General features: G+C 35.5%; 113 protein-coding genes and 1 other RNA gene (2 of these 114 only partly in view). 26 read left to right on the top strand and 88 right to left on the bottom strand.

Features of this window, described 5'->3' with window-relative positions; translation table 11 throughout:
* Positions 1 to 343, top strand: partial view of a B12-binding domain-containing radical SAM protein gene (locus C1634_RS14075; RefSeq protein WP_109738629.1) — the 3' end only. It extends 1,847 nt beyond the left edge of the window; only the last 343 of its 2,190 coding nucleotides appear in the window; the start codon falls outside the window, past its left edge; it ends in the stop codon at positions 341 to 343.
* 396 nt (positions 344 to 739) lie between these two features.
* Here C1634_RS14075 and C1634_RS14070 read toward each other — a convergent pair whose 3' ends face one another.
* The 3 genes from C1634_RS14070 to atpD form a co-directional block, all read right to left on the bottom strand.
* Complete coding sequence (locus C1634_RS14070) at positions 740 to 1,558, bottom strand: hypothetical protein (protein WP_103232281.1); 819 nt, start codon at positions 1,556 to 1,558, stop codon at positions 740 to 742.
* An 80-nt stretch (positions 1,559 to 1,638) separates the two neighbouring features.
* Entirely contained in the window at positions 1,639 to 1,920 is a 282-nt protein-coding gene (locus tag C1634_RS14065) for a FoF1 ATP synthase subunit delta/epsilon (protein WP_103232280.1), read from the bottom strand.
* 89 nt (positions 1,921 to 2,009) lie between these two features.
* Entirely contained in the window at positions 2,010 to 3,518 is a 1,509-nt protein-coding gene (atpD, locus tag C1634_RS14060; protein WP_103232279.1) for a F0F1 ATP synthase subunit beta, read from the bottom strand.
* A gap of 216 nt (positions 3,519 to 3,734) precedes the next feature.
* Between atpD and C1634_RS14055 the strand changes: the two genes are divergently transcribed.
* Positions 3,735 to 4,655, top strand: a complete 921-nt coding sequence (locus tag C1634_RS14055) for a bifunctional riboflavin kinase/FAD synthetase (protein WP_103232278.1) — start codon at positions 3,735 to 3,737, stop codon at positions 4,653 to 4,655.
* Between the two features lie 40 nt (positions 4,656 to 4,695).
* Here C1634_RS14055 and C1634_RS14050 read toward each other — a convergent pair whose 3' ends face one another.
* Complete coding sequence (locus C1634_RS14050; protein ID WP_228410077.1) at positions 4,696 to 5,187, bottom strand: hypothetical protein; 492 nt, start codon at positions 5,185 to 5,187, stop codon at positions 4,696 to 4,698.
* A gap of 81 nt (positions 5,188 to 5,268) precedes the next feature.
* The gene (locus C1634_RS14045; RefSeq protein ID WP_103232277.1) at positions 5,269 to 5,622 is read right to left on the bottom strand and encodes an MmcQ/YjbR family DNA-binding protein; all 354 of its coding nucleotides are present in this window, start codon (positions 5,620 to 5,622) and stop codon (positions 5,269 to 5,271) included.
* Between the two features lie 128 nt (positions 5,623 to 5,750).
* Between C1634_RS14045 and C1634_RS14040 the strand changes: the two genes are divergently transcribed.
* Complete coding sequence (locus C1634_RS14040; RefSeq protein ID WP_103232276.1) at positions 5,751 to 6,407, top strand: NAD(P)H-binding protein; 657 nt, start codon at positions 5,751 to 5,753, stop codon at positions 6,405 to 6,407.
* Positions 6,408 to 6,506: 99 nt separating this feature from the next.
* On the opposite strand, the gene C1634_RS14035 is transcribed toward C1634_RS14040, so the two are convergent.
* The 13 genes from C1634_RS14035 to C1634_RS13975 all read right to left on the bottom strand — a co-directional run bounded on the left by C1634_RS14035 (position 6,507) and on the right by C1634_RS13975 (position 19,149).
* On the bottom strand, positions 6,507 to 7,022 hold the full coding sequence (locus C1634_RS14035; RefSeq protein WP_317047494.1) for a VOC family protein: 516 nt from the start codon (positions 7,020 to 7,022) through the stop codon (positions 6,507 to 6,509).
* A gap of 76 nt (positions 7,023 to 7,098) precedes the next feature.
* Positions 7,099 to 7,674, bottom strand: a complete 576-nt coding sequence (locus tag C1634_RS14030) for a glutathione peroxidase (protein ID WP_103232275.1) — start codon at positions 7,672 to 7,674, stop codon at positions 7,099 to 7,101.
* A gap of 35 nt (positions 7,675 to 7,709) precedes the next feature.
* Complete coding sequence (locus tag C1634_RS14025) at positions 7,710 to 8,372, bottom strand: histidine kinase (protein ID WP_109738627.1); 663 nt, start codon at positions 8,370 to 8,372, stop codon at positions 7,710 to 7,712.
* Between the two features lie 101 nt (positions 8,373 to 8,473).
* Positions 8,474 to 9,196, bottom strand: a complete 723-nt coding sequence (kdsB, locus tag C1634_RS14020; RefSeq protein WP_109738626.1) for a 3-deoxy-manno-octulosonate cytidylyltransferase — start codon at positions 9,194 to 9,196, stop codon at positions 8,474 to 8,476.
* Between the two features lie 141 nt (positions 9,197 to 9,337).
* Positions 9,338 to 10,324: a phosphatase PAP2 family protein gene (locus C1634_RS14015; RefSeq protein ID WP_103234485.1), complete on the bottom strand. Its 987-nt coding sequence runs from the start codon at positions 10,322 to 10,324 to the stop codon at positions 9,338 to 9,340.
* Between the two features lie 672 nt (positions 10,325 to 10,996).
* The gene (locus C1634_RS14010) at positions 10,997 to 11,782 is read right to left on the bottom strand and encodes a GLPGLI family protein (RefSeq protein WP_103234483.1); all 786 of its coding nucleotides are present in this window, start codon (positions 11,780 to 11,782) and stop codon (positions 10,997 to 10,999) included.
* A gap of 21 nt (positions 11,783 to 11,803) precedes the next feature.
* Complete coding sequence (locus tag C1634_RS14005; protein ID WP_109738624.1) at positions 11,804 to 12,076, bottom strand: hypothetical protein; 273 nt, start codon at positions 12,074 to 12,076, stop codon at positions 11,804 to 11,806.
* Positions 12,077 to 12,486: 410 nt separating this feature from the next.
* Positions 12,487 to 13,740: a pyridoxal phosphate-dependent aminotransferase gene (locus C1634_RS14000; protein WP_103234481.1), complete on the bottom strand. Its 1,254-nt coding sequence runs from the start codon at positions 13,738 to 13,740 to the stop codon at positions 12,487 to 12,489.
* A gap of 27 nt (positions 13,741 to 13,767) precedes the next feature.
* Positions 13,768 to 14,679, bottom strand: a complete 912-nt coding sequence (locus C1634_RS13995) for a tol-pal system YbgF family protein (protein WP_109738623.1) — start codon at positions 14,677 to 14,679, stop codon at positions 13,768 to 13,770.
* Positions 14,680 to 14,696: 17 nt separating this feature from the next.
* Positions 14,697 to 16,412 carry a phospho-sugar mutase gene (locus tag C1634_RS13990; protein WP_103234478.1) on the bottom strand — a complete coding sequence of 572 codons (1,716 nt, stop codon included), beginning with the start codon at positions 16,410 to 16,412 and terminating at the stop codon, positions 14,697 to 14,699.
* A 53-nt stretch (positions 16,413 to 16,465) separates the two neighbouring features.
* A complete protein-coding gene (locus C1634_RS13985; RefSeq protein ID WP_103234477.1) occupies positions 16,466 to 17,167 on the bottom strand; it encodes a GIN domain-containing protein in 702 nt (233 codons plus the stop codon).
* Between the two features lie 412 nt (positions 17,168 to 17,579).
* On the bottom strand, positions 17,580 to 18,530 hold the full coding sequence (locus tag C1634_RS13980; RefSeq protein ID WP_103234278.1) for a glycosyltransferase family 2 protein: 951 nt from the start codon (positions 18,528 to 18,530) through the stop codon (positions 17,580 to 17,582).
* 16 nt (positions 18,531 to 18,546) lie between these two features.
* Entirely contained in the window at positions 18,547 to 19,149 is a 603-nt protein-coding gene (locus tag C1634_RS13975; RefSeq protein WP_109738622.1) for a DUF4199 domain-containing protein, read from the bottom strand.
* A gap of 131 nt (positions 19,150 to 19,280) precedes the next feature.
* On the opposite strand from C1634_RS13975, the gene ffs reads away from it, so the two are divergent.
* An RNA gene (gene ffs, locus C1634_RS13970) (signal recognition particle sRNA small type) lies at positions 19,281 to 19,378 on the top strand.
* 117 nt (positions 19,379 to 19,495) lie between these two features.
* Here ffs and C1634_RS13965 read toward each other — a convergent pair.
* The 6 genes from C1634_RS13965 to gyrA form a co-directional block, all read right to left on the bottom strand.
* Complete coding sequence (locus C1634_RS13965; protein ID WP_103234280.1) at positions 19,496 to 20,182, bottom strand: metal-dependent hydrolase; 687 nt, start codon at positions 20,180 to 20,182, stop codon at positions 19,496 to 19,498.
* 118 nt (positions 20,183 to 20,300) lie between these two features.
* Positions 20,301 to 20,747 (bottom strand): SRPBCC family protein, encoded by a 447-nt coding sequence (locus C1634_RS13960; RefSeq protein ID WP_103234281.1) that lies wholly within the window; start codon positions 20,745 to 20,747, stop codon positions 20,301 to 20,303.
* A 17-nt stretch (positions 20,748 to 20,764) separates the two neighbouring features.
* Positions 20,765 to 21,694, bottom strand: coding sequence for a 1,4-dihydroxy-2-naphthoate octaprenyltransferase (gene menA / locus C1634_RS13955; RefSeq protein ID WP_103234282.1), 930 nt, complete (start codon positions 21,692 to 21,694; stop codon positions 20,765 to 20,767).
* A gap of 85 nt (positions 21,695 to 21,779) precedes the next feature.
* On the bottom strand, positions 21,780 to 22,616 hold the full coding sequence (locus tag C1634_RS13950) for a 1,4-dihydroxy-2-naphthoyl-CoA synthase (RefSeq protein WP_103234283.1): 837 nt from the start codon (positions 22,614 to 22,616) through the stop codon (positions 21,780 to 21,782).
* Between the two features lie 210 nt (positions 22,617 to 22,826).
* Positions 22,827 to 23,861: a tetratricopeptide repeat protein gene (locus C1634_RS13945; RefSeq protein ID WP_103234284.1), complete on the bottom strand. Its 1,035-nt coding sequence runs from the start codon at positions 23,859 to 23,861 to the stop codon at positions 22,827 to 22,829.
* 28 nt (positions 23,862 to 23,889) lie between these two features.
* Complete coding sequence (gene gyrA / locus C1634_RS13940) at positions 23,890 to 26,490, bottom strand: DNA gyrase subunit A (RefSeq protein WP_109738621.1); 2,601 nt, start codon at positions 26,488 to 26,490, stop codon at positions 23,890 to 23,892.
* 149 nt (positions 26,491 to 26,639) lie between these two features.
* Between gyrA and C1634_RS13935 the strand changes: the two genes are divergently transcribed.
* The gene (locus C1634_RS13935) at positions 26,640 to 26,954 is read left to right on the top strand and encodes a DUF4286 family protein (RefSeq protein WP_165835327.1); all 315 of its coding nucleotides are present in this window, start codon (positions 26,640 to 26,642) and stop codon (positions 26,952 to 26,954) included.
* Positions 26,955 to 27,329: 375 nt separating this feature from the next.
* Here the strand turns inward: C1634_RS13935 and C1634_RS13925 are convergent, their stop codons facing one another.
* The 3 genes from C1634_RS13925 to C1634_RS13915 all read right to left on the bottom strand — a co-directional run bounded on the left by C1634_RS13925 (position 27,330) and on the right by C1634_RS13915 (position 28,701).
* The gene (locus C1634_RS13925) at positions 27,330 to 27,509 is read right to left on the bottom strand and encodes a quinol oxidase subunit 4 (protein WP_103235177.1); all 180 of its coding nucleotides are present in this window, start codon (positions 27,507 to 27,509) and stop codon (positions 27,330 to 27,332) included.
* 182 nt (positions 27,510 to 27,691) lie between these two features.
* On the bottom strand, positions 27,692 to 28,183 hold the full coding sequence (locus tag C1634_RS13920; RefSeq protein WP_103235176.1) for a GNAT family N-acetyltransferase: 492 nt from the start codon (positions 28,181 to 28,183) through the stop codon (positions 27,692 to 27,694).
* Positions 28,184 to 28,188: 5 nt separating this feature from the next.
* Entirely contained in the window at positions 28,189 to 28,701 is a 513-nt protein-coding gene (locus tag C1634_RS13915; protein ID WP_103235175.1) for a DUF421 domain-containing protein, read from the bottom strand.
* A 192-nt stretch (positions 28,702 to 28,893) separates the two neighbouring features.
* Here C1634_RS13915 and C1634_RS13910 point away from each other — a divergent pair, with 192 nt between their 5' ends.
* Positions 28,894 to 29,439, top strand: coding sequence for a DUF3828 domain-containing protein (locus C1634_RS13910; RefSeq protein ID WP_103235174.1), 546 nt, complete (start codon positions 28,894 to 28,896; stop codon positions 29,437 to 29,439).
* Between the two features lie 35 nt (positions 29,440 to 29,474).
* Here C1634_RS13910 and C1634_RS26565 read toward each other — a convergent pair whose 3' ends face one another.
* The 9 genes from C1634_RS26565 to C1634_RS13865 form a co-directional block, all read right to left on the bottom strand.
* A complete protein-coding gene (locus tag C1634_RS26565; RefSeq protein WP_103235173.1) occupies positions 29,475 to 29,609 on the bottom strand; it encodes a bacteriocin-like protein in 135 nt (44 codons plus the stop codon).
* Between the two features lie 113 nt (positions 29,610 to 29,722).
* A complete protein-coding gene (locus C1634_RS13900; RefSeq protein ID WP_103235172.1) occupies positions 29,723 to 30,127 on the bottom strand; it encodes a hypothetical protein in 405 nt (134 codons plus the stop codon).
* Between the two features lie 192 nt (positions 30,128 to 30,319).
* Complete coding sequence (locus tag C1634_RS13895) at positions 30,320 to 31,321, bottom strand: hypothetical protein (protein WP_109738619.1); 1,002 nt, start codon at positions 31,319 to 31,321, stop codon at positions 30,320 to 30,322.
* 1 nt (position 31,322) lies between these two features.
* Entirely contained in the window at positions 31,323 to 33,389 is a 2,067-nt protein-coding gene (locus C1634_RS13890) for an AAA family ATPase (RefSeq protein WP_109738618.1), read from the bottom strand.
* 77 nt (positions 33,390 to 33,466) lie between these two features.
* The gene (gene uvrA, locus C1634_RS13885; protein ID WP_109738617.1) at positions 33,467 to 36,298 is read right to left on the bottom strand and encodes an excinuclease ABC subunit UvrA; all 2,832 of its coding nucleotides are present in this window, start codon (positions 36,296 to 36,298) and stop codon (positions 33,467 to 33,469) included.
* Between the two features lie 293 nt (positions 36,299 to 36,591).
* On the bottom strand, positions 36,592 to 37,479 hold the full coding sequence (gene bla / locus C1634_RS13880) for a class A beta-lactamase, subclass A2 (RefSeq protein WP_109738616.1): 888 nt from the start codon (positions 37,477 to 37,479) through the stop codon (positions 36,592 to 36,594).
* A gap of 142 nt (positions 37,480 to 37,621) precedes the next feature.
* Positions 37,622 to 39,505: a type VI secretion system baseplate subunit TssF gene (locus tag C1634_RS13875; protein ID WP_109738615.1), complete on the bottom strand. Its 1,884-nt coding sequence runs from the start codon at positions 39,503 to 39,505 to the stop codon at positions 37,622 to 37,624.
* Positions 39,506 to 39,529: 24 nt separating this feature from the next.
* Positions 39,530 to 39,970, bottom strand: a complete 441-nt coding sequence (locus tag C1634_RS13870) for a GPW/gp25 family protein (protein WP_103235398.1) — start codon at positions 39,968 to 39,970, stop codon at positions 39,530 to 39,532.
* A 170-nt stretch (positions 39,971 to 40,140) separates the two neighbouring features.
* Positions 40,141 to 41,553: an APC family permease gene (locus C1634_RS13865; protein ID WP_109738614.1), complete on the bottom strand. Its 1,413-nt coding sequence runs from the start codon at positions 41,551 to 41,553 to the stop codon at positions 40,141 to 40,143.
* A 142-nt stretch (positions 41,554 to 41,695) separates the two neighbouring features.
* Here C1634_RS13865 and C1634_RS13860 point away from each other — a divergent pair, with 142 nt between their 5' ends.
* Entirely contained in the window at positions 41,696 to 42,193 is a 498-nt protein-coding gene (locus C1634_RS13860; RefSeq protein ID WP_103235482.1) for a DUF4920 domain-containing protein, read from the top strand.
* Between the two features lie 220 nt (positions 42,194 to 42,413).
* Here C1634_RS13860 and C1634_RS13855 read toward each other — a convergent pair whose 3' ends face one another.
* Both C1634_RS13855 and C1634_RS13850 read right to left on the bottom strand, forming a co-directional pair.
* The gene (locus C1634_RS13855; RefSeq protein ID WP_228410076.1) at positions 42,414 to 42,818 is read right to left on the bottom strand and encodes a hypothetical protein; all 405 of its coding nucleotides are present in this window, start codon (positions 42,816 to 42,818) and stop codon (positions 42,414 to 42,416) included.
* 4 nt (positions 42,819 to 42,822) lie between these two features.
* Entirely contained in the window at positions 42,823 to 43,932 is a 1,110-nt protein-coding gene (locus C1634_RS13850; protein ID WP_103235481.1) for a M14 family zinc carboxypeptidase, read from the bottom strand.
* Between the two features lie 957 nt (positions 43,933 to 44,889).
* Between C1634_RS13850 and C1634_RS13845 the strand changes: the two genes are divergently transcribed.
* Positions 44,890 to 45,426, top strand: a complete 537-nt coding sequence (locus C1634_RS13845) for a helix-turn-helix domain-containing protein (protein ID WP_103232802.1) — start codon at positions 44,890 to 44,892, stop codon at positions 45,424 to 45,426.
* Between the two features lie 486 nt (positions 45,427 to 45,912).
* On the opposite strand, the gene C1634_RS13840 is transcribed toward C1634_RS13845, so the two are convergent.
* The 35 genes from C1634_RS13840 to C1634_RS13670 all read right to left on the bottom strand — a co-directional run bounded on the left by C1634_RS13840 (position 45,913) and on the right by C1634_RS13670 (position 78,860).
* Positions 45,913 to 47,079: a proline dehydrogenase family protein gene (locus C1634_RS13840; protein WP_109738613.1), complete on the bottom strand. Its 1,167-nt coding sequence runs from the start codon at positions 47,077 to 47,079 to the stop codon at positions 45,913 to 45,915.
* A 63-nt stretch (positions 47,080 to 47,142) separates the two neighbouring features.
* Positions 47,143 to 48,072 carry a UbiA family prenyltransferase gene (locus tag C1634_RS13835; RefSeq protein WP_103232804.1) on the bottom strand — a complete coding sequence of 310 codons (930 nt, stop codon included), beginning with the start codon at positions 48,070 to 48,072 and terminating at the stop codon, positions 47,143 to 47,145.
* Positions 48,073 to 48,082: 10 nt separating this feature from the next.
* Positions 48,083 to 49,009 (bottom strand): mevalonate kinase family protein, encoded by a 927-nt coding sequence (locus C1634_RS13830; protein WP_103232805.1) that lies wholly within the window; start codon positions 49,007 to 49,009, stop codon positions 48,083 to 48,085.
* 161 nt (positions 49,010 to 49,170) lie between these two features.
* Positions 49,171 to 51,333 carry a M12 family metallo-peptidase gene (locus C1634_RS13825; RefSeq protein WP_228410075.1) on the bottom strand — a complete coding sequence of 721 codons (2,163 nt, stop codon included), beginning with the start codon at positions 51,331 to 51,333 and terminating at the stop codon, positions 49,171 to 49,173.
* Positions 51,334 to 51,513: 180 nt separating this feature from the next.
* Positions 51,514 to 53,004, bottom strand: coding sequence for an MFS transporter (locus C1634_RS13820; RefSeq protein ID WP_103232806.1), 1,491 nt, complete (start codon positions 53,002 to 53,004; stop codon positions 51,514 to 51,516).
* Positions 53,005 to 53,110: 106 nt separating this feature from the next.
* Complete coding sequence (locus tag C1634_RS13815) at positions 53,111 to 54,289, bottom strand: acetyl-CoA C-acyltransferase (RefSeq protein ID WP_103232807.1); 1,179 nt, start codon at positions 54,287 to 54,289, stop codon at positions 53,111 to 53,113.
* 59 nt (positions 54,290 to 54,348) lie between these two features.
* Entirely contained in the window at positions 54,349 to 54,759 is a 411-nt protein-coding gene (locus C1634_RS13810; RefSeq protein WP_123921457.1) for a hypothetical protein, read from the bottom strand.
* Between the two features lie 2 nt (positions 54,760 to 54,761).
* Positions 54,762 to 55,166 (bottom strand): hypothetical protein, encoded by a 405-nt coding sequence (locus C1634_RS13805; protein WP_109738612.1) that lies wholly within the window; start codon positions 55,164 to 55,166, stop codon positions 54,762 to 54,764.
* 149 nt (positions 55,167 to 55,315) lie between these two features.
* Entirely contained in the window at positions 55,316 to 56,410 is a 1,095-nt protein-coding gene (locus C1634_RS13800; RefSeq protein WP_103232810.1) for a hypothetical protein, read from the bottom strand.
* A 78-nt stretch (positions 56,411 to 56,488) separates the two neighbouring features.
* Positions 56,489 to 57,199 (bottom strand): hypothetical protein, encoded by a 711-nt coding sequence (locus C1634_RS13795; RefSeq protein WP_103232811.1) that lies wholly within the window; start codon positions 57,197 to 57,199, stop codon positions 56,489 to 56,491.
* Positions 57,165 to 57,716, bottom strand: a complete 552-nt coding sequence (locus tag C1634_RS13790; protein WP_103232812.1) for an RNA polymerase sigma factor — start codon at positions 57,714 to 57,716, stop codon at positions 57,165 to 57,167. The genes C1634_RS13795 and C1634_RS13790 overlap by 35 nt, the downstream gene beginning before the upstream one ends.
* Before the next feature lie 114 nt (positions 57,717 to 57,830).
* On the bottom strand, positions 57,831 to 59,213 hold the full coding sequence (locus tag C1634_RS13785; protein WP_103232813.1) for a nucleoside permease: 1,383 nt from the start codon (positions 59,211 to 59,213) through the stop codon (positions 57,831 to 57,833).
* Positions 59,214 to 59,235: 22 nt separating this feature from the next.
* Complete coding sequence (locus C1634_RS13780; protein ID WP_103232814.1) at positions 59,236 to 59,835, bottom strand: bifunctional nuclease family protein; 600 nt, start codon at positions 59,833 to 59,835, stop codon at positions 59,236 to 59,238.
* A gap of 179 nt (positions 59,836 to 60,014) precedes the next feature.
* Entirely contained in the window at positions 60,015 to 60,962 is a 948-nt protein-coding gene (locus tag C1634_RS13775; protein WP_103232815.1) for an electron transfer flavoprotein subunit alpha/FixB family protein, read from the bottom strand.
* Positions 60,963 to 61,011: 49 nt separating this feature from the next.
* Positions 61,012 to 61,758, bottom strand: a complete 747-nt coding sequence (locus tag C1634_RS13770) for an electron transfer flavoprotein subunit beta/FixA family protein (RefSeq protein ID WP_103232816.1) — start codon at positions 61,756 to 61,758, stop codon at positions 61,012 to 61,014.
* 149 nt (positions 61,759 to 61,907) lie between these two features.
* Positions 61,908 to 62,615 carry an SDR family oxidoreductase gene (locus tag C1634_RS13765; protein WP_047374432.1) on the bottom strand — a complete coding sequence of 236 codons (708 nt, stop codon included), beginning with the start codon at positions 62,613 to 62,615 and terminating at the stop codon, positions 61,908 to 61,910.
* 80 nt (positions 62,616 to 62,695) lie between these two features.
* Positions 62,696 to 63,619, bottom strand: a complete 924-nt coding sequence (locus tag C1634_RS13760) for a T9SS type A sorting domain-containing protein (RefSeq protein ID WP_109738611.1) — start codon at positions 63,617 to 63,619, stop codon at positions 62,696 to 62,698.
* Positions 63,620 to 63,829: 210 nt separating this feature from the next.
* Positions 63,830 to 64,750, bottom strand: a complete 921-nt coding sequence (locus tag C1634_RS13755) for a T9SS type A sorting domain-containing protein (RefSeq protein ID WP_103235353.1) — start codon at positions 64,748 to 64,750, stop codon at positions 63,830 to 63,832.
* A 209-nt stretch (positions 64,751 to 64,959) separates the two neighbouring features.
* A complete protein-coding gene (locus C1634_RS13750; RefSeq protein ID WP_103235352.1) occupies positions 64,960 to 66,339 on the bottom strand; it encodes a dipeptidase in 1,380 nt (459 codons plus the stop codon).
* A gap of 157 nt (positions 66,340 to 66,496) precedes the next feature.
* Positions 66,497 to 66,775, bottom strand: coding sequence for a hypothetical protein (locus tag C1634_RS13745; protein WP_103235351.1), 279 nt, complete (start codon positions 66,773 to 66,775; stop codon positions 66,497 to 66,499).
* 139 nt (positions 66,776 to 66,914) lie between these two features.
* Positions 66,915 to 68,060 (bottom strand): class I SAM-dependent methyltransferase, encoded by a 1,146-nt coding sequence (locus C1634_RS13740; RefSeq protein ID WP_109738610.1) that lies wholly within the window; start codon positions 68,058 to 68,060, stop codon positions 66,915 to 66,917.
* A 43-nt stretch (positions 68,061 to 68,103) separates the two neighbouring features.
* Entirely contained in the window at positions 68,104 to 68,544 is a 441-nt protein-coding gene (locus C1634_RS13735; protein WP_103234305.1) for a DinB family protein, read from the bottom strand.
* A 9-nt stretch (positions 68,545 to 68,553) separates the two neighbouring features.
* The gene (locus C1634_RS13730; protein WP_109738609.1) at positions 68,554 to 69,003 is read right to left on the bottom strand and encodes a hypothetical protein; all 450 of its coding nucleotides are present in this window, start codon (positions 69,001 to 69,003) and stop codon (positions 68,554 to 68,556) included.
* A 15-nt stretch (positions 69,004 to 69,018) separates the two neighbouring features.
* Positions 69,019 to 70,182, bottom strand: coding sequence for a methylmalonyl-CoA mutase family protein (locus tag C1634_RS13725; protein WP_103234307.1), 1,164 nt, complete (start codon positions 70,180 to 70,182; stop codon positions 69,019 to 69,021).
* Between the two features lie 124 nt (positions 70,183 to 70,306).
* Positions 70,307 to 70,663 carry an FtsB family cell division protein gene (locus C1634_RS13720; protein ID WP_103234308.1) on the bottom strand — a complete coding sequence of 119 codons (357 nt, stop codon included), beginning with the start codon at positions 70,661 to 70,663 and terminating at the stop codon, positions 70,307 to 70,309.
* A gap of 4 nt (positions 70,664 to 70,667) precedes the next feature.
* Positions 70,668 to 71,282 (bottom strand): uridine kinase, encoded by a 615-nt coding sequence (udk, locus tag C1634_RS13715; protein ID WP_045497309.1) that lies wholly within the window; start codon positions 71,280 to 71,282, stop codon positions 70,668 to 70,670.
* A gap of 209 nt (positions 71,283 to 71,491) precedes the next feature.
* Positions 71,492 to 71,797 (bottom strand): ATP-dependent Clp protease adaptor ClpS, encoded by a 306-nt coding sequence (locus C1634_RS13710; protein ID WP_103234310.1) that lies wholly within the window; start codon positions 71,795 to 71,797, stop codon positions 71,492 to 71,494.
* A 10-nt stretch (positions 71,798 to 71,807) separates the two neighbouring features.
* A complete protein-coding gene (locus C1634_RS13705) occupies positions 71,808 to 73,166 on the bottom strand; it encodes a hemolysin family protein (protein WP_103234311.1) in 1,359 nt (452 codons plus the stop codon).
* 267 nt (positions 73,167 to 73,433) lie between these two features.
* Positions 73,434 to 74,297 carry an ATP synthase F1 subunit gamma gene (gene atpG, locus C1634_RS13700; protein ID WP_109738608.1) on the bottom strand — a complete coding sequence of 288 codons (864 nt, stop codon included), beginning with the start codon at positions 74,295 to 74,297 and terminating at the stop codon, positions 73,434 to 73,436.
* Positions 74,298 to 74,373: 76 nt separating this feature from the next.
* Entirely contained in the window at positions 74,374 to 75,951 is a 1,578-nt protein-coding gene (gene atpA / locus C1634_RS13695) for a F0F1 ATP synthase subunit alpha (protein WP_109738607.1), read from the bottom strand.
* Between the two features lie 16 nt (positions 75,952 to 75,967).
* Positions 75,968 to 76,507, bottom strand: a complete 540-nt coding sequence (atpH, locus tag C1634_RS13690) for an ATP synthase F1 subunit delta (RefSeq protein WP_103234313.1) — start codon at positions 76,505 to 76,507, stop codon at positions 75,968 to 75,970.
* A gap of 2 nt (positions 76,508 to 76,509) precedes the next feature.
* Positions 76,510 to 77,007 (bottom strand): F0F1 ATP synthase subunit B, encoded by a 498-nt coding sequence (locus C1634_RS13685; protein WP_109738606.1) that lies wholly within the window; start codon positions 77,005 to 77,007, stop codon positions 76,510 to 76,512.
* An 82-nt stretch (positions 77,008 to 77,089) separates the two neighbouring features.
* Positions 77,090 to 77,284, bottom strand: coding sequence for an ATP synthase F0 subunit C (atpE, locus tag C1634_RS13680; RefSeq protein ID WP_002979108.1), 195 nt, complete (start codon positions 77,282 to 77,284; stop codon positions 77,090 to 77,092).
* A gap of 47 nt (positions 77,285 to 77,331) precedes the next feature.
* A complete protein-coding gene (gene atpB, locus C1634_RS13675) occupies positions 77,332 to 78,429 on the bottom strand; it encodes a F0F1 ATP synthase subunit A (RefSeq protein ID WP_109738605.1) in 1,098 nt (365 codons plus the stop codon).
* 59 nt (positions 78,430 to 78,488) lie between these two features.
* Positions 78,489 to 78,860 carry a hypothetical protein gene (locus C1634_RS13670; RefSeq protein WP_103234969.1) on the bottom strand — a complete coding sequence of 124 codons (372 nt, stop codon included), beginning with the start codon at positions 78,858 to 78,860 and terminating at the stop codon, positions 78,489 to 78,491.
* Between the two features lie 157 nt (positions 78,861 to 79,017).
* On the opposite strand from C1634_RS13670, the gene ffh reads away from it, so the two are divergent.
* Positions 79,018 to 80,370, top strand: coding sequence for a signal recognition particle protein (gene ffh / locus C1634_RS13665; RefSeq protein ID WP_109738604.1), 1,353 nt, complete (start codon positions 79,018 to 79,020; stop codon positions 80,368 to 80,370).
* A gap of 71 nt (positions 80,371 to 80,441) precedes the next feature.
* Here ffh and C1634_RS13660 read toward each other — a convergent pair whose 3' ends face one another.
* The 5 genes from C1634_RS13660 to C1634_RS13640 form a co-directional block, all read right to left on the bottom strand.
* Positions 80,442 to 81,104: a porin family protein gene (locus C1634_RS13660; RefSeq protein ID WP_103234967.1), complete on the bottom strand. Its 663-nt coding sequence runs from the start codon at positions 81,102 to 81,104 to the stop codon at positions 80,442 to 80,444.
* A gap of 68 nt (positions 81,105 to 81,172) precedes the next feature.
* Positions 81,173 to 81,835, bottom strand: coding sequence for an outer membrane beta-barrel protein (locus tag C1634_RS13655; RefSeq protein ID WP_103234966.1), 663 nt, complete (start codon positions 81,833 to 81,835; stop codon positions 81,173 to 81,175).
* 77 nt (positions 81,836 to 81,912) lie between these two features.
* Positions 81,913 to 82,569 (bottom strand): outer membrane beta-barrel protein, encoded by a 657-nt coding sequence (locus C1634_RS13650; protein WP_109738603.1) that lies wholly within the window; start codon positions 82,567 to 82,569, stop codon positions 81,913 to 81,915.
* 470 nt (positions 82,570 to 83,039) lie between these two features.
* Positions 83,040 to 83,705, bottom strand: a complete 666-nt coding sequence (locus C1634_RS13645; protein ID WP_109738602.1) for a porin family protein — start codon at positions 83,703 to 83,705, stop codon at positions 83,040 to 83,042.
* Positions 83,706 to 83,826: 121 nt separating this feature from the next.
* Positions 83,827 to 84,786, bottom strand: coding sequence for a PhoH family protein (locus C1634_RS13640; RefSeq protein WP_109738601.1), 960 nt, complete (start codon positions 84,784 to 84,786; stop codon positions 83,827 to 83,829).
* A gap of 134 nt (positions 84,787 to 84,920) precedes the next feature.
* On the opposite strand from C1634_RS13640, the gene C1634_RS13635 reads away from it, so the two are divergent.
* The 8 genes from C1634_RS13635 to rplI all read left to right on the top strand — a co-directional run bounded on the left by C1634_RS13635 (position 84,921) and on the right by rplI (position 92,415).
* Positions 84,921 to 85,748 carry an SAM hydrolase/SAM-dependent halogenase family protein gene (locus C1634_RS13635; protein ID WP_109738600.1) on the top strand — a complete coding sequence of 276 codons (828 nt, stop codon included), beginning with the start codon at positions 84,921 to 84,923 and terminating at the stop codon, positions 85,746 to 85,748.
* A gap of 63 nt (positions 85,749 to 85,811) precedes the next feature.
* Positions 85,812 to 87,119 (top strand): dihydrolipoamide acetyltransferase family protein, encoded by a 1,308-nt coding sequence (locus tag C1634_RS13630; RefSeq protein ID WP_109738599.1) that lies wholly within the window; start codon positions 85,812 to 85,814, stop codon positions 87,117 to 87,119.
* 178 nt (positions 87,120 to 87,297) lie between these two features.
* Positions 87,298 to 88,731 (top strand): serine hydrolase, encoded by a 1,434-nt coding sequence (locus tag C1634_RS13625; RefSeq protein WP_103234899.1) that lies wholly within the window; start codon positions 87,298 to 87,300, stop codon positions 88,729 to 88,731.
* A gap of 270 nt (positions 88,732 to 89,001) precedes the next feature.
* Positions 89,002 to 89,595, top strand: a complete 594-nt coding sequence (locus tag C1634_RS13620; RefSeq protein WP_123921455.1) for a hypothetical protein — start codon at positions 89,002 to 89,004, stop codon at positions 89,593 to 89,595.
* 41 nt (positions 89,596 to 89,636) lie between these two features.
* On the top strand, positions 89,637 to 90,989 hold the full coding sequence (locus C1634_RS13615) for a chloride channel protein (protein WP_109738597.1): 1,353 nt from the start codon (positions 89,637 to 89,639) through the stop codon (positions 90,987 to 90,989).
* 136 nt (positions 90,990 to 91,125) lie between these two features.
* Positions 91,126 to 91,467, top strand: a complete 342-nt coding sequence (gene rpsF / locus C1634_RS13610; RefSeq protein WP_103235592.1) for a 30S ribosomal protein S6 — start codon at positions 91,126 to 91,128, stop codon at positions 91,465 to 91,467.
* Between the two features lie 32 nt (positions 91,468 to 91,499).
* Positions 91,500 to 91,802 (top strand): 30S ribosomal protein S18, encoded by a 303-nt coding sequence (gene rpsR / locus C1634_RS13605; RefSeq protein WP_034706728.1) that lies wholly within the window; start codon positions 91,500 to 91,502, stop codon positions 91,800 to 91,802.
* 109 nt (positions 91,803 to 91,911) lie between these two features.
* Complete coding sequence (gene rplI, locus C1634_RS13600; protein WP_109738596.1) at positions 91,912 to 92,415, top strand: 50S ribosomal protein L9; 504 nt, start codon at positions 91,912 to 91,914, stop codon at positions 92,413 to 92,415.
* A gap of 301 nt (positions 92,416 to 92,716) precedes the next feature.
* Here rplI and C1634_RS13595 read toward each other — a convergent pair whose 3' ends face one another.
* A complete protein-coding gene (locus C1634_RS13595) occupies positions 92,717 to 93,520 on the bottom strand; it encodes a helix-turn-helix domain-containing protein (protein ID WP_103234906.1) in 804 nt (267 codons plus the stop codon).
* Positions 93,521 to 93,656: 136 nt separating this feature from the next.
* Here C1634_RS13595 and C1634_RS13590 point away from each other — a divergent pair, with 136 nt between their 5' ends.
* The 5 genes from C1634_RS13590 to C1634_RS25815 all read left to right on the top strand — a co-directional run bounded on the left by C1634_RS13590 (position 93,657) and on the right by C1634_RS25815 (position 99,779).
* Complete coding sequence (locus tag C1634_RS13590) at positions 93,657 to 94,991, top strand: TolC family protein (protein ID WP_228410074.1); 1,335 nt, start codon at positions 93,657 to 93,659, stop codon at positions 94,989 to 94,991.
* Positions 94,992 to 94,996: 5 nt separating this feature from the next.
* Entirely contained in the window at positions 94,997 to 96,043 is a 1,047-nt protein-coding gene (locus C1634_RS13585; RefSeq protein ID WP_103234904.1) for an HlyD family secretion protein, read from the top strand.
* A 342-nt stretch (positions 96,044 to 96,385) separates the two neighbouring features.
* Positions 96,386 to 97,948, top strand: a complete 1,563-nt coding sequence (locus C1634_RS13580; protein ID WP_123921453.1) for an MFS transporter — start codon at positions 96,386 to 96,388, stop codon at positions 97,946 to 97,948.
* Positions 97,949 to 98,156: 208 nt separating this feature from the next.
* A complete protein-coding gene (locus C1634_RS13575; RefSeq protein WP_109738593.1) occupies positions 98,157 to 99,518 on the top strand; it encodes an aldehyde dehydrogenase in 1,362 nt (453 codons plus the stop codon).
* 69 nt (positions 99,519 to 99,587) lie between these two features.
* Positions 99,588 to 99,779, top strand: coding sequence for a hypothetical protein (locus tag C1634_RS25815; protein ID WP_123921451.1), 192 nt, complete (start codon positions 99,588 to 99,590; stop codon positions 99,777 to 99,779).
* Positions 99,780 to 99,827: 48 nt separating this feature from the next.
* Here C1634_RS25815 and C1634_RS13570 read toward each other — a convergent pair whose 3' ends face one another.
* Positions 99,828 to 100,394 carry a thioredoxin family protein gene (locus C1634_RS13570; protein WP_103233328.1) on the bottom strand — a complete coding sequence of 189 codons (567 nt, stop codon included), beginning with the start codon at positions 100,392 to 100,394 and terminating at the stop codon, positions 99,828 to 99,830.
* An 82-nt stretch (positions 100,395 to 100,476) separates the two neighbouring features.
* Between C1634_RS13570 and C1634_RS13565 the strand changes: the two genes are divergently transcribed.
* The 3 genes from C1634_RS13565 (at position 100,477) to C1634_RS13555 (ending at position 103,103) form a co-directional block, all read left to right on the top strand.
* A complete protein-coding gene (locus tag C1634_RS13565) occupies positions 100,477 to 101,361 on the top strand; it encodes a lysophospholipid acyltransferase family protein (protein ID WP_103233327.1) in 885 nt (294 codons plus the stop codon).
* 6 nt (positions 101,362 to 101,367) lie between these two features.
* Positions 101,368 to 102,345: a glycosyltransferase family 2 protein gene (locus C1634_RS13560; protein ID WP_109738592.1), complete on the top strand. Its 978-nt coding sequence runs from the start codon at positions 101,368 to 101,370 to the stop codon at positions 102,343 to 102,345.
* A gap of 203 nt (positions 102,346 to 102,548) precedes the next feature.
* On the top strand, positions 102,549 to 103,103 hold the full coding sequence (locus C1634_RS13555) for a 3'-5' exonuclease (protein WP_109738591.1): 555 nt from the start codon (positions 102,549 to 102,551) through the stop codon (positions 103,101 to 103,103).
* A gap of 37 nt (positions 103,104 to 103,140) precedes the next feature.
* On the opposite strand, the gene apaG is transcribed toward C1634_RS13555, so the two are convergent.
* The 8 genes from apaG to glgB all read right to left on the bottom strand — a co-directional run bounded on the left by apaG (position 103,141) and on the right by glgB (position 114,323).
* Complete coding sequence (apaG, locus tag C1634_RS13550; RefSeq protein ID WP_103233324.1) at positions 103,141 to 103,530, bottom strand: Co2+/Mg2+ efflux protein ApaG; 390 nt, start codon at positions 103,528 to 103,530, stop codon at positions 103,141 to 103,143.
* 80 nt (positions 103,531 to 103,610) lie between these two features.
* Entirely contained in the window at positions 103,611 to 104,864 is a 1,254-nt protein-coding gene (odhB, locus tag C1634_RS13545) for a 2-oxoglutarate dehydrogenase complex dihydrolipoyllysine-residue succinyltransferase (RefSeq protein ID WP_109738590.1), read from the bottom strand.
* Positions 104,865 to 104,903: 39 nt separating this feature from the next.
* On the bottom strand, positions 104,904 to 107,717 hold the full coding sequence (locus C1634_RS13540; RefSeq protein ID WP_109738589.1) for a 2-oxoglutarate dehydrogenase E1 component: 2,814 nt from the start codon (positions 107,715 to 107,717) through the stop codon (positions 104,904 to 104,906).
* A 125-nt stretch (positions 107,718 to 107,842) separates the two neighbouring features.
* Entirely contained in the window at positions 107,843 to 108,883 is a 1,041-nt protein-coding gene (locus tag C1634_RS13535) for an SRPBCC domain-containing protein (RefSeq protein ID WP_109738588.1), read from the bottom strand.
* 256 nt (positions 108,884 to 109,139) lie between these two features.
* On the bottom strand, positions 109,140 to 110,408 hold the full coding sequence (locus C1634_RS13530) for a glucose-1-phosphate adenylyltransferase (RefSeq protein WP_103233320.1): 1,269 nt from the start codon (positions 110,406 to 110,408) through the stop codon (positions 109,140 to 109,142).
* Positions 110,409 to 110,425: 17 nt separating this feature from the next.
* Positions 110,426 to 110,962 (bottom strand): FEKKY domain-containing protein, encoded by a 537-nt coding sequence (locus tag C1634_RS13525; protein ID WP_103233319.1) that lies wholly within the window; start codon positions 110,960 to 110,962, stop codon positions 110,426 to 110,428.
* Between the two features lies 1 nt (position 110,963).
* Positions 110,964 to 112,373, bottom strand: coding sequence for a glycogen synthase (locus tag C1634_RS13520; protein ID WP_103233318.1), 1,410 nt, complete (start codon positions 112,371 to 112,373; stop codon positions 110,964 to 110,966).
* A 3-nt stretch (positions 112,374 to 112,376) separates the two neighbouring features.
* Positions 112,377 to 114,323, bottom strand: coding sequence for a 1,4-alpha-glucan branching protein GlgB (glgB, locus tag C1634_RS13515; protein ID WP_185145130.1), 1,947 nt, complete (start codon positions 114,321 to 114,323; stop codon positions 112,377 to 112,379).
* Positions 114,324 to 114,524: 201 nt separating this feature from the next.
* Here glgB and C1634_RS13510 point away from each other — a divergent pair, with 201 nt between their 5' ends.
* Positions 114,525 to 115,343, top strand: the 5' portion of a protein-coding gene (locus tag C1634_RS13510; RefSeq protein ID WP_109738587.1) for an alpha/beta hydrolase. The gene runs 303 nt beyond the window's last position; the window shows 819 of its 1,122 coding nt (coding positions 1-819); it begins with the start codon at positions 114,525 to 114,527; its stop codon lies beyond the right edge, outside the window.

Here is a 115,343-nt window from a genome sequence, read left to right as displayed (position 1 = left end):
TTTGGAAGATGCGCAGTTTACTCTGAAAGCCAACTCAAAAGTAGTCTTTCTAACCAAAAATGTAATCGCTGAGAATCACGTAAAAAATAAAAAGAAATATTCTGGTACGTATACGCTTCTTACATTCCACTTAAAAACCAATATTGTTAAGGTAGAACTGGAGCAGGAAAAGGCAGAATGGCTGGTAACAGTGTTGGAAGAGAATTCGATTGAAAATTTAAAAAAACCTACTATTCAGCAACTTAAGACTCAATTTGAAGAAAGTTTTGAAGATTTTGAGCTATTCTGGTTCTCAAAACCGATGCAGCAATTGAAGGAAAATGGAGTGATTTTGAGCCTATAAAATTTTTCGCTTTTTTCTCAGGGATTTTTAAAAGAGACGATTTTCTGTGAATTGTTAGTTTTCTGTATGAATAAAACCTGTTTCGATTGAATGATAATCTCTCGCGAATTTTGCGGATTACGCAGATTTTGATTTGAAAGAATAAAGGGTTCTATTTTTTCATTCCGAACAGATCAAATCCAAATTTATAACTACCATAAATAAAACGGCAAAATATTCCCCTCCTCTGGAGGGGTGGCGAAAATTCAAAGGATTTTTGACGGGGTGGTTGTAAATACTAATGAGATTTCAATAAGTTTTGGCTAAAGCCAGATAAAATTATTTGATCTTTAATAAAAAAACGGGCTAAAGCCCGTTCCTATTGATATAAAAAGTATGTTTCTTTCTGATAAATAATTAATTTTGAGTCTCTTTTGATACGGGACCTACAGATACTTTTTCCTGTATTTTAATAAAATTAGGATCCATAATAGCCATACGCTCAGCCAGTGCTTTATAAGTAGGATACTTTAAAATAGAGGCTCTCCCGGACATTTCCTTATAAATGACAAAAGACTTTCCACCAGCAGTTTTCAGTTGTTTTGTGGTCGTGATATATCTTCCGATAAGTTTGCTTTTAGCATCGTAAATTTCAATATCTATAGGTGTTTTATCCATAATCGTGTCCTCTGAACCGAAACTTACCGGTAAATTGGTAAAATAACCTACCGGAACACCATTGCTAAGGATCTCTCCCACTTTATTGACCTCAATATTCAGTTTGTCTATTTTCTTTCTTATGACATATGCTTCTTTAGTTTTAGTATCCAGTTTTCTTTTGGGTACATTTGAAAAAAGCTCATCAAGATTTTTGACATTAATCCCTTTGTTATCAATTATTTTAAGATCTTTAATAGAAGTAAAGACAGCCGATTTTTCTTCTCCGGAAAATGCAGAAGGTGATGAATAATCAAGTTCAATGGTTTTATCCCTGTTGTATATCCTGTTGATCATGATATAGCTGTCGCGCACTGAATCAACGATACTTTTATCAATGAATTTTATCGTATACAGCGGTGTTTCCTTAAGATCCATAAACGTATATTCGTTGGACTTATTGGACAGTTTGGCAACCGGAATACCGTCTAAATTGATTATCCCTCTCTTGGTTTTGAAATTCTGAGCATGAAGGAAAATACCCAGAACTGTAAAGAATATGATTATGCTTTTCTTCATCCAATCAGACTTTTACAACAATAAAAAAAGTGTAACACAAAGTTACACTTTCTTGAAAATATATTTAGCTTTTCATTTAATTATTCACAAAGGATAATTCCTTTATTATGATTAAATTCTACAACACCGCTTTTGATAGCATAAGCAAAAACAGAGTCCTTTCCAGTTTCTTTGGTAAAGTTTTTAGCAAAAGCTTCATCAATAGAATTAGCAAAAAGCTTTACATCACCTCCGATCAAAGAAGAAACGATTCCTGCGTGGTTTTTCATGATGTGAAATTCACCATTTTTTCCAGGCAATAATACTGAATCTACTTCTCCTTCAAAAACTACATATTCTGGTGTTAAAATTTTTATATTCATTTTAATTTAGATTTGAAGATTTCAGATTTCAGATTTCAGACAACTTAAAAGTCTCATGTCTAGTATCTGCTATCTTTATGTCTAATTTATTAAGCGTTTTCAGCTAACATTTTTTGTCCTGCTTCGATAGCTTCTTCGATAGTTCCTTTCAAGTTGAAAGCTGCTTCTGGTAAGTGGTCTAATTCACCATCCATAATCATGTTGAATCCTTTGATTGTATCTTTGATATCAACTAATGATCCTGGGATACCTGTAAACTGCTCTGCTACGTGGAAAGGCTGAGATAAGAATCTCTGAACTTTTCTTGCACGGTAAACAACTGATTTATCTTCTTCAGAAAGTTCTTCCATACCAAGGATTGCGATGATATCCTGAAGCGCTTTGTATCTTTGAAGGATTTCTTTTACTTTTTGAGCACAGTTGTAGTGTTCGTGACCGATAACTTCTGGAGACAAGATTCTTGAAGTAGAAGCTAATGGATCTACCGCTGGATAGATACCTAATGAAGCAATCTTTCTGTCAAGTACCGTAGTTGCATCCAAGTGAGCAAATGTAGTTGCAGGAGCCGGGTCAGTTAAGTCATCCGCAGGTACGTATACCGCTTGTACTGAAGTAATTGAACCATTTTTAGTTGAAGTAATTCTTTCCTGCATCGCACCCATTTCAGAAGCAAGAGTTGGTTGATAACCTACCGCTGATGGCATACGACCAAGAAGTGCAGATACCTCAGAACCAGCCTGTGTAAAACGGAAGATGTTGTCTACGAAGAAAAGTACATCTCTACCTTGTCCGCTTTCTCCACCATCTCTATAGTACTCAGCTAATGTAAGACCAGAAAGTGCTACTCTAGCTCTTGCACCTGGCGGCTCGTTCATCTGTCCGAAAACGAATGCAGCCTTAGATTCTTTCATAACTTCTAAGTCTACTTTAGAAAGATCCCAACCTCCGTTTTCCATAGAGTGCATGAAATCATCACCATACTTGATAATACCTGATTCCAACATCTCTCTCAAAAGGTCATTTCCTTCTCTCGTTCTTTCACCTACTCCGGCGAATACAGAAAGTCCTCCGTGTCCTTTTGCAATATTGTTAATCAACTCCTGGATCAATACTGTTTTACCTACACCAGCACCACCGAACAAACCAATTTTACCTCCTTTTGCGTAAGGCTCAACTAAGTCGATTACTTTAATACCTGTAAATAAAACTTCTGCAGAAGTTGAAAGTTGATCAAATTTTGGAGCTGGTCTGTGAATTGGAAGACCACCTTCCTTAGAAATATTTTGAAGTCCGTCGATAGCATCACCAACAACGTTGAATAATCTTCCGTTTACGGCATCACCGATTGGCATCATAATAGGATTTCCATATCCAATTACGTCCTGCCCTCTTTTAAGACCGTCAGTAGCGTCCATTGCGATACATCTTACTGTATCTTCGCCAATATGTTGTTCTACTTCTAAGATTACTTTTTCACCGTTTTCTTTTGTAATTTCTAACGCGTCATAGATTGTTGGAACAGCTTCCACATCTCTGAAGACAACGTCGATTACCGGACCAATAATTTGAGAAATTTTACCTTTAATTTGGTTTGCCATTGCTAAATTTTTTCTTGGTGCAAATATAATGATTCTTCATAAACCTGCAATTGGTAAAAAAAAGATTTTTATCATGCTTTTGATAATAGTTAAATTTAAGAATATACCTATATAACAGCATATCGGTATAGCAATTCTAAGCTTACAGGGATTAGTCTCTTGTTATATTGATAGATTGGCACATTATTTCTATATTTGCAATCAAATTTTTCCGTTTTGAAAGTTTTCAAGAATTTTACAGATTATTCTTCACACAAGCCTTTAGCATTATCTTTGGGCATGTTTGACGGGGTACATCTCGGGCACAAGAGTATTATCGATGAACTGACTAAAGTAGGTACAGAAAACAATCTGGAAACTGCTATTCTTACGTTTTGGCCGCATCCAAGGTTTGTTTTTAATCCCAATGAAGATTTAAAACTTCTGAATATATTGGAAGAAAAGAAACAGCTGGTTGAGAAATATGGCGTTGATAATTTGTTCCTGAAGGAATTTGACGAGGAATTCAGAAATTTAACCGGAGAAGAGTTTGTACGTCAGATTTTAATTGATAAGCTGAATGTAAAATACCTTATTATAGGATACGACCATTCTTTCGGAAAAAACAAAAGCGGAAATTTTGAGCTTCTTCAGAAATTATCCAAAGAACTTGATTTTGAGGTTGAGCAGATGGAAGCGATTAATATTCACGAAAATAATATCAGTTCTACGAAAGTGCGCAATGCCCTTTTAACAGGGAATATTATAGATGCCAACGAAATGCTGGGGTACTCCTACTCTGTTTCCGGAACGGTAGTTCATGGTAAGAAGATTGGAAGAACAATCGGATATCCAACAGCCAATATTGATACTGAATCTATAAAACTTCTCCCTAAAAAAGGAGCTTATATTGTAGAAGTATTCGTGAAAGGCAACCAATATAAAGGAATGCTAAGTATTGGGACCAACCCTACGGTAAACGGAGAAAAACTCACTGTGGAAGTTTATATCCTTGATTTTGATGATGATATCTATGATGAAAAGATTACCGTAAGTTTCAGAGACTTTCTTCATGACGAAATCAAATTTGAAGGGCTTGAAAAGCTGATTGAAAGGCTTGACGAGGATAAAGAAATAACAAAAGAATTCAATTTTTAAAATAAATAAAGGCTATTCATCACCGAATAGCCTTTTTATTTTATTTCAATACTTTTAAGTAGAGTTTCTGAGGTTCACTACTCAGTTTCACATTCGGAAACTGCTTGTCGTAGTCAATAAATATATCTCCTTTTTCATCCGCTTTTCCATTTCCATCAGAGTCCCAGCTTATTGTCACATAGTATTTTGCAGGTCCTGCAGGTTTTGGATTGATCTTGCTTTCAGCATCTTTAGGTACGGGCAGGTCTATCGTAAATGGTACAGATTTCTGCTCGTATTCTTTTTCTGTAATCAATGTGGCAGGAGCATCTGCTAGCTTTTCATCCATTCCGTACAAACTTACTTTCAATTTTGGATTTTTAATTGTAAAATTATCCGTTCCTGAAAATTCTAGTTTAATGTTTTCTGAAGCCGTTTCAGAAGTTGAAGCAACAGGAGCTGCGTTTTCAGCTGTATTTTTCTTCTCTGTTTTGGTACAGCTTGACAACATCAATGTACCGGCTGCCATGAATAATAAAAGGTGGTTTCTCATTTGTTCTCTATTTTATTTATGTTGAATCTATATTTCACTGATATTAGATAACAAATTCCGTACCTCAATCTTTTTTATATTTTATAAAGAATTCACTTCATTCTGAGCCTTTTTTGTAAGGGATTTGAAAACCAGATCATAGGACTGGTCAATAAGTTTAAAGATCAAATCTCTCTTCAATCCGTCTACTGTTACAGAATTCCAATGGGTTTTATTCATATGATAGGCACCTGTGATCTGCGGATATTGCTCACGAAGCTCTGCGCTCCATTCAGGATCTGTTTTTACATTAACCGCTAAAGGCTGTCTTTCAAGCCCCATTAATAGAAACATTTTTGTGTCCACTTTCATTACAAGTGTTTCATTATCAAAAGGAAAACTTTCTGTAACTCCTTTTTTGGCAAGACAGTAATCTAAAATTTCGTTGGCATCCATGTAAATTATAAGTAATGAGTGATCAATAATTAAGAATGATTGTAAATGATATTTGATATAATTTTTCAATCTTTAATTCAAATTTAGTAAATTTAAGAAAGAAATAATCTCACAAAATCACAATTATTATGAAAGCTTTGGTAATAGGTGCTACAGGCGCTACGGGAAAAGATTTGGTCAATCAGCTATTGAATGACAAAGAGTTTGATGAAGTGGATATTTTCGTCAGAAAACCCGTTGATATTCAAAACGATAAGCTAAACATTCATATCGTGAATTTTGAAAAGCCCGATGAATGGAAAGATATGGTGAAGGGAGATGTTGCTTTTTCTTGTCTGGGAACTACTTTAAAGGATGCCGGGAGCAAGGATGCTCAGAAGAAAGTAGATTTCAATTATCAATATGAATTTGCAAAGGCCGCCAAAGAAAATGATGTGGAAGATTATATCCTGGTATCTGCCTATGGAGCGAACCCACAATCAAAAATTTTCTATTCCAAAATGAAAGGCGAACTGGAAGAAGCTGTAAAGCAGCTGCATTTCAATAAAATAACCATTTTCAAACCAGGAATGCTCGAAAGGAATAATTCGGAAAGAACCGGGGAAGTATTGGGAAGCCGTATTATAAAATTTGCTAATAAACTTGGGCTCCTGGAAAGCCAAAAACCTCTGCCAACCGATATTCTGGCAAAAGCAATGATTAAATCTTCAAAAATAAAAAGCAATGGCTACTCCAGTATAAAACTAGGCAATATCTTTTGTTTTGCTGAGAAGACCAATGAATAGTGAAAAGATTCGAGTTACGGGGTTCGGGGTAATGAATGTGGTTTGGAAAACCTTCTTATTAATTTCCCTAAACCCTAAATCCTGCTACCTATTAACAAATTACTTCGTGGTTTTACTGTTTATCTTTTGCCCTAATTTTTCATATTCGATATCGTTAGGTTCCCAAAGTTCTATTTTGTTTCCTTCAATATCCATAATATGGACGAATTTCCCGTATTCATAAGTCTCGATCTTGTCAACAATGGTTACCTCTTCTTTTTTTAGTTGTTCAACTAGTTTTTCAAGGTTTTCCACCCGATAATTGATCATAAAATCTTTTTCAGAAGGCTGGAAGTATTTTGTTTTTTCACTGAAAGGACTCCATTGGCTAAATCCTTTTTTAGAATTATCAGCTCCCTGATACCATTCAAAAACAGCTCCATATTCGTTGGTATTAAGGCCTAGATGGCTTCCGTACCATTCTCTCATTTTTTTAGGATCTTTACATTTGAAAAAGATTCCGCCAATACCGGTTACTCTTTTCGTTTCGTCCGATTTATTTCCTGTGACGGCTTTAAAAGCAAACCCTAACATAAAGGAAGCCAGGACGCAAAGGGTAAAAATTATTTTTTTCATAAAGAATCATTTATGGGTTTTAAAAACAAAAAAAGTGGATGTAAACACCCACTTGTAAAAATATACTTTTTTATCTTTATTTCAGATATTTTGTAATTGCCTCATCCGTAGGCTTTGTAGTACTTACAAAAGAATCGATCAGCTTTCCGTTTTCATCAACCAGGAATTTGGTGAAGTTCCAAAGAATGGTTGTATTCTTTACTCCATTTAATTCCTGTTCTGTTAAATATTTAAAAATCGGTGCTGTATCATCTCCTTTTACAGAAACTTTAGCTGCCAAAGGGAATGTCACTCCGTAGTTTTTCTGACAGAAAGCTCCAATTTCAGTGTTGGTTCCAGGTTCTTGTCCTCCAAAATTATTGGCAGGGAAACCTACTACGACCAATTTATCTTTATGTTCCTCATATACTTTCTCAAGATCTGCATACTGGGATGTAAATCCACATTCTGAAGCGGTATTGACAATCAAGATTTTTTTTCCTTTGAAATCAGCAAAATTGATTTCTTTACCGTCAAGACTTTCTACGTTGAAGTCATATATTGTTTTTCCCATAAGTTCGTTGGTTTTGGCTTTAGAAATTTCACTTTTTTGATTGGTGCAGCTTTGCAGGAATGCGATAGAAGAAAGCAGCAGTAAAAAAATTTTCTTCATTTTTTATCGTTTTGTACAGCCAGGCTGCAGTTGAACTAAAACTTAAAAATATTAGCCGGGAAAACTTTGTTGATGTCTACTCTGTTTAGCAACATCACATAGTCTCCGTCTTTTTTTGTACTTGAAGATTCAATTCTGAAAGGCATTGTAAAGTTTCCTACTTTTTTAAAATCGGAATACACCAGCGTTTCTTCTTTTTTCACTTCTTTTATCAGCATATAAGTTTTTGTATCAAAATAATACATATTCTTATTGACATTCTTGGTAAGTTCTACTTTATGGCAGTAGATCTCTCCTACTTTTTCTTTTCCAAGGTATTTGGCATCAAACCCTTTATTTTCCCAGTCTATGAAGTCATTGTCAAAGCTTTCCGGCACATATTCAGGATATACCTGAAGTTTATTGGCGGCATAGTTCATTGCATACCCTTTGGTTCCGTCAAAACCTTCAATTGCATTTTCTTTTCCACCGGTAGTAATCAATGTTTTGGTAAGATTTGGACGCTGCTGAAAAATTCTTATTGGATATTCATCTTTGATTCCCAATACCACTTTTCCCTGAAGCAGAACAGAATTCAACAATTTCCAATTGGTTAACCCTCCGGATAATTCAATGTTTTTGTCTATAATCTCCTTTGCGGTCTGCGCGAATGTCAAGTGCGAAAATATCAGTCCAAATACTAATAGTAACTTCTTCATTAATTTTATTTATAAATTCAAATATAGGGGGATTTATGTAAAATTGCAAAAAAGGTGAAAGGCCCAATCAGCGAATTGGCTTTTTGACCTTCAGCATTCTTTTAAATCAACTTTCTGGCTTTTTCAAGATCTTCGGGTGTATCGATGCCTACTCCTATGAAATTGGTTTCTATCATTTTGATTTTCATTCCATATTCAAGGTAGCGGATGCATTCTATTTTTTCGGAAATTTCCAACGGTTTCATTTCCAATTTTGAAAACTGCAGCAGTGCTTCTTTTCTGAAAGCATAGACTCCAATATGTTTAAAATAGCTTACATCATAGGAAACTTCTCTATGAAAAGGAATTGCAGAACGGCTGAAATAAAGAGCAAAACCATTGTTATCAGTAATCACTTTTACATTATTAGGGTTTTCAATCTCTTCTTTTTCATGCAGCTGTATTTTTAAAGAAGCTAAGGAAATTTCTTGCTGCTCATCATGTTTAAAAACTTCAATCAGTTGATGTAAAGGTTCCAGCTTAAGGAAAGGCTCATCTCCCTGAACATTGATCACGATATCGCAGTCTATATTCTGTACTGCTTCAGCAATACGGTCGCTTCCTGTCTCATGCTGTCCTGTCATTACGGCTTTTCCACCGTTTTTTACGATTTCATCAAAAATAATTTCTGAGTCTGTTGCCACAAAAACCTCATCAAACAGTCCTGTTTCTACAACATTCTGATAAGTGGTGGTGATAACGGTTTTTTCTCCTAAAATCTGCATTAGTTTTCCCGGAAAACGGCTTGCTTCGTAACGTGCAGGAATAACAGCGATTATTTTCATTCAATAAAAATATTAAGTAATTCTCTTTAATTCAATAGGTTTCATCCCAGTCTTTACAAAAGCTGTAATGATTCTTTCATATTGAGATCAAATGTAGTGAAAAGTATCTTATTTACTCTACAAAACAGAGATTTCAGCAGTTTAGAAAGAGAGTTTTACCCCTACCATATTATATTCCCATTGGCGGGATGCTGTAAAGTTGAGATTATATTTTGTTTTCCCTATCGTCCCTTCTGATGAAGTATATCTGCTTTTTGATATGGTTTTACCAATAAAATACCCCATTAATAAGGCTAATGGGTAATCTGAGGCCCAGTGAACTTTACTTTGCATCATCTGAAAGCATAAAGCTCCGGCTAATGTATATCCCACCGGTTTTATCCATACTGCATCCGGGTAATTGTCTGCAATCACCGTGATACCTGCCATAAATGTTGTTAAGTGTCCGGATGGCATGGCATCATAATTTGAGGTATTCTTCCCAAATTCTGAAAAACTTGGAAAGGGATTCCAGGCTCCTCCTTTATTACCGTTGATCTCTGCAATAAAAGGACTTTCTCTTCCGGTAATTCTTTTAATAGTTTGAGTGAAAACTCCGGAAAGAATTAAACTCTCCATTAAGCCACTGGCTGTAGCTTGTGCTCTATAATCATTTTTGATCAAACCATAGGTTCCAAAACCAATTCCCAGCAAGACTAGTGTGGAACCATTACCAATCAGGTATAGGGTGGATCCGATATCTTTAGGAATTTTAAAGACGCCAGCCACTTTGTTGTAGTTATTATCCTTATCCATTCCCCATCTTTCTCCCAACTCTCTTGAATTATCAATTAGTTTTTGGTCAAATGGCAGAAGAATCAAGGTACTTGCAACGGCTCCTCCCAGGTAATAAGCATGATCTTTGGCTACGAAATCTTTATTTGTATTGATAAAGTTTCTGGGTAATTTGGTTACAAAATCAAATAATTTGGGCTTGGGGTAAGTTCTGACAGAACCGTCTTTTAAGGTGTAGGTCTGTACTTTTGGTAAATCAACTTCCTTTGGTGGTTCTTTTACCTTCAGTGTATCAACCTCTTGTGAGCATACCAGTATTGAAACTGGTAAGAGTAGAAATCTCAGTTTTTTCATCGTGTAATTTTCGACTTTATTATATTTAGGTGTGTGTAAAAGCCCAAAGTTAGTTCCTAGCTGAGTTTAGAACAAAATATTTATTTAATTTTTAATATTTATTTAATTTTTTTACATGAAATACTGTAATCTGAGGTGTTATTTAGTTAACATACTTGATCAAAAGAATAATTCCATAGATCCAAAAAACATATAATGAAGAATATAAAAATCCGAATCCAAGGCTTTTTACTATGTTTCCTTTACATTTTCCTGAGTTTTTAAATACCAATCTCAAAGCCCGGAAAAAAATCCAATACAACATAGCTGCCAAAAATAAGACGGATGACCAAAAGAATAGTCCAAGAAAATATAAAAGGAATATCAATACAATAGAAAATATAATCCATACAATAACAGAAAGTATAGCACCTCCTATTCCATCTCGCCTACAGCTGGAGAGTCAAAATCAAATGTATCAATTTTTGGGGGTTTATCAGAATACCGTTTTATTCTTTCTTGGGTTAAAATACTTCCTACATTGTCTTTTAATTTTAAACCGTAATACAACTCTATCCGGCATGTAATAAGGGTAAAATCCTGGAAGTGGGACTGATAAAAAATGACTAAAATAAAGCTGATTGATTTTACTATATAAAAGAATGAAGCTGTCCAAAAGGACAGCTCCGCATTTTAGTTTTCGATTGAATTATTATCTTTTTTAAAAGCTTCAATCATTTGATCTCTTCTTTCCTTTGTAAGAGTTTTACTTTGTGGATACGGATTATTTTTAAATTCTTCTCTCTTTTTAATATACTGTTCCTTTGTTACCGGAATTCCTTTCTGTAAAGGTTCAATTTCAACAGCTTTTTTTACAATTCCAACCGCTTTAAATGAATGATATTTATTTTGATCGCTAACTTCTAAAATTAAACCAGTCAGACCTTTAAATCTATATGGTCCTTCAGAAATTGGAATATCTTTAGTGTACCAAGCTGTAAAAACTCTATTACCGAATTTTGTAGTAGCCTTATTACACTTATATCCAAGAATAGTTTTTACGTCTTTATAGTTAGTATCCCAATTCAAATAAGTGTTTTCAAATGTAAAGAAGTCACGATTTATATTAGATGTAAAATAAATTTTAGAATCTTCCCTATATACAGAATATCCCACTTTATATTTTGGTAGTTCAGCAGCTTTAATTTCAACGTTACTTGATGTTTGAGCAGCAACAGTTGCTTTCTTTACCGCTTCTCTTGCAGCTGCATATTGTTGACTAAAAAATATCGAAGACTTGGAATTAAAATCTAAAAGCATAAGCTCTTTAAACCGATGATTTGGGTCCGTGTCTGTTGTGTCCCTAACAAAAGAATATTCATATTGAACTTCGAGTTCTGAAATAGACTTATTACTTTTTTCTTGGGAAAACAAACAAGTAAAAGAAAGTAGTAATATTATTAAAAAGTATTTACGCATCCTAAGGTTTAGTTTATTCAATTACCACATTCCTGCCATAATAGGGTTAGTAAAAGGAGCAGAACATTCATCCTCCATTTGCTGCAAGTCGGTCAAAAAACAATCAGGTGCATCGTTTGGACCGACTTCAACAGTTTGTGTATATCCACAAGACGATGTAAGGGTAATTGGATGATAGTAAAAAATTGCAGCAGAAGTAACCTTTACTTCTTTAGTTTCTGTTTTAACTTCGGCACTCTTTGCGCTTACTAATCCTGCAACACAAATTGTTGCTAATAAAATCATTTTTTTCATACTTGTTTTTTTTAATGATTATTTATTAATTTAAAAAATCGACTTAAAAATATAAAAATAAATCAAACGATAAAGGATTTATTTTTTATGTTAAATCGCTCGATATGATTTGCTTTTAAACAGCTATAAATAATGATTTATTTTCATTTATGGTAATCCGTAAGGTTAAAAAAAAGATTTTTTCAAGAGTGTTTAAACTTGGTTTAGAACGTCATTAAATTAAAAAAAACTCTAAGTGGATACTGTTATTATATTTATATCATTGTTGTAAAGGCCTTTTGGAGCATTTAGTTTTCGTGATGATAATTGAATCAAAAAAAGCTTCAACTCTGCTCAGCGTGACACAGCGTTTGTTTTAACAATGTCATGCCGAACAGAGTCGAAGCATTTATTTTATTTTTATGTAAAGATTACTTTAAATTGTTCAAAGCGCTTTCCAGTTTCGGAAGCATTACTTTGATCTCATCAACCGCCAATCCACCTACAGAAGCACGGAACCAAGGTTCAGATTTGTCTTCTCCGAAGGCTGAGAATGGTACTAGAGCCACTCCTGCTTCATTGATCAGGTAGAATACAAGATCCGAAGAGTTTTCAATCACTCCTCCATCTGGTTTTGTTTTTCCGATATAGTCTAATTTGATGGTAAGATAAAGTGCTCCCATCGGCTCAATACTGTCTACCGAAAGTCCTTTTCCTCTTAAATCCTGAACTCCGTTGTGAAGAACTTTTAAGCTTTCTTCAAGTTTAGCTTTAAAATCGTCAACGAAAATATCTACATTTTCTGGATTTTCATAGAACTTAGCCGTTGCTTCCTGTTCTGGTTTTGGTGCCCAAGCCCCAACGTGGGTAAGAAGTGCCTTCATTTTATCAAGGATATGAGCAGGACCAAATCCCCAACCTACACGTACTCCTGTTGCAGCAAGGCACTTAGAAATACCATCGATATAGATCGTATAGTCTCTCAATTCAGGGAAAAGTGATACGGGATCTACATGCTCAGCACCGAAAGTAAGGTTAGAATAGATCTGGTCATACATAAGGTATAACGGCTTTTCATCTTCTCCTCTTTTTTTGTTTTCAGCGATTACCAGTTCGCAGATTTCTGAAAGCTGTTCTTTTGTAAACATTGTTCCTGTAGGGTTCAATGGTGAACATAATGCTAACAGAACTGCTCCATCTAAATGAGGTCTCAAATCATCTGCAGTGGGAAGGAAATTGGTTTCTGGTTTTGTTTTTACTTCTACAGCGTTGGCTGAAGTAAGGTAAGCATAGTGATTGTTATTCCATGATGGTGTAGGATATATCACTTTATCTCCTTCGTCTACGATGGTTTTGTATACAGCATAGATCAATGGTCTTGATCCTGCAGTGATCAGGATATCTTCAGGAGAATACTCCAGGTTCCATCTTTTTTTAAGGTCTTTGGAAACTTCTTTTCTTAAAGATAAAAGTCCGTTTGCAGGAGGATAGTTCGTCAGATTATTTTGATATGCTTTCTGAATCTCTTCCTTCAGCAATGCCGGAATAGGATAGATATTAGAATTCAGATCACCAATAGTAAGATTGGCAATTTCTGCTCCCTTTGCTTTTAGATCATTTACTTCGTTACCAATTTTTACAATTTCAGAACCGATCAGGTTCGCTGCTAATTTTGAAACTTTCACTTTTTTCTTATTTAAAATTTACTATTATTATCGCTCTCCATTAATTCTCTCATCTATTTGATCTACCGGCGTTTGTGCGTCAAAAAGGGAGATTACTTCTTTTGCTTTTTTTGCGGTATTGGAATTCGGATATTTCTTGATTATCCTGTTGAATTCCGCTCTGTTTTCATCGTTTAGTTTTCCGGTTCCATTGTCCTGCTCTCTTTCGTAGGTGGGTGTATTATCCATTCCTAAAAGATAATCGGACAAGTAGTAGTTATAATCCTGTTTTACTGTTTTTATCAGCTTGCTCTTAGGATATGTATTCATAAAATTTTCCCAGAACATAAGCCTGTCTCCCAGCTGTTCCCAGGAAATTATCAATCCTGCATCTGCTGCATAATTGCTTTCACTTTCTTTGTCCGTCTTTGAAATATAGGCTTCATAATCCGGAGTCACTTTATTTTTAAAAATAGAAGAATAATATCCCGGAATGGTCCATATTTCGGTCATTCCTTCCCCTACTTCCCTAAATTCAAGACCTGCTTTTTTCAGTTCTGAAGCTATTTTTTTAACGTTATCCGGAAGATTGTATTGGTCCTTATCATAATTATAATAATTCACATATTTATCCAAAACATTGCTATGCAGATTCATCAGACATTCTGTATACTTACTTCTTATTTTTATATAGTCTTCATATACCTTGTCGTTCTGTTCCGGACTGTTTCCAGCCATCTCTTTGTCGATTTTGGTACGGTACCATTGAAGAGATGTGACATAATCCTCCGTTTTGTTGGTGGATGAACAAGCTGTGTCTATGGGCTTGTACAGATCTTCTTTGGATTCTGTTTGAGCAATCGAATCGTTTACCGGTTTTACTTCCGAAACTGCAGCTTCCTTTTTACAGGAAACTACAGCTGCAGATAGCAAGCAAACTGCTATTATTTTTTTGATCATCTGTTGTTTTCAGAGAGTTAGTCCAGTTTCAAATCTGTTTTAACAGCTCCGATTTTAGCTTCCAATGATTTTAATTTATCTCTGAAATCGGCTTCTGAAGTAATAGAATCCTTTACAGAAACATAAAACTTAATTTTTGGCTCTGTTCCTGAAGGTCTTACACATACTTTCGTTCCATCTTGTGTGTAATAGATCAATACGTTAGACTTCGGAATATCATTCATTACTTTTTTCTCGTTTGTAGAAATGGTAAGACTTGTCTGTTCTTTGAAATCCTTCACTTCTTCTACTAATGAACCTGCCAATTCTTTTGGTGGATTCTCACGGAAGTTTTTCATCATTTCCTGAATTTCTTCAGCACCTTCTTTTCCTTTTCTTACAATGTTTATCAATCCTTCATAATACATTCCAAGGTCTTCATAGATCTCGATCATATACTGATACATTGTTCTTCCATTGGCTTTGCACCAAGCTGCAATTTCGCAAGCTAAAAGGATACTTCCACAAGAGTCTTTATCACGAACAAAATCTCCGGTCATAAATCCAAAACTTTCCTCACCACCGCACACAAATTTCTGTGTTCCTTCTGCTTCACGGATCATTTTTCCAATCCATTTGAATCCGGTAAGACCTGCTTTACATTCTACGCCGAATTTCTGTGCAATATCAAAGAAAATATCTGAAGTTACGATCGTAGAACCGATAAATTCTTTTCCTGTAATTCTTCCCTGCTTTCTCCATTCGTTCAGAATGTAATAAGTAAGGATGGTATTGGTTTGGTTACCGTTTAAGAGCTGCATTTCGCCATCAAGATTTCTTACCGCAATACCCAATCTGTCCCCATCCGGGTCTGTTCCGATCACGATATCGGCATTGGTAATTCTTGCCAGATCCATTGCCATTTCCAATGCTGCAGGCTCTTCAGGATTTGGAGAGTCTACCGTTGGGAAATTTCCGCTTGGGATCATCTGCTCTCTTACAAGATCTACTTTTTTGAACCCTGCTTTTTCCAACGCTTTCGGAATGGTAGTATAGGTTGTTCCATGGATAGAGGTGAAAACAATATTTAAATTTTCTTTTCCAACATTCTGATACGTAGAGTTTTCAAGACAAGCATCGATATAAACATCGTCCTGCTCCTCTCCGATCCATTCGATCAGATCATCATTTCCATTGAATTTAATTTCTTCAAATTTTACAGAATATACTTCATTGATAATCGCTTCATCATTAGGCGGAACAATTTGTGCCCCGTCATTCCAATATACTTTATAACCGTTATATTCCGGCGGGTTGTGAGAAGCCGTTAATACAATTCCTCCGTTACATTTTTTATCACGAACTGTGAAAGACAATTCCGGAGTTGGTCTGTGATCTTTGAAAAGCAATACTTTGATTCCATTGGCTGTCAAAACATCCGCTACCAGTTTCCCAAATTCTTTTGAGTTGTGACGAACATCATAAGCAATAGCCACTTTGATCTCTTCTCCTTTGAACTGCTGCAGCATATAGTTTGCCAATCCTTGTGTAGCCTGTCCTAATGTATATTTATTTAAACGGTTGGTTCCTACTCCCATTATTCCACGCATTCCTCCTGTCCCGAATTCCAGCTCTCTGTAGAAAGAATCTTCCAGATCTGGGGAATTGCTGTCGATTAATGCCTGTACAGCATCTCTCGTTTCTTTATCGAAGGTATCACTTAACCAAAGTTTCGCTTTTTCTAGTGTATTCATATTTGTATGTTGTTCTTTTTTATAGTTCCTAAAGTTCTTAGTCTAAATATTTTTTAATCTAGCTTTTTATTCTCAACTTTCGTTGTCTTATCAATTTTGAACGCTCTGATTGGATCGTTATAATAGATAAATTTTGCAGTGTTCTGAACATGTCCTTTCAAAGAATCTTTTACATTTACCTCTGCATAATTCCCGTTTTTAGAATCGATATTCAGGTTGGTAATTTTCCAGTAAGGAGCGATTAAACTTGCTGTATCTGAGATTTTTATAACAGCATCTTTGGACAGCCCCAGGAAGTTGGCCCGGCTTCTGTTGTGCATTTCCAGTTCTGCCCTTCTTGTGTTGACAGACCCCATGAAACTTGCATTATTTTTCATCGTAAGTCTGAAATTATCGGTTTTAATTTCGCTAGAAATATTCACTTCTACAGAGTCTGCAACGGCTACTTTTTCCAGGTTATATTTTGAATAAATGGTCACATTATAGAAATCAACTCCCTTTGTTCCTCTTTTTTCTTTAATAAAAAGTGTTTTGTCTTTTACATCAACATCCAGATTGCTTGCCACATTGGGATAGGTTTCTATTTCAACAAAATTCTTAGGACCTCTGGCATAGAAAACACGAAATTTCCCTTCCAGATCAAGGTTTACGAATTCTGATACATCCACATCTTTCTTTTCAATATTTCCTTTTGGAGAAACTTTTCCACAGGAAACTACTGCCACCAGCATCAATGTGTATAAAACTTTTTTCATATTAATTTTAAATATTCTTTATTACAATTGCAACGATATTTATTGAAATTCTTAGAAATTTTTTTTCACGTCTTTCACAGAACTTTCAATATTATGTTGAACAAAAATAGGATTAAAATTTCTAAAAATCTTTGTCTTTTGACAATAAAATACCTGATAATTTTCAATTTTTGGCTTTTCAGGAAAAGACTATTTCTTTTTATCTGATATGTTCAAGAATACAAAAAAGCACTCTGCTGACAGAGTGCTTTTTATTTATTGGAATTGAAATGATTATTTTTAATACCACCCCGTCAAAAATTCTTTGAATTTTTGCCACCCCTCTAAAGGATGGGAATGGTCATATATCGGCTAGACATCTTCATTAACAAACTGAATTACAGTGTTTTTCACCTGAATATCAATCTAATTTTTATATCACTTCATCAATATTATAATTCTTGTGCTCGCGGTTTGTTCTGATGATCATTTCTCCTAAGAATCCTGCTACAAACAGAAGACTTCCCATGATCATCATTGTTAAGGCGATATAAAACCAAGGATTATTGGTTATTAAATGTCCGTATACTCCTCTGGCAACATCAATCAGTTTGGAAATACCTAACCAAAGTGCTGAAAGAAAACCGACAATAAACATTAAGGTTCCTACTGCTCCGAAGAAATGCATTGGTCTTCCTCCGAAACGACTTACAAACCAAAGGGTTATCAAGTCCAGAAATCCTCTGACAAATCTTTCGGTTCCAAATTTTGAAGTTCCGTAAGGTCTTGCCTGGTGCTGTACTTCTTTTTCAGTAATTCTTCTGAAACCTGCATTGGCAGCCAATACCGGAATATAACGGTGCATATCTCCGTATACATCAACAGATTTTACAACCTGTCTTTTGTAAGCTTTCAAACCACAGTTGAAATCATGAAGATAAACTCCTGAAACTTTTCTCGCTGCGGCATTGAATAGTTTTGACGGAATATTTTTCGTCATTACATTGTCAAAACGCTTCTTCTTCCAACCGGAAACGATATCATAATTATCATGAATCACCATATTATACAGTTCCGGAATTTCTTCAGGGAAATCCTGTAAATCGGCATCCATGGTAATGACAACATCACCGTTTGTTCTTTCAAAAGCCGCATGAAGCGCCTGTGATTTTCCATAATTTCTGGAAAATTTAATAGCGTGGATCTGAGGATGCTGTACTTTCATATTCTCAATAATGCTCCACGACAAATCCGTACTACCATCGTCTACAAACCAGATTTCATAAGATAAATTGCTGGTTGTGCATACTTTATCAATTCTTGAAAAAAGCTCTTCCAGAGAGTCTTCTTCGTTCAGTAACGGAATAACTATAGATAAATTCATTTAATTTTAATAAAAATTATTCTTGATTTGTTTCTTCGGGCTGATGTATCGTTCTTGTTCTGAAAAATGCTCCGAAAAACACCGACAAAACTACGTAAAATATAAGAATTGCTGCAAAATATCCTGAAAAATGGCTCGCGGTAAGCATATCTTTTCCCTTAACCGCCTCAGGAGTGAAGCTTTGTAATCTTTCTTTGTACTTCTGATCCAGCTCATCAATATCTTTCTGATGCTTCATAATTTTTCTTGCAGAAGTATATTCTGTATCCAATTCTGATTTTTGCCTTTGAACATATTGGTAGTTCAAGAGCTTTTTAGCAGCAGGGTCTACAAAGTTTAAAAAAGCATAAATACTGAAGATGGAAAGAATTCCTCCGACAAACATCGGAACAAATGCTCTTTTGAAAGCATCTTTGAATTTTACCACTCTGTGGTTATTCCAATGTGATTTTACAGACCAAAAAGCAGTACCTGCATACAAAAGAGGCAGTACAAAAGCATTGGCTTTCAAAGAGATATCAAAATAATTGATTCCTGAAAAAAATGTATACACTACAAAGAAAACGATCATTGTAGCGATAAAAAGTATAATTCCTAGTGTTGATGGACTTTTCGTCATGTTTAAATTTTTAGAAAAAAGTTGAAAAATTTTCTCTCTAAATGTCAAGGGTTTAGCTTTACCACTGCATTTTTTCGACTAATTTTTTCTAATAAAGTTTTGAAGTTTATAAAATATTCCTACCTTTGCAACGGCAAGTCCTAAACAACCAGCTCCTGAGAATCCTCCAGGGTGGGAACACAGCAAAGGTAATTGGTCGTAGCGGTGTGATTTAGGTAGCTTGCCATTTTTTTTTGGTTTAAAGTGAGAAGAGAGGTAATTTGATAATTATCTTTTTTTGTTTTTAATACCTTACGCATCATTTTCATTTTTCTAATTTTCAGATTACTTCCTATCCCTTTATTGATTAAAATTCGAACGTCTCGCCTAGTTTTGGTAAAACAAGTTCTACATTTTTATCTGCAAAATGCTTTAATGCACTTTCGTGATTAATTTCAATGGCAGGGAAAGTATCAAAGTGACATCCGATTACTTTCGGTGTTTTCAACAGCTCTGCTGCTGCAAAAGAAGCTTTTCTAGGACACATTGTGTAGTGACTTCCGATGGGAAGTATAGAAAGGTCCAGGTTTCCGTATAGCCTTGGAAAAAGCTCCATATCTGCCATTACTCCTGTATCTCCTGCCAAATAAATATTCTTACCTTCAGGTAATCTGAAAATATATCCTACAGGAACGCCTCCATAGCTTCCATCCGGGAAAGAACTTGTATGGTGAGCCGGAACCATGGAAATTTTAAGATCGTCGATTTTTGCCGACCCTCCTAAGTTTACATCGTCTCTATTTTTAGCCTGTGTGAAATACGCGCATACTTCAGGAACTCCAATGATGGTAGCTTCCGGATAATGCTGCAATACTTCTCCTACATCTGCAATATGATCACCATGTGCGTGAGTCAGCAGAATATAATCGATTTTTTGCGCGGAAATATCAAACCCTGATTCCGCTTTTTTGTAATTGTAGAAAGGGTCACTCAAAATAGTCTTGTCTTTGTACGTAAACAAGAAACAATTTTGCCCTAAGAATTGTATTTTCATTTTAAATTTAGTTTCAATTATTATTAAACACAAATGACTCAAATAATTTCACAAATAGCACAATGAGAGTCGTGACATTTGTGAAAGCATTCGTGCCATCTGTGTTTTCTTTAATTTATTATTTCGATGGGAATTTATCCTCAATCAGTCTGAGATTAATCCCATGTTCCAGATAGACTTTGCAACCGTCTAAAACGGTCGTAAAACCACCTGTATTGTCGTTAATTACTTTTAGCAGATCTTCGCCAGTCTGGCTGAATCCGTAGCTTTTAATCACAACAAGAGTTCCTTTCTCCATGGTTTTGAATTCATAATCTACGTTTGTCGAAGGCTCTCCCCATTCTGTTTTGATAAGCTGGTTGGGAATAATCTGATGAACTTTTACAACGTTTTTTACTCCGTACATTTCCCATTCCCAGGTAACGGTATTACCTTCCTCTAATTTCCCGGTAGATTTTGTAAACCAGAAATTAGTGGTTACTTCAGGATTGATAAATGCTTCAAAAACATCTTCAATCGGTTTTCTGATAAGCATTTGAGCTTCAACATAGATCGTAGAACTCATGGTGTAATATTTTAGATTTAGTTAAATAAATTCAGTCCGGCTGCTGTAAGGATTGCCATCACAAACGTCAGGATCCCTACCTGCTTTAAATACTGATCTAATTCTTTCGGTTCTTTCACCGATAAAATCTTTCTTCTTAATTTAGATAATGGGATCAACAGGATCATTACGATAAACACATAATAATTTTGTTCCTGCATGAATCCATTTATTCCTAGAAATACAAGGATCAGTAATAAGGGAAGCTGTAACAGAACCATTTCATAGATCATTGCATTTCTGAATCCAATTCTCAATGCAAAGCTATTTTTTCCTGATAATTTATCGCTTTCAATATCTCTCATATTGTTAAGGTTCAGGACAGCCATACTCATCATGCCTACTGCTGTTCCGGGTAATAACATATCCCAGCTGAAAGTTTTTGTAAACAGAAAATAGCTTCCACATACAGAAACAAGTCCAAAGAAGATAAATACGAAGATATCTCCCAATCCCATGTATCCATAAGGTTTTTTACCTACCGTATATCCAATAGCTGCCAGAATACATGCCACTCCTAATCCTATGAAGATATAGAATTCATTCATATAGTTTGGAATGAAAGCAACATACAATAAAGCAATGGTAGCAATGAAAGATAAGGCTGAGAAGAGAATCACGGCATTTTTCATTTGTTTTGCTGTAATTTTTCCTGATGCTACCGCTCTTGCTTCAGCTTCATTGATTCTTTTGGCATCGGTACCTTTTACTCCGTCACCGTAATCATTGGCATAATTTGATAAAATCTGGTATAGAAGTGTCACCAAAAGGGCGAGCGCAAAAATCTTCCAATCCCAGATTCCTCCTTCTCCGTACAATCTCCATTTTGCAATGAAAGCTCCCATAATAATTCCGCTTAGTGAAAGCGGTAAAGTTCTTAGCCTTGCGGCTTTTATCCAATCAGTCATATTATTTTAGATGTTAGATAGTAGAAGTTAGAAGTTAGTAAGACCATTCTGTCTAATATCTAGCTTCTAACCTCTAATTTCTTTTTTAAGATATCCATTGATCTTCTCCGAAGTTGGGCTTTCTTTTTTCAAGGAATGCGTTTCTTCCTTCCTGAGCTTCTTCCGTCATATATGCCAAACGCGTTGCTTCCCCTGCGAAAACCTGCTGCCCTACCATACCATCGTCTGTAAGGTTCATGGCAAACTTCAGCATTCTGATAGAAGTTGGAGATTTAGCCAATATTTCCTGAGCCCATTCGTATGCTGTATCTTCTAATTCTGCATGAGGAACCACTTTGTTTACCATTCCCATTTCGTAAGCTTCTTTAGCGGAATAGTTTCTTCCTAAAAAGAAGATTTCACGGGCTTTTTTCTGACCTACCATTTTAGCAAGATAAGCGGAACCGTACCCTCCATCGAAACTTGTAACGTCAGCATCTGTCTGCTTAAAAATAGCATGTTCTTCACTTGCTAAAGTCAAGTCACATACAACATGAAGAGAGTGTCCTCCACCAACTGCCCATCCCGGAACAACTGCAATAACCACTTTCGGCATGAAACGGATAAGACGCTGAACTTCAAGAATATTCAAACGGTGTCTTCCGTCTTCTCCTACATATCCCTGGTGTCCTCTTGCTTTCTGGTCTCCACCACTACAAAATGCCCATCCACCATCTTTGGGGCTTGGACCTTCTCCTGAAAGCAATACCACTCCTATTGAAGGATCTTCATAGGCATCGTAAAAAGCATCGTATAATTCTGAAGTTGTTTTGGGTCTGAAAGCGTTGCGTACTTCCGGTCTGTTGAAAGCAATTCTTGCTACTCCGTTAGATTTTTTATAGGTAATATCTTCGTATTCCTTGGCGGTTTTCCACTCGATCATCTTATAAAAATTTTTCTCAAAGATACGGAATTACAGAGAAATTCTAAAGGTGAAATTCACCCATCATTTCAATAAGGAAGAGAAATTTCGAATGGCTAATTTTAGGGTATAGATATTGGGTAAAAAGGTAGTTTCAGAGGATATTTTGCGTAAAAAAATAAAAGCCGAAACAGTACATGTTCCGGCTTTTTATTATTGAGTTATCAATGATTACTTTGCAGCTGCGCTTAGTTCAGCTTCTTTAGCTTTCATTTCTTTAACTTTTTCAATGTTTTTAGTTACTACATAAATTTCTTTTAATGCAGAAACCGCATCAATGCTCTTTGGATTTGCTTTGTACCATCCTTCAGCATATGGTAATGCTTTACCAAATCTTTCTCTTCTTGCGTCGATCAATTTGGAAGCTTCATCCGGCTTGTCTTTTCTCAATGCATTGATCTCTCCTACTACTTTAGAATCATCACCAATAGTAGTATACACTAAGTTTTGATATGCATCAGAAAAATCAGGCTTAAGCTCGATTGCTTTTTTGAAAGATGCTATAGCATCATTCGCAGTAGCTGGATTTTTAGCCTGCATTACTCCAAGGTTATACCAGTTTGTTGGATCATTTGGATTCTTAGCCAACTGTTCTTTCAATCCTGAAACAAATTTATCTGTGTTTCCTGACTGAAGATATGCTGTAGTCTGCGCTTCTTTAAGTTTAGCACTGTTCGGGAATTTAACCAATCCTTTTTCGATAACAGCAAGAGCTTCAGGCCCTTTCTTTGCATTAAGAAGTAATGAAGCCAAAGTTTCATATAAATCCGGTTCTATACTTTTTGACTGTTCTGTTTTGAAATCAGAATAATCAGCGTTCTTCTTCATAAGCTCCCAAGTCGCTTTATCCAAAGGTATTACATTACCGGTTTTCTTTTCTTTTGCAGTATAAGTAGTTTCTACTCCTGTAAATCCAGAATTAACAAGGTCTGTATATATTTTGATGGATTGATCACTGTTGTTAGCTAACGCATGACTCAGTCCTGCATAATACATATATATTTTATTGTCCTGACCACTAGACTTCAATAAGTCATAAACTTCTATAAACTTAGGTGCTGCAGCTGCATAGTTTTTTGCATTGTATGCATCCATAGCAACCTTATTAGCTTCTTGAAGCTGGGCATTCAAAGCAGCGGCATCTTTTTTCTGTCCGAAAGCAAAAGCTGACGCTACGATAGCCATTCCTAAAATTAGTTTCTTCATAATAACTATTTTATATTAATTGTACAATTTATTCTTCAGAATCATTCTCATTTCCCTCTGTCTGATTTTCATTTTCAGCCTGAGGTTCCTCATTGTTTTCCTGGTTATCAAATAGCGATCCTATTCCTTCTTCTGTTTCTTCAGCTCCTTCAATCTCTTCAGAATCTTCCTCTACATCTTTATCCATTGCTACTTTTGCAATAGCTGCAATTTCGTCATTTTTCTTAAGATTGATCATTTTTACTCCCTGAGTATTTCTACCCATTACTCTCATTTCGTCCATTCCCATTCTGATGGCAACACCGGATTTGTTGATAATCATCAATCCGTCTTCGTCTGTTACATTTTGAATTGCAATAAGATTTCCTGTTTTTTCGGTAATGTTCAGGGTAATAACTCCTTTTCCTCCTCTGTTGGTAATTCTGTAGTCTTCTACTGCAGTTCTCTTTCCGTATCCTTTTTCAGATACTACAAGTACTGTTTCGTTCTCCACATCGTTCACAACAATCATACCAATAGCTTCGTCATTGTCTTCCATCGCAATACCTCTTACCCCGATAGATCCTCTACCTACTTCTCTTACTTTTTCTTCAGGGAAACGGATACATTTACCATTTTTAGTAGCGATCATGATCTGAGATGTTCCATTGGTAAGGTAAGCTCCTAATAACTGGTCATTATCTCTGATTTCAATTGCATTTACACCATTTACTCTTGGTCTTGAATATGCTTCTAATGAAGTTTTCTTGATTGTACCATTTTTGGTAACCATCACCACACTCATTTGATTTACATATTCTGAATCCTTCAGGTTGTTGGTTCTGATATATGCTTTAATCTTATCATCAGGTTCTATGTTGATAAGGTTTTGTACTGCTCTTCCTTTTGCTGTTCTGGAGCCTTCAGGAATTTCAAATACTCTTAACCAGTAACATCTTCCTTTTTCTGTAAAGAATAGCATATACTGGTGGTTGGTTGCAGAAACAATATATTCAAGGAAATCAGAATCTCTTGTTGTTGCCGCTTTATTTCCTACACCACCTCTACTTTGGACTTTATATTCTGAAAGTGAAGTTCTCTTTACATATCCTGCGTGAGAGATTGTAAGAACTACAGATTCGTTCGGGATAATATCTTCGATAGACATTTCTCCTCCTGAATAATCAATTTCAGTTCTTCTTTCGTCTCCGTATTTTTCTTTGATTTCGACCAATTCTTCTTTGATGATCTGGAATCTTCTTGGCTCATTCGCTAAGATATCTTCCAAGTTGGCAATCTCACTCATGATTGCATCGTATTCATCACGGATCTTATCAAGCTCCATTCCTGTCAAACGAGCCAATCTAAGATCAAGAATCGCCTGAGCCTGGATGTCAGAAAGTTCAAATGCCTCAATTAAGCCTTCTTTTGCAGCCTGAGGATTTGCACTGTGACGGATAATAGAAATTGCTCTATCTAAAGAATCCTGCGTTCCGATCACCTTCATGAACCCTTCAAGGATATGCGCTCTTTCTTTTGCTTTTTTAAGCTCATACTTCGTTCTTCTTACGATGACCTCATGTCTGTGCTCTACAAAGTGATGAATGATATCTTTAAGGTTCAGCTGCTCTGGTCTTCCGTGTACCAATGCAATATTGTTCACACTGAAAGATGTCTGAAGTGCTGTATATTTATATAATAGGTTAAGAACAACATTTGGAATGGCATCATTTTTCAATTCGTATACAACGCGAAGTCCATTTCTGTCCGATTCATCTCTGATCTCGTAGATACCAGGGATTTTCTCATCTTTAACAAGTTCTGCTGTTCTGGCAATCATTTCAGCTTTGTTCACCTGGTAAGGGATTTCAGTAACGATAATAGCGTTTCTGTTTCCGATTTCGTCAAAGTTAACTTTAGCTCTTAAAACAACTCTCCCTCTTCCTGTATGGAATGCATCTCTTACCCCATCATATCCATAGATGATCCCCCCTGTAGGGAAATCAGGAGCAATAATATGCTGCATCAATTCATCGATCGTAATTTCTCTATTATCGATATAAGCGCAGATTGCATCTATAGATTCTGACAAGTTGTGTGGCGCCATATTGGTTGCCATCCCTACTGCAATACCTGAAGTACCGTTTACCAAAAGGTTCGGAACTTTAGTAGGCATTACTGTTGGTTCCTGTAAACTGTCGTCAAAGTTATTCTGGAAATCTACCGTTTCTTTGTCTAGGTCTGAAAGAATCTCATCAGAGATTTTTTTCAATCTTGCTTCAGTATAACGCATTGCTGCAGGCGGGTCACCATCCATTGAACCGAAGTTACCCTGCCCGTCTACCTGAGGATAACGTAAGCTCCAGTTCTGGGCCATCCTTACCATTGCATCATAAACAGAGGAATCTCCGTGCGGGTGATATTTACCCAAAACATCCCCAACAATTCTCGCAGATTTTAAATATTTTCTATTAGAAAACACCCCTAGTCCATACATACCATAAAGTACTCTTCTATGAACAGGTTTCAAGCCGTCTCTTACATCCGGTAACGCTCTTGAAACGATAACGGACATCGAATAATCGATGTAAGACGACTTCATTTCATCAACAATGTTGATAGGAATCAGTCTTTCTCCTTCTTTTTGCATAAACAAATTTTATTATAATGATAGTCAGACCTTTAGCTGTAAGTCTGAAAATTATTTATTTCCGATTTTTATTAACGGGCTAATTTACGAAAAAAATGCCGATTTTTGCTGTAGAATTTATCCAAAAAATCTTAAAAATTCATAAAAATATGAGCGTATTAAGTATAACTTTCCACTGTACGAAAGATAACCTAGAAGAATGGGAAAATTATATTGATGAAACACTGGTTTTAATGACAGAAAACCTGATGGATGTAGACAAATATATCCTTTCTGAGGTACACAGTGATTTTATTGAAGATGGTAAGAATTACAATCTTTTATTAATATTTGATAATGATGGACTGAGGGAAGATTTCATTAAAAGTGAACTTTTAAACATTTCTGAAATCATTGATAAAAAATTTGGACAGGAAGTTATGATCTTCAATACTTTCCTAAATCCGAAGAAAACGAGATTATAAAAAAATAAAGCACTGAAAAATTCAGTGCTTTATTTTTTATCTGTGGTGTCCATGACCCCGGCCTCTGTGATGATGACCGCGATCTTCATAAATATATACTTTCTTTACATGGCCAGGTGCATAATATCTTGCACTTCCCCCATAATACCTTTTTGCATGTCCGGGTGGCATTCTTCTTCCATAAGGCTCACTCACCACGCACGATGACAGCATTAGCAGAACGATACCTACCCCAGCAATTTTAAACATACTTTTCATTATTTCCACTTTTTCAATTTCGATAGTAAAATATCTCAATATTAATGCCAAAAGAATGGAAATTTAGCCAATGTATATTAAAACCAGCTCCTAATTTTTATTTTAGTTCCGGTTCTGTTAATAGCTGCTTCTTTTTTTCACCTGCCCAGGAGCATAATCTTTTGCGCTTCCGCCATATATTTTTTTAGCCTGTCCGGGAGGAAGTGTTTTAGCACTGTTTCCATTATCATGAACTACGCAAGATGAAAGCATAAATATTACTATAAGCGCTCCGGTAATTTTAGTTATATTTTTCATTATTTCTACTTTTTCAACTTTATGTAATATTACAATGGTAATGCCAAAAGTTAAAAGTTTGAAGATACAGCCTTTTATTGTCAGTGATTAATTTTGCTTCGCAAGTCAATAGTGAATTTGTTATGGAGAACAGTGTGCTTATCAAACAAATCCATCATTCATCATTCATCATTTATAATTTTTTAAATGACTTCACTTCTCTTTTCCATCATGATAAGATCTTTCCATTCACCATTGAGTTTTCCGATTTTTTTGCGGACTCCTACGGTTCTGAAACCATTTTTCTCATGAGATTTGATTGCCATTTCATTTTCGGAGAAGAGATTGGTCTGTAATGTCCAGAATCCGTGATCCTCGCTGTCCAAAATTATCTTTTTAAGCAACACAGAACCCAATCCCTTGCCTTGGTATTCTTTGTCAAAATAAATGCTTACTTCTGCAACTCCTTTAAAACACTCTCTTTTGCTCACAGGTTTTAAGGCACACCATCCCACCACTTCATTATTTTCATTTTCCAAAACCCATCGGCAGTCGTTGAAATATTCCATACTCCAGGCTTCAGCTGAAGGAACTTCTGTTTCCAAAGTGGCAATTCCACCCTCTATTCCCTGACGGAAAATCTCCAGCACTCTGGCTTCGTCACCGGGAAGCATTTCTCTTAATTCGTAATTCATCGTATTTAATGGTATTTTCTTTTCATTTTTCTTTTGATTCTCGCATAATGGGTCTGCTTGCTTTTCTCGTCTTCAGAAACCACACTGATGTTGCCGTCAACCTCCAGAACAGACAGTTTTACATTGCTGATCTTTTCAATCCCATGTTCTCTTATGGCTTCTTCCAGTTCACTTTCAGTAATCTTTACCCGGTTCAGAGCAGCCTGATCTGCCACTCCATCTCTGATAAGAATGATGGGCTCATCTTCCATAAAAGTCTGAAAAGAGCGGCTTGAAAACATCAGTCTTTTTAAAATAAAATTAGCAACAAACAAAACAAGTGCCGCAATAATACCGCCCTGCAGTGATGTATCGGGGCCTACCATTGCATTCTGCACAGCATTTGAAATCAACAGTAATAATACAACGTCTCCAGCATTGAGCTGAGAGAGCTGATTTTTACCAAATAAACGAATCGCAATTACCATGAAAAGGTAAACGCAGAGAGAACGAACTGCAACGTTAAGTATAGGATCCACAATTTTTATATCTACTCAAATGTATTGATTTTTTGTTATTGTATTGATGTGTCAGCGGAAAATGTATTTACCCGAGTTGATTGGTTACTGACTGACAATTAATTATTGAGAATTTATGGTATCTAAAGGTAAAATACATTGTATTTCTATTGGTATGAGATTTGACTATCTTCATAAAATCATAACTTAAAAATGAAAAAACAATTATTTTTCTATCTGGGTATCCTTCTGTTTTTTGTGGCTTGTGAAAAGAAAAAGCCTGCAACAGATACGTCTTCTGACAATGCTGTGCGCATGAAAGTGAATGAACTTTACACAAAGTATGGCAAGTCTAATGAAGCCGTTTACAATAAACCAATTCCGGAGGATCTATTTTCAAAGGATTTAAAGGAAACATTAGAAAATGCTATTCTTGCATCAAAAGCAGATATTGAAAAGGTGAAAAACAGTGATCACCCTGATGAGAAGCCATTAATTTTTGAAGGGGCTATGTTCTCCAGCTTGTATGAAGGATTTACAGCTTATAAAATTAAATCTGTTGAGATACAGGCTCAAACTGCCGATGCACAGGTAGAATTTGAGTATAATATGTCGTCACCGAAAGAAACATGGATGGATACGGTACACCTGATCAATACAGAGAAAGGATGGAGAATAGATAATATCACTTTTGATACAATAGGAAATTCTAGTTATCTTAAAACAAGATTAACAGAATTTGTTCAAAGTACAAAATAACAGAAAAGCCGCTTATAAAAGCGGCTTGATTTTTTTTACGGACACTGAACGATTGGAACATCGCTGCAAATTACTTTATTTGCCCATTCGCAAAACGTACAGTATTTTTTTGGTTCTCCTCCGTACAAGGACTTCAAATCTGACTTAGCCAGTTTCTTAAGATTTTTCATATTGTTTTAATTTTATGGTAGGGCAAAATTAAAACAGATCTGATTATTCTTTCTTACAATTTAATCGTATAAGTTTTCATTATTCACATTTAATTGAATAATATGAATACCTATTATCTGCTATGGATCTCCACTGTCACAGGCATTACATAAGTGTAGGCAACCATATTATCAGTCAGTTTTTTTTGATCTACTCTATAGTCAAGGTCGCTCAACACCATTTCAATTTCTTTACTTACTGTTTTGCAGTCCCCTGTAGAATGAACATTTATAATTTTGCCGTTCTTGGCAATATCAAATTTCACTACTGAGTTTACGGTTCCCTGCTTATAATCAGGATTCGTAAGATCAAAATTAGCTTCCAATTTATTTCTTATATCACTGAAAGTCTCACTTTTACTCAGTTGAATAGGCTCAATGGTATTATGATCTGTTGTTTGGGCTTTGGCAGTGTTCAAAACGGCAGCAATTCCGCAAACGAAAAGTGAAGCGAACAATATTTGAATTCTATTTTTCATAACTAACTGGTTTTAAATATTATACTAACCTTATTTTGTATCTCTTACCCAAAGTTATTAAAAATAATTCATATTAATTTCACATTGAGTTAACATTGAGTTAACATTAAAATATAATTAATTGATTTACAGTGTTATAAATTTTAAAAATAATTGAAAATTTAATATTGGAATTTTAGTTGCTTAAAAAGCTTAATCTTTTTTTATATAATCAATTGATAATAATTTATCAATAATATCTTTTTTAAACTTACTAAAAGGTCTTTTATGGTAATACTCTTCTGAAATTTCAATCCCAAAAATCATTCTGTAAACTTCCGCTTCATTAGCAATCCCTTTAAATGTCTTGTTTACAAGTGTATCAATATAATTTTTAGAATACTTCAAACGTAATTCTAATAAGTCTTTTAATTCTTTATCTGAATGAGAATTGTAAACTTCAACTAATTTAAAATCATTTATTGTCTTTTTAACCTTATCATTCAATTTATCAAAGTTTTTTATTATAACTTGACTATCATTAAATGTTTTATAGTCATACGAAAAATAAAAAGCGTTCCTCTTATCTTCTTCATATGGATGTAAATGAGTACTTCTATCAAACTCTAAAACTCCTTTAATTGAAGAGTTACAAACAGAACAGCTTGGAATTAAATTATAAAAACTTAATGCCAAAATAGGATGTTTACTTTGAGAAAACCAATGATCAAAAGTTGGTCTTGCTATTCTTTTTTCACTATTAGAACCACTACCTACCTCTATTGTATTAGCATACAATCTATTACAATAGACACAAGTATTAGTATCAATTTCTTTTGAAAGCCAATAACTTTTATAACTTGAGTTACTTAATATATTTTTGTAATCAAAAATTTTTTTTATAGGCTTTATTCTAGCATCAAAGTATTTACACAGTAATATTTGGAATGCCGTTCTATTATTTGCATTTACATAGGCTGAATAAATATTAAAATACTTCATTTCCAATTTATTAAAATAATTACTAAAAAAAGTATCATTCCAATTTTTTAGTTGTTCAGGCTTTGATTTTATAATATTTTTCAAGTTATTATTTAAAAATAATTTTATATCATCTTTTAAATCAGAATCTGTAATATTATTTTTAATTTGGCCTTTAACTTTATCATAGTATTCTGTCAAAGTTTTATCAGATGGGTGAGGTATATATAACATTTTATTCAATTTTAAACCCAAGCTCAATCGCTCTTCTTTTTATTTGTTCCTTTTCTTTTTCAATATTATATTCATTAGGAAAATATTCATAATACATTTCTTGTAACTTGTATTTCATATAAGGCTCATCAATTAATTCTATTAAATTTTTATGATAGTCTTTTTCAGCTTCTGTCGGAAAATTACTACTTTCATTCGTAGTTATATTTTCTTTTAAAACACGTAATTCATTTAGCCACTGTATTGTTCTATTTATTTTTTCTTTGGCAAAATCACCAATCAAGCCATCACCAATAAAAAAACTATCTGCCAAAAGATCATGAATATTAGCTCCGAAAGTATTCATTTTAGTAAAATCTTGTGGTTTTGACTTACCTTTATCATTAACTTCCAAAAACAAAACATTTTGTCTAGGAATATCTGAAAGAATAAAAGGAGAATGGGTTATAAAAAGCAAATTAATTCCTAAGATATCATCTAACTTAACATTATTTATTTGATGTAAAACATTATTTATAAATCTTTTTTGAAATTCAGGATGAAAATAAAGCTCAATCTCATCAAACACTATATTTACATATTGATATTTAACTATTTCATCTTTTTTAACCGAATTTATATTATTCAAATGATAAATTACAGAACTAATTGAATGTATCAATTGTTGCTCCCCAGAGCTTAAATTATCAAATTCAATTAAATCATTTTTATCTGCACTTTCAATTAATATATTAGTTTCAAAAACTGGAGGAGGAAGAATTTCAATTAAAGGAATATTATTCTCGGTCGAAAAAACATTCAATTTTTCAGATAAATCTTCAATATTAATTGGTAAACTTAAATCATAAGCTTGCCAAATATCAAAATAGTATTTTATATAGTTAATTGTTTGTTTTAATTTATATAGAATATGACTTGGGTACTTTTCTATATAATCTAAAAAATCTAAAATTTTAATACACTTAACAGGCTTATTATTAGAATCTTGATCAACTGAAAATTTCCTATAAGACTCATATTTATGACAAATATTTATTATTTTGTATATTATATAAGTATCAAATTGCTCTTGATTAGGAACTCTCATTTCCTGAATGTTAAACCTATCTTTTGTTTTTTCTAAAATTTCTAATGGATTAATAATTATTTGCTCATTTAATAATATTCCATAGCTATCATTTCTAAGTAATCGAATTTTTGTACTATAAGGTGTATCTTGAGTTGTTATGAATTGAGAAGGTGAAGTATCAACTACTTTAAATTGTTTCTCTTTTATATCTTTTATCTCTAGTTTTCTAGCAATCCCATTATCACCCATTTTTCGAAGAGAAAAGTTCTCATTGATTACTGGCTTTAGAATATTTACTAAAAGCCTTTGCTGAAGTAAAAATTGTTCATTATTGATGTCAATTATTCCAGATAAACCATTTTCTCTATGTTCTCTTTTAGGATTAATAACAATAGGAATTTGATATGAATCATTCTTATGAAATAGTTCATCAATCCAATCACCAATAGTCAAAGAATTAAATGCATATAATGAGTAATTGGTAATCATTGAATAAAAAAAGTCATCTAACTTAAATTCTACTCTATTAGAGAGTTTGTATAAGTTAAATTTTATATCATTTACACATAAATAATAATATTCGTTTTTAAATTCATAAAAAATTTGACAACGTATATTTTTTCCATTTTCATCGTTGTCAATTTTTTTTAAAGATGCAGAAGTTTTTAATTGTTTTTTTTCTTCATCTTTCAGTAAAGAATAAGAAAGCTGATTTATACTAGCTATAAATAATTCGACTAAAGCACTCTTTCCACTTCCATTTTTACCAACTATTGCAGAAATATTAATTTTATCACCATATAAATTTATTGGAGTTGTTGATTCATATTTTATATTTGATACTTGAATTACTTGGGAAAAATCAGTTATTTCATTTCCCTTAGCATCTTGAAAGATATAATCATTATAAAATTTATATATTCTTTCTTCTTCTAAATTTTTAAGAAATTTCGGATTACAACCTTTCATAGGCCTAATCGCCAAAAGTTTAAAGCTCATGTATTATTGTTTTCCCCAAAAGTAAATAAAAAAACCACAATGAAAATTGTGGTTTTCCGTAATATATTTATACAATTTTATTCCAATTCCCTCTTCAAGAACTTCCCTGTCAAGCTCTTCTTAGACTTCACAATTTCTTCAGGAGTTCCTTTAGCAATAATTTCTCCTCCATATTTTCCTCCTTCCGGACCAACATCTATAACGTGATCGGCTAATTTGATTACATCCATATTATGTTCTATGATAATGAATGAGTTTCCAAGTTCCACCAATTGGTTTATGGCATCCATTAGGATTTTTACATCTTCAAAATGCAATCCTGTAGTGGGTTCATCAAGGATATAAAGGGTATTTCCTGTCTGTCTTTTTGAAAGTTCAGTTGCTAACTTGATACGCTGGGCTTCTCCTCCTGAAAGTGTCGTTGACTGCTGTCCCAGGGTAATATATCCCAGTCCTACATCCTGTAATGTTTTTACTTTCGCAAAAATCTTAGGAATGGGCTGGAAGAAATCTACTGCTTCATCAATCGTCATATCCAATACGTCAGAGATTGATTTTCCTTTGTAACGAACTTCCAGGGTTTCTCTGTTGAAACGTTTCCCGTTGCAGGTTTCGCAGTGTACGTATACATCCGGAAGGAAATTCATTTCAATGACTTTCAATCCTCCACCCTGGCAGGTTTCGCATCTTCCGCCTTTTACGTTGAAAGAGAATCTTCCCGGCTTATAACCACGGATTTTACTTTCCGGCAGTTCGGCAAAAAGGTTTCTGATATCGGTAAACATTCCGGTATAGGTGGCCGGGTTAGAACGTGGTGTTCTCCCGATCGGGGTTTGATCTACATCTACAATTTTATCAATATTATCTAACCCTTCGATTTTTTTGTACGGTAAAGGCTCCTGAACTGCTCTGTAGAAGTGTTTGTTAAGGATCGGATATAACGTTCCATTAATCAGAGAAGATTTTCCACTTCCTGAAATTCCGGTTACGACTACCAATTTTCCAAGAGGAACATCCAGGGTTACATTTTTAAGATTATTTCCTGTAGCGCCTTTTAAAACAATATTTTTACCGTTTCCAGCTCTTCTTTCTGCAGGAATTTCTATTTTTCTTTTTCCGTTAATATACTGAGCGGTAATGGTATCTGCTTTCAATAAGTCTTTTGGTTTTCCCTGCCAAAGGATCTCACCACCGAATTTACCAGCTTTTGGACCAATATCCAGTACCTCATCGGCTTCCATAATCATATCTTTATCATGTTCCACCACCAATACGGAGTTTCCGATGTCTCTAAGGTTTTTCAGGGAATGAATCAGCCTTTCGTTATCTCTCTGATGAAGTCCTATACTTGGTTCATCTAGGATATACAATACATTCACCAACTGAGAACCGATCTGTGTAGCCAGTCGTATTCGCTGGGACTCCCCTCCTGAAAGAGTTTTTGAACTTCTGCTCAAGCTCAGATAATCCAAACCTACATCCAGTAAAAACTGAAGTCTGGTTTCAATTTCTTTTAGGATCTCGTGAGCAATGATTTTATTTTTTTCTGAGAATTTATCTTTAACGTCAGCTAACCATTCTTTTAAATCAGATAAGCTTAAAGCATTGACCTCAGCAATATTTTTTCCATCTATTTTAAAGCTTAAACTTGAAGGCTGAAGGCGGGTTCCATGACATTCCGGACAGATTTCTTCTGTAGTGAAGTGTCTTTCCAGCAAAATCGCTTCATAAGATTCTCTTTCATCGATAATTTCTTCCATGAAAGCAATCAATCCGTCAAAACCAATCTTTATTTTCTTGGTAATACCTGCATATTTAAGGTCTTTATTGAATTCTTTGTGGCATCCGTTGTAGATATAATCCAATGCTTCTTCAGGAATATCTTTCAATGACGTTGTTAATCCCAATCCAAAGATCTCAAGAATATTTTTGATCTGTGCAAGAATCCATTTGTTAGACTTGATATCTTCCAACGGTAGCAATCCACCCTGATTGATAGATAGTTTTGGATTATCAATAAAGTAATCGGTATTGATCTTTTTGATCATTCCCAGTCCTTTACAGTTCGGGCAGCTTCCTTTCGGTGAGTTGAATGAGAAAGTATTGGGTTCCGGCAAGGCCAAGGAATGTCCTGTTTCTGCATCCATCAGGTTTTTGGAAAAGTATTCGATCTCTGTAGCTCCCAGTTTCTGAATTCCAATAATTCCCTCTCCCATTTCCATTGCCGTACGCAATGATTTTTCCATTCTGCTTTCTGAAGCATTTTCCCCGATAATCCAACGGTCGATCACAATATCGATATCGTGGGTTTTGTAACGGTCAAGCTTTAAATCATATTCAATATCCTGCAGCGCACCATCAATTCTTGCCTGTCCGTAGCCTTTTTTGGCCATCTGTACAAAGAGTTCATGATAATGTCCTTTTCTGGAACGCACTACGGGCGCCAAAAGCATAATCTTTTCTTTTTTATAATTTCCTTTGATCGTTTCAAGGATCTGATCTTCTGTATAGCTTACCAACTTTTGTCCTGTAGACAAAGAGTAGGCATCTGAAACTCTCGCATACAAAAGACGCAGAAAGTCGTACAGTTCTGTAACCGTTCCCACCGTAGAACGAGGGTTTTTATTGGTCGTCTTCTGCTCGATGGCAATAACCGGTGAAAGTCCTTCAATTTTATCGACATCAGGACGTTCCAATCCCCCTAAAAACTGACGTGCATAGGCAGAGAAGGTCTCGATATAACGACGCTGGCCTTCTGCAAAAATAGTGTCAAAAGCCAATGAAGATTTTCCACTTCCTGAAAGCCCGGTGATAACGACCAATTCATTACGTGGAATTTTTACATTAATATTTTTCAGGTTGTGTTCACGTGCTCCGTAAACTTCTATATATTCTGTTGATTTGCTCATAATTTGGAGTAATTTTGCCTGAAAATCACAACGTGCAAAAATACGAAATTTTATAGAATTTTTTTGAATATAAAAAGGATAAAAGTTTCATAAAAAATTCTTTGGGCTTGTAGGGTATGGATAAAGGTTTTAAAAGTATTAAACCCTAGATCGCTTGAAATTTTACGGGAATAATATTTACATTGTTGATCAGTGAGTTTTGGCTAAAGCCGTATGAATATATTCTTTTTATCAAACGGCCTAAAGCCCGTTCCTATTCATAAATACATCTTTATTCACGTTTAACAAAAATATCATTTCTGTGTATAATATTCCCAGACTACACGGCTGATGTCTGCAATGATTTTTTCGGTATCAGCCATTTCTTCATTGATATTTTTCAAATAAACAGATAGGATAACATGTTTCCCATTGGGAAGTTTTATGATTCCTACATCATTCATAGCAGCGCGTAGATTATTTTCATTTCTCCCGGAAATTCCGGTACGATGGGCTAATTCTGTACCTATAGGCAAACCTGCCTTCATCCAAGTAAGTCCTCTTGAGGTTTCTACCATTACCTGGTACAAATATTTTGTGGTTTCTTTCTTCAGAATTTTTCCTTTATAGAATTTTTCTAAGAGTTCTGTGGTTGCCAGAGGGGTTGTTGTATTAATATAGCATTTATCAAAGGACGACATTTCCTGCTCATTCAGTTTTATGGTAAAATCTTTGATCCCCTGCTGATTGATAAATTTCTGAACAACCTCTGTTCCACCAATGATATTCAACAAGATGTCACAGCCGTTGTTATCACTGTGGGAAACGGTAAATCTTAACAGCTGATCTAAAGTGAGGTAGATATTTCCTTGAGGATATTCATCTCTCATCGGGCTCCAGGTTTCAGGGAGTAAAGCTTCTTTTTTAATAAAAAATTTTTGATCTAGCTTCAGCTTTCCTTTATCTACCTGATGTAAAACAGCAAGTGCAATATGGAATTTAAAAACACTCATCATCGGCGTTTCTTTATTTCCATTGATACTGAGGGTATCTTTATCTTCTATTCCTTTTAAGGATATCCCGACAGTTGTCTTTTTTGTAGAAATTATTTCATTGATTTTATTTCTTAAATCCTTAATGGTCTGACTTTTTAATGGAAGACCGAAAAGAAGAAGCAGTATTAAGAGTGATATTTTTTTCATTCAATTAATTCTTTGTAGGGTTGTTTTTTCAGGGATGAAAATTTTGTCATTGTGATTTTGATCCTCATCATGACATAGTAAAAATGCCGTAATGGTACGGCATTTTATATTTGAAACGGTTACTCATTTATTTACAAGAGCTTTACATGTCTTGAAAATCAATGTCTTCGTTGTTTATTCTTACAATATATTCAATTCCGTCAATGGCTTTAGAAATAATTTGATTTCTAATGATGTTTGCCATGTTTTCCCAATAGGCCCTTCCATAGAAAGAATAGTTCTGAGGAATGATTTCTACCTCAACGGTTCTTACAAAACCTTCTTTAGGTTTATTGCTGATCATTGTTCCTCTCCTTACCCTTACTTCTCTTACCTCATCTTTCAGAATCATTCGGCAATAGTTTTTAACATCTTCCAAGGAAATGATTTTATCCCTGGTCGTTAAAGCATATTTATATGCCTGAATACTGTCTGTTCCTTTCTGCTCTTCAGCTCCACCCAATGTTTCGGTAAGCAATATAACTGTTTGTGATTTCAACTGGTTGGAAAGTTCAGTTCCCGGGCGCATATGATTGGCCAAAGTACAGTGTGTTACCCAGAAAGAGGCGTAAGTGTGATCGGTTTTTTCTACCGGCTCCATAATCACATAGTTCAGTTCCTGTCTGATATTCCTTTTGGCATTATTTACTTTCTGCACCATGGATTTCATCTTATCGGACATTTCACTGAGAACTCCTTTTACATTATCTCTGTTTAAAAGGGAAAATGCTGCAATTTCATCTCTCGTCAGTTCCAGAACGTTAGCAATCATATCAACGGCATTTCTGCTGGTGAAGCGTTCCATTCCTCCTTTTCTTACGGTATACAATCCTTTTTTAAGGTCATCGGCCGGGGTGAAAGGTATTTCAGTGTATTTTCTTCCGTCACCATCCTGTACTTCATCTACATACAGGAAGTGTTCTCCTTCGTCTGTTACCAAAGGAATGTTATTCCCCATGATGTCAAGGCTGTATTCTGTTTTTTTCCAACCTCTGTTGTAGATCGGGAAAGCATTTAGTACAAAGGAAAAGTTATCAAGGATTTCCGCTGAAAACTGTGGTGGAAATTCAAAAGTAAGCCACAAATATTTTTTATTATCGAGGAACTTTGTAATTTCTTCTTTTTCTGATAAAAAGTCAAGATTCTGAGGCAGCTGTCCAGGTTCTGAGAACAGACTTTGAGAAATTCCTGTTACTTCAATAAATTTATGACGGTAAATACTTTTAATATCTTCAATCACCTTATTTCTGATAGACTGCTCTTTGAACATCTGTTCATAGCCATCATTATGACTTTCTGAAAGATAGCTTAATCCTTCTCTTACAAATAAAGGATTTCCATTGCTGGTCACCGTGATATATGGCAATAATTTATACACAAAATCAAGGTGTTCAAAAGCCGGATTGGAGCAGAATATACTCAGGTATTTTGGAAAGTTTTCACTGATATATTTGCTGACATCTACTCCTATTGTTATTTTCCTGTAATCTTCAGGTCTTCCCTGAAATCTGGCAATCGGAATTTTATTAAATCGGTCATCAATACTGTAGCAGGTATTTCCTACAAACATAATAGATGTGTGAACTTTATTGATTCTTACATTTCCTACCGGAGTAAAAGGAATATTCAACTGCTTATCTGATTCTGATTTTACCGTGGAAGTCATCTGTTTACGGAAAAAGAATTCTGTGTGCTCCAATAAAACTTCAGAAGAATCATAAGGCTGTGTGAAAGCCACAGAATGAGCAGGGATAGGATGTGTATAAATGGACGGTGTAAGAAGTTTTGCCAGTTTTTCCAATATACGGGCATTCACCGTTTGTATTTCATTATTCGCTTTAAAAACTTCTGTACTGAATGCGTCTATCAATAGTTTCACAAAAGGATCTAAAGACTGCGGACTTCTGAGTCCCCATACTTTAGTGGCATTCTGCAGCATTCTTGCTTTTACAGATTCTTTGGAATAAATATTCTGATCTAAATTCATAATTTTCTTTCGCTGTTAAAAATATTAATCAATAGACATCGGGCTTAGAAACAGTTCTGTTGAAAAACTGAAACGTTCTCCTGTTTCTTCCATTTTTGCATTGATAGCAATTCTTACTTTCTTTTTAATTTCGGTGTGTTCTTTAGTATCGTAGCTGTGCTCTACAAATTGTATATGTGCGTCAATCTGTGGGTTTACGATTCGTGGTTCATATTCCTGAATCTGTCTTCTGAGGCTTTTGACGAAAACATTTTCCCAAATGGCACTTGTTACTCCATTATCGAATTCAAGGTTCCAAACATCGTTTCCATAGTTTTCATCGTATCTGTTCTCCCCTTTTTTGGTAGTGATCAGCAGCATAATATTGTGGGCAATACTTTCCCCCATATCGCAGGTATCGATACTTCCGCCTTCGGTCATTAAAGTAGACGGTACGAAAGGCATTCTGTAATTTGGTGTATCCATAGCTTATTGTTTTTACTTCATGGTCCTGTTTATTTAAAAACGAACTACCAAAGTACACATTTTCACCCAATAATTATTACAATACTTTAAAATATTGTTCAAAAAGCAGGGCCTTCAAACTGAATTGAAAGCCCTGAATATTTTGTATGTTTTATATCCTGTATTTTAGTTTAATGATCTGCCTTTTTCCTGTTGATGAAATAGTATACAGGAAGCCCCAATAATACCAATACAAAGCCTGGCCACGTATATTGTTGTTTATAAATTAACAATAAGATACAGAAACAAGATCCTATAATCAGATAAATAATAGGAGTCACCGGATACAACCATGTCTTATAGGGCCTTTCCAGATCAGGCTGTTTCATTCTCAAATAAATAACGCCAAAAACCGTAATCATATAGAACAGAACAATCACAAAGGATATCATATCCAGTAAGTTTCCGTACTGTCCGCTCAGACACAAAATTGAAGCCCAAACTCCCTGCATCCATAAAGCGTTTTCCGGAACTTCATTTTTATTGTTTTTTACCGCTGACTTAAAGAACATTCCGTCTTTGGCCATGGTCTGAAAAACTCTTGCTCCCGCCAGAATCAATCCGTTATTACATCCAAAAGTGGAAATCATTACCAATAAAGCGATGATAATGGTTCCTGCACTTCCAAAAATATTCTGTGAAGCCGCTACTGCTACCCTGTCATTGGTTGCAAATGCAATTCCATCTCTATCCAATGCATTTAGGTATATGTAGTTCACTGCGATATACAGAATCATTACAGCAGAAGTACCGTAGATCATCGATTTTACTACATTTTTTTTAGGATTGTCAATTTCACCGGAAACAAATGTCACACTTTCCCAGGCAACAGAACTGAAAACAGAACCTACCATTGCCGCTGCAATTCCTCCCAACAGAGTCATGCCTCCAATGGGTTCCCAGCCTTCTTTAAGGAAATTACCACTCAAATCTTTTTTAAGATTACTAAAGGAGTCTGATCCCCAGCTAAAGTTTTCTGATAAATGAGAAATATCAACCAGAATAAAACCAGCGGCAATTAAGCCTAATAATGCAATAATTTTGGAACCGGTAAAGACATTCTGAAGAATTTTTCCGCTTTCTACTCCTCTGGTATTAATATAAGTAAGTAAAACAATAACTCCAATGGCCAGAATCTGGATCCAGGTGATTTTAAATTCACCACTTTGAAAGATAGGAGCAGCATCGTTAAGTGAAGGGATAAGATAGGCTGTAAATTTACCAAAAGCCATTGCTACTGCAGCAATAGTTCCGGTTTGTATTACTGTAAAAAGGCCCCAGCCATAAAGGAATCCCATCTTTTTTCCGAAGATTTCTTTCAGATAGGTATATTGTCCTCCGGCTTTCGGAAACAGGGCGGAGAGTTCTCCATAGCTTATTGCTGCTGCTACTGTCATCACTCCTGTGATCACCCACACTACAATCAGCCAGAATCCGGACCCCAGATTCCGCATCATATCAGCGCTTACAATAAAAATTCCGCTTCCGATCATAGACCCCATCACCAGCATGATGGCGTCCCATAATTTCAGTTTTTTCTGCATAGTCAAGTATAGGGGTCAAATATAATCAAATCTGTCTTTGATTTTGAATTTTATTGAAAATTCCTCAAAACACCTGTTTTTTGTCATTCTTTATTCTGTTATGATTCAATTTTAATTAGTATTTTTGGAAAAAATATTAAACATGAAATTTAAAGTTATATTACTTGCTGCCACTTTAACTGCTTCTACATTTGCATTTGCCCAGTCTGGTCCACCAGAAGGAAAAGCTTTGGTAGGTGACACTTATGGAGATCAGGTAACTTCATCCGTTGAATCTAAAGCGATCACAGTAGATAAATTGAATAAACAGCTTAAAAAAGATAACAAAAAGGTTGAAGGCGTAGCCGTTAAAGGAAAAGTAACTGATGTCTGTGACAAAAAAGGATGTTGGCTGACTATTCAGACAGAAGACAACTCTAAGTTTTTTGTAAAAATGAAAGACTATGCATTCTTTGTGCCTACAGCTTTAAAAGGTAAAACTGTTGTATTGGATGGAACTGCTGAGAGAAAAGTAACTTCTGTAAATGAGCAGAAACATTATGCTGAAGATGCTAAAAAACCTCAAGCTGAAATCGATGCGATTACCCAGCCGAAAGAAGAAATCAGGTTTGTAGCAAACGGAATTAAAGTAGTAAACTAAGCTTTAATCATTGTATAAACTCTGAATCCTATATTTCTAAGGTTAGGTTTTGGCTAAAGCCGAATGAATGTTTATTGAAGTTAAATGGGCTAAAGCCCATTCCTATTGAATATGAATTTTATTAACCTTTCCAGATTCGGAAATCAGATATAAAAATAAAAATTCGGCAGTCCTGAAGGACTGCCGAATTTTGTTTTATGAGACTATATTATTTCATTTTCTATTTACTCATTTTCTTTTCTTTTTCAAGCATCACCGGATAGATAGGCAGGAAATCATAGGAGGGATAAAACTCTGTTTTGAATCCGCCCCAGGCTCCACTTTCGAATACCTGATTAACTTCTCTTGTATATTCAGGTTTAAATCTTAATGTAATAATCTGCCCTATTCCCATCACTACGTTCCAGGATACAATCCGTGCATGGCTTTTGTTGAGCTTCTGATAAAATTTTTGCTTCATCACTCTCGCCTGGATAGAATCTACAGGATTTTCCTGCAAATGACGGAGTATTGTGGTTACCATTACACTGTCATTGGCTTTATATGGAATTGTTGATTGATTTTGCGCCAGTAAAGGCAGTCCCATACTCATGAACAAAATTAATGTCAGAAAATGTTTCATCATATTTTTAGTCTTCAATTTTAAAATCTACTACAGAATCCAGTTTCGGATATTTAGTAGCAGAAATAAATTTCTTTCCGGTACAGTCTATTTCCAGCCAGCCTTTTCTTTTTTTAACGTCTCCGGCTTCCATTACAAAAGGAATAAAAGAAATTTCATCTTTCCCCTCTTCTTTGATCTCTCTGTATTGAACTGCTATATCCAAAATACATTCATGATCTGTATTCAATTTTACATTTCTGTAAATAAGATCATAATGGGTTTCCTGATTTTCAGGAATTTCAAGATACGTTTCCCAACCTGTAATATCAGAGTTAAGCTCACTGATCGCTTTCAATGCATAATAAAGAGCTATTGTATAATATTTTCGGGTTTCTTTTCTGGTGTAGTCATCTACAAAGTGGCCTCCTTCAAATAAAATGGTCGGCATTCCTGCTTTGATAAAGTTATCTCCTGTAGAAGTCGGGTAAAATTCATCAGAATATCTTCCGATCTGATTAGGGATCATCTCCTTTAAATGGTTGTACACACTTCCGATCACTGCCATACATTTTTTCCTGTTTTCAGTAACGGTACGTTCTACATTTTCGGAAGGAGCCAAAAAAGAAAGTGTAGCAGGATGAATACCATCTGTTGTGAAAATGGTTCTCTGCTCATGGAGGTTTAATGCATAATCATACTTCTTTGAAGCCGCTGCATTTTTAAGAAACTTAATCTCTTTACTTGCTTCATTATGAAAATCCCTGTTAAGGTCAATATCGGCTGCATTCAGTCTTGTCCATCTTTCAGATCCGTCCGGGTTGAGCATGAATATAAAATCCAGTTTTATTTTACTGAAAAGATCCTCTTTCATTTCGGGAGCTTTATCAAGGCTTATTAAAAGATCAAGCATGGCATGAGTCGCATTGGATTCATTTCCGTGCATTTGTGACCAGGCCAGTATCTGAATGTTTCCGGTTCCGATGCTTAACTGATAAATGGGCTTATCTAAATAAGATGTTCCGACCTCTTTAATATAATCGCTGAGATTGGTCTGTAGGTAAGAAAATAATTTTTTAGGGAAAATATAGCGATTTGAGAAATCGGGGGTTTGAGAATAGATCTGTTCAAAATTCATTTTTAGGAATAGTTTACAAAAATCAAATTTAACGATTTTTGGGCAAAAACTTAAATTAACATTTGTAAATATTAGTAAAATCTGGTAATTTACATTTGACATCTATTTTGAAAACTGTTTACAAGGATTAAATTTGCTTATTTTTAAACTTAGAAATACTATTAACATTTGTAATAGCATTAAACAACACGGAAAGACAATTTGTCTGTTGATAAAATTGTGGATTGCGAATAATATAATTCAATATATTTAAAATATTAAAAGTCAGCAAGTTATAATGTTTATATCAATCGTATTTATAACATCACTTGAAGTGGAAAAATACCTGTTTTAAGCCATTTGAGGGTTATTTTATTAAACATATAAAATGTGGAAAACTCAGTAATTTACAAGCTTATACAAATGTAAAACATTCTAAAATCAAAAATTTAGCAGAAAATTTTAATTCAGATTAAGTTTTTTTAAGCATTTTAGCTTGCAATAAAAAAGTTGTTTAATAGAAATAACATTTCTCTCAAATGAAGCATAATAAGGGCTCATATAAGGTATTTACATCAGTAATTTACCTTTGTAACAGCCTATAAATGCTTATTATATGTCTTTAAAAGGTATTTATCAGGTTTATTGTCCTGGAGATGGAGTTTTATTGATTAATAATGTAAACAATCAATTTTAATGGGTTTAAAGGACAAAATAACCTTCTAAAAAGCATCGATTTACATTATTAAACTAGTATTGAGGTAAAATAATATGCATCATAATATAGCCTGATGAATTGTATAGCGAATGAGTATAGTTATTTAATACAATTGTAATTTAGTTACAATCTATTGATTTAAAATACATTATTACCATGTTACAAATGTATACAGACAATAATTTTAATTATTTACATTTGTATTTTGCATTTGTAAATTATATAAGTTACATTTGTAAAATAATTAAAGGCTTATTTTTATGAGTTTAAATGAAAGAATTTCCAAAATTATAGAGTACTCCAATCTTACCCCTTCAGAGTTTGCTGATGAAATAGATGTACAGCGTTCATCTATTTCACATATTACTTCGGGAAGAAACAAACCGTCTCTTGAGTTTATCATAAAAATAAAATCCCGTTTCCCGGAACTTCTTTGGGATTGGTTGGTTACTGGCGAGGGTGAGATGTTGAAATCTCAACTGCCCGAAACAGAAATTCAGGAAGAGCATACTGATGAGGAAAAAATAAAAACAACTCCTCTCCCCGACTTGTTTACCATGATGAACGATGATGATGAATTCGGAAGTGATGAAGCAGAACCGGAAGCCCCAAAATCGGGCTCTGGAGAATCGTTTATACCGACCCAAGATAAAGCTCCTGAAAAAATATCCGATTCTCAGCGATTAGAAAATTCTGGCGATCATATTTTAGGACAACTACTTGGTAATCAACAAGGTAAAATAAAGCGTATTGTTTTGTTCTACGAAAACGGAAAATTCGAAAGTTTTGAACCTTAAAAAAACCTGATCAAGGAAAATTGATCAGGTTAAAAAATATTTGAAGAAGAAAACTAAAGCTATTGCTTTATTTTATTTTTAAAATATTGATGGGATATCCAGCGTATGGAATTTTTATCTTATAATGATCATCTGGTCCCATCTTATGTATTTTACAATTTCGGTTATTGATAAGGGTAATACTGGTGTTTATTGTACTGGTAAGATCCTGTCATATGACAGAATTATAAAGGTAAAGGAAAGCATTTTCATACATTTGTTTTTATGACTCTATCAAATATAAAAATTTAAAATCAAATCAACAATAAAAATTGGATTATTTTAACATATAATTAATGCAATAGATAATTATATTGATTATTACTAATTTGAGATAAGGCCTCCAAGCCTGAAAACTCAGGAATTACGATGGATTTAATAGCGTTAACTTCAATAAAAAAGACCCGCAAAATTGCGGGTCTGATCGTTTTATACAGAACAATACTATTATTTTTGTCTTCTTTCAAGTTCTTTTTTGATCAATCCAAGCTCTCTTCCGGTTTGTCCGGCTACAGAAGTGTTTTCTCTGGCTCTTCTCGTCAGATACGGAACAACATCCTTTACAGGTCCGTAGGGAAGATATTTGGCCACATTATAGCCTTTATTTGATAAATAGAAGGTAATATTATCACTCATCCCATAAAGCTGCCCAAAATAAACATGCGGGTTCCCGCTTTCAAGAGATTTTGCTTTCATCTTATCCATAATCAGCTCTGAAGATATTTCGTTATGGGTTCCAAAGAAAGCTGAAACCTTATCCAAATGATCCATCACAAAGTCGATTCCTGCATTGTAGTTTTTATCTGAAGCATCTTTAGTGGGCTGGATAGGATCTGCATATCCTTTTTCTGCTGCTCTGGCTCTTTCTTTTTCCATATAAGCACCACGAACAATCTTGTAACCGATGAAGTAGTTTTTCTCTCTTGCTCTCTGAAGATTCGCTTCCATATATTCCAGTCTGCCAGTTCTGTACATCTGAATGGTATTCCAAACGATAGGCTTTTGCTGGTTATATTTTTCCATCATCTCTTCGCAAAGGTGGTCTGCTGCATCCTGCATCCAGGTTTCTTCGGCATCTACCATTACTTTTTTATCATTTTCGTGGCAAAGACGACATACTTCATCAAATCTTTTCACGACTCTTTCCCATTCTTCTTTCTGACTGGTCGTAAGCTCTGCCCCTTTTCCCACTGCTTCATAAAGATCAATTCTTCCGAACGCTGTAGGTTTAAATACAATAAAAGGAATCGCCGGGTTTCCTACTGAGAATCTTATGATATCCTTAATCTCTTTGCAGACCGCATCAAAAGTTTCTTCATCTTCTTTCCCTTCAATAGAGTAATCGAAAATACTTCCAACTCCTCTCTTGAACAGCTGCTTCACCACTTTCATACTTTCTTCACGGGTTTCACCGCCACAGAACTGTGCAAATAAAGTATTTTTTACAATTCCGGTAACGAAAGGAAAGTTGTTGTGTACTGTAAAATTCAGGACAGATGTTCCAAGGCTTGTAAGAGCGGGCTGTTCAATCATTTTAAACATCCAGTAAGCCTTTCTCAATTGTGCATCAGACTTGTCTGCAAATGCAACTTTAGTATCGTTAAAAATGGGCATTCCTATTTATTAAATTTAGTTATGCAAAGGTAATAATAACCTCAGTTTATTTAAAGAATTTTTTTATAATTTATGCTCTATTCCGTTTAAAAGCATCGCAATAATTCCTACAAACACCCAAAATCGCAACACGTTCAATGTAAAGAAGTTACTTCTTCTTGAAGCATTGATAAGAAGGTAGATACACAGTATCATGATAAAAAGTCCTCCGGCAAAATAATAAGCCATAAATCCGGTAACACCAGTTTTAGTGATGATTTTCATAGAAACTGCCATGGTAACTATCAGTAAAGAAGTCAGGATAATTTTTGTGTTTCTGCTTTTAAAATAATTAGGAATGGTGATGTATCCGAACGTTTTGTCTACACTTCTGGTAAGGGTATCTTTCACAATATCAATACATAGCAAGATAAGGAAAAGAAAAACAGCCATCAGGAATACCTTTTTGGAAAAGGTTTCGTAGTATACCATCATTCCAAAGAACGGATATAGGGTTAAACTGACAAAGGTAAGGTTGTTTACAATGAGTATTCTGCTCAGTTTATGGCTGTAAAACCACATAAAAAACTGATAGACTACAAAAAAAACAAAGACGTTATGGGAAATCATCCATGCTACTCCTAAAGAAATAGCACTGAGCACCAGATAAGCATATAGGAAGTATTTCTGTTTGATAAAGCTCTGAACCCTTGTTCTGAAAGGTTTTACAATATGGTCTTTCTCCAGATCATAAAACTGATTGATGATGCCACCCGCAAGAATGGTAAGAACGGTACAGAAAATAATCCCGTGTACTTTGAAATCGAATACGAATTTTCCGAAAGATTCATCCTGATTGAACAGGAAAAAAGTAGAAACATAAAGGGCAAATGTCAACAGAGCCGCTACAAAAAATCGTGCTCCGAGCAGAAAGCCCACGAATTGTGAAAATCTGTAAAATAGAGATTTTGAGAGATCGTTTTTAGATTGGAAAGTTTCTTTTTCAGAATTCATTCCAGCTTATTTAAAATCTGTAAATCACTTCTTTTTGGAAGCCTTCAAGCATTTTTTCTGCTTTTGCATAGTCTTTGGTAAATCCTAAGATATAGCCGCCTCCGCCACTTCCGCAGAGTTTTAGATAATAAGCGTTAGAATCCAGCCCTTTTTTCCAGATCTTAAAAATACTTTCAGGAATCATAGGACGGAAATGTTCATAGGCCCAGTGAGAAAGTTTTTTCAGGTTTCTGAAGAAAGGATTCATATCTTTTTTAAGGAAAGAGTCTATACATGCATTATTGTAACGGATGAACTCTTCTTTCAGCGTTTTACGGAAACCTTCTGTTTTCATTTTTTCAAAGAAAATCTGAATCATTGGTCCTGTCTCTCCTGTAATCCCAGAGTCGATCAGAAAAATAGCTCCTCTTCCTTCTTCTCCTTCCGGAATGTCTACCCTATCTAAGTTTTCTTTATTTTCGATAAGGATCGGCAGGTTCATATAACAGATCAGTGGATCCATCCCTGAACTTTTACCGTGGAAATAGCTTTCCATTTCGCCGAAAACAGCTTTTAATTTTTTAAGATTATCTTTTGAGATATTCTCAGGATTCAGCTTACTGATTGAATATTTTTCAAAAATAGCAGCTACCAAAGCTCCCGAACTTCCCACTCCATATCCCTGAGGAATATTGGAATCAAAGAAAAGTCCTTTTGAAATATCATTTTTGAAGCTCTTAATATCCAACTTAAAATCGTCGGAAAGATCAAGCGCTGTAAGAAATTCAGAGTATTTCTGCAGATGTCTGTTGGAAGTAAGTTCAAATTCAGAACTCAGATCGGAAAATTTCAGGGTTCCCTTATAGAAGCTGTAGGGTACTACAAGCCCCTGGGAATCTTCAATCATTCCATATTCTCCAAACAGAATTATTTTTGCATAAAATAGAGGGTTGGTCATATTGACAATAAATCTTTTTGCAAAGTTAAAAATTATTCGGCTGAATATAAGCAAAACTCAGACCGAAATATGAGTTATTTGAGCTTACTTCACTCTTTCACCTATTAAAGATAAGAAAAAAGCCTGATATTCTCAGGCTTTTACAATAAATTTATTTAAAATTACTCTTTGATTAATTTTTTGTTGATGTTTTGCTTCTCTGTTTCTATGGTGATCACATAGTTTCCTGTCTGAATTGAGGAAAGATCTATTTCCTGTTTATTTCCTTTTAAAGAAGAATCAGAAATGACCAGTCTTCCCGCTTCATCATATATTTTATAGCCTTTTAGTCTTTCTTTTGAAGAGAGGGTTATCATATTTTTGGCAGGATTCGGATAAATATTGACTGCATTATTTTTTATATTGACGTCTTCTACTGCCAAGACATTGCAGGAGAAATTCACATTCCAGCCATTTCCTGTAACACCTCCATCTGAAATAAATCTTACCGTTATTGCCCCTGAAGGATCAGTTGATGTAAATGGACCGGGAACGGTACTTCCACTTAGATTATTCCCATTGGAGAATAATGGTGAAGCCGTAGAAGGGCCATTGTATACATACATAAAATCATAACCTTGTTCAAGATCGAATGTGGTAAATGTCATGGTCATAGAGGAACCGGAAGTAGGGTAAAATGTTTTTACCAATTCTTCATTATCTTTATATTGACCTGCTGAACCTCCTGTATCGGTAAATTGAGCTCCATCACACCATGCTCCATCAGTCAAAAATAGCTGTGACAGCTGGAAGGCATTGGGGCCACTGCAATCTGTCCCTACACTTAGTCTGTAATAAGTAGCGGGCTGAAGATTTGTAAAATTAAAGGATGGTGTATTTGCATTTCCAGAAGATATTACCGTTCCGTTAGTTGTCGCTAATTTATACTTCCATGCCGTTGAGGCAGCATCTGTAAAAGCAGCATTTGCAGAGGTCTGTGTGATATTGTTAATATTAAAATTCGTGATCGATGCAGGGCATGATGTTGTACAATTAGTCCCAAGACATCCTTTTGAATCAATCGTGTTTTTGATCAATGTTCCTGGCTGTACACCAAAACCATTAGCAAAGCTAATCCCTACACTGCTTACCAAATGACAATAACTCATAATAGTTCCTCCACCGGCAGGAGGAAGTGCCGCACTACATCCTTCATTATTTCCTGATGCAGGTCCACACCCATCAATAGCCGTATTATTTCCGTTCCAAAAGCAAGCATGAGTATGTGGTGAACCTAAATTATGACCAAGTTCATGGGTCATCGCCTCTATATTCCAAGAATACGTTGGAACATTCTGATAGGTGAAGTTTACGCCACAATAAGAATACCTATAATTGGTACATAATGAATTAACATAAGCAATACTTGTTGTTGCAGGATTTCTTAATAACTGTGCTAAGTCTCCATTAAAAGTAGTTCTGGTGGTTCTAAATTGGCTCAGAATTGCACTTGGTGACCCTGTATAAGGATCAGTAGTTGTCCAAACAAAAACGCCGCTTAAAGCTACATTAATATTCTCGTTGGCATACAATGTTGAAACATTATTATGCATAGCAGTTACCCAATTGGTCGTTGTCGTAGTATTGCTTCCATTCTGGGTATAAGGACCGAAGCCTGCTTCATAGTATATTCTTACACAATTATCCGTTTTTTTCTTACTGGTATTGTTAGGATTAAAAACAGGTCTTTGGGTCTTGTTCTCTTTCAATCCGTCTACCTCACAGGCAAATGGATTAGAACCTGTTAATTTAGAATCTGAATAACTTACAAAATCTTCAGAATTTTTAGCTTTTCCTACCACTATATTTCCCAATTCGGGTGTAGAAGCAACTCCTACAATATCATTATTAAAAAAGCTAAAAGCTACAATAGAAGCATTATCTCCTTTTACAATTCCCTGATAGTAAACTCCTGGTGTATACTCTACTGTTTTGCCTTTGTCTGTAACGACTTTAAAATCGCTGGTTAAGATCTGATGCCTGTACATTTCAATAGTGATCTGCCTGCCTCCATCAAAGGGAAAAGAGATTTCAAGAAAGTCAGGTTTTTCTTTGATTAATCTTTTCAATTCTGCAGACTTCAGAGACATAACAGTGATATCTGTTGCTGCCTTTTTGTATTCAGCTAATTGATCAGCCGTTTTATTGAGTTCAAATAAATCATAGCTTTTAAACTCAGCTTTAGAATTATGATATTCCGAAACTTTTTCTGCGATAAGCTTTAATTTCTGAGAAAAACCCAGAGCAAAACATTGTAAAAAGCAAATTAATAGAAACTTTTTCATTATTTTGATAATTTTGTTGTTTTTACAAATAAACAAAAAAAATCAACACATAGTGAAAAATAACTGTTACATTCTAATATTTGTAACAACTCTATAAATAAATTAAATCAAACAGCTGTATGAGTGTTTTTTATTCGTTAAAATAAAAAAAAGACGTTAAAAATAACGTCTTTTTAATTTTTATAAAGTTTCTCTGTCCGTCCTCATTTTGACTTTCAGGAATCTGATTAAAACTAATCCTGCAGCGAAGAATATGGTCATTGACAATGCTGCGATACGCATATTGTTGAAATGTTCAATCAACGTTGCAAAGATAAATGTTCCGATGATAATGGCGATTTTCTCCAATACATCATAGAAACTGAAGTACGTTGTATTTTCCATCGAGTTTTCCGGAAGCAGTTTTGAATACGTAGATCTTGACATCGCCTGAAGCCCTCCCATTACCAAACCTACCACTGCAGCTACTCCATAAAACTGGTATTCTACGGTTGGATTTTCTTTGTTCAGGAAAAAAGCCCAGAGACAAGCTACAATCCATAGGATGATCGCAATTGAAATAACATTTTTGTTACCAATTCTTTTGGATAATCTTGAGAAAATAACGGCTCCAATGATCGCTTCAATCTGGATCACCAAAAGGGTTCCGATAAGTTTATCCTGAGCCAGGTTGATCTCACTCTTTCCAAATAAGGTTGCCATAAGGAAAATCGTCTGCATCCCTACACTGTAAAAGAAGAAACTTGACAGGAAGAATTTCAGGTTTTTATCTTTGAAAAGTTCTCCTCCTACTTTAAAGAGCTCATGGAAACTTTCTTTTGCAATATCTTTATAGAAGCTCAGGTTGTCTTTAAATACCTCAAAAAAACCTCCCTGCTCTTCATGCTTTTTGAAAATGTTTTTATAGTTCAGTAATACAAGATCTTTAGGCAGTTTCTCTTTCACATCTCCAAATTGAGGAAGATGCTTGAATGTATATTGGGAGAACCCGAACCACCAGGCACCTGTCAGTAGGAAACTTATTCGTGTAAATAATAACTGCTGAGCCGCTCCTTTCGCAAAAACCTGAATAAGAACCAAACAGAGTACGACTAACACTACAGAACCAATATATCCGTAAACATATCCTTTTGCTGAAAGCGCATCCTGCCTGTCCGGTGTGGCAATATCGGGAAGGAACGAGTTATAAAACACCAAACTCCCCCAGAATCCGACACTGGCTGTAATACTGAATAAGAGCCCCAGAAATACATTATGCATCCCCGTAAACATGGCCAATCCCATACATGATGTTGCCCCTAGATAACAGAAAAACTGTAGGAAAGATTTTTTGTTTCCGATCGTATCTGCTAAAGAAGATAAAAATGGTGACAATAATACAACAACAAAGAATGATATGGTAAGTGAATATCCATATACCGCATCCGGCTGATATTCTTTCCCAAAAATCTTGATCATATGCCTTACGGGAACATCAATCCATGATTTTGTTTCCGCGATATACTCTTTCTTCTCGTAAGCCGTGGTAAGGATAGAATAATAGATCGGAAAAATAGTAGAGGTAATAACAAGGGAATAAACGGAGTTTGCCCAGTCATATACGGCCCAGGCTTTCATAATCTTCGGATTATTCTTTATGTTTTTAGGGTGTCGATTCTCAGTTTCAGACATTTCAAATAAATATTAGTAGCACAAAAATAGAAAAACCATTAAGAAATGGATAAGTTTTTAAAAAAATTATCGATTCCTTAATGGTAATATATTATAAAACAGAATATTATATGTTCTCAATCACGATAGCAGAAGCTCCGCCACCGCCATTACAGATAGCTGCAGCACCGTATTTTGCGTTATTCTGCTTCAATACGTTGATCAATGTAACGATGATTCTTGAACCTGAGCTTCCCAGTGGGTGTCCCAAAGCTACCGCTCCTCCGTTTACGTTTACTTTAGCAGCATCTAATCCTAAGATTTTATTGTTTGCCAATCCTACTACTGAGAAAGCTTCATTGAATTCGAAGAAATCGATATCTGAAACCTCTAATCCTGCTTTTTTAAGAGCGATAGGTAACGCTTTCGCCGGAGCAGTTGTAAAGTTTTCAGGCTCATGAGCTGCATCAGCATAAGAAACGATTTTTGCCAAAGGCTTTAATCCTAATTCTTCCATTTTTTCTTTTGAAACAAGGATCAATGCAGAAGCTCCATCATTTAAAGTAGATGCATTAGCTGCTGTTACGGTACCTTCTTCTTTTTTGAATACTGTTGGAAGTGTTGAAATTCTGTCGAAGTTTACGGCTTTGTACTCTTCATCTTCAGCAAAGATTACAGGCTCTCCTTTTCTTTGAGGAATAGAAACCGGTACAATTTCTTCGTTGAATTTACCTTCGCTCCAAGCTTTTGCTGATCTTTTGTAAGATTCTACAGCGAAGTTATCCTGATCTTCTCTTGTAATATTATAGTCTACTGCACATTTTTCTGCGCAAACTCCCATATGTACTTTGTTGTATACGTCTGTAAGACCGTCCAGCACCATTCCATCAAGCATTTTGATATCGCCTAATTTTGTAGCAACTCTTGCATTGTAATAATGAGGAACTAAAGACATGTTTTCCATACCTCCTGCAACAATTACTTCTGCATCTCCAGCTTTGATTGCCTGAGCAGCCATTGTTACAGCCTTCATTCCTGAAGCACAAACTTTATTTACTGTAGTAGAAGGTGTATTGATTGAAAGACCTGCTCCTAAAGCAACCTGACGAGCCGGCGCCTGACCTGCTCCTGCCTGAAGAACATTTCCCATATAGATTTCCTGAACAGCATTAGGATCTAAACCGATTTTATCTAATGCTCCTTTTACAGCAGCTGCTCCCAGTTTTGTAGCTGGAACTGTTGATAAGCTTCCCATAAAACTTCCCATAGGTGTTCTTACTGCGGAAACGATGAATACTTCTTTCATGTATATAATTTTTATTTTTAGCTAAAACGGAACAAGCGCTCCATTTTTATAATTTGAATTTATTTTACTTTTACATAGACCATATCGAATTGTGTTCCTTCAATTTTAGTATTGACTTTCAAAAGATTATCTTGAGTCGCTACTATTTTATTATTGAAGACATCACCAATTTGTGCAGGATCATTTTTATCGGATTTCTCCATAACGATTGCTTTGTAGTTGCAATCATCCACAAAAACCAATGTTGATTTGATAAAGTCTTTTCCATTATTGAAATATTCGGTCTGAACATTGTCTTTAATGGTCATATACCATATTGCTTCCGGGTAATTGGGTCTTACAAATTTACCTTCTTTTATATTGGTACATTTAGCCGGATTATCCGGTTTTTTCTGGTCTGTTGACTGAGCATAAACCTGTGTGGCACTCATCAACAAAATTCCTGCTGAAAATATCTTTAAGAACTTCATTTTTATATTTGTGTGCGGTTATTTACTTTTTTATTTCCTCCTGCAAAAACCATTAGAAAAGCGCCTAAAAATTCTACAGCCCAACCCCATTTTAATTTAACAACTCCTGCAAAGGTTTCCTGCCAGGATTTGAAAGGTAAAAAGCTGAAGTATTGTAAAGACTGCATCTTCACTGCGAATAAGGTAAATGCGAATAAAAGGATCAGCAGAACACCAAAAAATCTCACGATTTTTGCACTGTTATTGACAATTCCAAAAACGGCACATGCAGCAAAGATCCAGCATGCAATAGCCAGATAATGATCGAGTTTCCAATAGTTCCAGTTCCCAATGATGGGTACATGTACTAAAGGTAAAAAACTGCCTATAATCACTAACAGTAATCCTAATAACTGAATATTTTTCATATTTACTAAAGTGCCAAAATACAAAAAAAAACACACTTTTAAAGAGTGTGTTTTAAAAATAGGATTTCCATGCACAAACGTTCGTTAGTCATAAAAAAATCTTACTATTTTTATCTATTAATTAAAGAAATAATTCATTTATTGATAAATTAAAAATTAACATTTGCTATTTCTATTCCGATCTGAAGTCCATATTTTTTCTTCAGCAAAGCATTGTCATTGAAAGCGGGAGTAAAGTCTTTCTGCACAAACAGATTGAACCCTGCATAACTGATTCCGATTTTCCCTCCGAAAACAAAATCATTTACCCCATGCATCACTTTTTCTCTTTCAACAATTCTATCGGAAAACTCATTGGAATACTTAGAATAATTTATACTTCCTACTTTAACGCCTCCATAAACGCCCAGAATAAGAGATAACTGGTTTTGGTTGTTATCCAGGTATTTTACGCCTTCATATTCTTTATATTTAGGATTTAAAACAAATTTCAGATCTACAGGAACCGTGATATAGGTATTGTAAAGAATACTTTTTTTAAGATTTCCCCGGTCAAAATCATCAACGAATATATTGTATTTATCCTGTTTAAATGCCTGCCCATATTTTGGCGTAAGCTGGTCTGATCTCACTCCCAATCCGAAACGGTAGAAAAAAGGGCTGGTATAACTTCCTATCTGATTGCCATACCAAAGGGTCAGCTGCCAGGAATTTATAACACTGTTTTTAATATCGGAATTCTTATTGTAAAAGCCAAAAGGCTCATTCTTTGAGGTTAATCCCGCTCCTCCCATACTTACAGAGAGCTCAAATGTCTGTAAATAGTTTTTGGGATTGTTTCTTTTTTTCTTCTCGTTGAGTTTCATGTTAAACCCGTTCAGTCCCAGCCATAATTGATTTCTTCCATTCTTTAAGGTATCATCAGATTTAAAAACGGCATCTTTCACCAGTTCTTTGGTTGCCGTCTCAAGATCCTGTTTCTGGGAATCTATTTTTTCATTAATAATCTGCTCATATTTTGAAGCGACTATAGTACGTTGCTTTTGCTTTTCATCGGATGTGATTTTCTTTGCTTTGAAACTCTTGTCAATCTGATCCAGCTCGATACTCATTTTGCCTTTTTCAGTCATGACAATACTGTCAATTTTTTTGGAATAGATACTGAGATTATTCTCAGGAGATTCCTGAGCAAGCCCATAGCTAAAAGCCATAACAGCACCCATCAATATTAGTTTTGTTTTCATATTTCTATTAATTTTAAGACAATATTCGATATCTGTCCCTATTTTGGGGCAGTTTTTTTGAGATAAAAAAATGATTGTTTATTTACTTTCCAGTGAATCAGAAAAGACTGTTACTCCAAAGATCTTAAGCGAGTTTGGACTTTTAACCTTAATTTTCGTCATATCCAGGGTTCCGAACTTTCTGATGTCGGTTTTATTTTCTTCCCGCTTTTTTTGAAATTCTCTGCCCTGCAGAAGTTCATCAGCCTTGATGTATTCCATTTTTTTCTTTTCTGCTAAAGAAGCTTTATCGGGTACTAGATCGATATTTCTGTCTAATACAGGAGCTTTGATCTCATAATCAGAAACTATAATCTGTTCTTCTTTGCTGCTGCTGAATCTTTCTTTTTGTACAATTTCTTCCTGTTGATAAGTTTGAGGAAGGCTTACATTCTCTTCTACCCTTTTCTGACTCGTATTGTTTTCCGTTTTTATGTTCTCCGCTACATGAATATCCGAATTTTGTGGAAAAAGTTTTTCAATGTTCTTTTTTGCCGGTTTTGTATGAGCTGTTGAATGGATGGTATTGACAGGATGATTTTCGTTAAAATAAAGCAATACCCCTACTGAAAACAATAGAATCAATACTGCAGCATATTTCCACCACTGGAAAGCCTTTTTAGGGCTCATAGCAGGACTCTTTTCTATTTCCAGACCCATTTGATCTATTCTGCTCCAAAGATCTGCAGAAGGCTTTATTTCAAGCTCTTCGTAATCAGATCTTAACTGTTTCAGGAGTTCTTTTTTCATTTTCTTTTGCTTTTAAAAATTCAGCAAGCCATTTTTTTGCTTTGCTCAACTGGCTTTTGCTTGTTCCTTCAGAAATATTGAGAATTTCAGCAATCTCACTGTGCTTTTTCTCTTCAAAGACATAGAGGTTAAAAATCAGTCTATATCCTACCGGCATCTGAGAAAATATTTCTTCAATATTGAGTTCTTCCGGATATTCATTCTCATCTTCGCTATAATCATCTGCAATTTCCACATCAGCATAGAGGATATTTTTGTTTTTCCGGAGGAAGGAGATAGAATCATTCACTATAATTTTTCTAAGCCAGAACGGAAAGCTTTTCCAGTCTCTGCATTCATCAAGCTTGGTAAAGCATTTCATAAAGGCATTCAGTAGGATATCTTCCGCATCATGAAGATTATTGACATAAGAATTTGCAATGGCCAGCATTTTAGGAGAAAACATCTCGTAAAGAGCTTTTTGCCCTCTCCGGTCCTGTTTTTTAGCCAATAAAAAATTCTCTTCGATGTTCTTCATGGATCTGTTTCTATCTATAAGACAGCATATTTTGTAAAAGGTTGCCTGAAAATAAAAAAAATTGCATTTTTTTTCAAAAATGCAATTTAATATCTTAATAAATGTAAGTTTCGATTAATGTTTTACTGATGAAACATCTTCCGGATTGTGCTTATGTTTAAACAATAAAGCAAAGAATATTGCTAATACTAGCGAATAGATTGCGAAAGAAAGCCATATCTGCTGCCAGTCTTTTACCATCACCACAGAAGAAAGGGTTCCGTCTGAATTAACAGCTGCATTGAAACTACTTTTCAAAATTTCCAGGAAAGTAGGATTATCAGGGGTAGTTTCCAGATAAGTAGACAGGTCTGAAGCCGTCGTAAACTTGTGTGTAAAGAACTTATCTATTGCCCATCCTGCAATATAACTTCCAAAAACAGCTCCAAAACCATTGGTCATCATCATAAATAACCCTTGAGCCGAAGAACGTATTTTTTTATCAGTCGTTGTTTCTACGAAAAGTGATCCTGAGATATTAAAGAAATCAAAAGCCATTCCGTATACAATACATGAAAGAATGATCAGTGAAAGCCCGAATCCATCCGGAACACCATAAGCAAAGAATCCGAATCTTAGAACCCATGCCAGCATCGACATCAGCATTACTTTTTTGATTCCGAATTTCTTCAGAAAGAAAGGAATTGCCAAAATAAACAAGGTTTCTGAAACCTGAGAAATGGACATGATAATGGTAGATCTCTGTACTACAAACGAATCTGCGTATTTTGGAAAATGAGCAAATTCACTTAAGAAAACGTCTCCGTATGCATTCGTAAGCTGAAGTGCAGCTCCCAAAAGCATTGAAAACAGAAAGAACAATGCCATTTTATAGTTTCCAAAAAGCTTGAATGCATTCAATCCTAATTGTTCGGATAATGGTGAATTTTTATCAATAAGCTTTTGTGGCGGACATTTTGGTAATGTAAGAGCATAAATTCCTAAGAATATCGCGATTGCTCCTCCAATATAAAATTGTCCTTCTGTAGCTTTGTTTCCACTAAGGTTTGTAATCCACATGGCAACAATAAAACCAATAGTTCCCCATACACGAATCGGTGGAAAGTCTTTTACGACATCCAGATTATTATTTTTCAGGATTGTATAAGAAATTGAGTTGGCAAGTGCTATCGTAGGCATATAAAAACACATTGCCAGAAGCATTACCGAAAAGAAAGAATTCGGATCTGTGGAATGAGGTAATATGAAAAGAGTAACCCCATACAGAATGTGTAATACTGAAAATATGCGCTCCGCATTGATCCAGCGGTCAGCGATAATCCCAGTAATGGTAGGCATAAAAATGGAAGCAATTCCCATTGTTCCGAAAACAGCTCCAAACTGAGTTCCTTCCCAATGTTTTGTGCCAAACCAAAAGTTTGCCATCGTAATCAGCCAAGCTCCCCAAACAAAAAACTGGAGAAAACTGAGGATGGTCAGTCGTAATTTTAAATTCATAATTTATATAAAAAGTATCTCTTTAGTCAATTTTCTTTTTCCTCCTCTTGATTTCTTCCTGAATTTCAAGGGCAGTATCATAATCTTCTTCTTTCACGGCATCTTCTAATAATTTCTGAAGTTCCTCCATAGAAAGAGAGGTTAAGTTATCTTCTGTCTGTACAGTTTCTGAGAAAGGTTGTTCTTCTTTTGAAACATCTTCCAGTTCCAATAGAATCCCGGCCTCATTCAGGACCTGCTGAGTGGTAAATATAGGTGCATCAAATCTTACAGCCATTGCAACGGCATCAGAAGTTCTGGCATCAAGGATCAATTCTTCTTCGTTTGCTTTATTCTTAAAGTTGATATTTGAAAAGAATACTCCGTCTACAATCTGATAAATAACAACAGATACCAATTCATAATTGGCAGAAACTATAAATTTTGTAAATAAATCATGAGTAAGAGGACGCGGCGGATGGATATCTTTTTCCAATCCTAAAGAGATGGATTGGGCTTCGAAATTTCCTATAACAACAGGTAATTTTATGTGTGTTTCTTCATGCTCCAATAACAATGCGTAAGCCCCTGATTGTGTCTGGCTGTACGATATTCCGCGAATAATTAGCTGCTTATAATCCATAGCTACAAATATAGATTAATTTTTTATTGTGATTTCACTTTTTTACGCAAAAATAAAAGCCCGGAAAGCCGAGCTTTTATTGGTATAGTAAAGAATTGTAAATGGTCAATAATGAATTACTTTACAGGTGAATCATTAAAAATTGACACGCAAAGTAGGTGACTATTTACAATTGACTCTTATCCTTTTATTGCTTTAATTTTCTCTGTTAATGCAGGAATAATCTGGAAAGCATCTCCTACTACTCCGTAATCAGCAGATTTGAAGAATGGTGCTTCAGCATCGCTATTGATTACTACGATCGTTTTTGAAGAGTTTACTCCAGCAAGGTGCTGAATTGCCCCTGAAATCCCTACAGCGATGTAAAGATTCGGTGAAATTGCTTTACCTGTTTGCCCTACGTGCTCTGTGTGAGGTCTCCATCCGATATCAGAAACTGGCTTAGAACATGCTGTAGCAGCTCCTAAAACGTTTGCTAAATCTTCGATCATCCCCCAGTTTTCAGGTCCTTTCAATCCTCTACCAGCAGAAACAACAACTTCAGCTTCTTTAAGGTCTAATTTACCTGAACTCTGCTCATGAGAAATCACTTTAGTATCCTCATTGGCTACTGATAAGTTTTTCACTTCTTCTGAACCTGATACTGCATTTTCTTTAACACCGAAAGCATTTTGAGAAACCGTAACGATTACTCCGTTTCCTTCAGCTTTTGCATGCATGAATCCTTTTCCAGAGAATGCTCTTCTCTTTACCTGGAAAGGTGAAAGGCTTTCTGGAGCTTCTAACACATTAGTGATTAAAGAATAATTCTTCATTACAGCAAGCATTGGAGCGATTGAAGAAGCATCAGTTGTATGAGGGAAAACGATGATGTTTCCGTCTACCACTTCATTTACAGCCTGTGCGAATGCTTTTGCTGAGAAATTTTTAAGACCTTCGTCTTTGATATTGATAACGTTTGATGCTCCATATTTATATAATAAATCTGAAGAATCTGTTGGGTTTACAGAGATTGCCGTAACGGTATCTCCTGCTTTATCAGCAACAGCTTTAGCGTAAGAAACTGCTTCGAAAGCTGCTTTTTTGTAAACTCCGTTTATATTTTCTGCGTATACGAATACTGCCATTTTTTTAAATTTAAAAATTAAAAGACTGAAAAATTTAAAGAATCAATGATTAGATTACTTTAGCTTCCTCGTGAAGTAATCTTACCAATTCATCCAGATTGTCAGGAGAAACCATTTTCACCGCTGCTCTTGCAGGCACGCTGTCATAAGATACTCCCTGAACTTTTACTTCTGAAGAAGTAGGCTCTACTACCTGTAGAGGTTTTGTTCTTGCAGACATAATTCCTCTCATATTCGGGATGATAAGGTCTTTTTCATCTACTAATCCTTTCTGACCTGCAATAATTGCTGGTAATTTTACAGAAATAGTTTCTTTTCCTCCTTCAATTTCTCTTACTGCAGTAGCTTCGCTTCCGTTGACGTCTAATCCTACTGAAGCGTTTACGAAAGGCTGGTTCAATAGCTGAGCCACCATTCCCGGAACAGAACCTCCGTTATAGTCGATTGATTCTTTTCCGCAAAGGATAAGATCATATCCTCCATTTTGAGCTACAGCTGCAATTTCTTTTGCTGTAGAATAGCTATCTTTTGGATCAAGATTTACTCTTACAGCATCGTTAGCACCAATTGCTAAAGCTTTTCTGATCACAGGTTCTGTAGCAGCATCCCCTACGTTGATTACTGTTACTGTTGCTCCCTGAGATTCCTGAAGTTTAACCGCTTTTGTCAACGCAAATTCATCTAACGGATTGATTACCCACTGAATTCCGTTTTTGTCGAAAGCAGACTTATCTGCTGTAAAGTTAATTTTGGAAGTAGTATCCGGAACACTACTAATACAAACTAATATTTTCATGTGTACTATTTTATTTTTTCCCTTTAATGCATAAAATCATGACAGTTTATGCAGAGATTTTGTTTGAATTAATTTTTGCTAATATAAATAAAAAATATATTATGCATGCATAATACTTATTAAATTATTATTCAATACATTAGATGTAGTTACTTAGCTGGTTTTGTTGCCCTAAACTCTATTTTACTTGGCAAAACTCGTGGATTCATCTTTAAAATGTCCAATATAAGATTCCCCATATCTTCCGGCTGAATCTTCCAACTGTCTTTTTCTGACGGAATATTTCCATTAAAATGAGTGGCTACAGAACCCGGCATAATCACCGTGGACTTAATATTGTATTTTCTTAAATCGATCATGGCTGCCTGTGTGAAACCTACCACTCCGAATTTCGAAGCATTATAGCCGGTTCCGTTTTCAAAGAAGTTGGCACCCGCCAGACTTGAGATGGTGATATAATAGCCTTCGGTCTTTTTTAATTCTTCTACAGAGGCTTTTAAGGTATAAAAAACACCCGTCAGGTTGGTTTCTATCATATCATTCCATTCTTCTGCAGTCAGTTCATCTACGGGTTTAAAAATACCCAATCCTGCATTAGCAATGATATAATCCAGTCTTCCGAATTTTTCTACGGTATATTTTACGGCTTCCTGCTCGCTTTCCAGGCTTCTTACATCAGAAACAATTCCCAAAACATTTTCTGAATATTGTTTAAGCTCTTCTTCCGCCTTCATGACATCTTCTCTTTTTCTTCCTGAAAATGCTACTGAGATTCCATTTTCAAGTAAAATTTTAGCAATCCCGAAACCAATACCTTTGGTTCCTCCTGTTATATAAGCTGTTTTATTTTCTGACATATGCTTCAAAATTTTAATTCTCTAAAATAACAAAAACGCTCCAATTGGAGCGTTTTGCTGATACTAAGATTTATCAGGAATTATTTTTTAATAAATTTCTCTGTAAAGTTTCTTCCGTCTGTTTCTATATTCAGTAAATAGGCTCCGGAAGATAAGTTTCTTACATTTACATGGTCACCATTCAATGTTACATCTACTCTTTTTCCTGACATGTCATATACTTCAACATGTTTTATCTTGTTAGGAGTTGTGATTTTTATAAATTCAGTTGCCGGGTTTGGATAAATGGATAGTTTCACATCATTTTTAACCGCATCTTTTGTAGATAATGCTGCTTCATTATTGATTTTGATATTATCGATATAGGCAGAACCTCCATAATTATCGTGTACAAAATCCATCCTGTTAATATTACTGTTACTATAAGGCTGTCCTGTATAGATAAGAGTATCATTCAGGTAATACTGAATTCCGGTAGCTGTCGAAACCACTTTAACTCTATACCATGTATTCGCATTCCAGGTGTGAGTGGTATCTACTAAGGTCCCTGAACCTGCAGTCACCACTAAAATTCTCCCATCATAAGAAAAATCGATATAGGTAACAATACTTCCTGCTCCTGCCGTACTCACTGTTCTAAATACAAAATCTGAAGTTGATGTATTTTTTTGGGTAAGTCTTACATCAAATGATTGTGTAAAGCTATTATACGTTAATGGTGCCGTAAAGGTGTAAAAACCACCTATTACAGGATCCTGCTGTGGACCAAAAAGTGGATCTGGTGTTATTTTAAAACTATTTGAACCCTGAGTTGCCATTTCAGTTGATACCAACTGGCTTGTTATATATGTCGGCGGTACTTCCCCATCACTGGTAGACATCCAACCCTGCTGCCCATTGATATTACCTGCTATAAATCCCTCACTGGCTTCAAAAGAAATAGTCTGCTGAGCAAATGATGATATTGAAATCAACGAAATTGCGAAAATGTAAAGCTTCTTCATGATATTTATTTGTTTTGAGTAAATATATATTTTTTAATTAAAAAAGCCAAATAGGTTAATATTTTACATATTATATCGAATTAACATAATATATTTTAAGCAAAATAAATAAAGATATTAAACCTATAGAAAAGTTACATTTCCAAAAAACCATCTATAAATAAAACAATACACTAAAAAACAGACCTATTTTCAGATCACTAAAATAATTTACTTAATAATCACTTTTTCTGTAAAATTTCTTCCTTCTGTTTTTATATTTACGAAATATGTGCCTGCTGATAAACCTCTTACATCTATTCTGTTGTTGCTTATTTGAGTCTTCACAAGCCCTGCGGAAGCATCATACATCTCTACACTTTTCACTTTGCGGACAGAATTAATCTGTATAAAATCAGTTGCAGGATTAGGATAAAGAGATATTTCTTTAGCATTTATCTTAGAATCTTTAACTCCCATTACCTGTAGTTCGCTATTTACTTTAATATTATCAATATAAGCAGATCCTAATGCATTATTGTGTACAAAACGCAGTTGATTGATATTGAGCGAAGCAGCAGGCAATCCTGTATAAATTAAACTATCATTAACGTAATACCTAACATCCGTGGCAGTTCCTACGACCTTAAACCTGTACCAGGTATTTGGCAGCCAGCTTGAAGGGATAGAAATCAAATCCTGTATGCCGGAAACGGTATTCAGAATTTTCATCAGTCCTATTTTATCAAAATCCAATCTTACAACATACTGATCATCAATATTGCTCACGCCCTGAAAACCAAAATCAGAGCCGTTAAGCTGCGAGATATTAATATCAAATGATACCGAGAAGTTATTGAAAGCAAGAGGTGCCGATAAATTATAAAAACCTCCGATGATAGGTTCAGACTGGGTTCCGTAGACATTTTCTTTGACAATTCTCAGGGAGCTGCTTCCATCACTGGCTTTATCTAGAGTGATGATCTGATTGGTCACATTTTGCGGCATTCCTCCTGTAGGAGTACTGATCCACCCTGCTTGTCCGTTGATATTTCCAACGCCGAATCCTTCATTAGATTCAAAAGATACAGTTTGTTGGGCGAAAATGCACACTGAACAAATCATAAATGCAATTGAGTAGTATTTTTTCATAGTAAATCAAGTTTTGTATTAAAAATATAAACTTTCCATGAATGGTGAAATAACTTATTGCAAATAAAAAATAACCGTTTTATTTTCAGGGATTTAATTTTCAAATTCCTGAAAAAAGCTACTTGAAAACCTATTATATGATTCAAAAAAGCAAAAAAAATAAGGCATTTCTTTGCAGAAACACCTTACCATATTTTATTTTTATTGAATTACTTTGAATAATTTTCAAAAAACAATGGAATACTTTCAATTCCCTTATAGAAATTAAATAATCCATAATGCTCATTTGGAGAGTGAATCGCATCAGAATCCAACCCAAATCCCATCAATACAGATTTAGCTCCTAAAACCTGCTCAAACATGGCTGTAATCGGAATACTTCCTCCTCCTCTGTAAGGAAGAACTTCTTTTCCGAATGCAGATTCCATGGCTTGTTTTGCTGCGGCAAATTCTTTAGTATCCGTTGGTAAAACGTAAGGCATTCCCCCGTGGTGAGGCGTTACTTTAATTTTTACTGTATCCGGAGCAATTTTTTCAAAATATTTCGTGAATTTTTCCGTGATCTCCTGAGGAGTCTGGTAAGGCACTAAACGCATAGAAATTTTAGCAAATGCTTTTGAAGGAATTACCGTCTTCGCTCCTTCTCCTGTATAACCACCCCAGATTCCGTTGCAGTCTAAAGTAGGACGGATAGAGGTTCTTTCTAAGGTTGTATATCCTTTCTCTCCTTCAATATTGCTTAATCCGATTGATTTTTTGAATTCCTCTGGATTATCTTTCAATTTGTTCATATCAGCTCTTTCCGCATCTGAAACCGTATCTACATTATCATAGAACCCATCAATGGTAATATGACCGTTTTCATCAATCAGATTAGCGATCATTCTTGAAAGAACGTGAATAGGGTTTGGAACTGCTCCTCCGTAAAGACCTGAGTGCAAATCTCTGTTTGGACCTTCCACTTCTACTTCTACATAACTTAAACCTCTTAATCCTGTGGTAACAGTCGGTTGTTCGTTACTGTAAATATGAGTATCGGAAATTAAGATACAGTCACAAGCTAATTTCTCTTTATTTTCATTTACCCATTCTCCTAAGCTTACAGATCCTACTTCTTCTTCTCCTTCCAGGATAAATTTAACATTACAAGGAAGAGCATTGGTTTTCATCATAGCTTCGAAAGCCTTCAAATGCATAAAGAACTGTCCTTTGTCGTCAGCAGAACCTCTGGCAAAAATTGCTCCTTCAGGGTGAAGTTCAGTTTTCTCAATATAAGGCTCAAAAGGTGGTTTTGTCCATAGTTCCAATGGATCCGCCGGCTGAACATCATAATGTCCATATACCAATACTGTAGGTAAGCTTTTATCTAAAATCTTTTCTCCGAAAACAATTGGATACCCTTTTGTCTGGCAAATTTCAACATTGTCAGCGCCTGCATCTTTAAGGTATGCTGCCACTACATCTGCACATTTTAAAACGTCATCTTTATACGCAGGATCTGCAGAAATAGAAGGAATTCTCAATAACTCAAATAATTCATCCACGAAACGCTGTTTGTTTTCGTTAATGTAATTTAATGTCTCTTGCATTGTAAAATTTTATTTTGTTAAAATTAAAAAAAATGCCTGGCAGGACCAAGCAAAAAGGCAGTATTTTCTGAACCTTATGCTAATGAGCCCTATAGCCATCTTTTTCATAAAAAAATGCCCTGCAGAAACAGGGCACTTGTATATCTTATACGACTAATTAGTGTTCAGCTTTAGGAGCTTTTTCTGCTTCAGCAGGTTTTGCAGCAGCAGTACTGTCTGTTTTGTGAGCCTCAGGTTTTGCAGCTTCTTCTTTGTGTCCTTCAGCGGCAGCAGCAGCCTCATGACCGTGTCCGTGAGCTTCTCCTCCTTGTGCGTCATCAGAATATCTTTCTACTCCTTCTTCTAGTTTTAGAGTGTTCTTATTCCCACCAGCAGATACTTTTTTACAGCTTACAGCTACAGTTGCAATAGCTAAACATATAATCAATTTTTTCATATGCAAAATTTATTTTTTTTTAAAGTCATATAAAATCGCCTTATTGTAGTCTGTTCCGGTTATTTAAACAGCGAGCGATTTCATGCTTATATTTTTGATTGCCCAAAATTAAGAAATCCTATATTTTTCAGCAACATTTTTATACTGATTTTAAAATAATTTTCCCTTTTTTGGATTGTGTAAAAATAAGGTAGTGCTCTCCCCCGTCTTTCAACCCGTATTTCTTTTTGATTTCTTCAGGTTTTAAAGGATAATTTTTTGAAATGACATTGAACTGGCTTTTCTTCTTAATCTGCTTAGAATCAACTGATTCAATCTCGAAAAACCTCCCTGGAAATTCCTCTTTCTTTTCGTTGGAAGTATAAAAATGGCTGTTTGGGTGAAGTTTTTTTAATCCAAATTTTTCTGAAATCAAATTAAAGACACCCGCCTTCAAAATAGCGTTATTGGGAATATAAATGTACTTTTCAGGTTCCGAATACTCAGATTCTGCAGTTTCCTCTTCTCCAAATGTAAAGGTAAAAGCAGATTCACCACTCTCAAGGTTCACACAGTTGCATATAATTCCGTTCTTATTTTCATTAGATAAGAAAACAACGACTTCCTTTACATCATTTTTCAAAGCAATGATCTCAATCCTTGAAATACCAGGCAACACTGAAACAAGATATTTAAGGTCAATGAGTGGGGAAAGCTTAATAACCACCTGATTGGAGATAGAAAGTAACTTTTTATGAATTTCAAGAATATCAGGAGATAAGTCTTCCAAAAGAAAAACTTTATTTTTATGCTGGTCTCTTCTGGCCGGATCAAGGTAAATAATGTCAAAATGTTCCTGATTCTCGTTCAGGAAGTCTTCCAGTTTACGGTTGATAAATCTCGCCTGACGGCCTAAAGTATTCCAGTTATTTTCAACAATCTCTAAAAGCTCCGTATTTTGCTCTACCAGAGTAATATCCTCAAAATTTTGAGAAAGATAATAAGCATCTATACCAAAACCGCTTGTCAGATCAATGAATTTCCTTCCTTTCAAAATTCCGGATTTGTACAGGGCTGTTTTTTCTGATGAAGCCTGTTCAAGATTCAACTGTGGCGGAAAAACAATGCCTTCTTTCAAAAGAAAAGGAAATTTTCTTTCTGCTACCTGTTTTCCTTTGATCTGCTGTACAATTTCCTGCATGGAAACTTCTGGAAATGGGGATTTTTTCAGTAATAATGCATGTAAATCTGTATTCAGATTTGCATTGATATAATGTTGAACGTCTTTGTTTAGTATTTTAACCACAGATTTTTCCCAGATTGTAAATGATAGATAGTATGCTGAAAAATTATCTTTTATAAAAAATATAATCAGTCAATAGCGGGGTTATACCATTCTGCTTCAACAAAGTATTGATCTGTCCTCTGTGATAAGTAGAATGATTGACCGCGTGAAAAAGCATTTCAAAAATACTGTTATCGAACTTCGCCCCTCTTGAATTCTGATATTCTATTCTTTTCTCCAGATCAAGATTATTTATAATATCAATGCTTTTAAGAAAGTTTCCATGGTTGATTTCATCAAGGGATTCAAAAAGATTGATCTGCCAGACTTCAAAAGTTATTTCGCCCAATATTCTTGCATTCCAGATCTGTTGTGCATTTATTGTATGATTAATGAGACTGATTGTCTTCTCATCCAAAGCTTCTTTATTTTCAGAAATAACTTTAATCATTTCACGGTTGAAATGATAGGTGTATTCAAATAAATCAATCAGTTTTTCTTTCATTACCAAAAACTATAAGTTGTTATCTTTATACAACGTCAACACATTTGGGGACGTAGGATCAATATCTGTCGGGTTTTTATTTTCAAAGTCTAAGAATAATAGAAATTCATTCTCATTAACAAATTTAATAAGTCCACTCAAAAATTTACTTTCTTCAAGTTTATTATTGAAATCATTGTATGATGCAATCAAATTAAATTTGACAATTTTTTTTGAAAAATCCGTAGTATATTTTACATGAGCAACTTTACCTTTATTGGGTCCGTCAGAAATTATATGATTTCTACCGTCAATATTCAGTCCATCAAGTTCTACTTTTACAAAACCATCGGAAAAAAATGTAAATGATCCGTGACTACCAGCATCTGTTCCAATCCATTTTCCGTATAGATCTTTCTCAGTTTGAGAAAAACATACTCCAAAAAACAATAAAAAGAAAATTAGAAAACCTTTTTTCATAGTATGATTAATGTTTTATTCAAACATTTCAGCCCAACGTACTGCTTTTATCTCTTTTTCGTTGTAAAGATCTGCAATAGACTTTTTAACGTCTAATTTAGGGTATAAATTCACTCCTATCAGCTTTATTTTCACTTCTTCAATCCATTGCTGCTCTTCAACAGCATGATCATAGATCTTTTTCTGTACAACTCCCTTCTTTATAAGTTCAAGATACCCTCCTGCTTCTTCAATTTCAATGAATAGCGTCCATGACTTTTCTGCAATCTGCTGAGTAATGTCTTCGATATAGTAACTTCCATTAGAGGCATCTTCAAATACATTGATAATACTTTCATAAGCCAGCACAATCTGTTGTTTGAAAGAGATCTCTTCTGAGTTATCAGTACTTCTGGCTACAAGGTAGTTATTGGTAAAAACAGCATCTGCTCCTCCTATCATTGCCGAAGCAAGCTCTAAGGTAGAACGGATAAGGTTGTTTTCATTATCAGCAATGGCTTTATTTCTCTGCGAAGTTTCTGCAAAGATGTAAGGGATTTCATCCATCCCATATTCCTTGGAAAGTTGGTTGAAAAGTATTTTAAAAGCTCTCAGTTTTGCCATTTCAAAGAAATAACTGCCACCTACTGCTATTCTGAAGATTAGTTTATTTAAAATTTCGGCTCCATATACTTCCACCAGTTCCTTAGCTTTGGCTAAAGCAATACCAAGCTGCTGATAAATAGCTGCTCCTGCATTCTGATGCAGTGAAATATCTACACAAATATTTCTTTTAAAATCTTTTGCCAGTAATTCTTTTGCCAGCTGATCATCAATGTTTCCTTCTTTTTCATTAAAAACATCGATCAAAGAAAAATATTGGTCCTCCTCTTTGGGACTGATGTGTCCTGCAAGGTCTTTATTATTGACAAAAATAGCTTTCTGATCAAGATTTTCTACATTCTGATCCAAAATAAATGCAAATACTTCATCTTCCAAACTTTCATGGTATCTTGCTACCAAATGGGTGCTTTCCTCAACTCTAGGCAGGTTTACCAAAGGTTTCTGAACTTCTGTGTAAAAAGGCTTCACCTCTATTCCTTCTAGATTCTGTTTTTCTAAAATGGGATAAATGTCCTCTGTTTTAAGTTGTTTTTTGACTAAACTCTCCCAGTTTGAAAGGATATCTGTATTTGACATTAGTTTTATTTTTTATGAATTGGCTATGATGAAGTTGGCTCCACAAGTGAATTTCCATTACATTGAAAATTAACAAGCAAAGCGAGTTGATTATTCACCATTGACCTATTTTATTCGACTTCTATTATTTTTTAGGCACCTTTGTGCTGTCTACCACCAAAATGAAGATTTCTTCATTCGGTTTCTTCATAAAATAATTTTCTCTTGCGTATTTTTCTTTCTCTGACTTGTTGTTCATCAGTTTTTTATAAAAAGCATCGTTCTTATCATATTCTTTTTTATAATAGTCCAGCTGCTCTTCATACTTGTGAATCTCACCATTCAGTTCGTTAATAACAAGAAATGAGGTTTTATCGAAAAAAACCATCCATACCAAAAACAGACAGATCGTAATGGTATACTTATTCAAAACATATTTCTGGATAAGTTTGAATGTTTCAGATTTCGGCTGAATGTCTTTGATAAGGTTGTTTTCTTCCATTTTTTTAATGTTTTTTCAACGAATTTTTAATAACAGTAGTTAAAAAATCAATCGCTACGGAATTCTGTTTCATATTAGGGATAATAAGATCGGCATCATTTTTAGATGGCTCGATAAATTCCTGGTGCATTGGTTTCAAAGTAGTCTGATAACGGTGTAGTACCTCACTCAGATCTCTTCCCCTTTCCTGGGTATCTCTTCTGATCCTCCTGATCAGCCTTTCATCAGAGTCTGCATGAACGAATACTTTCAGGTCAAACTCTTTCAGTAGTTCTTTATTGGTCAATACCAGAATTCCTTCTACTACCAATACGTTTTTAGGTTCTACAGTGACATGATCTCCTGTTCTGGAATGAGTGACAAAGCTATAAATCGGCTGTTCAATAGGCTCGTTATTCTTTAAAGCTTTCACATGTTTTATCAATAATTCAAAATCTATAGACTTCGGATGGTCATAATTCAGAGCCTCTCTTTCTGTCAGTGTCAGACCTTGGTTGTCGTGATAATAATTATCCTGAGAGAGGATATTCATTCCCTCAATATCAAGCTGCTGAAGTATCTTATCAACAACTGTAGTTTTGCCGGATCCAGTACCACCGGCAATTCCTATTACAAGCATTCTTTTTTGTTTCTTTATAGTTGGTACAAATATACTATTTTAGATAAAATATGACAATGTAAGAATATTGAGAAATTAAAAGATTAAAGCATTTAAAGATTAAAAGATTTCCTGAAAGGCCATTACTCTTTGTGATGTATTGCTATTACTTGATTGTCATCTCCGGATTTAATAAAAAAAACCGACAATTAATTTGTCGGTTTTTTATTTTATACGATTTCGCTTGTTAATTCGCGCGAAATTAATTTGTCATGCATGGGTTTCAAAACATCCATTGAGCCTGTTTTTACGGTACATTTACCTTTGTAGTGAACAAGGATCGTACATTGCTCGGCCTGTTCCAAAGAATGTTTACAGATTTCGATCAGGCAGTCTATTACATAATCAAATGTATGAATATCATCGTTATGCAGTACGAGTTTATAGACTTCATCTGTATCGTCCATAACGAGGACTTCTTCTTCATACTGACGTTTTGGGTTTTCGTAATCTTTTATGCTATTATAAAAATTCATCCTAACGGTTTTAAACTTCTCCAATTTTATCTGCTAAATGATCTATAGCATTAGGTTCCTGATAGATCAGCTCTACAAGCTCTACACTCTTATTATTCATTTTCAGAATTTTGAAGTGATAATCCTCAAGATCAAACTCCTGGTTTTCTTCCGGGATCTCTTCCAGCTCATAAAGAATGAATCCGGCTAATGAATTATATTCGCTTTCTTCGGAAAGAGGTAGTCTTTTTGGCAGGAATTCGTTGATTTCGTCCAAAGGCTGTGTAGCCTGTACCCAATAGGTATTGTCCGCTATTTTATCAACGATCTTTTCTTCATCGTCTTCTTCATCCTGAATTTCTCCTACCAGTTCTTCCAGAATATCTTCTAATGTGATAATCCCTTCAGTTCCTCCAAACTCATCTATAACGACAGCGATATGTTGTTTTTTAAGCTGGAATGTTTTCAGTAAGTCTGAGACTTTTTTACTTTCTACTACGAAAAACGCATCACGCATCAGATCTTTAAGATCTTCATGATCCAGCTCTCCTTTTCTTTTAACAAATTCTCTGATGATTTCTTTTGTATAGAAAATACCAATGATATTGTCAATAGAATCAATATATACAGGAATACGCGAATATCCACTATCCATAATCTTGTTGATAATGTCATTGACATCTTCTTCAAAATCGATGGAAGTAATATTTTGTCTTGGAACCATGATCTGTTTAGCAGAGTGATCTGTAAAATCAAATGCATTTTTGATGATCTCATAGTTTTCTTCCTCAATTTCTCCGCTATCAGCACTTTGTTTTACCAAAAGCTGAAGTTCCTCAGTAGAGTGGATTTCCTGCTCGGAAGCCGGGTGAATTTTAACCAATCTAAGGAAACCATTTGACATCGAGTTCATCAACCAGATAAATGGTTTAAAAACCGTGTAAAAAACCCTCAATGGAACCGCAGTTGCCATAGTGGTTGCTTCAGATTTTCTGATCGCGATTGATTTTGGAATAAGCTCACCAAATACAATATGCATAATGGTAATCAATACAAAACTTGTCACTACCGAAATTGTAGTAATCGTTGTCTGAGTCAATTCAATGCTCAAAGACACGAAAATATTTTCAACAATATGATGCAGGGCACTTTCCCCTACCCATCCAAGGGCAAGTGATGCCAATGTAATTCCTAATTGCGTGGCGGAAAGATATTCATCAAGATGTTTGATGATATGCTCTGCCTGTTTAGCCATAGAATTGCCTTCTGCGGCTTTTAACTGAATTTGTGAGTAACGAACTTTAACAATTGAAAATTCTGCGGCTACGAAAAAGCCATTTAGTAAAACAAGAAATAAGGCCAGCAAAAGCCTGACTATGTCCGAGTCCATTTAGAAGTTGTATAAATTTTATTAGCTACAAAGATATGCAAAATAAAAATAACCTGAATCGGGATAGATTATTTCAATTGAGTATTTTTTGAAAGAAAAATATGAAGGGATAGGATATGGCTATTTTCCAATAAAAAAATATCTGAAGGGCAACTTTCATTTCTCCGTAAAAAGAGAACTTTTGGGTGGTAAACAGCGGTTTTAGCCTTATGTAAATAAAAAAGCACCGAATGTATCGGTGCTTTAATTGTATGTTAAAATAATTCTTTATGAATTTTTCAAAGCTTCTGCTCCGGAAACAATTTCCAAGATTTCGTTGGTAATTGCAGCCTGTCTTGCTTTGTTATAGAAGATCTTAAGATCATTTCTCAAAGCTTCTGCATTGTCTGTAGCTTTGTGCATTGCTGTCATTCTCGCTCCGTGCTCAGATGCTACTGAATCTAGGATTGATTTGAAAACCTGAGTTTTGATAGACTTTGGAATCAAGTTATCCAGAATCTCAGCTCTGTTAGGTTCAAAGATGTAATCTGTTTCCACCTGTGGCTCTGCATTTTCAGGCATCAGGATCGGAAGAAGTTGTTCTGTTGTTACTTCCTGAGTCGCTGCATTAACGAATTTATTGTAGATAACATATACTTCGTCAAATTTACCTTCTCTGAAACTTGTCATTACTCCTTCAGTGATATGAGCAACGGCATCAAAGTTCAGATTATCATAAACAGAACTTCCATTAGCATATACCGAACGGCTTCTTCTTACAGCATCAAATGCTTTTTTACCTACAGGAAGAACTTCAACCTCGTATTGAGAATTGTTCTGAAACTGAAGGTTAAGCTCTTTTACAATTGAAGAGTTAAAAGCTCCTGCAAGACCTCTGTTTGAAGTAACAGCGATGAAAAGTATTCTTTTAACCTCTCTTTTCTGAGCATATACAGAAATCTGATCAGGATCTGAGCTAGAATTTACATTCTGGATAAGCTCCTGTAATTTTTCAGAATATGGTCTTAGCATTACGATTGCGTCCTGTGCTTTTTTAAGTTTCGCAGCGGAAACCATTTTCATAGCACGGGTAATCTGCATCGTAGATGAAATTGACGTAATTCTTCCTCGTATTTCTTTTAAGTTTGCCATTAATTTGGGTTCAAAGTTTATGGTCTAAAGTTTAAGGCTTAAAACGTTATATTTTAAACCTTAAACATTTATTTTTTTAGTTGTATTTAGAAGCTAAATCGTTAGCAGCCTGCTTAAGAACACCTGTAATATCGTTATCGATTTTTCCAGACTTAATTGCAGCCATTGTATCAGGGTGCTTAGATCTTAGGAACTCGATATACTCGTGTTGGAATTCTTTAATTTTGTTCAAAGGAACGTTTCTCATTAAGTTTTCTGTTCCAGCATATACGATCGCTACCTGACTGTCTACAGGAAGTGGTGCATTTACCGGCTGCTTAAGGATTTCTACGTTTCTTTCTCCTTTAGAGATTACTGCTAAAGTAGAAGCATCAAGATCAGAACCGAATTTCGCGAACGCTTCTAGTTCTTTATATTGAGCCTGGTCTAATTTAAGAGTACCAGAAACTTTTTTCATTGATTTGATCTGAGCATTACCTCCTACTCTCGATACAGAGATACCAACGTTGATCGCTGGACGAACCCCTGAGTTGAATAGATCAGACTCCAAGAAGATCTGTCCGTCTGTAATAGAGATTACGTTTGTAGGGATATATGCAGAAACGTCACCAGCCTGAGTTTCAATGATTGGAAGAGCAGTTAATGAACCACCTCCTTTCACGATTGGCTTAAGAGACTCTGGCAAATCGTTCATTTGCTTAGCAATGTTATCATCAGCGATTACTTTTGCAGCTCTTTCCAATAGTCTTGAGTGAAGATAGAAAACGTCTCCAGGGTAAGCTTCACGGCCCGGTGGTCTTCTCAATAGTAGAGAAAGCTCACGGTAAGCAACAGCTTGTTTAGATAAATCATCATAAACGATAAGCGCTGGTCTACCAGTGTCTCTGAAGAACTCCCCGATAGATGCTCCTGCCATTGCAGAATATACCTGCATTGGAACTGGATCTGATGCGTTAGCCGCAACGATTACAGTATATGCTAAAGCTCCTTTATCAGAAAGCGTTTTAACGATTTGTGCTACAGTAGAAGCTTTCTGACCGATCGCAACATATATACAATATACAGGGTTACCTGCATCAAAAAATTCTCTTTGGTTGATGATCGTATCAATCGCAACAGTAGTTTTACCTGTCTGTCTGTCACCAATGATAAGCTCTCTCTGACCTCTTCCTACTGGAATCATCGCATCAATTGCAACGATACCTGACTGTAAAGGCTCAGTTACCGGCTGTCTGAAGATAACTCCAGGAGCCTTTCTTTCCAATGGCATTTCGTATAAATCCCCAGTAATAGGACCTTTACCATCGATAGGGTTACCAAGAGTATCTACTACTCTTCCTAACATTCCTTCTCCTACTTTGATAGAAGAGATTCTGTTTGTTCTTCTTACTGTATCACCTTCTTTTACTAATTTACTTTCACCAAGTAAAGCAACACCTACGTTGTCTTCTTCAAGGTTAAGTACAATACCTTCTACATCACTAGAAAATTTCACCAACTCTCCGTATTGTACGTTTTCTAACCCGTATACACGAGCAATACCATCACCGATGGTTAAAACTGTACCTACTTCCTCAACGTTGGATTGAGTATCGAAGTTGGCCAATTGCTGTTTTAAGATCGCAGATACTTCTGCCGGATTTATTTCTGCCATTGTATGGTTGTTTTTCTTAATTTAATTGGAAATCTTTTTTAACTTGGTTAAGTTTTGTCTTCACAGACGCATCTACCTGCTGGTCACCTACTCTCAGAACATATCCTCCAAGAATTTCAGGCTTTACAATTACTTTCAAATCGAAGTTTGAATCAGCATTTACAAGATTGGTAGATCTTAAAATCTGGTCAAGATTTTCTTTTGAAAGCGGAGTTGCTGTAGTAAGCGTTACTCTTTGTATACCACTAAGGTCTTCTACTTTATTGATAAATTCCTGAGCGATATTTTTCAATTGGTTTTCACGTCCGTGTTTAATCACCAATCTGATCAGATTTTGGGAAGAAACAGATAAACCTTTGAAAATTTCGTTTGCTACTTCTATCTTCTTTTTTGAATCGATGTAAGGAGTCATGAAAAATTTATTTAAGTCCGCAGACTCTTTCATGATCTTTGCTACATCTTTCATTTCAGAAAATACAGTAGCCGTTTGACCTGATTCGTTGGTGAAGTCAAGTAAACCTTGTGCGTATCTTTTAGCTACTTTAGATGTAAGCATTCTTAGTTAAGGTTTGATTTGTTTAAATAATTTTGAACTAATTCGTTTTGAGCTTCGTTGTTATCCAGCTTTTGTTTCAAGATAGACTCAGCAATGTTTACAGATAAAGTACCAATTTGAGTTTTGATGTCTGCCATGGCAGCATTTTTCTCAGCGTTGATAGTCTGTTTAGCAGCTTCGATCATTTTGTCTCCTTCAGCTTTAGCAACATCTTTAGCTTCCCCTACGATTCTGTCTTTAATCTCTCTAGCTTCTTTAAGGATAGCATCTCTTTCGATTTTTGCTTCACGAATGATTCTTTCGTTATCCTCTTTTAAAGTTTCCATTTCTTTTCTAGCTAATTTAGCTTGGTTAAGAGCGTCAACAATAGATGTTTCTCTGTCATTGATAGACGTTAAAATAGGTTTCCAAGCGAATTTACCTAACAAGAATAATAATGCTAGAAAAATAACAGACTGGATAATAAATAATCCTGATGAAAACTGATGAATTAATTCCATTATATAAATGTATAAATAATTATTACTTTTTTAAAGAACCATTATCTGCAACCAACCGTTACAGATAATGGTCTGATTTTAATTAGTTTACTGCGAATAGAGCAGCAAACGCAACACCTTCTACAAGTGCAGCTGCGATAAGCATAGCTGTTTGGATTTTTCCAGATTGCTCAGGTTGTCTAGCGATAGCTTCAAGAGCAGCAGCTCCGATTTTACCAAGACCGATACCTACACCTAGTACTACGATACCAGCACCTACAATTTTAGGGATTTCCATAATATATAATTTTAAAAAATTTGTTTTACTTTAATTAACTCTTTCAATTAGTGAGCAGCATGATGTTCGTGCTCGTGCTCTTGTACTGCCATTCCGATAAACAAAGCTGATAACATTGTAAAGATATAAGCCTGTAGGAATGCCACCAATACTTCTAGTAAATAAATTACCAATGTAAGGAATGGGAATGCAACACCTGCGATAAAATTCTTGAATACGTAGATCAATCCGATCAAACTCATTACTACGATGTGACCTGCAGTCATGTTTGCAAAAAGACGGATCATCAATGCGAATGGCTTCGTGATTGTTCCTAATAATTCGATAGGAAGCATGATCAGTTTCATTGGAACAGGAACTCCCGGCATCCAGAAGATGTGTTTCCAGTAATCTTTATTCGCTGAGAATGTTGTAATCAAATACGTAAGGATAGCCAGGAAGAATGTCATTGTAATATTACCTGTAACATTGATTCCGAAAGGCATTAATCCTAAAACGTTAAGGAAAAGAATAAAGAAGAATACAGTTAATAAATAACCCATAAATCTCTTATACTTATGTCCGATATTTGGGATTGCAACTTCGTCTCTTACAAAAACAATTAGTGGCTCTAAAAATCTTGCTGCACCTGTAGGAACAACTGATTTCTTATAAGATTTAGCCATTCCACCGAATAACACTAACATAAAGATTGATACCAATAAAATCATCAGTACACTTTTTGTAATAGAAAGATCTAATGGCTTTACGTTAGTTGGGTGACCGTGATCATCAAGAGTTATAGTCCCAGCAGCATCAGTCTTATAGATTTTCTCATGGTGCAGTACATAAAAAGAACCATCTACTTCAGTAGGTTCTCCGTGCATAAACCCTTCTTTGTTACTCATGAAAGCGTGAAAACCGTTATCATATACAATAACAGGAAGAGGGAAACCGATGTGGTGACCTTCTTTATCAACCATCAATGTGAAATCATGCGCATCCAACAAGTGATGATCGATGAACTCTTTGTTTTCTTTGCTTACTTTGTCTTTCTCTGAAAGCTCCTGAGCAGGAGCTGCCCCAGCAGGAGCCTCACCGTGCTGTGCAGACACTAAGTTTAATACAAAAATACTGTAGAATAAAACTGCGAATTTCTTAAACATTGATAGGTTTTTTTCGTTGTGCAAAAATATGATATTTTTTCTATTTTCAATAAATTATTTTACTGTTTTTTATCATGATTAATCAGCTTGATCGCATAGTAGGTAAGCATTGCTGTCAGGATAAAATACGGGATGATGAAATGAAATTTATAGCCTGGAATGACTTCAAAGTTCAGTTTTTTTCTGATTAGGTACATTAAACCAAATTTTAAAAGGATCAAACCAATAACAGACAATCCTAAAAATTGCGGGGCTACTCTATTAATTAAAATAATAAGAGTAACCATCATCATAAACATGACGCTTAGAAAAAGATAAAATTTAATGATTATAATTTCATCCAGATGAAAAACAAATTTCCAAAGGGAAAAATGCACCAAAAACGTCAGAAAGAATAAAATGACAACAAGAATATTAGGATTGATTTTCATTCTAAATTTTAATTGATCGCAAAAATAGACTTTTTCTATCGTATTATGATATGATTTGATATATATCATTTTTTCTTATATATATAATATTACGTGCCGGACACTTTAGATATGCTAAAAATTCCTTATTTTTGCAAACCTATAATTTACAATCAATATGTTTAATAGTTTACAGGATAAATTAGACAAGGCATTACACAATATTTCCGGTAGAGGAAAAATTACAGAAATCAATGTAGCGGAAACCGTAAAGGAGATCCGTAGAGCATTGGTAGATGCCGACGTTAACTATAAAGTTGCAAAAGATCTTACCAAAAGAGTTCAGGATAAAGCATTAGGAGAGAACGTTCTTACTTCCCTTACTCCGGGACAGCTGATGACAAAAATCGTTCATGATGAACTTGTGGAGCTTATGGGAGGTTCTCAGGAAGGGATCAACCTTTCTGGAAAACCATCTGTAATCCTTATTGCAGGTCTTCAGGGATCTGGTAAGACTACTTTCTCAGGAAAGCTTGCTCATTATTTACAAACAAAAAGAAATAAAAAGCCTTTATTAGTAGCCTGTGACGTTTATCGTCCTGCTGCAATTGATCAGCTGAAAGTATTGGGAGGACAGATTAATGTTCCTGTTTTTACTGAAGAGGGCTCTACTAATCCTTCTACCATTGCTGAAAATGCAATCAATTTTGCAAAAGCCAACAATCATGATGTAGTAATCGTGGATACTGCGGGTCGTTTGGCGATTGATGAGCAGATGATGAACGAGATCAAATCTGTACATTATTTCATCAAGCCACAGGAGACTCTTTTCGTAGTTGACTCTATGACAGGTCAGGATGCTGTAAATACGGCAAAAGCATTCAACGATGCATTGAATTTTGACGGGGTTGTTTTAACGAAATTAGATGGTGATACAAGAGGGGGTGCTGCACTGACAATCCGTTCTGTTGTTGAAAAGCCGATCAAATTTATCTCTACAGGGGAGAAAATGGAAGCTTTAGACCTTTTCTACCCGGAAAGGATGGCAGACAGAATCCTGGGAATGGGAGACGTTGTTTCCTTAGTAGAAAGAGCTCAGGAGCAGTTTGATGAAGAAGAAGCTAAAAAACTTCACAAAAAAATCGCTAAAAATGAGTTCGGGTTTGATGATTTCCTTAAGCAGATCAACCAAATCAAGAAGATGGGTAACATGAAGGATTTGATGGGAATGATTCCTGGGGTTGGAAAAGCAATCAAAGATGTGGAAATCAGCGATGATGCATTCAAACACATCGAAGCGATTATCTATTCTATGACTCCTGAAGAAAGAAGAAGACCTTCTATTATCAATACTCAGAGAAAAGGAAGAATTGCTAAAGGTGCCGGAAGAAAAATCGAAGATGTAAATCAATTGATGAAACAATTCGAACAGATGGGTAAAATGATGAAGATGATGCAGGGACCTCAAGGAAAGCAGATGATGCAGATGATGAGCAAAATGCCGAATATGCCTGGTATGGGTGGAAAATAAAAAAGACAAAATCAGTCATAAAAAAACTCTCAGAATTTCTGAGAGTTTTTTATTTTTATAGAAATACGTGTTTATTTAAACTTGTATCCTACTCCTAGCTGAAAGAAATTCATTTTTAATTTCTCACCATCTACAGGATTTTTGATCATATTGGTAAGACCAAAGCTATAGCGGGCATCTACAAATAACCCCTTGTATACATTATAATCTGCACCAAAGAACAACCCGAAATCCGTAGATTTTAGCGTATCGTTCAGATATCTTTCTACATAACGCTCTCCTTCTGCTATTCCTGCAGGATTTGTCATCCCTGCATTCGGACCGCTCATTTCAAATTTCACTTTGTTATTGGTCTTAAAACTCACATATGGACCTGCATAAATCCCCAATTCCGGCGTTGCATAATATCTTGCGGATACAGGAATTACAATTCTGTTCAGGTTCATCTTTTCTGTTACGGTAATACCGGGTAATGAAACTTCTGCTTTTCCACCAAGGTTAGCGTATTCTACCTCTCCCTGAATCGCAAATTTGTTGTTGAATTTATGTTCAACCAAACCTCCGATATAAAACCCTGATTTGGATTTTAAACTTCCTTCAATTCCCCCAAATTCAAAATCACCTTCATTAGAATTCAATTTTGATAGCGCGTAACCCGCTTTTACGCCAAATGTAGTTTGTGCATTTAATCCTGCAAATAAAGCAATTGCAGATGCTAATAAGATTTTTTTCATGATTATTATGATCAATAGTTTTACACTAAAAAGTCCTAAGATAAATCTCAGGACTCATTTATTATTTATTATTTTGCAAATACATATTTCACTCCAAAAGTTACTGAAGTTAAGCTGATACCGAATTTATAGTCATCGGCTCTTCTAGCTCCGTCAATATCTCTTTTGTAAGTATTGTATCCAAACTCCCCTATTGTAGCTTCAATTGACCAGTTTTTGCTTACGAAATAATCCAAACCTGGCTTGATATTTACCCCAATATTAGTATAGTTATTTTTTCTTGAAGATGAAGGAGCAAGCAATGGATCTCCCATTAAAATATCGCTGTTTGAATCCAGCTTTTCCTGACCAAATTCCAATGGAACCTGTAGTTGGCCGAAAATATATAGTTTATCAGATAAAGTCCAGTATTTTCTCACGAACGGAGCTACTACAAATGCATTATCTGTTTCTTTTATATCCATTACATTACTTAAAAAACCACCGCCTACACTGTGTTTTGTAACGGCGCTTTTATACCCTATACCAAGTCCCAGCGCTAAGTTATTATTAACGAAATAACCAGCTGTAGGAAGGATTCTGATCACATCATTCTTTCTCTCAGTTCCGAATTCATTCTTTTCGCTGTGATAATATCCTACCTGTCCTGAAAGATAGGACGTTCCTTTTGCAATCTGCGCATTTGATAAACCGAAAAGCGCAACAGCGCCCATCAATACGATTCTTTTCATGATTATTATATTAGTTTTTTTATTAAAAAAAAGCCCTAAGGGTTAACTCAGGGCTTTCTTGCTATATGCTTTGTTTATTACTTTGCAAATACATATTTAACTCCGAAAGTTACTGAAGATAAATTCAATCCGAAGTTATAGTTGTTTGTAGCATCACCATCTTTTGGCTTGTAGTTGCTATAACCGAACTCACCGATAGTAGCTTCGATAGACCAGTTCTTGTTTAAGAAATAATCTAAACCTGGCTTCACAGTAACACCGATTTTAGTGTACTTAGCTTCAGTTGAAGTAGAGTTTGAAACAACTGTATTTCCTGTTGTAGCTACAGAGCTAGTTTCAGTTTCAGTTTTTCCAAACTGCATTGGTACTGCTAATTGTCCGAAGAAATATAATTTGTCAGACAAAGTCCAGTATTTTCTTACGAATGGAGCAACAACAAAAGCTGGAGTTTTAGTAACGTTCTCGTTTACAATTGTAGTGTTTCCTAAAGTTGCAGTAGTAGTGGTAGTGTTCTTTTCAGTTTGGTAACCAATTCCTAATCCAACTGCTAAGTTAGTGTTTACGAAATATCCAACTGTAGGTAATACGTTGAAGTTTTCTTTTTTAATGTTTCCGTTGTTAGATTCTACTTGAGAATAACCAACAGATCCAGATAAATATGTAGTTCCTTTAGCAATTTGAGCGTTTGATAAACCAAAAAGTGCAACAGCACCCGCTAATAATATTTTTTTCATTTTAAAAAATTTTAATACTTTCTGAGGGCAAATTTACAGTGGCTACCACGAATATTAAAATTTGTTAATGTGATTAATATCATTGTTAAAATTCAGGGTTTTGTAAGAATAAATCCTATTCGGGAGAGACCTTTGGGTTTTTCACAATATTATGAATAAAAAAACTCCATTTTATCAACAAGAGACAGATATGTTTACTTTTTTATATTTTACTTTTTTTTCTAAACCCACATGAATTCTACAAAACACCAAAATTAATTAACCTAAAATATTAATTTTTAAGTTATTATCTCTTAAAATTTAAACAAATGTTTATTATTGAGGAATAATTTCGTCTTTTCTAATCGCTGTAGGCTCATTATATATAAAAAAATCTGATACAATATCGTATCGCTATATATAAGCTACAAAAAGAAAGCAGGACAAAATTGTCCTGCTTTATAGTATAATCTGATCTTAAAATTTCAGAATTAGTTTCCTCCGAATTTGAAACCTACACCAATTTGTGCAAAGCTGTTAGTCGCTTTTTCGTTCCCATCTGGATGTTTTGCAAGGTTAGAAATTCCAAGGTTATATCTTGCATCAAAAAACAATCCATTTTCCAAAGCATATTCAGCACCAAGGAAAGGAGCGATATTCAAAGTATTCATTTGATCTTTGATATCTCTTTCATCATCTGCATTAATCTCAAGTCCTGGAATTCCGAATCCGAAATCAGCTGTAAGCTTTTGTTTAGCAGAAAGAATCAATCCGAAGCTTGCTCCTGCAGAAACCGATAACCCTTCAGTGATGAAATATTTAGCAGAAATAGGAATCAATAAAGTATGATACGTCTGCTTTGCCTTTACATTTAAAAAAGTAGTTGGATTGTCAGGATCAGCTTCAGCTACGTTTACTTTTCCTCCAAGTGGTGAGTATAAAAGTTCTCCCTGAAGAGCAAATTTATCGCTCAATTTGTATTCAGCAATACCACCAACATAAAAAGTATGTACAGGATCTGAAGTTTCAGACTGTCCGTCACCTTTTAATTTAACTGTAGAGTAAGAGTATCCAGCTTTAGGACCAAATCGAAATTCTTGTGCGTTTGCAGAGATTCCCATAACAGCAACGACTGCAACAAGTAAAAGTTTTTTCATGTTTAAATTAGTTTTTTACATTTAAGGACTGCAAATCTAATTATTTTTTTCAAATTAACAAATTTTAATAAAATAATAAAAGGTTAATGAAAGGTTAACAGAGACTTTTACTCATTCGGAACTACTCGTTTCTCACTCTTTTATCTTCATCATTATAGGCAAGGATAATTTTTCTTACCACAGGGTGTCTTACTACATCCTCTTCTGTAAGATGTACAAACCCAATCTCCTTTACTCCACTTAAAATTCTCATAGCCTCTTTCAGCCCTGACTGTTGATTTTTTGGAAGGTCAATCTGGCTTGGATCTCCTGTAATAATGAACTTGGCGTTCATCCCCATTCTGGTAAGGAACATCTTCATCTGCGCATGAGTGGTGTTCTGTGCTTCATCAAGAATCACAAAAGCATCATCAAGGGTACGTCCTCTCATAAAGGCCAAAGGAGCCACCTCAATCACTTTTTTCTCCATGAATCCCTCCAGTTTCTCATGAGGAATCATATCACGAAGTGCGTCATATAAAGGCTGCAAATACGGATCCAGCTTTTCTTTAAGGTCACCCGGCAGGAATCCCAGACTCTCCCCTGCTTCTACAGCCGGTCTTGTCAGGACAATTCTTTTTACTTCCTTATCTCTCAATGCTCTTGCCGCCAAAGCTACACTGGTATATGTTTTTCCGGTTCCTGCAGGACCTATGGCAAATACCATGTCCTTTTTCTCCGTTTCCTTTACCAGCTTTTTAAGATTGGTCGTCTTAGCCTTAATGACTTTTCCGTTGACCCCTTTTACAATAATATCCTGGTCAAAGATCAGTTGTTTCTCGTTTTCATCTTTAATATTCAATATATTTTCAACGTCTTTCAGCTCTATTGAATTGTTTTTAGAGATAAATGAGACAATGTCGTTCAGTTTTTGCTTCAGTATGTCTAAAGCTTCCTGATTTCCCATTGCAAAGATAACATGATCTCTTCCTGTAATTTTAATGGTTGGAAAGCTTGATTTTAATAAGTTGAAATATTGGTTATTAACTCCATAGAAGACTTTCTTGTCGATATCTTCCAAATCATATGTTAATTCAAACATGCAGTATTTTTATTTATTAGATTTTAAAATTAAAGCTTTTTTTCAAATTTATATCAAATTCTTTTCAACAATCTTTCGGGCTTTCTTTTTATTTTAAATAACTTTGCAATACTACACTATTCTATAAATTGCTCATGTCAATTATTACCCTTACTTCGGATTTCGGAAATTTAGATTACAGAGTTGCCGCTGTGAAAGGCAAAATTCTGTCTCTAAACCCTGAGGTTAATATTATTGATATAACCCACGACATCCAGGCATTCAACCTTATACAGACTTCGTATATTGTAAGAAATGCTTATAAATATTTCCCGAAAGGAACCATTCACATCCTTTCCGTAGACAGTTTTTACAACAAATCAAGAAAAAATCTCATTTATAAAGCCGACGGATCTTACTTTCTGGCGGCCGACAACGGACTTTTGAGCCTTGTATTTTTCGATATTAAGCCGGAAGCGATCTATGAGCTTACACTGAACAACCGTTTTGATGACGTTATCAACTTTACATCTACAGACATTTTTGTTCCCGCGGCGGTACATCTTGCCAATGGCGGACTTCCGGAAGTGATCGGAAGAAAAATACATTCGGCAAAACAGCTGATGTTCGCAAGACCGGTTTATAATGAATCGGAAGGGATGATTATTGGTGATGTTTCCTACATTGATAATTTCGGAAATATAATCTCAAATATCAACAAAGACTTTTTCGAGAATATCAGTAAAGGCTACAGCAGTTTCACGATAAAATTCAGAAATCTGAGCCTTTCAAGGATATTTTCCAGCCATACAGAAGTTGTTTCAGACTGGGAAAGAGAGACTGAATTCCACGGGCAGTCGGCTGCAATCTTCAATGACAGTCAATTATTGGAGCTTACGATCTATAAAGGAAGTAAGAAAAATGGAGCTAAAAGCCTGTTTGGATTGAATGTAGGTGAAAATATCTACATCGAATTCAGCTAAGATTATATATTTCATAAAAAAACCGATTTTTTTTATATATTTGTCAAAATCTAAAAATCAAAAATGGCAGAATACAAATTATTGCTTCCTTCCATGGGAGAAGGTGTTATGGAAGCGACAATTATCACTTGGTTATTCAATGAAGGTGATAGCGTAAAGGAGGATGACTCCATAGTAGAAATTGCAACAGATAAAGTAGATTCAGACGTTCCGACACCAGTTTCGGGGAAAATAGTAAAGATTTTAAAGCAAAAAGATGAAGTTGCAAAAGTAGGTGAAGCCATTGCTATTTTAGAAATTGAAGGAGAAGGTTCAGCTTCAGAAGAAGCAGCCACTGAAACTCCGGCAGCTACTCCGGATGCTAACACTTTAAAAGCAATTGAAGAGCCTCTACAAACAGCCGCTGCTTCAAATGTAGAATTCTCAGGAGACCTTTATTTATCTCCACTTGTAAAATCTATTGCACAACAGGAAAACATTTCTGAAACTGAACTGAAATCCATCAAAGGAAGCGGTTTGGAAGGAAGAATTACAAAAGAAGATATATTAGCTTATGTTGCTAACAGAGGAAGCCAGCCGGTTCAGCAGGCAGCTCCTGTACAAGCAGCTTCAACTCCAAAACCAACGGCAACTGCTCCGGCAGCGACTATCCCGGTAAGTGCAGGTGATGAGATCATTCCAATGGACAGAATGAGAAAAATCATCGCTGAGAACATGGTAAAAGCAAAACAAATTGCTCCACACGTGACTTCTTTCATCGAAACAGACGTTACCAACGTTGTAAAATGGAGAAATAAAAATAAAGCAGTTTTCGAAAAACGTGAAGGTGAAAAACTTACGTTCATGCCAATTTTCGTAAAAGCGGTAGTGAAAGCAATCCAGGATTTCCCAATGATCAATGTTTCTATCAATGGTGAGAATATCATCAAAAAGAAAAACATCAACATCGGTATGGCGACTGCCCTTCCAGACGGAAACCTTATTGTTCCTGTTATCAAAAATGCAGATCAGCTATCTCTTTCAGGTCTTGCAAAAGCAATCAACGACCTGGCTTACAGAGCAAGAAACAAAAAATTAAGACCTGAAGATACTCAGGGAGCAACGTATACAATTTCTAACGTAGGAAGCTTCGGAAACCTTATGGGAACGCCGATCATTCCTCAGCCTCAGGTAGCTATCTTAGCCATCGGAGCTATCGTTAAGAAGCCTGCAGTTCTTGAAACAGCTGACGGAGATGTAATCGCAATCAGAAACCTAATGTTTATGTCTCACTCTTATGACCACAGAGTAGTAGACGGATCTTTAGGAGGAATGATGCTGAAGCACGTTCACGACTACCTTCAAAACTGGGATCTGAACACAGAAATATAAGTAATGACTAATCAGCAATAAGTAATTTTGCCGATTTTACATACTAAACCTTCGATTAACTCGAAGGTTTTTTTATTGGAAAAAACTGAACATTTTATACAAATAACTTACAAACAATGTAACAGTGGGTGTCATTCAATTGTCTTATATAAGAACCATAAACCCGAATTATCCACACATGAAACAAATTCTTTTAGCAGCATTTGCATTACATATTTCCACGGCCACTTTTTCGCAGCAAACCAATCAGTCTAAATTGATTGACAGCTATGTGAAAGAAGCAATGAAGAACAATAAAATCCCGGGACTGGCTCTTGGAATTATAAAAGACGGCAAAGTAATTTTCGAGCAATATTACGGAACGGAAAATCTGGAAGACCTCAAAAAAGTAAGCCCCAGTTCGATGTTTAGGATATACTCTACTTCAAAATTAACCGCCAATGTCGGTATTTTTCAACTGATTGAGCAGGGAAAATTATCTTTGGAAGATAATGTATCAAAGTACGTTGAAAATCTACCCAAAGAATGGCAGGATGTAAAAGTAAAAAACCTGCTGACGCATTCTTCCGGAATTCCAAATTTTATTGCTTTTGAGGATATTTCGGTTAATGATTCCAATGCAAAGGTTATTGAACGTCTTTCCAAAGAAAAAATGGATTTTAAAACAGGAAATGAATTCAGATACAATCAAACGAATTACATGCTGCTTACCATGATCATAGAAAAGATTACAGGGAAGTCTTTCGATGATTTTATTATAAACAATCAATTTTCTGATGTAAAAAACCAGGTCTATTTCTCATCAAATTCTCTTGAGCAGATTCCCAACAGAGTTCAGAAATACAACTACAACAATGAAACAAAACAATATGAGAAAACGCCATTTGACAACGGCGTAAGATCACATTCCGGAAATGGATTGGCCATTACCCTTCCCGCTTTTTTACAATGGAGCAGCCATCTCAGCAAAAACGATTTCCTGAATCAAAACACAAAAGAAATGATGTGGAAACCGTTTGATTATGGAAACAAAAAAGATTCTTTTGCCTACGGCTGGGAGATCAGCAAAGCAAACAATATTCCTTCTTATGGCTTTTCTGGTGGAAATGTAAGCGCTTACAGAGTGTTCCCACAGAATAACATGGCCATTATTATGATGTCAAATGGATATAATTTTTTCCCGGCACAATATCATATTGTCAATCATGTTGCATCCATTATTGATAAAAAGCTTACAGATGCCTACTCTATTGCTGAAGAATCCATTATTGCCGGATTTGCCAAAGCCAACAATCCAAACGCAGAAAAAAACTACTATTCTATTAAGGCGAAGAATCCAAAATGGGATTTTGACGGGACATTGAATAATATTGGGTATATTTTAATGAGAGGTTCAAGAGTGGATGACGCTGTTAGAGTTTTTGAATTAAATGTAAAGGAACATCCACAATCCGGAGGTGCTTATGACAGCCTGGGAGAAGGTTATTTCAATGCTAAAAACTATCCTTTGGCATTAAAAAATTATAAAAAATCTCTTGAACTGGATCCACAAAATACAAATGGTTCTACTATGATCACTAAAATAGAAGCTCTTCTCGCTCAGAAAAAATAATTAAAAATCACATAATCTTACTCAATAAAGTCCTGACAAAAGTCGGGATTTTTTATTTGATTTAAACATTATTTATTTTATTTAAAATTCATACTATTTGATTTTTAAAACTAAGAATAATTCAAACAAAGTTTAACAAAACTATTAAATCAATAATTTAATAAATTCATTTTACAGGATAAAGACTTTCTTGGAAGTTTAAGTTATTAGCATTAAATTTAAAACAAATAATATTTGATAAAAATGGATCTTGATTACAGAAAAAATGACATGACAAGATTTTTTGATTTCACCGAGGAAGATGAAAAATTAATTATTGAGGTTTTTGATCAGCTTTCTGAGTCATATGATATTTCAGTGATTGATATTAAAGAATCTCCTTATGAACAATTCAGTTCTCATGACATGTATCCGCTATTTATCCCACAAATCTGCTATTTAGTAAAAGGCAAAACCCTAAGTTCTTTCTATCTATTTATTGTCAGTAAAGTTGGGATGACTTCCCGAGGAGGACATTTGGGACGTAAATATGACACCATTCAACTTTGGGGATTAAAAGAATTAGGTGAAAATTTTGGATATATTTCTCTCAATAAAAAGAAATTAATGGATAAAGTTGCAGGAATTTTCAGCAGTTTCAATGTCAATTTTAAAGACAGTGAGTTTAAAGATTTTTATGTAGTGGGAAATGACCAATTTAAAACCATGAATTTTTTAACTCAAAAGAGAAAAGAAATTATCAAAAGCTTTCCTAATGAAAATTTTAAACTTGAAGTGAGAAATAGTATTTTAAGTTTTGGCTTACCCGAAATATTGACGACTGGAAATGCAGAAATCATCTCAAAGTTTTTAAACGAAATATAATTTCCAAATTTTACCGTAATTTCATCCCTCAAAACCTGCAAATGCTGAAATTTTTAATCCTCATTAGAAGATCCCTCAAAAAATCCTTCGATAATATCCGGAATGAACAACTGAAGAATAATCTGCTTCAGGCTATTCCTTTTTGGATAGGATCTGTCATTACAGGCTTTTTTGCCGTTATGTATGCGCAGGTATTTGCCTGGGGAGAGCATCTTATGAATTTCATTTTTGACTGGCATGCGTGGATGATTTTTATTATCGCTCCCGTTGGATTTGTACTTTCCTGGTGGCTGGTAAAAGAATTTGCCCCAAATGCTAAAGGAAGTGGTATTCCGCAGGTGATGGCCGCTGTAGAACTTGCCAACCCCAAGGAACACCGTAAGATCAGAAGTCTACTAAGCATTAAGATTATCTTTTTCAAAATCCTGTCCTCTGTCATTTTGGTTATCGGAGGAGGTGCTGTAGGACGTGAAGGACCTACGATTCAGATTGCAGGCTCAGTGTTCAGAAAAGTGAATGAATATCTTCCTGAATGGTGGCCGAAGATTTCCAAGAAAAACATGATTATGACAGGAGCGGCAGCCGGGCTTGCGGCAGCCTTCAACACTCCGTTGGGAGGAATTGTTTTCGCAGTTGAGGAACTGTCAAAAACCCATATCAATTATTTCAAAACAGCTTTATTTACCGCAGTCATTATAGCTGGTCTCACAGCGCAAACCCTAGCCGGATCTTATTTATATCTGGGATATCCGAAGACCAATGATGTTTCTTTGATGGTGATGTTTCCGATCGTGCTCGTTGCAGCCACAGCTGGTATTTTGGCCAGCCAGCTTTCGGTTGTTATGCTTAAAATCAATAGCTGGAAGAAGAAAAAACTGAAAACGGATAAAGCGAATGTGGTATTCCTGATCATTTGTGCTTTAATTATTGCTTCTATAGCGTATTTCATCAACAGGGAAATTCTTGGCTCAGGTAAAGAGATTATGGAGCGTGTTCTTTTTACCAAAGATAAGCACGAAGACTGGTATGTTCCGATTCTAAGAATGCTTGGCCCTGCCCTTTCTTTCACTTCCGGGGGTGCGGGCGGAATTTTTGCCCCTGCTCTTAGTGCGGGAGCAAGTATAGGCTCTGTTATTTCAGGTCTTATTCATTTGACACCCAACGAAACCAATGTAGTGGTCCTCGCCGGAATGGTCGCTTTTCTCACAGGAATCACCCGGGCTCCATTCACTTCAGCCATTATTGTTCTGGAAATGACCGACAGGCATTCTCTGATTTTTCATCTGATGCTGGCAGGTATGGTTTCTTCTATTGCCTCTATTCTGGTAAGCAGACATTCTTTATATGATGTATTGAAAGCAAATTTCCTGGCTGAAATCAGAGCCAAAGAATAGCCAGAGATCAAAAATTGTTATTAAAAGAGAATAAGTATTGTCAATATTGCTCAACTATTTCACCAATACTCTTGTATATAAGAAATATATTGTCTAATTTTGCACCTCGAAATAATTAACAAATTCATTTAACATTATGAACAATTACGAAACTGTTTTCATTTTAACTCCCGTTCTATCTGAGTCACAGGTAGAGGAAGCAGTAAACAAGTATGTAGATCTTATCAAAGAAAAGAACTGCGAAATCGTTGCTAAAGAAAACTGGGGATTAAAAAAATTAGCTTATCCGATCCAATTAAAAAAGAACGGGTTCTATACTTTAATCGAATTTAAAGGTGAAGGTACTGTAGTAGCTGATCTAGAATTGGCATTTAAGCGTGACGAGAGAGTAATCCGTTACCTTACTACAAAACTTGACAAGCATGCTATTGAGTACGCTGTAACTAGAAGAACTAAAGTAAAAGCAGCTAAAGCTTAATTATTAACCCTATTTTTTAAAAAAGACAAGACATGGCAATAGATGAAATGGCTAAACAAGCCTCTGCAGGAGGAGAATCAGAAGTAAAGTTTCTTACTCCACTTGATATCAATACAAAATCTGAAAAGAAATATTGTAGATTCAAAAAATACGGAATTAAGCACGTTGATTACAAAGATGCTGATTTCTTATTACAATTTGTAAACGAGCAAGGTAAAATCTTACCAAGAAGATACACTGGAACTTCTTTAAAATACCAAAGAAAAGTTTCTGCTGCTATCAAAAGAGCAAGACACCTTTCTTTACTACCTTACGTAGCTGACTTATTGAAATAAGACAAAAATAAATAAGAGAAGAGAGCAATCTCTTCTTTTGTTGCTGAATAAATAATTAATTCTAACTTGATTTTAGACCCCTCTAAAATCTAAAAAAAGGACAACAACAATGGATATCATCCTAAAACAAGACGTAGAAAACTTAGGACTTGAGTTTGATACAGTAAGTGTAAAGCCAGGTTATGCAAGAAACTTCTTACTTCCTCAAGGTATTGCACTTTTAGCTACACCTAAAAACAAAGCTGCTCTAGAAGCTACTTTGGAAGCTAGAAAAGAAGAAGAAGCTAAATCAATCGCTGCTGCTAACGCTGTAGTAGATCAATTGAAGAAAACTTCTATTACTATTCCTGCAAAAGTAGGTTCTGGTGACAAATTATTCGGATCTATCAACAATGCAGATCTTTCTGCTGCTCTTGCTAAGTCTGGAGTTTCTGTAGAGAAGAAATATATCAAAATCCCAGGAAACTCTATTAAGAGAACTGGTAAAGTAACTGCAAACATCAGATTACACAGAAACGTTGAGTACAACTTCGAATTCGAAATCGTATCTGACGCTCCAGTTGTAGCTGCTCCAGCTGCTAAAAAAGAAGAAGTTAAATCTGAAGAAGCTTAATTTAAGCAACTGAGATTTTCTCATAATATAAACCACTTCAATTGTATTGAAGTGGTTTTTTTATATGTAGTTAAGAAAAGATTATGTATATATGACTACCCCGTCTTTTTGCTATGCAAAAATCCACCCCTTCAGGGAAGGGGAATGTAGGAAATCTTAACTGCTATTACTCGTTAAATTGCCTTTTTCACAACCTTCACATAAGAAAAGGCAAGAAAAGTTTATCCCGTATTATAAAACCCCGTTACCACGTAACACGTACCCCGTAACCCGAATCTCAAGCCTCAAACGCTCCTACTCACTACTTATCTCCTCTCAGTTTCTGCTGATATTCTGTAGGGGCAATACCGATTACTTTTTTGAAAATATTACTAAAAGAAGAGAGGCTGTTGTACCCCACCATCATTGCAATTTCATACATGTTATATTTTCCTTCCAGCATCAGCTCAAGAGAGCGGGTGATTCTTAATGATCTTAGAAAACGAACGTAATTCATCCCCAGAATCTCTTTAAATTTCCTGGAAAGGGTTCTTGTACTCAATCCGAATTCTTTGGCCGTAGATTCGATGGTAAGAGGCTTTTCAAGGTTAGCGTGAATGTATCTTGCAATCTTTAATAAGGTCTCATCTTTTGGAAAAGGATGCTGTATTGGAAATGCCAGGTGTCTGTGTTCTTTTTGCTGTAAAACTCCTTTAAGTGCTTTGAGGAAAAAATATTTAGAACTCTCATTTTTTGTGATTTTCCCATCCCACTCTTTAGTATATAAAATCATCTCCCGAAGTAACTCATTAACAGAATAAATATTAATTTCATCAAAAAAGCCACTTTCATTTTCTTCTTTTTTAAAATAAAAATTATATAAATCAACTTTTGGGCTGGTAGAAAAAATATAGTGAGGGGTTCCTGCAGGAATCCACATAAAGCATCTTGCCGGAAGGTACCAATGTTTCTGATCTGTAAAAACATGCACGATACCGCCTTCTGCATACACCAATTGTGCAGAACTGTGATAATGAACCTCTGTTGTTACATTTCCTGTAAGAACATGGTAAACGTAAAATTCTGTATCATCCTCTTCTACTATTTTAAAATGACTGTCATTCATGAAATAAAGATAAGAAGAATTTTTAAACTGGCGTAAATGAGCAAATCTTTTTCTGTTTTCACAAATAGGGTCCGATACTTGTTGTCGTAAATTTGCTGCATCAAAATCATTTTAGCAAAAATCATTTAATTAATTTATGAATATCACATTTAACGCATACAGACATCTGTATATTGCGTTGTGCTTATTATTGAGCAGTTTTTTACATTCACAGATGATAGACTACCAACACCTCGGCTTACAGCAAGCTGTAGAAATAGGTCTGAAAAACAACAAAAACATACAGATAAGCCATCTAAAACAGGAAATGTCCGTTACCAAAGAGAAAGATCTTAAAATGGAAAAACTTCCGGACATTGAATTCCATACAAGCTACAATCAGGTAACGAACCTTTTTCAACATGAGAATGGCGTATTCAACAAAGCAACAAAATACGATGTGATCAATGGTATGTATGATTTTACATTATCTGCATCCATTCCGGTGTATATGGGTGGAAAAATAAAGAATACGGAAAAGAAGGCTGCCATTGACACTGAAATTTCATCTTTAAAAACCCATTTGGATGAGAGACAGCTTACCATGGAAATTATTACTGCTTTTCTACAAATCCATCATTTAAAAGAACAGCAAAGTCTGATCAATGATAAGATGAAAGAAGATTCTGTAAACATCAAACAGGTAAAAGCACTTAAAGCCAATGGAGTTGTAACGGTAAATGAAGTGTTAAGAACTTCTTTACAGCTTTCCAATCACACGATGAGCTGGACAGAACTGAATAATGATATTCAGATTGCAGAGCATAAGCTTAAAACGATTCTTTCACTTCCGGAAAGCCAGGAAATGCATGTCAACACAGAAGATCTGATCTCGGATAATGCTTCAATACCTTATATCAACGAATTGACGGAAACAGCTTTACACAAAAATGAATCTGTTGATATCACTCACAAAAATCTTTCATTAAAGGAATTGGATCAAAAAATTACCAGAGCGAATTATTTACCCAAAATTACAGCGGGTGGAGAATATTTTTTAAAGTATCCCAATATGATGTTCTTTCCTCCTGAACCCTATGCTTATCGTCTGGGAATGGTGGGTGTGAATCTTACCTATCCTATCGAAAATCTGTATAAAAATAAATACAAAATGCAGGAAGCAAGGGAAAATATTGATCTTGCCAAGCTTCAGATAGAGGAAAACGAAGAGAAGATCAGACACAATGTGTATGAAGCTTACAAAAAGTTTGAAGAAACAGATCAGAAAGTAAAAATTGCCGAAGAAGCTATTACCCAGGCTAAAGAGAATTATCGTATTGTAAGAACAAAATACGCCAATAAGCTAAGTCTTATCACTGAATTGATAGATGCTGACAATACTTATCTGGAGGCTGAATCTAATCTTATTTCTATAAAAATCAACAGACAACTTAAATATTACCAACTCCAATATACGATTGGGAACTTATAAAAACTATGGCACAGAAACAATTGACACAAAAGGAAAAAAGAATCAACAAGTCCATTACTTTACTGGCCTGGATCCTGATCATCAGTGGAATAACGGGTATGGTCAGCTTTTATCTTTTTTCGAGAAAAAATGTTACGACCAATGATGCACAGATTGAACAGTATATTACTCCGGTATCCAGTAAGGTTTCTGGGTTTATTAAAACAATAAAGTTTAATGAAAATCAGTTTGTGCGTAAAGGTGACACTTTAATCGTCATAGACAACAGAGAGTTTGTGAATCAGGTGAATATGGCAGAAGCCAACCTTCATGCTAATGCGGCAACCATAAGTACTATTGAAAGCGGTGTAAACACCAAAGAAAGTGATACTAAGATCATCGATGCTAAAATTGCTTCTGCTAAAATTGATATCTGGCGAACTGAGCAAGATTATAAAAGATATAAAAATCTACTGGCTGAAGGGGCAGCAACAGAACAGGAATTTGAAAATATAAAAGCGTCTTATGACCAGTCAAAAACTAATCTTCTGGCACTGGAACAGCAGAAAAACTCAGTAAGAGCCGGAGCCAATGAACAGCAGACTAAAGTGGCTCCCGTTAAAAGCCAGATTCAGCAGAGTTCTGCCAGCCTGAACAATGCGAAGCTTTATCTTTCTTATACCGTGATTACCGCTCCGTATGATGGATGGGTTGGGAAAAAGACCATTCAGGAAGGGCAATTGATCAAAGAAGGACAAGCCCTGGTACAGATCGTCAGCAAAGAAAAATGGATCATCGCCAATTATAAAGAAACACAGCTTGGACAGATTGATCAGAAGCAGGAAGTAATCATCACTGCAGATGCCTATCCCGATGTTGAATTTAAAGGAAAAATACTTTCCATCTCTCCTGCATCAGGATCACAGTTTTCTTTGGTAAAACCGGATAATGCAACCGGAAACTTTGTAAAAATAGAACAGAGATTCCCTGTGAAAATTATTCTTGACAACAATAAAGACAACGAAAAACTGCTTTCCGGAATGAATGTTCTGGTGAGTGCGAAGAAGATATGAGTTTGAGTGTGGGAGGGTTTATGGGTTTTAGAGTTTTAGAGTTTTAGAGTTTTAGAGTTTTAGAGTTTTAGAGTTTTAGAGTTTTAGAGTTTTAGAGTTTTAGAGTTTTAGAGTTTTAGAGTGCAAAATTACCTTCCAATCGACATATTTCAGACTTTCAAATTAAATTATTTTTTTAGCGAAAAGGCAAAAGGGCAATATAACAGATCTGCGAATTTTTTCTTGAGCATATTTGTCATTTTACCTTTTACACTTTCATCCCTTTTGTCTTTTCGCTTTTTTAAATCTGGCTCAATAGCAATGTGCCATTTCTTTTTCTAAGCTTAGTGCTTTCCAAAAATTATGCAACACAATACAGTTTATCATAAATGGGTACCACAATGGCTGAAACTGCCTTTGCTTATATTGGCATTGTTTCCCCACCTGATGTTGTTGTCGCTTTTGCATTCCAATAGCGCCTTCACGTCTTCTTTTATGGATGTAGATTCAGACGACATCCAATACTTAATGATTTTGATGTACGGGACATTTGTGGTTACCCTTTTAGTTTTACAGCGGTTTATGGCTTATTTCAGCGTAAAATATTATGTACTACTGATGGCCTCTGTTTCAGTGATCATTCTTTATGTTTTATCAGTTACCCATGATTATCATGTTATTCTGGTGATTCGCTTCTTAGAAGGTATTTTTGGGTTATTGGAAGGGGCTATTTTTCTTCCCCTGATTATTGCCGAATTAAAAACAAGACATGCTAAAGTTGTAGCCTATCTCTTTATGTATACGATCATGCTGACCGGAGGTACAATCACCACTTCTCTGTTGAAATCAAGCATTGAAAATTACGATTTCCAGCATATGATCCTGATGATGCTCTATTTTCATGTATTTGTACTCATCATTGGTATTGCCTTATTCAACAAAAACAGATTTTTCCCTAAAAAACCTTTATACCAATTGGATATTACCAGCTGGTTTTTACTTTGGGCATGCCTGCAGGCTGGTGGATACGCCATTATTTATGGTAAAAGACTCATGTGGTTTGAGTCTGATACTATTATCATGTGCTTATTTGTATTCCTTCTTTCCGGGGGATTATTCATGCTTAAGCAGAGAAACTCCAAAAGACCACTGTTTCACTTTGAAGTTTTCAGTTCAAAAAATGTGATCGCAGGAATGATTCTGTTTTTCATTTTTTATCTGATCCGCTCAGGGCTTAATAATGTATACAGCATCATGGCAACCGTATGGAAATGGCCATGGGATTATATTGTGAACATCCAGTATTGGAATGTTGCAGGAACTCTTTTAGGGGTATTATTATCGGGAATCTGTCTGGTTCGCGGGGTTTCTTCGAGAATTGTTTTCTTTACAGGATTTCTTTTACTGGCTATTGATTGTGCATGGTTTACCTACACTTTTTACCCTGACACTACCCTTTCCACCATTTGTCCGCCTTTATTTTTACAGGGTGTCGCTCAGGGACTATTATTTACTCCGTTGGTTTTCTTTTTAATTTCAGCTACACCGGAAGAATATGTTGCCAATGCTACAGCTTTAGGAACTACAACCCGTTTCTGGACAACAGCCATCGGATATGCTTTGATGCAGAACCTGATGTTGTTTTTAACCTTAAAACATTCTGATACGCTGAGTTCTAATCTCATCGATACCAATCCCGTTTTTTACAGTCAATGGAGCCAGCTTTTCGGATCCAATATTTCAAAACTTCCGGTCAACGAATCGCTATCTATGACAGCGGGCGCTTTTAAAGCTAAAATAATGGCTCAGTCTATCCTTCTTTCTAATATGGAAATTTTCACAGGACTGTTCTGGCTGGCACTTGTTACGGCAATTGGTCTACTGCTTTATCATCCTGTAAAGATCGCCGTAAGGAATATCATGTAAAAGAAAGAAAGCAGTAAGACGTATATAATAATTAAAGTTTCTCCGACCACCACATACATTTAATAATTTTTTATTCAAATAACGACCTATCTTCAAACGATCAGGAGTTACTTCTTTCATCATCTATAACCACTTTGGCCGGTTTATTGTTCCTCTTTCCCGATAGCAATATTGCACAGATTACTTCGTTTAAAACAAAAGCTTACCCATGGAAATTGAAAGTATCCTACTGAAGCAACGAGATTTTTTTGCCACCCAGCAAACCAAAAGTCTTACTTTCCGGAAAATGTATCTTGAAAAGCTTAAAAGTCTTATTATTTCTAATGAGAATATGCTGTACGAAGCCATTAACAAGGATTTTGGAAAATCAAAATTCGATACTTTCACGACAGAATTATCCTTTATTCTGAATGATATTAATTATTATCTCAAGCATTTAAAATCCCTTTCAAAACCTAAAAAAGTAAGTACCAATCTTCCCAATCAACTAGGAAGCAGTAAAATTCATGCTGATCCTTTGGGTTGTACATTAGTTATCGGAGCTTGGAATTATCCTTATCAGTTATCACTTTCTCCTCTTATTGCAGCCATGGCAGCTGGAAACTGCTGTATTCTTAAGCCCAGTGAAATCGCTGAAAATACAATGAAAGCTATGGCATCCATCATCAATGAAAATTTTCCATCTGAATATCTATATGTATATGAAGGCGGCATTGATGAAACTACGGCTCTTCTACAATTAAAATTTGATAAAATATTCTTCACCGGAAGTACAAAAGTAGGAAAGATCGTTTACAAAGCTGCTGCAGAGCATCTTACTCCCGTAGTCCTTGAATTGGGCGGAAAGTCTCCTGCAATCGTTACCAAAAATGCCAATCTCGAAATGGCTGCCAAAAGAATTGTATGGGGAAAGTTTCTCAATGCCGGACAAACCTGTGTAGCTCCCGATTATCTGCTGGTAGAGGAAACTATTCAGGAGCAGTTTCTGGAAATGCTTAGGAAATACATCAAAGAATTCAGATATGATCCCGATTCTGAACAATATACAAGAATCATTAATCAAAGGAATTTTCAGCGTCTTATACGCCTTATTGATAAAGAAAAAATCTATTCCGGAGGGAGCTTCAATGAAGAAAAGCTGTACATAGAACCCACAATTCTAAATCATGTAGATTGGAATGATGAGATCATGCAGGAAGAAATTTTCGGTCCGCTCCTGCCCGTTATCAGTTTTCAGAATTATAATGCTGCACTGAATTCTATTCTGGAACTTGAAAAACCTCTAGCCGCTTATCTTTTTACGAATCATTCTGAAGAAAAAGAGATGTTTACCCGGAAATTATCTTTCGGAGGGGGCTGTATTAACGATACTATTATGCATTTAAGCAATGATAATCTGCCATTTGGAGGGGTGGGAAGTTCAGGAATAGGAAATTATCACGGGAAATATGGTTTTGAAGCCTTTTCCCATCAAAAAGCCATTCTCGAAAAAGCGACCTGGGGTGAACCCAACATCAAATATCCGCCTTATTCTGAAAAGAAACTAAGCTGGATTAAAAAATTGCTTTAATTTATCTCTAATAGGGGATTTTAATTAAAAAAAATAATATATTTACAGCCTAAACTAAATTTATAACCCATGAAAAATTTAAAAAAATTATCAAGAGAAAAATTAAGTAAACTATCAGGAGGACTATCATGTGCTTCATCTTGTTCAGATGGAGGTATGGTATATATAAGCTCTTGCACTTCATGCATCCAATATTCAGGCGGGGCTGCTTGTTATGATGCCAATGGAAGAGGTGCAATCCGCGTAGAAAATTGTGCTTAATACGATAAAAAACAAAAAAACCTTTCTATTTTTAGAAAGGTTTTTCTTTTATAGGACTTTTCCTTTTTCCAGAAATTCTTTTACTTTTTCTTTACTATATCCTTTTCCTTCTTCCAAAACCTCACTCTGCTGAACATGAATCTTTTTACCCTCTTTATCTAAAATGATGAAGAAAGGATAAAATTGTTGTTCTTTAATATTGATATATTGAGCAAAAACTTTTTCATTCTTATTCTCAGGAGAATAGTTCAGGTGATAGTATACATAATTTTTATCTGCTATTTCCTTCAGTTCAGGGGTATTCTGTACAAAATTATTAAAACGAAGACACCAGATACACCAGTTTCCACCAGCCTGGATCATTACATTCTTACCTTCCTTCTTAGCCTGAGCAATTACTTTATTTATATCTGCCTGAGCATCTGCTTTTGGATCATACGGTTTAGGAAGCTTAGCTTTTTCTTCAGCCGCTTTTTTCTTAGCATCCAATTCTGCCTGCCCAGTCGGTACGATAAGCGCCGTTTTTTGCTTTCCTTTATCTGGTGAATTCTTTACATCCTGTGAAAAAGCCAGAGTACTTAATCCCACGAAAGCCAATATTGTCAATTTTTTCATAACATTAAAAGTAAAAAAAATAATATATATCCCTCTGCAAAAATAGAACCATAATTTTATTATCACTAAATTTGCCTGTTTTATGAATTTCCTAATCAAAATATTATATCTGATCTCTAAGCTTCCGCTTAAAATATTGTATATTTTTTCGGACGTCATCTTTTTCCTAAATTATTATCTCGTAGGATATAGAAAGGAGGTCATTACTCAGAACCTGAGAAACTCATTTCCGGAGAAATCTGAAGAAGAGATCAAAGAGATACGAAAAAAATTCTACCTTAATTTTTCAGATTATCTGGTAGAAACTATAAAGTCCTTCAGTATTTCTGAAACAGAGGCCCGAGTGAGAATGCAGCATATCAATCAGGAGTTGTTTCATGACGCTAAGAAGGAAGGTAAAAATATTATCCTGCTGGCAGGACATGTGTTCAATTGGGAATGGATCAATGCATTGGCAAAGATTGTTCCTCAGGCTCACTGTCACCCTGTATACAGAAAGGTGAATAATGACTTTTGGGAGAACCAGATGAAGAAGGTCCGAAACAAATTCGGAAATGAAGCATTGGAAGCCAATGAAGTAATTATGAATATTTTTCGATCTAAAAACAATGGTGAATCAGCCTATATGTTTGTTGCTGACCAAACTCCTCACCACGCTCATGTTACTTATGGATTAGAATTCTTGAACCAACGAACTCCCGCTTTTATAGGATACGATAAACTCGCTACAAGAATGGATCTTTTTATTATCTATTGTGAGATGAAGAAGGTGAAACGAGGTTATTATCAAGTTAATTATCACAGAATATACCCGGATGGCGAAAAATTCACGGAAAATGAAGTCGTGAGAAAGTTTCATAAATTATTGGAAAACACACTGCATAAAAATCCGGACAACTATCTTTGGTCACACAGAAAATGGAAATATCAGGACTCTATCAAAAATTTTGATTCTGAAAAAAATTAGATTGAAATGCAGAAAAAACTGGCAGTTGCCATCTTAAACTGGAACGGCAGAGATTGGCTTGAAAAATTTCTTCCGGGTGTAGTTCAATTTTCCCAGAATGCGGATATTTATGTTATTGACAATCTTTCTACAGACGATTCTATAGATTTTTTACAAAAAAATTTCCCTACAGTACGCATTATTAAAAATGATAAAAACTACGGGTTTGCAGGCGGTTATAATGAAGGATTACGATCAATCAAAAATGAATACTACTGTCTTCTCAATTCTGATGTAGAGGTTACAGAGAACTGGATAGAACCGGCTCTGGAAGTATTAGAAAAGAATCCTGCAGTTTCTGCAGTGCAGCCTAAAATCTTATCTTATCATCATAGAAATTCTTTCGAATTTGCCGGAGCAGCCGGTGGTTTGATTGACAATCTTGGATATCCTTATTGCAGAGGAAGGGTTTTTGACGATCTGGAAGAAGATAAAGGGCAATATAATGACGAAACTGAGATCTTCTGGGCATCAGGATGCTGTTTATTCATCCGTTCAAAAGACTTCTGGGAGCAAAATGGTTTCGATGCACGATTTTTTGCCCATCAGGAAGAAATTGACTTGTGCTGGAGGCTCATCAATGCTGGAAAAAAGATTTATTATACCGGAAAATCCAGCGTATATCATGTAGGGGGTGGAACGCTCAACAAGCAGAGTGCACAAAAGACCTATCTCAACATCAGAAATAACCTTTCTATGATGCTAAAGAATCTCCCCTTTCCTCAATTGATCTGGCTCATTTTTTTCAGATTATGTCTGGATGGTGTTGCTGGGATTTATTTTGGATTAAAACATGGTTTCCCACACCTGTGGGCCGTGGTAAGGGCTCACTTCGGATTCTACAGACAACTTCCGGGAACATGGAAGCTGCGTCAGAAAAATCAAAAGAAGCAGTTCTATCAATCGAAATGGTTGATTTTTAGACATTTTTTGGGAGGAAGATAGAAGATAAAAGGTGGCAAGGAGTAAGGTAATGGGTTGCAGGGATTAGGGATTAGGAAATACCAATATCTGTAATACTAAGGACTGGGAACTGTTACGAGAGAAATATACCTTTCATCAACTTTGAACTTAAAACATTAAATTCTAAACTAGAAAGCTTATAACTAGTAACCAGCAATCAATTTATAATTTATACCTTTAAAACAATGGATTTCTGTGCAATAGATTTTGAAACAGCCACTCACGAGAAAAGTTCAGCTTGTGAGATGGGTATTTGTGTGGTACAGGATTCTAAAATTGTGGAAACTAAAACCTGGCTGATCAAACCTCCGAGCTTTCCTTATTTCAGTAGATTCAATATTGCAGTGCATGGGATTCATCCTGAAGATGTAAAAGATGCACCTACCTTTGATGAAGTATGGTATGAAGCTCAGGAAATGATGTATGGAAGCCTTATGATTGCTCATAATGCGGGTTTTGATGCTTCTGTTTTAAGAGGATGTCTTCAGCATTATGGGATGTTTACCCCCAATCTGAACTATCTGTGCAGCATACAGCTTGCGAAAAAATCATGGAATTACCTTCCGAAATACGGCTTAAAACCATTGGCAGAATATCACAAAATTGATTTTACCCACCACAGAGCGGGAGCTGATGCTGAAGTATGTGCAAAGATCTCTCTACTGGCTTTTGAGAAATTGTTTCTCACCAGTAATGATGAAGTAAACGATTATATGAAAGCGAAAATTAAAAAGCTTTAATAAGAACCCGGGTTCTTAATCTGCAATTTATTAATCATTAATTACTCAACACTTCAGACAATAGATTGAATTTTGGAATATCAATCTCAAAAGTCTCCTGTGTTTCCAGGTTTTTAACCAGGTATTTTCCGCTCATATTTCCTACTCCGGAACGAAGCATTACATTGGAGAAGTAAGCGAAATTTTCACCTATTCCTATTTCAGGAGTAAGGCCGATTACGCCATCACCTATAATCTCTGTGTATCCAAATCCTACGTCAAAAATTAACCATTTTCTTTTCAATACTTTGATAGGAAAGCTTCCGTCATTTTCTATCGTGATATTGTATTTAAAAACGTAACGGTTTTCGGATGGATAACTGTTTTTACTATCATATTCAGGTATTACTGAAACTTTGATATTGGAAGTCATTTTTGAAAACATCATTGTAGCATTTTCTTAATAAATACAAAAATCTCGCCTTTTTGAGGCGAGATTATATATTTATGTTAAAAATTTATTAAAACTTATAATCCAAGGCCTTTTCTTTCGTCACCTCCCATTAATATTTCAACAGGATTGTCGATACCTTCTTTTACCGCTACAAGGAATCCTACAGACTCTTTTCCGTCGATAATTCTGTGGTCATAAGACATTGCTACGTACATCATTGGTCTGATTACTACCTGCCCGTCAACCGCAACTGGTCTCTGGATGATGTTGTGCATTCCTAAGATTGCAGATTGTGGAGGGTTGATAATTGGTGTAGACAACATAGATCCGAAAGTACCACCATTTGTAATCGTAAACGTACCACCAGTCATTTCGTCAACAGTAATTTTACCGTCTCTTACTTTTGTAGCAAGATCTTTGATGTTTGCTTCAACTCCGCTGAAAGACATGTTTTCTGCATTTCTCAATACAGGAACCATCAATCCTTTAGGACCTGAAACTGCAATTGAAATATCACAGAAGTCATAGTTTATTTTAAAGTCTCCGTCGATAGATGCATTTACATCCGGATACATTTGTAATGCTCTTGTAACAGCTTTTGTAAAGAAAGACATGAAACCAAGTCCCACTCCGTGTTTCTGAGCAAATTCTTCCTTATATAGTTTTCTTAATCTGAAGATTTCAGACATATCCACTTCGTTGAAAGTCGTCAACATTGCTGTTTCGTTCTTTACAGAAACTAGTCTTTGAGCGATTTTTCTTCTTAAAACTGAAAGTTTAGTCGTAGTGGTAGTTCTTGCCCCTGTTGCTGTAGAAGGAGTTCCTCCTAATGCAGGAACAGCTGCTAATTCAGCATCAGTTTTAGTAATTCTTCCGTCTCTTCCTGTTCCTGAAACCTGACCAGCATTCATTCCTTTTTCATCAAGGATTTTCTTTGCAGCCGGAGATGGAGCTCCTGTTGCATAAGTTTGTGGTGCAGCTACCGGAGCAGCTGGTTTTGGAGCTTCTTGTTTAGCAGGCTCAGCAGCTTTCGGAGCTTCTTCCTGTTTTGGAGCTTCAGCAGCAGGTGCAGCACCTTCTGGTCTTGCAGCATCCATATCAATTAAACAAACTACCTGACCTACCTGTACTACCTCACCTTCTTCTGCTTTTAAAGTGATAACACCACTTTGTTCTGCAGGCAATTCAAGAGTTGCTTTATCTGAATCCACTTCGGCGATAGGTTGATCTTTTTCTACATAATCACCATCTTTTACTAACCAAGTTGCAATTTCAACTTCTGTAATTGATTCGCCCGGTGAAGGAACTTTCATTTCTAAAACTGACATATCGAGTATTTTTTATTTTTTAATGGAATATTATTTAAATTAAGCTGTAACAGGTCTTTTTGCCGGAGCATCATCTCTGTCGAAAACTCTGTTGATCACGGCATTTTGATTTTTCTCAAACATTTTGTGACTACCTGGAGCTGGCGCACCGCTTGGTACCGGAGCTACTACCTGAATACCTGTATCTCTGAAGTTTCTCAGGATATAAGACCAAGCGCCCATGTTTTCAGGTTCTTCCTGAGCCCACACCAATTGTTTTCTGTTTTCGTATTTGTTGAAGATCGCTTCAATAGCATCTGCCTGAAGTGGATATAACTGCTCGAATCTTACTAATGCAATATTTTCACAATTAAGTTCTTCTTTCTTCGCTAATAATTCGAAGTATAATTTACCTGAGCAAAGAACTACTTTTTCTACTTTTTTAGGATCTGCAGTAGGATCGTCTAAGATTGGCTGGAATGAACCGGTTGCAAAATCTTCAAGCGGAGAAACCACTTTAGGGTGTCTCAATAAAGATTTAGGGCTCATTACGATCAATGGTTTTCTGAATCCCCATTTCAACTGTCTTCTCAATAAGTGGAAGTAGTTGGCAGGTGAAGTAATATTGGCTACCACCATGTTTTCATTAGCACAAAGGGTAAGGAATCTCTCCAATCTTGCTGAAGAGTGCTCAGCACCTTGTCCTTCTGAACCGTGAGGCAATAACATGATCAATCCGTTCTGAAGTTTCCATTTTTCTTCCGCAGCCGCTAAATATTGGTCAACGATGATTTGAGCACCGTTCACGAAATCTCCGAACTGAGCTTCCCAGATTGTTAATGTATTAGGAGAAGCCATTGCATATCCATAGTCGAAACCTAGAACACCGTATTCTGAAAGGTGAGAGTTGAATACATCAAATCTGCTTTCTGATACGTGTCTTAATGGGATATATTCTTCTTCTGTATCTTCAGTTTTTACAACAGCATGTCTGTGAGAGAATGTACCTCTTTCAACATCTTCTCCGGAGATTCTTACGTTGTGACCTTCTACAAGGAGTGTTGCATAAGCTAACCACTCTCCTAACGCCCAGTCTAATGAATTACCTTCAATAGCTTTGATACGGTTTTCGAAAAGTCTTGTAATTTTATTGATGAATTTCTTATCTACAGGAAGTGTTGACATTTTAAGCGCCAATTCTTTCAGTTTTGCGATATCATATTTTGTATCAACCGGCAATTGAACAGCACCTCTTTTTCCAATTGGATAGTTTGTCCAGTCTTCAGACATGAACAAATCCATTACGTTCTTCTCAATTTCTTTTGAAGCATCAAAGTCTTTATCTAAAAGTGCTTTGAATTCTGTTTCCATTTTAGCAATTACATCATTGGAAGTAACGCTGTCTTTAAGTAATTTATCTTTATAAATTTCTCTTGGATTCGGGTGTTTTGAGATAGATTTATATAAGTTAGGCTGAGTGAACCTTGGCTCATCCCCTTCGTTATGTCCGTATTTTCTATATCCTAAAAGGTCGATATAAACATCTTTTCCGAATTTTGCTCTGAAATCAGCAGCAAAGTGAATAGCGTGAACAACCGCTTCAGCATCGTCAGCATTCACGTGCATTACAGGAGATTCTGTAACTTTTGCGATGTCTGTACAATATGTTGAAGATCTTGCATCCATATAGTTTGTTGTAAATGAAACCTGGTTATTTACAACGATATGAACTGTACCTCCTGTTCTGTATCCTTCCAATGTCATCATCTGAGCCACTTCATAAGCAATACCTTGTCCGGCAATAGCTCCATCTCCGTGGATAATGATTGGCAATACTTTAGAATAATCTTTGTATTTATCATCTACTTTTGCACGGCAGATACCTTCTACCAGAGCAGCAACCGTTTCAAGGTGAGACGGGTTTGGAGTAAGGTTGATACAAACTTCTTCTCCTGAAGCTGTTTTGATCTTTTTAGAAGATCCTAAGTGATATTTAACGTCACCTGAGAATACATCTTCTTCGAATTCTTTACCTTCAAATTCTGAGAAAATCTGCTTGTAAGATTTTCCGAAAATATTCGTCAGTACATTCAGTCTTCCTCTGTGAGCCATTCCTAATACCACTTCATCTACTCCTAACTGAGAAGATCTTGAGATCAATTGATCTAAAGCCGGGATTAATGTTTCTCCTCCTTCTAATGAGAATCTTTTCTGACCTACAAATTTTGTATGAAGATAATTTTCAAAGGCAACAGCCTGGTTTAATTTTAATAAGATTTCTGTTTTTTCATTCGCAGAAAGATTCGGGTGGTTTTCGTTTACCTGAAGCCATCTCTTGATAAAATCTTTTTCTTCAACATTGTTGATATGCATATATTCTACTCCGATAGAATCACAGTAGATGCTTTCAAGGTGCTTGATCAAATCTGCCAAAGTAGCAGGTTCTTTCATTCCTGTTTCAACAGCACAGTTGAATTTTGTATTTAAGTCTTCTTTAGAAAGACCGAAGTTTTCGATGTCTAAAGTAGGTGTGTAGTGTCTTCTTTCTCTAACTGGGTTAGTTTTTGTAAAAAGGTGTCCTCTTGTTCTGTAAGCCTCAATAAGGTTTACTACTTTAAATTCTTTTTTGATGTGCTCAGGAACTTCTCCATTTGATACCGCCTGAGAAATCTGTTGTACTGCCGGGGCAGCATTGGCCGAAGCCTGGATAAATTGAATGCTATCGTCATCTCCATAGTTCTCTAAAGCAAAATCGAAGCCTTGAAAGAAGGCTTTCCATGATGGTTCTAGAGAGTCCGGGAATTTTAAGTATTGTTGGTATAAATCCTCAATTAACTGAGAATGAGCTGCGTTTAGGAATGAAAATCTGTCCATTATTACAGTTTATCTATTTATTAAAATTTATTTGTAGAATTAATCTTCAAATTTAATAAAAAAAACCGAGTTAGAACAGTCTCAAACCGTTAAAAAAACTTAAGAAAAAAATAATTAAAGGAAATTTACTTATATACTGATAATGAGATCTTAACATTCGTATCCTGTCCTTCCATCGGACGTTCAATAAAGGTCTGACGAATCTCATTGAAGCGCATCTCGTCTTTTTTGGCTTTCTGAATCAACTGCTGGATTGCCCGAATTCGTCCCTCATAGTTGCCTTTATAGTAAATCACGTAATTTTGAGACGGATTTACGGACCTAAAATTGAAATTATTATCAGATACTCCAATTTTCTTAGAAAGTGGAATTCCGAGGAAATAAGAAACCTCCTTGTCTTTGTAATTATCCGCATCAGTAATCAGGATCGGATATCCGAATTCATCATCTTTTTTACCAAGGTCCATCGTCACGAAATTATAAACTTTGTTATAATTCATCACGATATTTTTGTAAAGAGCATCTTTTTTGTTGGATGTACTCACATTGATCCCCAACAACTGCTTATCTTCTTCTTTTTCCACCATCAGACTGTCATACTTGATGGCTGCCATCTGGTTATCTTTTTCTACTTTATTTCCTAAAGAGTTTTTAAGATTTGCCATGCTCTTGTCTATATTTTCAGCAAAGCGGTCTTCCGTCCAGAAGTTCTCTACCCTTCTCCAAACAGATAGTTTAGGGGTATGGACGTACCAGATTATTTTTGTTTTTTCTGCAGAAACAGGCTTAAATTTAACGTCAACCAGTGTTGGATTTTCATTTTCATCCTGAAAAAGCTGATATTTCAGCGTCTTGTTAAGATTCTCATATCTGATGAACATTTCCCCATCGCTATCATTTTTAGGATCCACATAGCTGATGGCACTTCCCTGTCCTTCATAAGGCGTATAGTAATCGATATCTATAGATTGTGAACTGGTAAAAAAGTTGTTCCATCTTGTGAAGTTCTGAAGATTGTTAAACTGAGCAAAAACTTTATCCACAGGATAATCGATCTCTTTTTCAATCGTGAAATTTTTGCTTTCCTCCACAAAATAGTACATGGAAGCAGCATAAGCTCCCCCCAACAGAACAATGATAAAAGTTAATATCTTAAAAATACGCATCGCACAAAAGTAATACAAATAAAAAAAGTGACCAATATGCTGATCACTCTGATTTTATGTTTAACAATAATTAACCTAGTTTATGGCTGGAAGCTGGGTGAGGGAAGCTGGAGGTTACTATTCGGCAGATAATTACTAATTATTTTTGATTAAAATTTTCGACCTTACCCAATAAACAGGAATTTTATATGATAAAATCTCTGGTCATCCTTCGTCCTTAATAACTTCTATCTTCCAGCATCCATCTTCCTTTCTCTTACCCTATATGGGTTCCCGGCGCCACTACAGCTCCTTTTTTCACGACCACAATCCCGTCCTGTACCGAATAGGTTCCATAATCTCCATCCGGGATATGTTTTCCTCCAATAATCTTCACATTGTCACCAATATAACAGTTTTTATCAAGGATTGCTTTTTCTATATAACAATATTTTCCGATCCCCATATTAGGGCGGCCACTTCTGTCGTTCAGCACAATTTCTGTGGTATTCTGGTAAAAATCGGCGCCCATGACGTAGGAATTCACAATGGTACTTCCTTTATCAATTCTCGTTCTGTTCCCGATCACCGAATTTTCAATTTTATCAGCCATGATGATACATCCGTCTCCAAAAACCGCCTTACTCACATAAGATCCGTTGATTTTTGATGGAGGAAGCATCCTTGCTCTGGTATAGATAGGAGAAGAAGAGAAAAGATTAAACTGCGGCAGATCCAAACAAAGGTCAAGATTCGCTTCGTAAAAAGATTCTATGGTTCCAATATCTGTCCAGTAGCCTTCATACTGATAGCTCAAGGTCTTATATTTCCCAATAGAACTTGGAATAATATCTTTTCCAAAGTCATCACCTGCACCTTCATCAAACATCTTTTTAAGGATACTCCTGGTAAAAATATAGATTCCCATAGAAGCCAGATATTCTTTTCCGGCTCGTTTATTTTCTTCTGAAACTTCAGATTTCAGCCCTTCCAGCATATCATAATCGGGCTTTTCATAGAAAGAAGTAATATTTCCTTCATCATCCGATTTTAAGATCCCAAAACCAGTGGCATCTTTTGCATTCACAGGAATTGTTGCAATGGTAAGATCACCCCCATTTTCGATATGAAAATCGAGCATTTCTCTGAAATCCATCTGATACAGCTGATCTCCTGAAAGAATCAGGATATAGTCATAATCATATTTTTCCAGGTGTTTCATAGACTGGCGTACAGCATCTGCCGTCCCTTGATACCAGCTTTCATTTTCTACATTCTGTTCGGCTGCCAGAATATCGACAAAACCTTTACTAAAAATATCAAAGTGGTAAGAATTCTTGATATGTGAATTGAGGGACGCAGAATTAAACTGCGTTAAAACCAAAATCTTATTCAATCCCGAATTCAGACAGTTTGAAATAGGAATATCTACCAGTCTGTATTTTCCTGCAATAGGTACAGCAGGTTTTGATCTGGAATACGTTAGCGGGAATAGCCTTGTCCCTCTGCCTCCTCCTAAAACAATGGAGATTACATTTCGATTCATAAATATCTTGCGTTTTTTTATTTTATTAAGTTTACTGTTCTATTCTTAGTGTTTACTGCTACTTTAAAGCATTCTTTATTTTCATATTTCAGATTCGGATTAACTACTACAACTTCATATTGTCCCTGATCATTAAGTTCTTTAACTTCTTTATCCACATTATCAATGGGAATATTGTGATCTCTCAGCATACTCCTGAATAATGTATTGACAATCAAAACATCCATTACATCTGCACTTTTGAAGGCAAAATCTTCTATATCCTTATGATATTTTGCTTCCCAGCCCGTCCCATATTTCCTGGTAATAGCGGCCCATGTTTTTTTGTTAGCTCTGTTTATTTTTTTTTCCAATTCATCATTAATAATACACTCACCTGTATGAACGGTTTTTATTTTCCACTTTTCAGAAATACCATTGGCAGCCTCTTCGCCATAGCTATCTTTAAGACCGGATCCGTATAGCCAGAAATAACCATTCCGAAGTCCATCGTCTTCCTTTTTACAGGAAGAGATTATGATTACTATGAATAAAAAGGAAAAAAACTTGGTCATATTAGCTATTATATAAAGCTATGTATTTTTCTGCAGATTTCTCCCATGCAAAATCAAAATTCATGTTGGCATGAATAAGTTCTTTCATCACTCCTTTTTGATTATAAATTGCCATTGCCCTGTTCATCGCATGTACAACATCATCTACACCCGGATACGTAAAATTTAGTCCTGCTCCACCGGTTGAAATATCTTCTACGGTATCTCTAAGGCCGCCCGTATATCTTACTACAGGAACGGTTCCGTATCTCATGGAATACATTTGATTCAGTCCGCAAGGCTCAACTCTGGAAGGCATCAGAAGAAAATCTGCCGAGGCGTATATCTTATGAGAAAGATGTTCTTTATATCCCAAATCCAGGGCAAAATTGGTGTAGGTATAGTCGTATTCTTTCAGCTTATTTTCAATGTAGGTGTTTCCTGAACCTAGAATCATAATATTTAAAGCTCCATAACTTTGTTTGATGCTTCTCCATACTACATCCGGCAGCAAATCTGCTCCTTTTTCTGTGGCAAATCTCCCGATAAAGGCAAAAAGAGGAAGTTCAGGTTTCAGACCATATTCCTTACAGAGTTTTTCTTTATTTTTTTTCTTCTGAGCGACTGCATTTTTACTGTTAAAATTAAAATCCAGCATCGGATCAGTTTCAGGATTCCAGACTTCTGCATCAATACCGTTGATGATACCGTATGCTTTCCCGAATTCCTGACGAACGAGACTTTCCAGTCCTCGGAAGCTTATAAAAAGTTCTTCCAGGTATCCTTCGGAGACGGTAGTAAAGGCATCAGCACATTTGATCATGCTTGCCAATGGATTCATAAACCCATTCCAGTCCATTTGTCCCCATTTGTAAGAATCAAAAGAAGGCATATAATTCGCCATATTCCAGCTCATCATTCCCTGATATTCGCCGTTGTGGATGGTGCCTATCGTTTTTACTCCTTTTAAGAATTCAAATTCCGCACAGTTTTCTACCATAAAAGGAACCAATCCGGTATGATAATCATGGCAGTGCAGTACATCGGGACGGATTTCCATGGCACACAACCAATGCAATACCCCATGTTGAAAAGCAAGAAACTGGAAACTTTCATCCTTGTATCCATAAGGATTGTCTCTATCTAATAATCCGGGAATTTTCACCATGTATAATTCAAATCCCAGAACATTTGTTTTTTCTTTCATAACCTGAACCTTCAACATATTATCAGGTCCCTGATGAATAAACCCATCAAAAACCAGATCAAATTCATGTTCATAAACAAAGGGTTTATTGTACCATGGCATCACGACCTTGGCATCTATTCCTTTTATTTTATTCTGATATTTCGGCAGTGCTCCGACTACATCCGCAAGACCTCCTACTTTAGCTACAGGATAACATTCTGTGCTTAAATGATAAATAACCATCCTTTATCTTTTGTGTTTAATTCTGTGTAATTTATACTTTTTATCTTTCTTTTGTTTCAAAATAATACCTGACAATGGAGGAAGCCTTACAGTCATTGATTTCTGATGCCCTCTCCATTCTTCATGTTTTTCTTCCACTATTTCAGGCTCTACCCCGCTTCCGCAGTATTTTTCATCATCGGAACTCAAAACAACTTCCCAGTGAGTCCCTGCAGGAATCCCAATTTTATAATCCAGTACTTTTGGAGCCAGATTCAGAGCTACCATCATCATATCATCTCTTTTTTTGCCTTTTCTGAGATATACATACACTGAGTTCTCCATATCATCTGCCTCCACCCATTCAAAACCGTGCTTGTCAAACTGATTTTCATACAATGCTGTTTCTGATGTGTACAAATGATTAAGTTCTTTGACGATTTCCTGCATTCCTTTATGAACAGGGTATTTCAGCAAATGCCAGTCGAGACTCTTTGTAAAGTTCCATTCGCTGGTCTGCCCGAATTCGTCACCCATAAAAAGCAGTTTGGCCCCGGGGTGGGTGTACATGTATACATATAAGGTACGCAGATTGGCAAATTTCTGCCATTCGTCCCCTTTCATTTTATAAATAAGACTTGCTTTTCCGTGTACGACTTCATCATGTGACAAAGGCATCATATAATTTTCATTATACATGTACATAGAAGCGAATGTCAGCTTGTGGTGATGGAACTTTCGATTATCAAAATCTTCTTTAAAATAATCCAAAGTATCATGCATCCATCCCATCATCCATTTCATTCCAAAACCTACTCCACCATCATGAACGGGTTTTGTAAGCATGGGGAAATCTGAACTTTCCTCAGCAATCGTCATAATAGAGTCTCCAAATTCCTTATAAACCGCTGTGTTGAATTCCTGTAAAAAGGCTTTCGCTTCCAGATTTACATTATCTCCATAGATATTAGGTTCCCATTCACCTTCATTTCGTGAATAATCCAGGTGAAGCATAGAAGTTACGGCATCTACACGCAATCCGTCAACATGATAGCGGTCCAGCCAGAACATCGCATTTGAAATCAGAAAAGATTTCACTTCATTTCTTCCGTAATTGAAAATATGTGATTTCCAATCGGGATGAAACCCTTTTCTCGGATCTTCATGTTCATAGAGGTATGACCCATCAAAACGGTGAAGACCATTAGCATCTCCCGGAAAATGTGATGGAACCCAGTCCAGGATAACTCCTATTTCATTTTTATGAAGTTCTTCAATGAGAAACATCAGATCCTGAGGTGAACCGAAACGTGAAGTCGCTGCATAAAAGCCCGTAATCTGATATCCCCAGCTTGGGTCATACGGATATTCCATCACCGGCATAAATTCTACATGAGTAAAACCCATTTCTTTGATATAAGGAACCAGTTTTTCAGCAATACCCCGGTAATTCAGAAAACGATCGGGATAATCTCCTTCCCTTACCCACGAAGCCAGATGAAGTTCATATACAGATAGAGGAGCTTCCAGCGTATTTTTTTTCCAGCGGTTATCCATCCATTCCTGATCACTCCATTCATACCAGGTTGTGGAAACCAATGAAGCCGCCTGGATGTTCTGTTCCCAGCTTGATGCATAAGGGTCACTTTTCTCCAGGATCTCTCCTCTTGGTGTTTCTATAGCATATTTGTATAATGTTCCCCAGGTTAATCCTTCAATAAATCCTTCCCAGATTCCTGATTCGTCCCATCTTGGAAACAAAATATGATCTTTATGATTCCAGTTATTAAAATTTCCAATCACGGAAACTTTCTTTGCATTAGGTGCCCACACTGAAAAGTACACGCCCTTCACGCCATCTTTTTCTGCAGAATGTGCTCCAAATTTACCATACAGCTTATAATGTCTACCTTCTTTGAAAAGATACACATCATGATCGGTGAAAAGCGTGTAGGTTTTAACAGAATTCATCAATATCAGTTTATATTTATAATTTCCTTGAAACTACGAAAAATACTGACAACAGCGATTAATTATTCATCAAATAATTATCAATATCATTTCGTGTTTTGTCTTTCTATCAAATATATCATTTTTTAGCTCACATTTTTATGATTTCAAAACAATCTTTTTTTATAAATTTAGCATCACTATTTTTATTAAACACATACGATGAGGTTTGAACTTTATACAGAAGAAAAAGATGACAGGCCGGTATTTATCACCGGAAATTTCAACAATTGGAACCCTAAGGACTACAATTTTCAGCTTAAACAAGAGGATTCTCTTCATTATTTTATCGAAATCGAGGATCAGCTCCTTCCTGAAGACATTGAATACAAATTCACAAGAGGAGGCTGGGAGAATGGGGAACTGGATCAATATGGCAATATCACCCCCAACCGGAAAGTAAAAAAATCAGCAGGTAAAGCGACTGATACTATAAAAAAATGGAGGTTGAACTGGGGACCGTTCAAAGAAGAATATTTTCCCACCGCAGAGGTAATTTCCGAACAATTCTATATCCCGCAGCTCGACCGTTATCGTAAAGTATGGGCACTGCTTCCTTACGACTATCATACTACTGATAAGCGTTATCCGGTGCTGTATCTTCAGGATGCGCAGAATTTGTTTAATGAAGGAAGTGGGTTCGGGAACTGGGAAATTGACAAAAAACTATCTATCCTTGCAGAATACGGCCGTGGTGATCTTATCATCATCGCGATAGAGCATGGCAGTGAAGAAAGAATCAAAGAATATATTTTCGATAACGATCATGTTGCCAACGGTTCTGAGGGTAAAAAATACATCCGCTTTATCGCAGATACTTTAAAGCCTTTTGTGGATGAAAACTACAGAACCAAAAAAGACCGCGACAATACCGGAATCGGAGGAAGCTCATTAGGTGCACTAATCAGCATCTACAGCGGATTCCTTTACCCTGAAGTATATTCCAAATTATTGATCTTCTCCCCTTCACTTTGGGTAGAA

It is taken from the genome of Chryseobacterium viscerum (genome assembly GCF_002899945.2).
GTDB lineage: Bacteria > Bacteroidota > Bacteroidia > Flavobacteriales > Weeksellaceae > Chryseobacterium > Chryseobacterium viscerum.
The sequence above is the reverse complement of the archived record's forward strand: the minus strand, read 5'-3'. Positions and strand labels throughout refer to the sequence as shown.

Coding starts and splice junctions, on each gene's coding strand:
- C1634_RS14005 (WP_109738624.1), bottom strand. CDS start 12,076: ATGAAAAAAATGATTTTATTAGCAACAATTTGTGTTGCAGGATTAGTA.
- C1634_RS14015 (WP_103234485.1), bottom strand. CDS start 10,324: ATGAAAAAACTGAGATTTCTACTCTTACCAGTTTCAATACTGGTATGC.
- C1634_RS13925 (WP_103235177.1), bottom strand. CDS start 27,509: ATGAAAAATATAACTAAAATTACCGGAGCGCTTATAGTAATATTTATG.
- menA (WP_103234282.1), bottom strand. CDS start 21,694: ATGACTGATTGGATAAAAGCCGCAAGGCTAAGAACTTTACCGCTTTCA.
- rplI (WP_109738596.1), top strand. CDS start 91,912: ATGGATATCATCCTAAAACAAGACGTAGAAAACTTAGGACTTGAGTTT.
- udk (WP_045497309.1), bottom strand. CDS start 71,282: ATGCTTGTAATAGGAATTGCCGGTGGTACTGGATCCGGCAAAACTACA.
- C1634_RS13710 (WP_103234310.1), bottom strand. CDS start 71,797: ATGAATTTTTATAATAGCATAAAAGATTACGAAAACCCAAAACGTCAG.
- C1634_RS13985 (WP_103234477.1), bottom strand. CDS start 17,167: ATGAAAAAAGTTTTATACACATTGATGCTGGTGGCAGTAGTTTCCTGT.
- C1634_RS13765 (WP_047374432.1), bottom strand. CDS start 62,615: ATGTCAGAAAATAAAACAGCTTATATAACAGGAGGAACCAAAGGTATT.
- C1634_RS14030 (WP_103232275.1), bottom strand. CDS start 7,674: ATGAAGAAAATTTTTTTACTGCTGCTTTCTTCTATCGCATTCCTGCAA.
- C1634_RS13720 (WP_103234308.1), bottom strand. CDS start 70,663: ATGGAAGAAAACAACCTTATCAAAGACATTCAGCCGAAATCTGAAACA.
- rpsR (WP_034706728.1), top strand. CDS start 91,500: ATGGCAATAGATGAAATGGCTAAACAAGCCTCTGCAGGAGGAGAATCA.
- C1634_RS13795 (WP_103232811.1), bottom strand. CDS start 57,199: ATGAAAAAAGAACTCCTGAAACAGTTAAGATCTGATTACGAAGAGCTT.
- C1634_RS14040 (WP_103232276.1), top strand. CDS start 5,751: ATGAAAGCTTTGGTAATAGGTGCTACAGGCGCTACGGGAAAAGATTTG.
- C1634_RS13780 (WP_103232814.1), bottom strand. CDS start 59,835: ATGGATTATAAGCAGCTAATTATTCGCGGAATATCGTACAGCCAGACA.
- odhB (WP_109738590.1), bottom strand. CDS start 104,864: ATGTCAGTTTTAGAAATGAAAGTTCCTTCACCGGGCGAATCAATTACA.
- C1634_RS13570 (WP_103233328.1), bottom strand. CDS start 100,394: ATGAAAAAATTGACAATATTGGCTTTCGTGGGATTAAGTACTCTGGCT.
- C1634_RS13845 (WP_103232802.1), top strand. CDS start 44,890: ATGAGTTTAAATGAAAGAATTTCCAAAATTATAGAGTACTCCAATCTT.
- C1634_RS13750 (WP_103235352.1), bottom strand. CDS start 66,339: ATGCAAGAGACATTAAATTACATTAACGAAAACAAACAGCGTTTCGTG.
- C1634_RS13855 (WP_228410076.1), bottom strand. CDS start 42,818: ATGATGAAACATTTTCTGACATTAATTTTGTTCATGAGTATGGGACTG.
- C1634_RS13755 (WP_103235353.1), bottom strand. CDS start 64,750: ATGAAAAAATACTACTCAATTGCATTTATGATTTGTTCAGTGTGCATT.
- C1634_RS14035 (WP_317047494.1), bottom strand. CDS start 7,022: ATGAAAAAAATAATTTTTACCCTTTGCGTCCTGGCTTCCTTTATGTTA.
- kdsB (WP_109738626.1), bottom strand. CDS start 9,196: ATGAAAATAATCGCTGTTATTCCTGCACGTTACGAAGCAAGCCGTTTT.
- C1634_RS13875 (WP_109738615.1), bottom strand. CDS start 39,505: ATGAATTTAGATCAGAATATTTATTCCAAAGAATCTGTAAAAGCAAGA.
- C1634_RS13790 (WP_103232812.1), bottom strand. CDS start 57,716: ATGAAGAACATCGAAGAGAATTTTTTATTGGCTAAAAAACAGGACCGG.
- atpG (WP_109738608.1), bottom strand. CDS start 74,297: ATGGCAAACTTAAAAGAAATACGAGGAAGAATTACGTCAATTTCATCT.
- glgB (WP_185145130.1), bottom strand. CDS start 114,323: ATGAATTCTGTTAAAACCTACACGCTTTTCACCGATCATGATGTGTAT.
- C1634_RS13805 (WP_109738612.1), bottom strand. CDS start 55,166: ATGAAAAATATTCAGTTATTAGGATTACTGTTAGTGATTATAGGCAGT.
- C1634_RS13815 (WP_103232807.1), bottom strand. CDS start 54,289: ATGAAAGAAGTATTCATCGTTTCCGCAGTAAGAACACCTATGGGAAGT.
- C1634_RS13950 (WP_103234283.1), bottom strand. CDS start 22,616: ATGATCGAGTGGAAAACCGCCAAGGAATACGAAGATATTACCTATAAA.
- rpsF (WP_103235592.1), top strand. CDS start 91,126: ATGAACAATTACGAAACTGTTTTCATTTTAACTCCCGTTCTATCTGAG.
- C1634_RS13540 (WP_109738589.1), bottom strand. CDS start 107,717: ATGGACAGATTTTCATTCCTAAACGCAGCTCATTCTCAGTTAATTGAG.
- C1634_RS13820 (WP_103232806.1), bottom strand. CDS start 53,004: ATGTCTGAAACTGAGAATCGACACCCTAAAAACATAAAGAATAATCCG.
- C1634_RS13655 (WP_103234966.1), bottom strand. CDS start 81,835: ATGAAAAGAATCGTATTGATGGGCGCTGTTGCGCTTTTCGGTTTATCA.
- C1634_RS13525 (WP_103233319.1), bottom strand. CDS start 110,962: ATGACCAAGTTTTTTTCCTTTTTATTCATAGTAATCATAATCTCTTCC.
- C1634_RS13625 (WP_103234899.1), top strand. CDS start 87,298: ATGAAACAAATTCTTTTAGCAGCATTTGCATTACATATTTCCACGGCC.
- C1634_RS13595 (WP_103234906.1), bottom strand. CDS start 93,520: ATGAATGACAGTCATTTTAAAATAGTAGAAGAGGATGATACAGAATTT.
- C1634_RS13975 (WP_109738622.1), bottom strand. CDS start 19,149: ATGACGAAAAGTCCATCAACACTAGGAATTATACTTTTTATCGCTACA.
- C1634_RS13860 (WP_103235482.1), top strand. CDS start 41,696: ATGAAATTTAAAGTTATATTACTTGCTGCCACTTTAACTGCTTCTACA.
- atpA (WP_109738607.1), bottom strand. CDS start 75,951: ATGGCAGAAATAAATCCGGCAGAAGTATCTGCGATCTTAAAACAGCAA.
- C1634_RS13990 (WP_103234478.1), bottom strand. CDS start 16,412: ATGAATACACTAGAAAAAGCGAAACTTTGGTTAAGTGATACCTTCGAT.
- C1634_RS13840 (WP_109738613.1), bottom strand. CDS start 47,079: ATGCCCATTTTTAACGATACTAAAGTTGCATTTGCAGACAAGTCTGAT.
- C1634_RS13520 (WP_103233318.1), bottom strand. CDS start 112,373: ATGGTTATTTATCATTTAAGCACAGAATGTTATCCTGTAGCTAAAGTA.
- C1634_RS13615 (WP_109738597.1), top strand. CDS start 89,637: ATGCTGAAATTTTTAATCCTCATTAGAAGATCCCTCAAAAAATCCTTC.
- C1634_RS13760 (WP_109738611.1), bottom strand. CDS start 63,619: ATGAAGAAGCTTTACATTTTCGCAATTTCGTTGATTTCAATATCATCA.
- C1634_RS13705 (WP_103234311.1), bottom strand. CDS start 73,166: ATGGACTCGGACATAGTCAGGCTTTTGCTGGCCTTATTTCTTGTTTTA.
- C1634_RS13650 (WP_109738603.1), bottom strand. CDS start 82,569: ATGAAAAAAATATTATTAGCGGGTGCTGTTGCACTTTTTGGTTTATCA.
- C1634_RS13590 (WP_228410074.1), top strand. CDS start 93,657: ATGAATATCACATTTAACGCATACAGACATCTGTATATTGCGTTGTGC.
- C1634_RS13770 (WP_103232816.1), bottom strand. CDS start 61,758: ATGAAAATATTAGTTTGTATTAGTAGTGTTCCGGATACTACTTCCAAA.
- C1634_RS13575 (WP_109738593.1), top strand. CDS start 98,157: ATGGAAATTGAAAGTATCCTACTGAAGCAACGAGATTTTTTTGCCACC.
- C1634_RS13585 (WP_103234904.1), top strand. CDS start 94,997: ATGGCACAGAAACAATTGACACAAAAGGAAAAAAGAATCAACAAGTCC.
- C1634_RS13910 (WP_103235174.1), top strand. CDS start 28,894: ATGAAAAAACAATTATTTTTCTATCTGGGTATCCTTCTGTTTTTTGTG.
- C1634_RS14070 (WP_103232281.1), bottom strand. CDS start 1,558: ATGAAGAAAAGCATAATCATATTCTTTACAGTTCTGGGTATTTTCCTT.
- C1634_RS13630 (WP_109738599.1), top strand. CDS start 85,812: ATGGCAGAATACAAATTATTGCTTCCTTCCATGGGAGAAGGTGTTATG.
- C1634_RS13960 (WP_103234281.1), bottom strand. CDS start 20,747: ATGAGTTCTACGATCTATGTTGAAGCTCAAATGCTTATCAGAAAACCG.
- C1634_RS25815 (WP_123921451.1), top strand. CDS start 99,588: ATGAAAAATTTAAAAAAATTATCAAGAGAAAAATTAAGTAAACTATCA.
- C1634_RS13870 (WP_103235398.1), bottom strand. CDS start 39,970: ATGGATACACCAAATTACAGAATGCCTTTCGTACCGTCTACTTTAATG.
- C1634_RS13645 (WP_109738602.1), bottom strand. CDS start 83,705: ATGAAAAAACTTTTACTTGTTGCAGTCGTTGCTGTTATGGGAATCTCT.
- C1634_RS13730 (WP_109738609.1), bottom strand. CDS start 69,003: ATGAAAAAAGGTTTTCTAATTTTCTTTTTATTGTTTTTTGGAGTATGT.
- C1634_RS13965 (WP_103234280.1), bottom strand. CDS start 20,182: ATGAAAATACAATTCTTAGGGCAAAATTGTTTCTTGTTTACGTACAAA.
- C1634_RS13530 (WP_103233320.1), bottom strand. CDS start 110,408: ATGAATCGAAATGTAATCTCCATTGTTTTAGGAGGAGGCAGAGGGACA.
- C1634_RS13565 (WP_103233327.1), top strand. CDS start 100,477: ATGAATTTCCTAATCAAAATATTATATCTGATCTCTAAGCTTCCGCTT.
- C1634_RS13640 (WP_109738601.1), bottom strand. CDS start 84,786: ATGTTTGAATTAACATATGATTTGGAAGATATCGACAAGAAAGTCTTC.
- C1634_RS13800 (WP_103232810.1), bottom strand. CDS start 56,410: ATGAAAACAAAACTAATATTGATGGGTGCTGTTATGGCTTTTAGCTAT.
- bla (WP_109738616.1), bottom strand. CDS start 37,479: ATGAAAAAAATATCACTCTTAATACTGCTTCTTCTTTTCGGTCTTCCA.
- C1634_RS13670 (WP_103234969.1), bottom strand. CDS start 78,860: ATGAAAATCAATCCTAATATTCTTGTTGTCATTTTATTCTTTCTGACG.
- C1634_RS13850 (WP_103235481.1), bottom strand. CDS start 43,932: ATGAATTTTGAACAGATCTATTCTCAAACCCCCGATTTCTCAAATCGC.
- C1634_RS13835 (WP_103232804.1), bottom strand. CDS start 48,072: ATGAATTCTGAAAAAGAAACTTTCCAATCTAAAAACGATCTCTCAAAA.
- C1634_RS13895 (WP_109738619.1), bottom strand. CDS start 31,321: ATGTTATATATACCTCACCCATCTGATAAAACTTTGACAGAATACTAT.
- C1634_RS13810 (WP_123921457.1), bottom strand. CDS start 54,759: ATGAAGTTCTTAAAGATATTTTCAGCAGGAATTTTGTTGATGAGTGCC.
- C1634_RS13535 (WP_109738588.1), bottom strand. CDS start 108,883: ATGCGTATTTTTAAGATATTAACTTTTATCATTGTTCTGTTGGGGGGA.
- C1634_RS14025 (WP_109738627.1), bottom strand. CDS start 8,372: ATGAAGAAGTTACTATTAGTATTTGGACTGATATTTTCGCACTTGACA.
- C1634_RS13945 (WP_103234284.1), bottom strand. CDS start 23,861: ATGAAGAAACTAATTTTAGGAATGGCTATCGTAGCGTCAGCTTTTGCT.
- C1634_RS13785 (WP_103232813.1), bottom strand. CDS start 59,213: ATGAATTTAAAATTACGACTGACCATCCTCAGTTTTCTCCAGTTTTTT.
- atpE (WP_002979108.1), bottom strand. CDS start 77,284: ATGGAAATCCCTAAAATTGTAGGTGCTGGTATCGTAGTACTAGGTGTA.
- C1634_RS13580 (WP_123921453.1), top strand. CDS start 96,386: ATGCAACACAATACAGTTTATCATAAATGGGTACCACAATGGCTGAAA.
- C1634_RS13660 (WP_103234967.1), bottom strand. CDS start 81,104: ATGAAAAAAATCTTATTAGCATCTGCAATTGCTTTATTTGCAGGATTA.
- atpB (WP_109738605.1), bottom strand. CDS start 78,429: ATGTTTAAGAAATTCGCAGTTTTATTCTACAGTATTTTTGTATTAAAC.
- uvrA (WP_109738617.1), bottom strand. CDS start 36,298: ATGAGCAAATCAACAGAATATATAGAAGTTTACGGAGCACGTGAACAC.
- C1634_RS13685 (WP_109738606.1), bottom strand. CDS start 77,007: ATGGAATTAATTCATCAGTTTTCATCAGGATTATTTATTATCCAGTCT.
- atpD (WP_103232279.1), bottom strand. CDS start 3,518: ATGGCAAACCAAATTAAAGGTAAAATTTCTCAAATTATTGGTCCGGTA.
- C1634_RS14065 (WP_103232280.1), bottom strand. CDS start 1,920: ATGAATATAAAAATTTTAACACCAGAATATGTAGTTTTTGAAGGAGAA.
- C1634_RS13635 (WP_109738600.1), top strand. CDS start 84,921: ATGTCAATTATTACCCTTACTTCGGATTTCGGAAATTTAGATTACAGA.
- C1634_RS13920 (WP_103235176.1), bottom strand. CDS start 28,183: ATGAATTACGAATTAAGAGAAATGCTTCCCGGTGACGAAGCCAGAGTG.
- C1634_RS13935 (WP_165835327.1), top strand. CDS start 26,640: ATGAGCGTATTAAGTATAACTTTCCACTGTACGAAAGATAACCTAGAA.
- C1634_RS13620 (WP_123921455.1), top strand. CDS start 89,002: ATGACAAGATTTTTTGATTTCACCGAGGAAGATGAAAAATTAATTATT.
- C1634_RS13725 (WP_103234307.1), bottom strand. CDS start 70,182: ATGTCAAATACAGATATCCTTTCAAACTGGGAGAGTTTAGTCAAAAAA.
- C1634_RS13560 (WP_109738592.1), top strand. CDS start 101,368: ATGCAGAAAAAACTGGCAGTTGCCATCTTAAACTGGAACGGCAGAGAT.
- C1634_RS13890 (WP_109738618.1), bottom strand. CDS start 33,389: ATGAGCTTTAAACTTTTGGCGATTAGGCCTATGAAAGGTTGTAATCCG.
- apaG (WP_103233324.1), bottom strand. CDS start 103,530: ATGATGTTTTCAAAAATGACTTCCAATATCAAAGTTTCAGTAATACCT.
- C1634_RS13830 (WP_103232805.1), bottom strand. CDS start 49,009: ATGACCAACCCTCTATTTTATGCAAAAATAATTCTGTTTGGAGAATAT.
- C1634_RS13980 (WP_103234278.1), bottom strand. CDS start 18,530: ATGAATTTATCTATAGTTATTCCGTTACTGAACGAAGAAGACTCTCTG.
- C1634_RS13735 (WP_103234305.1), bottom strand. CDS start 68,544: ATGAAAGAAAAACTGATTGATTTATTTGAATACACCTATCATTTCAAC.
- C1634_RS26565 (WP_103235173.1), bottom strand. CDS start 29,609: ATGAAAAATCTTAAGAAACTGGCTAAGTCAGATTTGAAGTCCTTGTAC.
- atpH (WP_103234313.1), bottom strand. CDS start 76,507: ATGCTTACATCTAAAGTAGCTAAAAGATACGCACAAGGTTTACTTGAC.
- C1634_RS13745 (WP_103235351.1), bottom strand. CDS start 66,775: ATGAAAAAATTGATTATATGTTTAGCTATTGCAACTGTAGCTGTAAGC.
- C1634_RS14045 (WP_103232277.1), bottom strand. CDS start 5,622: ATGGATGCCAACGAAATTTTAGATTACTGTCTTGCCAAAAAAGGAGTT.
- C1634_RS13995 (WP_109738623.1), bottom strand. CDS start 14,679: ATGATCAAAAAAATAATAGCAGTTTGCTTGCTATCTGCAGCTGTAGTT.
- C1634_RS13865 (WP_109738614.1), bottom strand. CDS start 41,553: ATGCAGAAAAAACTGAAATTATGGGACGCCATCATGCTGGTGATGGGG.
- ffh (WP_109738604.1), top strand. CDS start 79,018: ATGTTTAATAGTTTACAGGATAAATTAGACAAGGCATTACACAATATT.
- C1634_RS13900 (WP_103235172.1), bottom strand. CDS start 30,127: ATGAAAAATAGAATTCAAATATTGTTCGCTTCACTTTTCGTTTGCGGA.
- gyrA (WP_109738621.1), bottom strand. CDS start 26,490: ATGCAAAAAGAAGGAGAAAGACTGATTCCTATCAACATTGTTGATGAA.
- C1634_RS13555 (WP_109738591.1), top strand. CDS start 102,549: ATGGATTTCTGTGCAATAGATTTTGAAACAGCCACTCACGAGAAAAGT.
- C1634_RS13775 (WP_103232815.1), bottom strand. CDS start 60,962: ATGGCAGTATTCGTATACGCAGAAAATATAAACGGAGTTTACAAAAAA.
- C1634_RS14010 (WP_103234483.1), bottom strand. CDS start 11,782: ATGCGTAAATACTTTTTAATAATATTACTACTTTCTTTTACTTGTTTG.
- C1634_RS14050 (WP_228410077.1), bottom strand. CDS start 5,187: ATGAGAAACCACCTTTTATTATTCATGGCAGCCGGTACATTGATGTTG.
- C1634_RS13825 (WP_228410075.1), bottom strand. CDS start 51,333: ATGAAAAAGTTTCTATTAATTTGCTTTTTACAATGTTTTGCTCTGGGT.